Source organism: Micromonospora sp. NPDC005257 (assembly GCF_042872445.1).
GTDB lineage: Bacteria > Actinomycetota > Actinomycetes > Mycobacteriales > Micromonosporaceae > Micromonospora.
Window position 1 is genome coordinate 572758 of record NZ_JBIAKL010000001.1, and the last position, 113724, is coordinate 686481.

Sequence of the window (113724 nt, forward strand, 5' to 3'; positions counted from 1 at the left end):
TGCTGAGCCACACCGCCGAGGCCGCGCACCACAGCGGGGAGCACGCCCGCGCCCTGACGCTGCTGGAGGAGCTGGCCGACGACCCGTCCGGGCCACCGGTCTGCGCGCTGCGCATCCGCCGGGCCCGTTACCTGGCCGCGGCCGGCCGCTCGGCCCCCGCCGAGCAGGAGTATCGGCTGGTGCTGACCTCGCCCGACTGCACGTCGCAGGAGCGGTGCGCCGCCGCCGCCCGGCTGGCCGAGCTGCTGCTGCACCTGGGCCGCTACGCCGAGGCCGGCGACCAGGCCCGGGAGGCGCTGGCGCTCGCCGCCGACGTGCCCGGCACCGCCTCCGAGGTGGTGATGGCCAGTGCCGCGCTGGGGTTCAGCGAGGCGTTCCTGGAGGATCCGGCGGCCGGGCTGGCGGTGATGCGCCAGGCGCTGGAGACCGCCGAGTCCTCCGGCCGGCCGGAGGACGTGGCCTGCGCGTACCTGCACCTGGCCGAGCTGCTCACCGGGCCGTTGAACATCCTCGAGGAGGGGGTGGTGGTGGCCCGCCGGGGCGCCGACCGAGTCGCCGAGCTGGGGCTCGGCCGCACCTGGGAGACCCGGCTGCTGGCGGTGGCGACGAACGGGCTGTTCCGGGTGGGGCAGTGGGCGGAGGCGGAGAAGGTGGTCGCCGCCGCGCTGCGGCACCGCCCGTCCGGGGCGGACGCGGTCGAGCTGCTGCTGGCCCGGTGCCGGCTCTCCGTCGGGTACGGCGACGTCGAGGCGTCCGACCGCGACCTGGAGGCGGTCGCCACGGTGCTGGCCGGTGGCGGGGCCCGGCACGTGCTGCCGATGCTCATCCTGCGTGCCGGACTGGCCATGTGGCAGGGCCGGCACGACCTGGCCCGGCAGGCCGTGCAGCGGGGCCTGACCGAGAGCCGGTCCGACGACGTGATCGTGCTGGCCACGCTGGCCTGGCACGGGCTGCGCGCGGAGGCCGAGGCGGCGGCCGGCCGCACGATCGCTGTGGACCCGAACGCGGTACGCCGGCTACGCGCCGCGGTCGACCGGGTGACCGGCAAGAGCGCCAACGCGGGCGCCCCGGTGCGGTACGTCGCCGAGGGGTTCCTGGCGCTCTGCCACGCCGAGCTGAGCCGGCTCGACGACGGGCGCGGTGACCCCGCGCTGTGGGAGCGCTCCGCCGCCGAGTGGGACCGGCGCAACCACCCCTATCCGGCCGCGTACTCCCGGTTGCGGCAGGCCGAGGCGCTGCTGGCCGGCCGCAGCCGCCTGGCCACCGCCGGCGACCTGCTGCGTGAGGCGTACGCGGTGGCCCAGTCGCTCGGCGCGGTGCCGCTGACCGCGGAGATCCGTACCATCGCCTCGCGGGCCCGGGTGACGGTGGACGCCGCGCCTGCCCCGGCGCCGGTGCCCCGGCAGCGGGTGGCGGCGCCCGCCGGGACGGCGGTGGACGAGCTGGCGACGCTCACCGCGCGGGAGCGGGAGGTGCTCGCCGCGGTGGCCGAGGGGCTGACCAATCGGGAGATCGGCCAGCGGCTGTTCATCAGCGAGCGGACCATCGGCGTTCACGTCTCGCACATCTTCGACAAGCTCCAGGTACGCACGCGGGTGCAGGCCAGCGCCATCTTCCTGCGCAACGGCGCGGAATAGGCGTACGTCGGCAATACGTCGTTCGACGGATCCCCCTGTGGACGGTGGCTGGCAGGCTCTCCGGCGGAACAGGGGTGGTGGCGTCGTGGGGGCGCCGGCCGTTGTGGAGGAGAGATGACCCAACCGGTCTGGGATCCTGTGCACCAGGACATCGTCGGCCTGCTCGCCGATCATCCCGCCGACGTGCCCGCGGTCGTGGACCATCTGACCAAGTTGCAGGATCTGCTGGTCCGGCTGCCGCCGCTTCTGGAGAGCTGCCCGCTCGCCGACTTCAACAAGCTCTACCTGGTGATCACCAGCACGGTGCTCGACGGCCTGTACGACGACCGGTTCCGCGACCCCGCCTTCCTGGCGCGGCTGGACGTGGAGTTCGCGGCCCGCTACTTCGAGGCGCTGCGGTTCTGGACCGACTCCAGCCCCAGCACCCCGAAGGCGTGGTCCTGCCTGCTGCGGCGGATGCGTGGCCCGGACGCCCGGCCGCTGCCGTCGGCCGCCGCGGGCGTCAACGCGCACATCAACTACGACCTGCCGTTCGCGCTGGTGACCACGTTCGACAGCTTGGAGTCCGAGCCGATCGACGGCAGCGACCAGCACCACGACTACCTCGAGATCAACAAGATCTTCGCCGAGCGGATCCCGGAGCTGCGCCGCGGCTACCTGGACAACTGGCAGCTCATGATCGACATGGTGAACGGCGACATCGACGACTGGTACCAGGGCGAACTGGTGGCGTACACCCGGAACGTGGCCTGGCGCAACGCGCAGAAGATCTGGCGCTGCCGGCACGACCCGGAGGCCCGCGAATGTGAGCGGACGCGGCTGGACGACAACGCCGCGCTGCTCGGTCGGCTGCTGCTGTCGCCCCTCGGGGCGTTCCTGCAGTAGGCCGTGTCTCGTGGATCTTGGAGTCTCTGGTAGACGTCGCTAATCTACACATGTAGTTTAAGGCCCATGGAACCGCTCGCACGTATAGGCAGGGCAACCGTTGACGTCCTGACCGTCCTGCTCGACTCTGAGCAGCCGCGATGGGGGTTGGAGATCATCAAGGCCACCGGCCGGCCGTCCGGCACGGTCTACCCACTGTTGGACCGCCTGGAGAGAGCCGGATGGGTCACGTCCTCCTGGGATGACCAGGATCGCAAGGGTGCCCGGCGGCGACTGTACGTACTGACGCGCGACGGGGCGACCGAGGCTCGCCGGATCTGCCAACGCGCCGCTCAGCGGCGCACGCTCCGGATCTCCACCACTCGGCCGGACCTGGCCCGATGACAGCATCCCGCCGAATGCGCCTCGCTCTGGCCGTCAGCCGGTTTGCCTCGGCCGCGTTGCCGGTCTCCGATGCCCGCTCGCGCTACCGCGAACAGTGGGAGGCGGACATACGCGGCGCCGCCGACATGGGACTGTCTCCGCTGCGGCTCGCTCTCGGCACCGCAGTGGCAGCCCTCCAACTTGCCGCTACCACCAGGAAGGGGACAGCAGTGCTTGCGCCAGGGAACATCGCGCTGGCCGTCCGGGCAGCCGGTGCGCCCCGCGTGCGTACCGGCCTTGCGGTGACGCAGTTGGGATCCGGCGGTCTGTATGCGGTCGTGCTGGTGTTGTACGCCGTCAGCCGGATCCGGTTGGGACTCGGCCACTATGAACTCACCCACGAGATGCACGACCCCAAGGACCTCGTGCCTTTCGGTTTCTCCCTGCTCAACCCCTTCACCTGGCTGTTCATGACCTCGCAGCTGTACATGATGCTTCATGGCTGGGTGCTCGGAGCTGTCCTCGCTGCAGGGTCACTCGTCCACGCGCTTACCGGCAACGACCGCCGGCGGCGGCGGCTCTCCGTGACCGCGACGGCGGTCAGCGCCGTTGTGCTGGCCATCGCTCTCAGTGGCTTCGGCTGGGACATATTCGTCTGGGTCAGGGATTAGAGCGAGCGAGATCGCGTAGCCACATCTTCATCGTGGCGATCCGTCGGCAGCAGCGGCCTCAACAGCCGCACGGGTACGTCCGAGCATCGGATCTTTGCGCGGTTCGGCCGGGACCGGACCGCCGCAACCCCTACCGTCTGTGCAGGGACGAAGGGGTGCGAATGGGGCAGGCGGGGGGCGCGGAGCAGCCCAGGCGTACGCGGGACCGGCGCCGGGAGGCGCACGCGGCCGCAGCGGCCCGGGCCGGGCGTCACGCCGGCCATACCGCGCCGGAACTGCCGGAACGGGTGGCGGCCCCGGCGCGGCCGGCTGCCCCCGCCGGGCGGCTGCGCAGGTGGTTGTTCGCGCACCGGGTCGAGCCGGTCGGCCCGGAGGTCGGCGAGCACCAGACCCGGTCCCACCCGTGGTGGCAGGTGATGTGCCTGACCGGTGTCGACTACTTCTCCACGCTGTCCTACCTGCCCGGCATCGCCGCCGTGGCGGCCGGCGCGCTCAGCCCGCTGGCCACGCTGCTGATCGTGGCGCTGACCCTGCTCGGGATGCTGCCGATGTACCGCCGGGTGGCCCGGGAGAGCCCGCACGGGCAGGGCTCGGTGGCCATGCTGGAGCGGCTGCTGCCGTTCTGGCGCGGAAAGATCTTCGTGCTGGTGCTGCTCGGCTTCGTCGCGACCTCGTGGATCATCACGATCACGCTCTCCGCCGCCGACGCCAGCGTGCACCTGCTGGAGAACCCGGTCCTGCCCGCGTCGTTCCCGCACGGCGGCGCGGTGGCGGTGCTGGTCACGGTGCTGCTGCTGCTCGTGCTCGGTGGCGTGTTCCTGCTCGGGTTCAGCGAGGCCGTGCAGGTCGCGATCCCGCTCGTGGCGGCGTTCCTGACGCTGAACGCGGTGGTGGTGGTCGCCGGGGTGGCCGAGGTGGTCGCCGAACCGGGCCTGCTCGGCGACTGGACCGGCCGGCTGGCACGCACCGGCGGGCCCGGCGACGTCCTGGTCACGAGCGTGCTCGCGTTCCCGCTGCTGGTGCTCGGCCTGTCCGGCTTCGAGACCGGGGTGAGCATGATGCCGCTGGTGCGCGGCGAGGGCGACGACCCGCAGCGGCGGCTGGACGCCCGGATCCGCAACACCCGGAGGCTGCTCACCGCCGCCGCGCTGATCATGTCGGTCTACCTGGTCGCCACCACGTTCGTCACCACGGTGCTGATCCCACCCGAGGCGTTCGCCCCCGGCGGGCCGGCCAACGGGCGGGCGCTGGCGTTCCTCGCCCACGAGCACCTGGGCAAGGCGTTCGGCACCGCGTACGACATCAGCAGCGTGCTCATCCTCTGGTTCGCCGGGGCGTCGGCGATGGCCGGGCTGATCAACATCGTGCCCCGCTACCTGCCGTCGTACGGCATGGCGCCGGAGTGGGGACGGGCGGTGCGCCCGGTGGTGCTGGTCTACACCGCGATCAGCATCGCCATCACGATCGCCTTCTCCGCCGACGTGAACGCCCAGGCCGGCGCGTACGCCACCGGCATCCTCGCGATGATGGTCTCCGGCGCGATAGCGGTCACCATCGCGGCGTGGCGGGCTCGTGGCCGCGCGGCCTCGGCGGGGTTCGCGCTGCTCACCGCCGTGCTGCTGTACGCGCTGGTGGAGAACGTGGTGGAGAAGCCGGACGGGATCACCATCTCCGGGTTCTTCATCGCCGGGATCGTCGCGGTGTCGCTGATCTCCCGGGTCACCCGCACCACCGAGCTGCGCGCCGAGCGGATCGAGTTCGACGAGCCGGCCCGCCGCTTCGTCGACGAGTCGGTCGCCCGGGACGGGCGGCTGCACCTGATCGCCCACAAGAGGCAGAGCGGGTCGGTCAAGGAGTACCGGGTCAAGGAGCGGGCCCAGCGGTCGATGAACCCGGTGCCCGGCGCCGCCGACGTGCTGTTCCTGGAGATCGACGTGAGCGACCCGTCCCAGTTCAGCCAGGTGCTACGGGTGCACGGGGTGGAATCCGGCGGCTACCGGATCCTGCGCGCCAGCAGTCCGGCCGCGCCGAACGCGATAGCCGCGATCCTGCTGGCCCTGCGCGACGCCACCGGCGTACGCCCGCACTGTCACTTCGAGTGGTCGGAGGGCAGTCCGATCGCGCACCTCCTGCGTTACCTCATCCTCGGCCGGGGCGACACGCCACCGGTGGTGCGGGAGATCATCCGCAAGTCCGAGCCGGACCCGACCCGCCGCCCCGGCATCCACGTCGGCGGCTGAGGCGCGGGGGGACCGCTGCCGTGCCCACCGGCCGGGCGGGCGAACCGGGCGAGACCCAGCCTCCTAGGACGGCTGAGGGTTGGTGACCGGCCACGCGGCGGGCACGGAACGGCCCGCGCTCGCCAGGCGGGCGCGGGCCGGGAGGGGAAGTACGGAGGCGGCGGCCTACTTCGACGGCTCCGGGAGCTTGCAGTCGACCTTCGGGTTGGCGCCGATGTAGTTCAGCGGACCGGCCACGATGGTGACCAGGATCGTGCCCGCCTCCGCACAGTTGGTTTCGTCGTTGCCGTAGTAGCCGCGCTGACCGGCGGCGATGGCGCCGATGATGAGCCAGATGACGACCAGGACGCCGACTATCGAGGTGCCGCGCATCAGTTGCCTCCACTGGGGTCGTGGTGATTCGAGGTGGAGGCCATGTACCCCGTGCGGGTGATCCGCCAAACGGCGCAGCCGTGCCGACGCGGCCGATTCCGATTACCTCAGTGCGGTGGCATCGGCTCCTCGGGCGGGCGGCCCCGGCTGCGGCGGTAGTCGGCGAACGCCACCCCGGCCAGCACCAGCGTCGCCCCGGCGGAGGTGTGGACCGGCGCGAGGTACAACCCGGCCGGGGCGATCGTGAGCAGCGCCAGCACCCCGCCCGGCCGGGACGACGACACCCGGCTGAACACCTCGTACTCGAAGGCGGCCCGCCCGGTCAGGAACAGCGCCGGCCCGCCGAGGATCACCGCCAGCCAGGCCGGCGGCGTGTGGCCGTTCGGCTCCAGCAGGACCAGGTCGAAGCCCGCCGCGGTGGTCACCACCCCGGCCACCATCAGCAGATGCGTGTACGGCGCGGTGTTGAGGAACCGGTTCGGCCGGTCGGCCCGGGCGATGGCGTGCGGCAGCAGCTCGCCGGACTTGTGTACGTAGATGCGCCAGAGCAGCAGCGTGGTGGCGAACGCGACGGTGAAGGCGACCAGGTTCTCCACCTCGGAGTGGTGCAGGCTGAACACGGTGCCGGCCACCAGCACGGCGTCGCCGAGCGCGATGATGAAGAACTGCTGGTACCGCTCGGACAGGTGCTCGGCGGTCACGTTGCGCTGCGAGTCGGGCACCGCACCCAGGACCGGCACCGGGTACGCCAGCCGGAATCCCAGATAGTCGATGGCCAGGGCGCCGAACCAGAGCAGGAGCCGTGCGGTGCCGTGCGCGGCCAGCGCGCCGACCAGCCACGGCACGGCCGACACGGCGAACCAGACGAAGATGCGCAGGGCCCGTTTGTTGCTCTGCGGGTGCCGCCGCACGGCGGGCATGAGGAACAGCCCGCGTCCGAGATGGATCGCCACGTACGTGCCGGCGAACACCAGCCCGCGGGCGCCGAACGCCTCCGGGATGGCGGTGGTCATCAGCAGCGCGCCGAACATCACCGCCACGATCAGCAGCTTGATCTCGGTGCGCTGCGGATCGTAGATGTCGGTGACCAGCGTGGTGATCGCCCAGGTCCACCAGATCGCCATCAGCATGACCAGCGACTCGCCGGCCCGCTCCCAGGTCACCGACCCGACCAGGTTGCGCGAGATCAACGCGAGCGCGGCCACGTAGACCAGGTCGAAGAAGAGTTCGAGCAGGGTCACCCGGCGCGGCGCCTCCGGGTCGCGGACCGGCGGTCGGCCAGCGGGCTCCGGCGCTGCGGTGGGCACGTCGCGGGCCGGCTGCGGTGCGGCCGGGCCGAGCCGGGATCGGCCCACGGAACACGCCGGGCCGGCGGCGACCACCGTCACCACCGGCCCGGATTGCGGATGCGGACTACTCGGCGCCGGCCGGCAGCACCCGCTCGGCGTCGGCGGGCGCGCCCGCCAGCACCTTCGCCTGCTGCGGCCAGGTGGCCAGACCGGGCGCGGCCCGCAGCCCGGCGGCCTTCACGGTCTGCCGCAGCGCGGCCTCGTCCAGCTCGGCGAGCTGCCGGTAGGTGCGGATCCCGGCCTCCTGCAGCGCGGCGGCCAGCTTCGGCCCGATGCCCTGGATCCGCCGGAAGTCGTCCGGCGCGGTGTCGGCCGCGTCCGCCGGCACGTCGTTCTCGGCCGACGCGCGCGGCGCGGGCACGACGGTCGGCGCGGCGGCGACCGGCTCGACGGCCTTGACGGGCTCGTCCGCCTCGGGCGTCTCAGCCGGCGTGGCATCCGCGGTGGGCTCTGCGGCCGGGCCGGCCGGCGACGCCGTGGCGTCGGGCTCGTCGGCGAGCGTCGACTGCGCCGGCACGGCGACGGGGGCGCGCTCCGGCTCCGCCGCGAAGGGCTCCGACTCGGCGACGAGCGCCGGAGACCCGGCCGGTTCGTCCACATCGGTGGCGGTCGAGGCCGTCGCGGGCTGGTCCGCACCGACGAACGTGGAGGCCGGCGCCTCGGCCGGACGATCGGCGGTGAGGGAAACCGGCTCGGCCTCGGCGACGGGCTCGGCGGCCACCGGGGAGGGCTCCGTCTCGGCGACTACCGGCGACGGCTCGTCGGCGGAACGGGCGGTCGCCACGGCCGGCTCGGCGGTCACCGCCTCGGTGGGCGCGGGCTGCTCGGCAACCGTCGCGGTGGCCGGGGGCTCGTCGACCACCGCGACCGGGCTCGGCGCGTCGACGGTGGCGGTCACCTCGGGGGCGGTCTCCGCCGAGGACGGCGCCGGTGCGCCGGACCGGCGGCCGACGACGAACCAGCCGGCGCCGAATCCGATGAGCAGGGCCAGTATCACGAACAGCCACTGCCCGAAGCTCGACGGCATGGCCACCTCCTTCTATGTACGTGCACGACGAGGGCGAAAGACTCGGGGCAGCTTCGCACACGCGCGCGGCGTACGACAGGCAGGCCGGGGTCGGGCCGCGCCGGTGGGACCGGAGGTGTCGGCCGGTGGCCGGCGGGTGACCGAGCGTGCGTCGCAGGAGGCCGGCGACGGCGGGGGGAGACGCCCCGGAACCCGGGTGCCGTGCGTGGTTCCGGGGCGCCCCGTCCGTCGCCCGTGGCCGGTCTAGTGGATCCGGCCGGGCGCGGGCGCCTCGGCGGCGTCCCAGCTGTAGAAGCAGCCGGCCACGGCGTCGCGGGGGGAGTGCCAGGTCGGCAGGTACGCCGAGGTGTGTGCGGAGAGCCGCTTGTTCACCTGCTCGTACAGCGGGTTGTCGCGCAGCTCCCCGGTCAGGCCGGGGGCGACGTCGACGGTCTCCATCAGATGGACGCACAGGTCGTGCAGGTAGTACAGGGACCGGTGCCGGACGCCGGTGAGGTGGGGAAGTTCGGTGGCGTCGGCCTCGGCGAAGATCTGCGCCACCCGTCCCTGTGCGCCCGGCACGATCCGGCTGACCACCAACAGTCGACTCATCGTGACCCCTCTCGCCGCCGCGGTCCTTCGCTCACCGTGCCGGTCGCGCTGTCACCTCGCCGTCACCGCGTACCCCGGGGCATTGATGGGGGGGCCGCCTTGGCGGACCGGTTCGTGCGGCGCGGCGGCGGCGGGTCCGGGCGGCTGGCCCGGCGGATCGGCGCGAGGGTGTCGTCGAGCAGCGTGGTCATCGCCGGGGACGGTTCCAGGCGCAGTTCGCGCAGGAGCAGGTCGCGGTAGACGTAGAAGGAGTGGACCGCCTCGAACGCGTTGCCCTCGGCCAGGTGGATGCGCACCACCAGGCGGTGCGGGGTCTCCCGCAGCGGCTCGGCGGCCATCGCCTCCAGCGCGGCCTCCAGCGCCTCGCCGTGCCGCCCGGCGGTGAGGTGGTTGCCGGCCAGCTCCTCCAGCATGTGCAGGCGTAACTGGCGCAGCCGTTCGCGTTCCAGCAGCACCCAGTCGTCGTACCAGCCGGGGAGCAGGTCGTGGCGTCCCGCGCCGGTGGCGCCGCGCGGGACGGCGCCCTCGCGAACCAGCGTCGCGGTCTCCACCAGGTCGTCCACGTCGAGACGGACGGTGGGTCCGAGGCGGACGGTGTCGCCGTCGGTGCGCAGCGGGCAGCACGGATCCTGCCGCAGCCGCCACAGCGCGGTACGCAGCGACGACAGCGCCCGCTCCTCCGGCGTCTCCGGCCACAGCAGCCCGGCGAGATGGCTGCGGGTCGCGGCCGGACGCAGGCCGATCAGGGCGATGACGCGCTGCAACCCCCGGGGTACGACCACCGGCGCGTCGTCGTGCAGGAGCTGGAAGCCGCCGAGCAGGCGCAGTGTCACCCGGGGCGCGGGTTCGCCCGCCGTCGGCATTCTCGACCCACCCGACACGGCGAACCCCCCAGCACCGGAACCCTCGTCCCGACCGTTATCCGTTGCCCGGACCGCCGCCCGCGACGCGGGTGTCGGAACGCCTCCGCCGCGGCCGGGAAACCTCCACGATGGCCGGGCTGACCGAGACGGAGAATATCAATGCCTGTTACTCTCAGTCAACGCACGGTCGTTCACCCGACTGCTCTCCGTGGGCCGGTTACACGGCTGTGATCTGCGAATAAGTGTCGCCCAGCCGGGACCGGAAGGCGATCTTCGCATAGCTCACGCACAGCTTGCGTCAACGCAGCGTCACCATCTCTCTGTGGCGCGGCGGGCCCGGTTGACGCCCGGTAGACGCCGTCGGCGCGACCGTGTGGCGATCCGTGCGGCGCGACCGGTTCGCCGCGCACCGGGACGTACGCAGGAGGCGCGAATGGACCGTTCGCTCATCGTCGCCAAGGTGGTGCCGACGGCCGAGGACAGGGTGGCCGAGATCTTCGCCGAGTCCGACGCGACCGAGCTGCCCGGCCTGGTCGGCGTCCGGCACCGCTCGCTGTACCGGCTGCACGACCTCTACGTCCATCTGCTGGAGACGGAGACGCCGGCGCAGGGCGCTGTGGAGGACGCCCGGGGACATCCGGAGTTCGTCCGGATCAGCGAGCGGCTGCGGCCGTACATCTCGCCGTACCTGCCGACCTGGCGCTCGCCGCGCGACGCTATGGCGCACTGCTTCTACCGGTACGACGCGCCGGCCCACCTGCGCGACACCGCCGGGCGGCCACAGTGACCACCACCGCCCCGCGCGACGAACAACTCTGGTCGAGGTGCGACGGGTGCGCGTCGCTGCTCTACCGCAAGCGGCTGCGCCGCAACCTGGACGTCTGCCCGGAGTGCGGCTCGCACGCGCGGCTGGACGCGCCGGACCGGGTGGCGCAACTGACCGACCCGGACTCGTTCGTCCCGCTGCCCGACCCGGCGGCACGCGTCGACCCGATCGGGTTCGTCGACGAGCTGCCGTACCCGCACCGGCTCGCCGCGGCCCGCGCGGCGACCGGCCTGGACGAGGCGGTGCTCTGCGGCACCGCCCGGCTGGGCGGGCACCCGGTCGCGTTGGCGGTGATGGACTTCCGCTTCCTCGGCGGCAGCCTCGGCTGCGCGGTCGGTGAGCTGATCACCCGGACCGCCGAGCGGGCTCTCGCCGACGGCGTCCCGCTGGTGCTGGTGACCGCGTCCGGCGGCGCCCGGATGCAGGAGGGCGCGCTGTCGCTGATGCAGATGGCCACCGTCAGCCAGGCCCTCGCGGGGATGCGCGAGGCGGGCCTGCTCACGGTCAGCGTGGTCACCGATCCCACGTACGGCGGGGTGGCCGCCTCCTTCGCCACCAACACCGACCTGGTGCTCGCCGAGAGCGGCGCCCGGCTGGGTTTCGCCGGCCCCCGGGTGATCCGCCAGGTCACCGGCGCGAAGCTGCCGGAGGGCTTCCAGACCGCGGAGTACCTGCTGCGGCACGGCCAGGTGGACATGGTGGTGCCCCGGCACGCGCTGCGGGGCCGGCTGGCCGCGCTGCTCGCCGCCGCCGACTCGGGCCGCCGCGCGCCGGAGACAGCGCCCGCGCCGCGCCCGGCCACCGCGTCGACCGTGACCGCCCGGCCGGACCGCGACCCCTGGGAGACGGTACGCACGGCGCGGCACCCGGGCCGGCCGACCACACTGGACTACCTGGAGACCGCGTTCGACGGGTTCGTCGAGCTGCACGGCGACCGGCTCGGCGCGGACTGCACGGCGGTCGTCGGCGGCATCGCCCGCCTGGACGGCCGGCCGGTGATGGTGATCGGCCACCAGAAGGGTCACACCACAGCCGAGCTGGTGACCCACAACTTCGGCATGGCCAGCCCGGCCGGGCACCGCAAGGCGCTGCGGCTGATGCGTCTCGCGGCGCGGCTGCGGCTGCCGGTGGTGACGCTGGTGGACACGCCCGGCGCGGATCCGGGAGTGAGCGCCGAGCAGCAGGGCCAGGCGGCGGCCATCGCGGAGAACATCCTCGCGCTCACGGTGCTGCCCACGCCGGTGGTGGCGGTGGTCACCGGGGAGGGCGGCAGCGGCGGCGCGCTCGCGTTCGCGGTCGCCGACCGGGTGCTCATGCTGGAACACGCTGTCTACTCGGTGATCAGCCCGGAGGGTTGCGCGGCGATCCTCTGGCCGGACAGCTCGGCCGCCCCGCAGGCAGCCCGCGCACTGCGGCTCACCGGCGCCGACCTGTGCCGCCTCGGCGTGGTCGACGAACTGGTGCCGGAGCCACGCCCGGCCGCGCACGCCGACCCGGGCGGCGCCGCCGAGCTGCTGCGCCGGGCGGTCGCGGCGAACCTCGCCCCGCTGCTCACCGTCCCGCCGGCCACCCTGGTCCGCCGCCGGAGGCAGCGCTTCCGCCGATTCGGCGCGGCCCGCTCCGCCGGACCGTCCCCGGCCGGCACGTCTGCGGCGTCGCCGCCGGCTGCCTCCCCGGCCGGTGGCCGGGCGGAGGTGGCGTGATGGCCGACGCCGAGGCCGAGCAGGTGCTCGACGGGCTGCGCCGGCAGGCCCGCCAACTCGTCGCCGACCTGGCCGGGCCGGTGCGCCGGGTGCGGCTGCGCAGCGGCGAGTCGGTGCTGGAGGTCGAATGGCACGATCCGGCGCTCCCGGCGCAGCGCGCCGCCGAACCGGGCGAGGCCCTGCCCGCGCGGTTGCCGGCGGTCGACCGGCCGGCCGTGCGCTCACCCGTCGTCGGCACGTTCTACCGGGCCCCCGAGCCCGGGGCGATGCCGTTCGTCGCGGTCGGCGACATGGTCCGCCCGGGCCAGGTGGTCGGCATCGTCGAGGCCATGAAGCTGATGAACGAGGTGACCGCCGGCCAGGCCGGACGGGTGGTCGAGGTGCTCGTCGACGACGGCAAGCCCGTCGAGTACGACCAGCCGCTGATCGCCCTGGAGCCGGTCACCGGACAGGACTGCTGATGTTCGACAAGGTGCTGATCGCCAACCGGGGCGAGATCGCGCTGCGGGTGCTGCGTGCCTGCCGGGAACTCGGCGTGCGCACCGTGGTGGTGCACTCCAGCGCGGACACCGACTCGCTGCCGGTGCGGCTCGCCGACGAGGCGGTACGCATCGGCCCGGCGGCCAGCCGCCGCAGCTACCTCAACGCGGCGGCGATCGTGGAGGCCGCCCGGCAGACCGGCGCGCAGGCGGTGCACCCCGGCTACGGCTTCCTGTCGGAGGACGCCGACTTCGCCGAGATCTGCGCCGAGAACGGCCTGGTCTTCGTCGGCCCGCCGCCGCAGGTGATGGCCGCGCTCGCGGACAAGTCGACGGCGCGGGCGCTGATGAGCGGGGCCGGGTTGCCGCTGCCGCCGGGCAGCGTCCGGACGCTGCCCACCGTCGCCGAGGCGCAGGAGGTGGCCGCCGAGGTGGGCTACCCGGTCATCGTGAAGGCAGCGGCGGGCGGTGGCGGGCGCGGCATGACAGTGGTGCGCTCGGCCGCCGAGCTGCCCCGCGCGTACGCCAGGACCCGCGCCGCCGCGCAGGTCGCCTTCGGCGACGACCGGGTGTACGTCGAGCGGTACCTCGCCGACGCCCGCCACGTCGAGGTGCAGGTGCTCTGCGACGGCCACGGCAACGGCGTGCACCTGGGCACCCGGGACTGCTCGGTACAGCGCCGGCACCAGAAGCTGATCGAGGAGGCGCCCGCGCCCGCGCTGCGGCAGGCCACCCTGGACACCGTCGCCGAGGTGGCGCTGCGCGGCGCGCTGTCGGTCGGCTTCACCGGCGCCGGAACCGTGGAGTTCCTGGTCGACGAGGCCGAACGCTGCCACTTCCTGGAGATCAACTGCCGGATCCAGGTGGAACACCCGGTCACCGAGATGGTCACCGGCATCGACCTCGTGCAGGAACAGCTGCACGTGGCGTACGGCACCCCGCTGCGGCTGCGCCAGTCCGACGTCCGACTGCACGGCGTGGCGATCGAGTGCCGGGTCAACGTGGAGGACCCGGATCGCGACTTCGCGCCCGCCCCCGGCCGGCTGGACCGGTTCCGGCCGCCGGGCGGCCCGTTCACCCGGGTCGACACCCACGGCCACGCCGGCTACCTGGTCAGCCCGCACTACGACTCGCTGCTGGCCAAGGTCGCGGTGTGGGCGCCGGACCGGGACGCCGCGCTGGACCGGCTCGACCGGGCGCTGGCCGAGTTCGACGTGGCCGGCCCCGGCGTGCGTACCACCATCCCGTTCGCCCGGCGGGTGCTGCGCGACCCGGCGTTCCGCGCCGCCCGGCACACCACCGCCCTGGTGGAACGGCTGCTCACCCCACCCGCCGACGACGCCCCGCCCGACACCCCGCCCGCCGACGGCACGGTCGCGGCGTCCCCGGCGCGGGCCGTCGTGCCCGACCCGCGCGGCGCGACCGGACCGGACGGCCGTACCCCCGTCAGCGCCGTGCCCGCCGCAGGCCCGACCACTTGGAGGAACCGATGACAGTCGCCCCCGACCGCCCGCTCACCCGCGAGATCACCGACATCCTGGTCACGCACTGCGGCCTGGACCCGGACGCCGCCGCCGACGCGCCCGCGGCGAGCCTGGAGGAGCTGGGCATGGACTCGCTGGCGCTGCTCGAACTGTCGGCGGTGGTGGCCGACAGGTGGCGGGTGAAGATCCCCGAACAGGCCGGGCAGCTCAGCATCGCCGGCGTCGCCGACCTGGTGGCCCGCAGCTCGGATCCACCCGGGCACACCGAGAACTCCGTGGAGATCGCCGCGCCGCTGCCGCTGGTCTGGGAGATCACCAACGACGTGGCCCGGTGGCCGGACCTGTTCACCGAGTACGCGGTGGCGGAGATCCTGCACCGCGACGGCGACACCGTGCGTTTCCGGCTCACCATGCACCCGGACTCCAACGGCGTGTCGTGGAGCTGGGTCAGCGAGCGCACCGCCGACCCGGCCGCCCGCGAGGTGCACGCCCGGCGCGTCGAGACCGGCCCGTTCGAGTACATGCGCATCCACTGGCGGTACGAGGAGACCCCGGTCGGCACCCGGATGACGTGGACGCAGGACTTCGCGATGAAGCCGGACGCGCCCGTCGACAACGCCGGCATGACCGACCGGATCAACACCAACAGCGGGATCCAGCTCGCCGTGATCAAGGAGAAGGTCGAGCGGGCGCACGCGGGAGGCGCGCGATGACCGACACCACCACCGCCCGCGTCTCCGTCCACGACGTACCCGCCGACCGCCGCCGCGGCGGGGAGCTGCGGGTGCTGCTCGGCCCGAAGACGGTCGGCAGCACCTCCGGTTTCATGGGCGTCGCCACGCTCGCCCCCGGGGAGCGGATCGCCGAGCACTATCACCCGTACAGCGAGGAGTTCCTCTACGTCGCCCGTGGCGTGATCACCGTCGACCTGGACGACGCGCCGGTGCCGCTCGCCGCCGGGGAGGCGCTCTACGTGCCGAAGGACGTGCGGCACCGGCTGCGCAACACCGGCGACGAGCCCGCCGAGGTGGTGTTCCACCTCGGACCGCTCGCGCCCCGTCCGGAACTGGGCCACGTCGACACCGAGAGCGCGGCGCCGCCGCCACGGGAGCCGTCGTGACCGGCCGGCGCACCGTGGTCACCGGCATCGGCGTCGTCGCGCCCGGCGGCGCCACCCGGGACCGCTTCTGGAAGACGATCACCGAAGGGCGCACCGCGACGCGGCGGATCAGCTTCTTCGACCCGTCGCCCTTCCGGTCCCAGATCGCCGCCGAGTGCGACTTCGACCCGGACGCCGCCGGGATCACGCTCGCCGAACGGCAGCGCGCCGACCGGTACGTGCAGTTCGCGCTCGCCTGCTCCGCCGAGGCGCTCGCGGACAGCGGCCTGGTTCTCACCGACGCCCAGCGCCTACGCGCCGGGGTGGTGCTCGGCACCGCCGTGGGCGGCACCACGGCCCTGGAGCAGGAGTACGTGCGGGTCAGCGACTCCGGCCGGCACTGGCTGGTCGACCACGCGCTCGGCGGGCCGTACCTCTACCAGGCGCTGGTGCCCAGCAGCCTGGCCGCCGACGTGGCCTGCCGGCACGGCCTGCACGGCCCCGCGCAGGTGATCTCCACCGGCTGCACCTCCGGCATCGACGCCATCGGGTACGCCCACCAGCTCGTCGCCGACGGCGAGGCCGACGTGGTGCTGGCCGGCGCCGCCGACTCGCCGATCTCCCCGGTGACCGTCGCCTCGTTCGACGCGATCGGCGCGACCAGCCCGGACAACGACGACCCGGAGCACGCCTCCCGGCCGTTCGACGCCGACCGGCACGGGTTCGTCCTCGCCGAGGGCGCCGCGGTGCTGGTGCTGGAGGAGGCCGAGCACGCCCGCCGCCGGGGCGCGCACGTCTACTGCGAGGTCGCCGGGTACGCCGGCCGCAGCAACGGCTTCCACATGACCGGGCTGCGCCCCGACGGCGCGGAGATGGCCGTGGCGATCAGCGACGCGCTGCGTCAGGCCCGGCTCGCCCCCGCGGCCGTCTCGTACATCAGCGCGCACGGCTCCGGCACCCGGCAGAACGACAGACACGAGACGGCCGCGTTCAAGCGGGCGCTGGGGGAGACGGCGTACCGGGTGCCGATCAGCTCGATCAAGTCGATGGTCGGCCACTCGCTCGGCGCCATCGGCTCCATCGAGATGGCCGCCTGCGCGCTCGCCATCGAGTACGGCGTGGTCCCGCCCACGGCGAACTGGACCACCCGCGACCCGGAGTGCGACCTGGACTACGTGCCGAACGAGGCCCGGGAGGTGCCGGTGGACGTGGCGCTGTCGGTGGGCAGCGGATTCGGCGGCTTCCAGTCGGCGATGGTGTTCCGCCGGCTCGCGGTGACGCCGTCATGACCGCCCGGGCCGTGGTCACCGGCATCGGCGTGGTCGCGCCCAGCGGCATCGGGGCCGAGGCGCACTGGAACACGGTGGTCGCCGGCACCCGGCGCACCGGGCCGATCACGCTGTTCGACCCGCAGCGCTACCCGACCCGGGTGGCCGGGGAGGTGGCCGGCTTCGACCCGGCCGGGTTCAGCGACACCCGGCAGCGGGTGCAGACCGACAGGTGGACCCACCTCGGCTTCGCCGCCACCAAGCTGGCGCTGGCCGACGCCGGGCTGCCCGAGGTGTCGCCCGACCCGTACAAGTGGGCGGTCACGCTCGCCAGTTCCTCCGGCGGCAACCTGTTCGGGCAGCGGGAACTGCAACGGCTGTGGGGCGGGCCGAGCCGCACCGTCGGGGCGTACCAGTCGATCGCCTGGTTCTACGCCGCGAGCGTCGGCCAGCTGTCGATCCGCCACCAGTTCAAGGGACCGTCCGGGGTGACCGTGTCCGAGTCGGCCGGCGGGCTGGACAGCCTGGCGCACGCGGTGCGCACCGTCCGCCGGGGCACGCCGGTGGTGATCGCCGGGGCGACCGAGTGCCCGCTCAGCCCGTACGCGCTGGCCTGCCAGTTGCGTTCCGGCCTGCTCAGCGACGTGGCCGACCCGCAGCGCGCGTACCGGCCGTTCGACGTCGCGGCCAGCGGTTACGTGCCGGCCGAGGGCGGCGCGGTGTTCGTGGTCGAGGACCTCGGGCACGCGCTGGCCCGGGGCGCCCGCGTCTACGGGGAGATCACCGGCTGGGCGGCCACCCACGACGCCGCGCCCACCGACCCGGCCACCGGCCCCGACCCGGCCCACTACGCCCGCGCGCTGCGGCTGGCGCTGGAGCGCGCCGGGGTACGCCCGCACGACGTGGACGTGATCTGGCCGGACGCGCTCGGCGTGCCCGCGTACGACCGGGCCGAGGCGACCGCGCTGCGTACCGTGTTCGGGGCCCGGACCCCGCCGGTGACCACGCAGAAGCCGCTGACCGGCCGGGCCCACCAGGGTGGGTCCGCGCTGGACGCGGCCACCGCGCTGCTGGCGTTCCGGCGCGGCATGCTGCCCGCCTCGGCCGGCCCGGATGAGCCCGCGCCCGGCTGCGAGCTGCCCTTCCTGCGGCAGCCCCGCCCGCCGCGCAGCCGGATCGCGCTCGTCGGAGCGCGCGGCTTCGACGGGTTCAACAGCGCGCTGGTGCTGCGCGGCGCCGCGCCCCCGCCGACCGTCACCGGCTGAGCGCCGGCGCAGGTCACCTCCGCCGGTCGGCGCGGCGGCGCAGTGAACGACCGGCCTCCCGGGCGCGGCCGGGCAGCCACAGCCGCAGGCCGATCAGCACCAGGATCAGCACGACCAGCAGGACCAGGTAGAGACCGCGCATGGTTCCTCCGATCATCCTGGCGGGCCACCTCGGTCCGCCGGAAGCGGAGTTCCCCGCGCGGCCGCACCTCAACCCGCCGTGCAGCGCGCAGGGCGGCACAGCCGGCGGGCCACCAAGCCGGCGTGCGCCCGATCCTGCCTGTCCGATCGAGCCTGAGCAATCCACCCAGCCGCCGTTTTTGATCTAGCCATTTGCATCTGGTGATGCAAAAAGGGCCGCCGTAGGGTTCCGTCCGTACCCGAACGACGTACCGCTGGGCGGATCGCCCAGTTCCTCAGTGGAACGGTGGCTGGTCGTGACTGCACATCCCGTGGCGGAGGATCCCGCCTCGACGACGGACTGGGTGGACGACATCCTGTTCACCGGACACGACACCGATGTCTGCCTCCGCCTGCCCGAACCGGTCGACAAGGGCACGCTGCGCCGGCTCGTCGGCGAGGCGCAGGCGGCGCTCGCCGAGGCCGGGCTGCGCGCCGGAGGCGCCGCCGCGCTGCGCCTTCCGCCTTCGCTGGCGTACGTGGCGTATCTGCTCGCCACCTGGCGTACCGGCGCCCAGGCCGTGCTGCTCGACCACCGGCTCACCGACCACGAGGTCGACCAGGCGCTGCGCCGGCTCGGCCCGCAGGTGGTGGTCGCACCGGCCCGCTCCGGTGGCGGGGCGCTGAGGATCTTCGTCGACGTCACCGCCGGGGTCAGCGCGTACTCCGACCGCCCGGCGGGCAGCCCGCACGCGGTGATCCAGCTCAGCTCCGGCTCCACCGGGCCGTCCAAGGTGATCGGCCGCACCGCCGCCGACCTGATCGCCGAGGTGCACCGCTACACCCGCATCGACGGCGTCGCGCTGCCCGGTGAGCGGATCATCCTGCTGCCCAGCATGGTGCACGTGCTCGGCCTGGTCGGCGGCCTGCTCTACGGGCTGCACGCGGGCGTCGAGCTGTGCCCGCCGGAACGGCTCAGCGGGGACGCGATCCTCGCCGCCGTCGCCGCGCAGGACACCCCGGCCACGGTGCTCGGCGTGCCGTTCCACATCGGGCTGCTCGCCTCCACCACCCCGGCCGGGCCGCTGCCCCAGCTCAAGCGCATGACCACCGGCGGCGAGCTGGTGTCCGCCGCCGTGGCGAAGGCGTTCACCGACCGCTACGGCGTGCCGTTGGGCAACATGTACGGGATGACCGAGGTCGGCGTCATCGGCACCGACCTGTACGGGCGGCACCGGCCCGCCATCGCGCCCGCCCCCGGCATCCAGGTACGCGAGCGCGACGGTGAGCTGTGGGTGTCCTGTCCGGACAACCCGTACGTCGGGCCGGCCGACCCGACCCGCTGGGCCGACGGCTGGCTGCACACCCGCGACGCGGGCGCGGTCGACCCGGACACCGGCCTGGTCACCATCAAGGGCCGGCTGGACTCGCAGGTGTCGGTGGGCGGCCTGAAGGTCGACCTGACCGAGGTGGAGGCCACGGTCGCCGGGCTGCCCGGCGTCACCGCCGCGGTGGTGGTCTGGGACGACGGCATCACCGCGTACGCGCAGACCGACGGCTCGCTGACCGAGGAGACGCTGGACAAGCTGATCGCCGAACGGCTGGCCGGCTTCAAGCGTCCCCGCACCCTGCGCCTGCTCGACCAGATGCCCCGCACGACCACCGGAAAGCTGGTCCGGTCCGTCCCGGCGCTGCGGGACGCGGCGTCGTGACCGGCCCCCTGTACGAGCCGCACGCCCGCCGCACGCCCGCCGGACGTCCGGTCCACCCCGAATCCCGCCCCGGACCGGCCGGGCAACGCGTCACCAGCGCGCCCGACGCGGCCGGTTCCCACGCACACGGTGTCCCGACCGGGCACCGTCAGCCGGTACACGGAGAAGAGGTCTGAACCCATGCGAGACGAGGTCCGCACCTTCGTCATCGAACAGCTCGCCGACATGAACTACGACGTGGAGGAACTTGACGACGACACCACCCTCGGCCCTTCCGGTGTCGACCTGGAATCGCTGGCCCTGGCCGACCTCGCGGTCCGCGTCGAGGACCGGTACGGCCTGAAGTTCGCCGACGACGAGTCGGAGAAGATGGCGCTGATGACGGTCGGCGAGTTCACCACGATGGTCGCCGACCGGGTGGTTCCGAACAGCGACAAGTCCTGATGTCCGGTCAGCCCGACCTGGGGCGAGCTGACCTGGTGAGCATGCTCGCCGAACTGACCGCGAAACCCGTCGACCAGGTGCCGGACCGGCTCGGCTCGATGGAGCTGGCCTGGCTCGTGCACATGGTCGAGCAGCGCTACGACCGCCGGCTGGACCTGAGTGACGACCAGCTCGCCGGCATCCGCACCGTCGACGACGCGCTCGCGGTGTTCCACACCTCGCTCACCGCTCCCGCAGATGGTTGAGCGGGAGACCGTACGGATCACCGGCACGTACGCGCTCAGCGCCCTCGGCAGGGGTGCCGACGCGCTGCTGGCCGGGGTGCTCACCGGCACCCCGGCGTTCGGGCCGGTGCGCCGTTTCGACACCACCGGCCGCCGGGTGACGGCGGCGGCCACCCTGCCGGAGGTCGGCACGCTCGCCGACGAGCTGGCCGACGGAGTCGACGCTGCCGCCCGGGCCGCCGGGCTGGACCGGGCCGCCCGCGCGGACTCGGCGCTGTTCCTGGCCACCCACGGCGGGCCGCACTCGCTGCCCGTACCGCAGGGGCAGGACTCACCGACGGTGCCGGCGCTCGCCGGTCACCTGGCCGAGCGGTGCGGCCTGGGCGGGCGTACCCGGATCTACACCACCGCGTGCGTCTCGGCGAGCAGCGCGGTCGCCGACGCGGCGGCGCTGATCCGCCGGGGCGACCTGGAGCGGGTCGTGGTCGCGGCCGGTTACCTGGTCGAACCGGACCAGTTCGCGTTGTTCGACGCCGGGCGGGCGCTCGCCGCCGACGGCGCGGTACGCCCGTTCAGCGCCGGCCGCAAGGGCCTGCTGCTGGGCGACGGGGTGGCCGTCGTGGTGCTGGAGTCGGCGGGCGCCGCCGCCCGGCGGGGCGCCGAGACGCTGGCGAACGTGGCCGGCTGGGGGCGGGCGGGGGACGCGTACCACCCGTGCCAGCCGCACCCGGACGGGCTCGGGCTGGCCCGGGCGGTCGAGGCGGCGCTGCGCCGCAGCGGGCTGTCCCTGGACGCGATCGGCTACGTCAACGCCAACGCCACCGGCACCCCGTTCAGCGACGCCTCCGAGGCGGCGGCGCTGACCCGCGTGTTCGGCGAGGACACCGGACGGCTGCCGGTCAGCTCCACCAAGTCCGTGCACGGGCACGCGCTGGAGGCGTCCGGCCTGCTGGAGCTGGTGGTGACGGTGCTGGCCCTGCGGCGCGGCAAGCTGCCGGGCACCGCCGGCTGGCTCGGCCCCGACCCGCAGTGCCCGCTGGACGTCATCCGCGACGCCCCCCGTCCCGCGAGAACCGAACACGCCCTGACCCTCAACGCCGCCTTCGGCGGCGCCAACACGGCCCTCCTGGTGAGCACCTCATGACCGCCCGCGCCCCCGCCCCCCACCCCGGCCTCCCGCGATCGTGCACTTCCGGCCCCGGCGAAACGGGCGCAACGCCCACGCCCGGGGCCGGAAGTGCACGATCGCGCGAGCGGGTGGCGGTGCTGGCGGAGGCCCGGTGGCCCGAGGCGGGGGACGGGGAGGAGGGCGCGGGGGTGCCGGGGGTGCCGGGGTTCGTGCACTCGCCGTTCGCGCCGCTGGTGGCGGCGGTGGCGCAGCGGTGCCTGGCGCGACGGTACGGCGCCTTGCCGCTGCCGCCGGGCAACAAGACGGCTGTGGTGCTGGTCAGCGCCGGTGGGGACACCGCCGGGGCGGCGCACGTGCGCGCCACTGTGGCCGGGGGCGGGCGGATCGGTCCGCTGTTCTTCTTCCAGTCGGTGCCGAACAGCGTGGCCGGGCACGTCGCGGCGCGCTGGGGACTGGACGGGCCGGTGGTGTGCCTGAGCCCGACCGGCGACGCGCGGGCCGAGGGGGAGGCCGAGGCGGACCTGCTGCTGTACGACGGCGACGCCGCACAGGCGTTGCTGATCCTGATCGAACTGGCACCGGACGGTGCGCCGGGCGAGGCGACCGCGGTGCTGCTGGGGGAGGGGACACGTCAATGAGGACGAAGGGACTGCGCGGCGCGCTGGCGGCCGACGCGGAGATAGGGGCGGGCAACGTGCTCGCCCGGGTGCTGGCCCACGGCGCCGACCCGGACGGGCCCGGGCTCACGTTCGACACCGCTGTCGACGGCCACCCGGCCGAGACACCGCTGACCCTGGGCCGGCTCGACCGGATGGTCGCCGCTCGGGCCGCCTGGCTGCACGAGCGCGGGGTGAAGCCACGCGACCCGGTCGCGGTCTGGGCCGGCACCGCCGCCGACATGGTGCTGTCGTTCCTGGCGCTGGCCCGTCTCGGCGCCATCCCGGCGCTGATGAACGGCAGGCTGCGCCCCGAGATCGCCGCCGAGTACATCCGCCGGCTGCGCGCCGCCGGGGTGCTCGCCGACGCCGCGCACGCCGAGGCGCTGGCCGGGCACGACCTGGGCGCGCCGATGCTCGGCGAGCCCGCGCAGGCCGGCACCGGCGACCCGGAATCGGCGCCCGCGCACTACCGGCACCACCCGGACGACCCGATCGTCATCACCCACACCTCCGGCACCACCGGCGTGCCGAAGGCGGTGCTGCACTCGCACGCCAGCCTCTTCGCCGCCACCCGCCACCTGCTGTCCATGCCGCAGGCGCAGGGCACCACACGCATCCTCAACGCGCTGCCCGCCCCGCACACCGCCACCGTGCTCATGGTCAACCAGGCGCTCGGCAACCGGGCGGAGATGTTCCTGCTCTCCGAGCAGGGCGGCGAGCGGGTGCTCGACGCGATCCAGCGGTGGCGCCCGGACGGCGTGTTCGGCTTCTCCGTCACCTGGGCCGAGCTGGCCCGGTTCGACCTCTCCGGCTACGACCTGGACTCGGTGCGGCTGTGGTTCAACACCGGCGACTGTTCGCACGAGCCGCACGTACGGCGGCTGGTCGCGGTCGGCTCCCGGGACGTGGTGACGCGCGGCGGCGTGACCCGGGTACCCGGGTCGGTGTTCATCGACGGCCTGGGCTCCAGCGAGATGGGCCACTCGATGTTCCACATCACCCACACCGGCGACACCGACAGGTACGGCCGCTGCGTCGGACGCCCGTACCGGTTCACCAGGGTCGCCGTGCTCGACGCCGACGGTAACGAGCTGCCGCCCGGGCAGGTCGGCTGGCTCGGCATCGACTCGCCGTCGCTGTTCCGCGGCTACTGGAACGACTCGGTCACCACGTACCGGTTCCGGCTGCGCGGCTGGTACCTCACCGGCGACCTGGTGTACGCCGACGACGACGGCCGCTACTACCACCTGGACCGGGCGGTCGACTCGGTCGAGGCCGGCGACGGGAAGCGGTTCTTCACCGCGCTGTCCGAGGAGCGCATCCTCGCCGCCTGCCCCGACGTCACCGACTGCACAGTGGTGATCGTCAAGGCGGACGACGGCACGGTCACCACCGACGTGCTGCTGGAGCTGGCCGCCGGGGCCGACCCCGACGCGGACCGCACCGAGCGCATCCGCGCCGCGCTCGGCCCGGACGTGGCGGCCACGCTGCGCCGGGTCGTCCCGGTACGCGCCGACGACATCCCGGTCACCGTCACCGGCAAGGTGCGCAAGGTGGCGCTGCGCGAGCGCTACCTGACCGAGACGCCGTCGTGACCGCCGTCATCACCGGCATGGGCCTGTTCACCCCGGCCGGACGCGGCGCCGCGGACACGTTCGACGCGCTGCTCACCGGCCGGTCCGGGCTGCGCCGCCTGCCCGAGGGACACCCGGCGGTGGGCTGCCTGGAGGTGGCCGGCGTGCTGCCGGACATCGACCCGCGCAGCGTCGCCTCCGGCCCGGAGACGAAGGTGCTCGACCGGGTGGTGCTGCTCGCCCTGATCACCGCCGCCGAGGCGCTCGCCGACGCCGGCATCGAGGTGGGCCGCGACGTCGACCCGGAGCGGATCGCGGTGATCATCGGCGGTGTGGGCGGCATGTCCACCCTGGAGAGCCAGGTGCTGGCACGGGCCGCCCGGGGCCGGGCGGCGGTCAGCCCGTACCTGCTCACCGGCATCCTGCCGAACATGCCCTCGGCGCGGATCGCCATCGCGCACGGCATCCGCGGCTACAGCTCGTCGGTCGGCACGGCCTGCGCCTCCGGGGCCCAGGCCGTCGCCGACGGGGTACGCCTCATCCACGCCGGTGAGGCCGACGTGGTGGTGTGCGGGGCGAGCGAGGCGCCGCTGTTCGGCACGTTCGCCGACACGTTCGGCAACGCGCGGGCACTGGCCCGGGGCTGGGACTCTCCGACCGAGGCGAGCCGCCCGTTCGACAAGCGGCGCAACGGTTTCGTGCTCGCCGAGGGTGCGGCCCTGCTGGTGCTGGAGCGCGCCGGCCACGCCGACGGACGGGGTGTGCGCGGCTACGCCGAGGTCGCCGGTTTCGGGGCGAACACCGACGCGTACCACCCGACCGCGCCCCGGCCGGACGGCGCCGGCGCGGCGGCGTGCATGCGCCGGGCGCTGGCGGCCGGCGGGGTCGAGCCCGCCGACGTCGGGTACGTCAACGCGCACGGCACCGGCACCAAGCTCGGTGACGTCGCCGAGACGATCGCGCTGGCCGAGGTCTTCGGTACGGGTGCCGTGCCGGTCAGCTCCACCAAGGCGCTCACCGGGCACCTGCTCGGCGCGTCCGGGGCGCTGGAGGCCGCCGCCACCGCGCTGGCGCTCGACGGTGGCCTGCTGCCACCCACCTACCACCTGGACGACCCGGACCCGGAGTGCGAGGCGGACCACGTCCGCGCCGCGCCCCGGCCCACCCGGGCCGCCCACGCGCTGACGAACTCGTTCGGGTTCGGCGGCCAGAACGTCAGCCTGCTCCTGCGCCGGCTCTCCGGGCCGGCCCGCCGGGCCACCGCCCCGGCCGCGGGCTGACCGGACTCCAATCCCGGGCGTCGGCCCGGGTCGCGATCACGGGGGGAACAGGGGAAGCCCATGAACATCAACGGGATAGATCATCTCGAACTGTACGTCGGGGACGCCCGGCAGGCAGCCTTCTACTTCGACAACGCGGTCGGTTTCCGGCTGTGCGGGCAGGGCGGTCCGGAGACCGGGCTGGCCGGGCAGCGGTCACTGCTGCTGGCCCAGGCCGGCATCCGGCTGCTGCTGACCACCGGACTGTCCGCCGAGCACCCGGCGGCCACGTACGTGCACCGGCACGGCGACGGCATCGCGGTGGTGGCGCTCGCCGTCGACGACGCCGCCGGGACGTACGCGGAACTGGTGGACCGCGGGGCGACGGCGCTGAGCCCGCCGCGCACCTTCACCGGCGCCGACGCCGAGGTGGTGGTCGCCGAGGTAGGGGGCTTCGGCGACGTGGTGCACCGCCTCGTGCAGCGGCGCGGCGACCCGGGCGTGTTCCTGCCCGGCGCGATCGAGCCGGTGGACGCGCCGGACGGGACGGACACCCTGCTCGCCGAGGTCGACCACCTGGCCATCTGCGTGCCGCCGGGGCAGCTCGACGAGACTGTCGCGCACTACGAGAAGGTGTTCGGCTTCGCCGACATCTTCACCGAGCACATCGAGGTCGCCGGCCAGGCGATGAACTCCAAGGTGGTGCAGAGCCCGTCCGGGCGGGTCACCTTCGTGCTGCTGGAGCCGGACACCGGCGCCCGGCCGGGGCAGATCGAGGACTTCCTGCGCTGGCACGCCGGCGCCGGGGTGCAGCACCTGGGCCTGCGTACCGACGACATCATCACCGCGGTCGGCGCGCTGGCCGGGCGGGGGGTGCGCTTCGCCAGCACGCCCGGCGCCTATTACGACGGCCTGGAGCAGCGGGTCGGCCGGCTGGACGCGCCGGTGGACCGGCTGCGCGAGCTGAGCATCCTGGTCGACTCCGACCACGACGGGCAGCTGCTGCAGATCTTCACCGAGTCGATGCACGTGCGCCGCACCCTCTTCCTCGAACTCATCGAGCGGCGCGGGGCGCGCACCTTCGGCAGCGGCAACATCAAGGCGCTCTACGAGGCAAAGGAACGCGAGCTGACCGTGGCGGGGGCGAGTTCCGCCGCCGCGGCCGGAGGAGGGGGAGGGGCATGACCACCATCGATCCTGCGCTGACCGCCGAGGAGGAGGCGCTGCTGCCCTCCGACGAGGACGTCCGGCACTACGCCGAGCACGGCTGGTACCTGTCGAAGAAGCTGCTCACCGACGACGAGGTGGACGAGCTGGTCGCCGCCACCGACAGTTACTACGCGGGGGAGCGCGACCGGTTGCTGCCGGCACGGCCGCCGAAGCTGGCCTACTGGGAGCCGTCCCGGGGTGACGTGCAGCGGCACAACGACTACGTCCACCACGAGCACGACGGCATCGCCCGCATCCTGCGCAAGCCGCTGATCGGGGCGGTCGCCGCCCGGCTGGCCCGCGCCGCCGAGATCCGCATCTTCCAGTCCACGCTGATCTGGAAGCCGCCGATCGCCGGCGAGCCGTCGAACATCGTGCCGTGGCACTTCGACAAGCACTACTGGGCGTCCTCGTCGTCGGAGAACATGCTCACCGCGTTCATCCCGTTCCACGACTGCGGCGAGGAGATGGGCACCATCACCATGGTCGACGGCTCCCACCGCTGGCGGGAGATCGGCGCCGACGACACGGTGGTGCGCCACTTCGCCGACCGGGACCGCGACCAGCTCGAGACGATGCTGGCCGAGAACGCCGCGTACAACGGCGCCGAGATCCGCAAGATCCCGATGGTGATCCCCAAGGGACACATGAGTTTCCACCACTGCCGCATCTACCACGGCAGCGGTGCGAACGTCAGCGGGCGGCCCCGGCGGGCCGTCTCGCTGCACCTGCAGGACGGCGACAACGCCTGGCGGGAGTATCCGCTCTCCGACGGCACGCTCGCCGCGTACAACCACGATGTGCTGGTCCGCCGCACCCACGACGGCCGGCCGGACTACGCGGACCCCGATTACTGCCCGGTCATCTGGCGCGACCGCGCCCAGCAGGGAGGCTGACAATGTCACGGTACGACTGGGGTAAGACGCACCCGGGCATCGAGCGGCTGGAGCGGGCGGTGACCGAGCGCCGCGACGTGGTGGTCAAGCACCCCCTCTACGCCAACCTCGACACCCACGACGCGCTCGTCACGTTCATGGAGCACCACGTCTTCGCCGTCTGGGACTTCATGTCGCTGCTGAAGTCGTTGCAGCGGCAGCTCACCTGCGTCACGGTGCCGTGGATCCCGACCGGCCCGACCGGCAGCCGCCGCCTGATCAACGACATCGTCATGGTCGAGGAGAGCGACGAGCTCGGCGACGGCTACATCAGCCACTTCGAGCTGTACGTGCAGGGCATGACCGAGGCCGGCGCCGACACCACGGCCGTGGAGAAGCTCGTCGGCCTGCTGCGCGACGGCACGCCGGTCACCGAGGCGCTCGGCGCCGCGGGCGTCCCCGCGGCCTCGGCCGCGTTCGCCGGCACCACCTGGCGGATCATCGAGACCACCCCGGTGCACTGCCAGGCCGCGGCGTTCGCGTTCGGCCGCGAGGACCTCATCCCGGAGATGTTCACCCAGGTCGTCGCCGTCAACGAGCGCAGCAACCGGCTCAACAAGTTCGTCGACTACCTGGAGCGGCACATCGAGGTCGACGGCGAGCAGCACACCCCGATGGCCATGCAGATGCTCGCCGACCTGTGCGGCGACGACGACACCAAGTGGCAGGAGTGCGCCGACACGGTGAACGCCGCGCTCGCCGCCCGCGCCCGTCTCTGGGACGACATCCTCGCCGCCGTCAAGGAGGGCCGTCCGGCGTGACCGAATCCGACCCGGTCCGGCTCTACCGGACGGTCCGGCTGATCCGCCGCTTCGAGGAGCGCGCGATCGAGCTGGTCCGTGCCGGGGAGATCGTCGGCGGCATCCACCCGTACCTCGGGCAGGAGGGGATCGCCGCCGGAGTCTGCGCGGCGCTCACCGCCGGTGACCTGGTCACCGGCACCCACCGCGGGCACGGGCACGTGCTCGCCAAGGGCGCCGACCCGGCCCGGATGCTGGCCGAGCTGTGCGGCCGGGTCACCGGCCTCAACCGGGGCCGGGGCGGGTCGATGCACGCCGCCGACTTCGGCGTCGGCGTGCTCGGCGCCAACGCCATCGTCGGGGCCGCCGGCGCGATCCTCACCGGAGCGGTGTGGGAGCGCCGGCGGCGCGGCGCCGACATCGTCGGCGCCACCTTCTTCGGCGACGGCGCGGTCAACGAGGGCATGCTCCTGGAGGCGTTCAACCTGGCCGCGCTCTGGCGGGTACCGGTGCTGTTCGTCTGCGAGAACAACGGCTACGCCACCACCATGCCGGTCGCCGGCGCGGTCGCCGGCACCATCGCCGGGCGGGCCGCCGCGTTCGGCATGCCGGCGGCCGCCGTCGACGGGCAGGACCCCGAGGCGGTACGCGAGGTCACCGCCGCCGCCGTCGCGCGGATGCGCGCCGGCGGCGGCCCCGAGCTGGTCGAGGCCCACACCTACCGCTTCGACGCCCACCACACCTTCGAACATCAGGTACGCCTCGACTACCGGCCGCCGGAGGAGGTGGCCGAGGGCCGGTCCCGCGACCCGGTGGACATCCAGGGCGCGCGGCTGGACCCGGCGGTGCGCGCAGAGGTGGACGCCGCCGTCGAGGCGGAACTGGACGCCGCCGTCGAATTCGCGCTCGCCGGGCCGCACCCCGACCCGTCGACCGCCCTGGACCACCTGTACGCCAGCGGGCTCACCGCCCGGACCGGAGGTGGCTGATGCCCCGGCTCTCCTACCGCAGGGCACTCACCCGGGCGCTTTCCGACGAGATGACCCGCGACGAGTCGGTGGTGGTGCTCGGCGAGGACATCCGGGTGGCCGCCGCGAACGTCACCACCGGCCTGCTGAAGAAGTTCGGCCCGGAACGGGTCCGCGACACACCCCTGTCCGAGCAGGCGTTCACCAGCTTCGCCACCGGCGCGGCGCTGGCCGGGGCCCGCCCGGTGGTGGAGTTCCAGATCCCGTCGCTGCTGTTCCTGGTCTTCGAGCAGATCGTCAACCACGCGCACAAGTTCCCGCTGATGACCGGCGGCCAGTGCGCGGTGCCGGTCACCTACGTGGTGCCCGGCTCCGGCTCCCGCACCGGCTGGGCCGGGCAGCACTCCGACCACCCGTACGCGTTGTTCGCCCACGCCGGCGTGACCACCGTCGTACCGGCCACCCCGGCCGACGCGTACGGCCTGCTGGTGTCCGCGATCCGCTGCGACGACCCGGTGGTGGTCTTCGCCCCGGCGGGCGCCCTCGACCTGCGCGCCGACGTCACCGACCCGGCGCCGGTGCCGCTGGGCAGGGGGATCGTCCGCCGCGCCGGCGACGACGTGACGGTGGTGGCGGTCGGGCACCTGGTGCACGACGCGCTCGCCGTCGCCGAGGACCTGGCCGGCCAGGCGTCGGTGGAGGTCTTCGACCCCCGCACGATCTACCCGTTCGACTGGGACGGGCTGGTCGAGTCCGTCGGCCGCACCGGCCGGCTGGTGGTCGTCGACGACGGCAACCGCTCCTGCGGCATCGCCGGGGAGATCATCGCCACGGTGGTCGAGCGGGTCCGGCTGGCCGCGCCGCCCCGGCGGGTCACCCGCCCCGACGGCGCGGTGCTGCCGTTCGCGCCGGCCCTGGACCGGGCCGTGCAACCCGGCCGCGACCAGCTCACCGCCGCCATCCAACTGACCCTCAAGGACGGATGAACGATGGACCCGAACTACACGTGGCCACCGCTCGGCCAGGCGTGGACCGACCTGCCCGAGTCCACCCGTACCGCGATGGTGACCACCGGTGCCGCGGCGTGGGAGAAGATCTTCCACGGCCGGGCCACGTACAACAAGCAGTGGCGGCTGGCCCGCCCGCCGGTGTTCACCGCCGACGCGTTCCGCGAGCTGAACGAGGTCTGCGACCGCATCGCCCAGCTCATCCTGGAGGCCTGCCGGCGTCGCGCCCGGACCGCCGGTGAGCTGCGCCTTCTGCTCGACGTGCCGGACGGGGAGACCCGGCTGCTCGACCCGGACGAGGAGCTGCACGAGGGGCTGCTCGCCGCGTACCGGCCGGACGTGCTGTTCTCCGGCGGCGTGCCGTGCATCGTGGAGTACAACATCGACAGCAGCCTCGGCGGCGGCTTCGACGCCGACACCGTCATCCAGCGGTACGCCGAGCTGTACCGCGCGCACGACCTGCTCGACGGCGCACGGCCCGCGCCGTCCCTGCTGGACCAGCGGTTCGTGGCCATCCGGGACACGCTCGGCCTGCCCGACGGCGCCCGGGTGGCGCTGCTGATGGACTTCGAAGCCGACTACCCGGGCCTGGACGACCCGGAGACGTTCATCCGGATCCTGTCCCCGCTGATCGACCAGGCCCGCCCGTTCGGCATCGACCTGGTCATCGCCCCGGTCGCCACCGCCGGCCTGGACGAGCAGAACCGGCTGGTCGTCGGCGGTGGCCCGGTGGACGCCCTGTTCCGGCTGTTCGTGCCCAACCGGGTCACCCCCAGCGCCGGGCTGGACGCGGTGGCCGGCGCGCTCGCCGCGGGCACGTTGCCGATGTTCGTCAGCAGCGCCGCCTGGCTGCTCAGCAACAAGCTGAACTATGCCTGGCTCTGGGAGGACCTGGACCTGCTGCCGGAGGACGACCGGACGCTGATCCGCCGTTACGTGCCGCACACCGTGGCGCTCACCGCCGACCAGCTCGACCGGGCGCTCGCCGAACGGGCGGACCTGGTCGCCAAGCCGGCCGGCGGGTCGGCCGGGCACGGCGTGCTGATCGGCCGGGAGATGAGCCCGGTGGCGTGGGCGGACGGGGTGCGCGCGGCTATCGCCGAGGGCGGCAACATCCTGCAGCGCTATCACGAGGCCGACCGGGTGGCGATGGACTTCGTGCAGATCGAGACCGGTGAGACGGTCACCGCCGACGTCCCGTACAGCCTCGCCCCGTACCTGTTCGACCGCACCGGCTCCGGCGCGCTGGCCCGGGTCGGCTACCCGGGCTGCGAGGAGGTCCTCAACCTGGCCCGAGGCGTCCTGCTGACCGGCATCCTCCTCACCGGCTGACCGCCCCCACCGCCCGCGTTCGCCCGCCCCGCCTCCCCGCGTTGATCAAGGAGTTTGTGTCCTCACCAGGGCTTGCCGTTGACACAAACTCCTTGATCGACGGGCTAGTCGACCGTGACGCGCAGGCCACGCACCGGTGAGGTGACGACCAGAGCGAGGCTGAGCACGACGGGCACGGCCAGCATCAGGTACGCCACCCGGACCCCGAAGGTGTCTGCGGCCAGCCCTCCGATCAGGGCGCCGAACGGCGTGCCGCCCCAGGCCAGCATGCGCCCGGTGGTGTTGACGCGGCCCTGCAGCGCATCGGGTGTGAGGAGTTGGCGCACGGTGATGCCGTTCGCGTTCACGGTCAGGCGTGCCACGGCCCAGATCGCCCACCACGCCAACGCCAGGGCGAACACCGACGTGCCGGCCAGGCCGATGAGGGCCGCGACGAAGATGACGAGGCCCGTGATGGACACCGTTCCCTGGCCGGCCCACCGGCTGGCCCTGGGCAGGGCGACGGCGGCCACCAGTGAGCCGACAGCGGCGGCCGTGAAGAGCAGACCCAGGCGCTGGTCCTCCGGGCTCAGATCGAGCACCTCGTCGGCGTGGACGACGAGCAGTCCCAGCACGCCGCCGGCGGCGACGTTGAGCCCGAAACCGGCAGCGGTCAGCGTCCGCAGGACCCGCGTCCGCCAGAGGTGGCGCAGTCCTTCGGCGATCTCGGCTCGCACCCGGCGGGCCACCGCCGGCCCCGGATCCAAGCCGGCGCGGATCTGGGCGAGCAGCGCGGCGGACACCAGATAGGTGACGGCGTCGACGGCCAGCACCAGGGTGGGGTCGGCGACAGCGGCAAGTAGTCCAGCGGCGGCGGGCGCGGCGATCTCCAGCACGATCTCGGTGGACCAGATGAGGCTGTTCGCCCGGGTGATCCCCGGCTTGCCGACGATGCGCACGAAGGCGCCCCACGCCGCCGCGTCGAACCAGCAGAAACCGCAACCCACGCCGAACGCCACGACGAGCAGGTACCAGGGGGCGAGCACATCGAACAACGCGGCGACCGGCACGGTGGCGAGCAGCAGCGCGCAGCACACGTCTGCGATGATCATCATGCGCTTACGCCGCAGGCGGTCGGCGGCGGCTCCGGCGAAGAGCCCGAACAGCAGGTACGGCAGGGCTTCGAGCCCGACCACCGCCGCGGTCAGCGTCGGGGACGCGCTCGTCCGGTAGACGAGTAGCGGCAGTGCTACGGCGCTGGCGGCGGTCCCGGCGACGGAGATCGACCGGGCGAGGTACCAGAGGGAGAAGTCACGGTGAAACAGCCGGCTTCCGTCGACGCCGGCTGTCTCCACGAGCCGTGTCACAACCTCCTTCAGGCCAGCACGGCGAGGTGGCGGTCGTCGATGCTGGTCAGCGCGAGGTGCAGGTCCGCCGCCAGATCGTCGGCGAGGCGAAGCGTCGGCGCGTCTTCCTCGTCGCCGGGGTGGAAGCAGAGGGTGCCGCCACCGGGGGCGATGCCGAGATCCTGAGCCATCGGCTCTTCGACGTCGTCACCGGGGTGGAAGCAGAGGCTGCCGCCACCGGGGACGAAGCGATTCTCCTGAGTAGACATGTGTCCTCATATCGTTAGGACCGGATGTGGTCAGCTGATGATCGCCCGGTCCGGCGACGGCCACAAGTGCCATCCCCGTCCGGTCGGGACGACAGGCACCCCGTGTCGCACCAGGCTGAAGCGTTCCAGCCCCGGGGCGATCGTGGTGGCCACCGCGATCGGTGAGCCGACCGGCGTGACCTCGCACACGTGGTGGTCGATGCCGCGACGGGCCAGAGCCCGCCGGACGTGCTCCAGCCCCCAACCCGGGCTGCCGTCGCCGGCTACGTCCGCGCGTAGCGGCACCGCCCGCACCGGCCCGGAGAGCAGCCCGTCGAGTGGCATCAGGGCAGATCGTCGCAGTGCGGGCCAGGCCGCCAGACGCTGGACCGCGGGCGAGCCGGCGGCCGGTGAGGAGAGCGCACAGACCTGGATCAGCTCGCCGAGGGCACGCGACGCGGCGTCGGTGGCCCAGAGCGATGCGCCGGCCCCGAGCCGGGTCGGCTCGCCGCCGGCCGGGCTGACTGCCAGGTACACCGGCACGTCCAGGTCGGTCGTGACGTCGAGCAGGTGTACGGGTGCGCCGGCCGCCCGTACGGCCTGCGCGTGCAGTGTCCGCAGATGGTCCGGCAGGTCCCCGGCCGGCACGAGGTCGACGTCCGGCACTCCGGCGACGTACCACCGGAGCAGCGCCTGCCCGAGCCCGTCGTGTTCGATCAGCTCGCAGAGGCCGTGATAGACGGCCTCCGCCACGCCGACGCCGGCCGCGGTGCCCAGGCTGGACGAGTATCGCAGGAGACTGCGGTACGGCCGGACGTCGTCACCCGCCACCGGCCACCGGTAGTAGCGCGGGTCCGTGAGGAAGGTGGGATAACGAACCTCGCCGTACGAGGCACATGCCGCGACGGAGTCCGGTAACTCCGCCGCCCACCGCTGTACGACCAGATCCGACTCCAGGGCGGACTGTCCGGCCACGGCGCTCGCCGGCAGCAGCCTCGTGGCGTCCGTGGTCCATCGGCGGCTGTCCCGGGCAGACATGAGATGGCGTTCCAGGGCCTCGAAGTGCGCGCTCGCCGCGCCCTGGGGACCCGCTCCCTTTCCCGCGCCCACGGCGACCCGTGCCCCGCCCCGGAACAGCGTGACGCGCATGGTCGGTGACTCGGCCGGGCCGAGCACCACCGCCCGCGCCGTGAGGCCGAGCCGCTCGATCTCGGTTGATGCTGTCACGAGAGCGCGCTCCGCGGGCACGGACCGGAACGGCACCGCGGCCTCCCGGGGACTGTTCACCGGCCCGACGTGCCGCGCCCCGACGGCGGCGCGGGGTTCCTTTCCGGGGAGCCGGACGTGTCGCGGCGGGCCAGGACGCGTAGCGTCTCGGCGGTGGCGACGGCGTCGCTGCGGGCGCTGCCGTGCCGGCCGTCGCTGCTGTAGAGCGACGGGTCGGCCACCAGCGGGTGGTCGGTCAGGTGCACGTGCAGCGTGCCCAGCCGCTCGGCCACGACCCGGGTGTGCCGGGACAGCCGGCGCATCCGCTCGCCCAGGCCCGCGCGCAGCGCGTCCGGCACCGCCGGGCTGTGCGACACGTCGAACATGCCCACGGTGATCACGTCCGCACCCGCGCCGCGCAGCGCGGCGATCATGGTGGTGAGTTCGGCGTCGACCGCCTCCGGGTCGTAGGCGGACCGGAACGCGTCGTTGCCGCCGCACACCACAAGGGCCAGGTCCGGCTCGAAGGCCAGCGCGTCGGCCAACTGGGTGGCCCGGACCTCGTGTGCGCGCAGCCCGCGCCGACCCAGGTTCAGGTAGGCCAACTCCGGTCGCACGGCACGCAGCTCCGCCGCGATCCGGTCCGCCCACTGGATGCCCGGGTAGCCGTCCACCGGTTCGCACAGTCCTTCCGCGACGCTGTCACCGAGCACCACGAACCGCCGCCACGGATGCCCCCGCAGCAGGCCGGCGGCCTTACCCGGCCGCAGGCACCACGGGTCCGTCGCCTCGGTCAGCGTCGATGGCATGCTCGGCAGGCTAGCCGAGCGGACCGCGCGGGGGAAGGGAGTCCGGGAGCAGGGACAGCACCTGCGCGGGGTGGGACAGGGTCAGATCCGCAGGCTCGGCCGGATCGTACTGGTGGCCCCACGCGGCTGCCACCGCTGTGGTCCCGGCCGCCCGGGCGGCGCGCAGGTCCAGCGGCGAGTCGCCCACGTACGCGGCCCGGCTCGGTGGCACCCCGAGACGTCGGCAGGCCAGCTCCACCCCGTCGGGCGCCGGCTTGGGCCGGGACACCTGGTCACCGCCGAGGACGACCCCGAACCGGTCGAGGATGCCCACCCGGTCGAGCATGATGCCGGCCGCGACGTGGCTCCCACCGGTGAACAAGCCCACCGGCACCCGGGCGGCGAGCTCGGTGAGCATCTGCGTGACGCCGGGGTAGACGCAGACCTGCCCGGCGATCCGGGACAGCTCGGCGTGGTAGCCGGCCAGGTCCCCGTCGGTGGCGGGCCGGCGCAGCAGGTGCGACAGCAGGTCGATCGGGGAGCCCAGCGAGTAGCCGGCGATGACCTCGGCGTCGGTGTATTCCGGGCCGCCCCCGGCGCGCACCGCCGCCCGGTACGCGGCGGGCACGACCTCGTGCGACTCGATCAGCGTGCCGTCCATGTCGAAGACGACCGCCTCCACCGGCGCGGTCATGCCTGCTGCGCCCGGTGCGCGGCGGCGAGCCGCTTCGGGGCGCGTGCGTACCACGCCTCGGTGACCAGCTCGGTCAGCTCGTCCACGTCGATCCGGTCGAGCCGCACCAGCACCGCCGGGTAGCCGTCGAAGTGCGGCGTGGTGAAGTAGACCGCCGGGTCGTCGGCGAGCAGCGCCTCCTTGGCGCCCAGGTCGGGCGCCCGGACGCCGAGGATCGGGCCGTCCGGCGCGGCGTCGCCGAGCGCCTCCAGGTCGCCGCGGCGCAGCGGCCGCTCCCAGACGAACATCTTGTCGCGCACCCGCCAGGCGGGCAGGTCGTCGTGCGAGCCGCGCTCGGTGGTCTCGGGCAGGGCCAGCGCGATGCGCCGCACGTCGTCCCAGGTCGCCATGGCCCCGACCCTACCGGCGCCCACCGACACGCCGGCTCGGACCGGCAGGGCTCAGACCGGTGTCGGCGTGGCCGGCTCCACCTCCGGGCGCCGGGACGCGCGGGTGAGCAGCAGCGGTCCCACGGTCAGCAGCAGGCAGACCACCGACATCACCAGCAGCGCCGGGGCCAGGTCGAACAGCGCCACCGACCAGCCGCCGAGCAGCGCGCCCACCGGCAGGCCGAGGAACGCCACCGATCCGGAGATGCCCAGCACCCGGGTCTGCAGCTCGCCCGGCACCCGCTGGTAGAGCGCCGCGCCGAGCAGCGGGTTCACCGCCGCGATGCCGATGCCGGACAGGAACGTCACCACGAGCACCACCACCAGGTCGTCGCTGAGCGCCAGCGCGAGCAGCCGGGGCGCGCCGCTGAGCGTCAGCCCCAGCGCGAACGTCGTACCGGCCGGCAGCCGGGTGCCGAACACCGTGAACAGCACATTGCCCAGCAGCGCGCCGGCCGAGAAGACGCCGAGCAGCAGACCGAATCCGGCCGGGTCGCCGAGCACCTGCTTGACCCAGAGCGGGATCCAGACCGCGACGCTGGCGTTGGCGAACATGTTGGACACCGAGACAACGATCAGCATCGTCATGAGCGTCCGGTCGGTGCGCAGGTACGCGAAGCCACCGCGCAGCGCCCGCAGGTACGGCTCCCGGGGCGCGGGCTCGGCCGGTGCGGACGGCCGGACCAGCACGCCGATCAGCAGCGCACAGACCGCGAACGTGGCCGCGTCGATCCAGATGGCCCGGGTCAGCCCGACCCAGTCGATGAGCAGCCCGCCGAGCACCGCGCCGAACAGCGTCATGCCCCGGGCCAGACCGTCGTAGGCGCTGGTGAGCCGGATCAGCGGCACCCCCGCCCGCTCGGCGGCCGGTTTGAACAGCACGTGCTTGACCCGGTCGCCGATGCCCCGCAGCCCGCCGGCGATCGCCACCAGCACCAGCAACGCGCCGAATCCGAGCCAGGGCGCCAGCGCCACCACGGCCATCGCGGCGGCGCTCGCCGCGTCCACGAACACCGAGGTACGGCGTACCCCGAACCGGTCCGCCCACGGTGTCGCCAGCGCGCTGGAGAGCATGTACGGCAGCGTCTCCGCCGCCGCCACCAGGCCCATCTTGGTGGGGCTGCCGGTGGTCTCCAGCACCAGCCAGGGGATGGCGACCACCGAGATCCGGGTGCCGAGGTTGGACAGCAGGTCGGCGCCGACCAGGGTGTACAACTCCCGGCGCGGGTTCACGCCGGACTGCCGATCGGATCGGCGCCGGCCGGGTGAGCGGCGGCGTACCGGGCCCGCAACGCCCGCTTGTCCACCTTCGCCGACCGGTTCAGCGGCAGCGCGTCGACGAACTCCACGGCGCCGGGCGCCCAGGTCTCGCTCAGCTCCCCGACCACGAGCGCGATCAGCTCCTCGCCGGTCACCGACGCCCCCGGCGCGGGCACCACGTACGCGTGCGGCAGCTCCCCGGCCACCGGGTCGGGCACGCCGATCACGGCGGCGGCGCGTACCTCGGGGTGGCCGGCGAGCACGTCCTCGATCGGGCGGGAGTAGATCGGCCAGCTGCGCTGCCGGGTGAGGATCCGATCCTGTAACCGGTCGACCAGATAGAGGTAGCCGTCGGCGTCGAGGTGGCCGATGTCGCGGGTGCGGACCCAGCCGTCGACGAGCGTGTCGGCGGTCAGCTCCGGCTGGCCGTGGTATCCGGCGAAACTCAGCTTGGTGCGCGCCCACACCTCGCCGTCCTCGCCGGCCGGCAGCACCCGCCCGTCGGCGTCGCGGATCTCCACCGTCACGTCGCCGTACGGGCGGCCGCAGGAACGCAGCCGCTCCGGGTGCTCCGGATCCTCGGTGAGCCCGGGCAGCGCGCAGATGACGACCGCCTCGCTGAGCCCGTACACGATGCGCAGGCACGGGCCGAAGCGGGCGATGGCCTGGCGCAGCCGGGCCGGCGCGGCGGGCCCGGCCCCCACGTTGAACATGAACATCGCGGAGAAGTCGGCGCCCGGCAGGTCGGGGTGGTCGAGCACCTCGTAGAGCATCGGCGGGGTGACGAACGTGGAGGTGAGCCGTTCGGCGTCCACCGTGGCGATGAACGCGGCCGGGTCCCACTGCTCGCGCAGGAACAGCACACCGCCGGTGAACAGGTTGAACAGTGTGGTGATCTGGCCGCTGGCCAGCCACATCGGGGAGTGCGACAGGTGCCGCAGCAGCGGGAACCCGGCGCCCCGGAAGTCGGCGGCGAGCGCGAGCACCTGCCGGTAGAAGCTCTCCCGGTGGTGCACCAGCTTCGGCGTGCCGGTGGTGCCGCTGGTCTGCAGGAACGACTCCGGCGCGGGCACCCCGGCGGGCAGGTCCGCGGCCGGCCCGGTGGCCCCGGCGGTCAGGTCCGGTCCGGCGCCGCCGGGGCCGAGGCAGAGCACCGGCACGCCGGACAGCCCCGCGGCGACCTGGACCGCCTGCGCGTCACGCGGGTCGTACACGAACGCCTCCGGCGCGGACAGCGCGACGAACTCGTCGACCTCCCGCCGCGAGGTCACCGGCGCGACCCACATGGTCCGGCAGCCGAGCAGGTGCAACCCCAGTTGCAGCAGCGGACCCTCGACCGTGTTGCCGAGCATCACGAGCACCGCCGCGCCGGGGCGTACCCCGTGGTGGCGCAGTGCGGCGGCCAGGCCGCGCACCTCGGCGGCGACCTGGGGGTAGGTGAGGCGGCGTCCGCCGCCGACGAGCGCCTCCCGGTCGCCGAACCCGGCGAACAGCTCCAGCGCCTCGTGCACGTAGTTCGGCCGGTCGGTCATCGGGCAGCCCCCATCATCGTCCGCGAGCGGCGTCCGGCCAGGTCAGGGCCGGGACATGACGGCAGGTGCCACTGTCGGCGACCGCACCGCCGCCAGCCCCGAGCCTAGGTAGCGGCGGTCCACGGCGGACAGAGCCGATCGTCGCCGCGTCCCGTCCCGCGGGCATTTGATCATGTCGATCAGGTTGATTGACGCTCGTCGCGGCCGGAAGCTAGTTTCCGGTCCATCGCCCGGGCCGTGTCGCTGACCGCGTCACGCCCGGGGCTGCCGACCATGGAGGATCGATGCCGACCCCGAAGAGATGGCACGTCATAGCTTCCGCCGTCACGCTGCTGATCGCCGCCACCCCGGCGGTCACCGCGAGCGCCGGCCCGACCGGGAACGACCCCGCCGGGCACGGGCGCGCCGAGTGGGCCGGAACCTGGGCCGCGGCGGTGACCCGCGGGAACAACGTGGGCCTGACCGAGACCGGCCTGAACAACCAGAGCATCCGGATGACGGTGCAGACCTCGGTGGGCGGGCCGCGGCTGCGGGTGCGGCTGACCAACCTGTACGGCCAGCAGGCCGTCCAGGTCGGCCGGGCCACGATCGCCCGGCCGAACACCGCCACCGCCGACGACCTGTCCGACATCGTGCCGGCGAGCGTCCGCCAGCTGACGTTCTCCGGCGGTGGCTCGGCGACCATCAACAAGGGCGCCGAGCTGCTCAGCGACCCGGTGGCCTTCCCGGTGGCCGAGCAGGAGGACCTGGTCGTCACGCTGTACTTCCCGGTGCTCACCGGGCCGGTCACGTTCCACGGCCAGTCCCGGGTCACCAACTTCATCGGCGCCACCGACCTCACCTCGGCGGCCGACGGCACGGGCTTCACCATCCGGCCCAACTGCTGCTGGATGTTCCTGTCCGGCATCGACGTGGAACGCAAGGTCACGCCCGGTTCGGTGGTGGTGCTCGGCGACTCCATCGGCGACGGCAACGGCAGCACCGTCAACGCCGACCGCCGCTGGCCGGACCTGCTGGCCAAGCGGCTGATCGACGCCCGCCCGGACCCGCGTACCCCGGGCGTGCTCAACCTCAGCCTGGCCGGCAACCGGCTCAACCACGAGGGCACCGAGCCCGGCGCGGGCGGGTTCCCCGGCTACTACGAGCTGGGCCCGAACGCGCTGGCCCGGCTCAACGAGGACGTGTTCCCGCAGACCGGGGTGCGTACCGTCATCACCCACCTGGGCATCAACGACATCTGGATGAACGACGACAGCCCGGAGGCGATCATCGCCTCGCTGCGCCAGCTCAACCGGCAGGTCCAGGCGCGCGGCCTGACCAGCATCGCCGGCACGCTCATGCCGTACGAGGGCAACGGCGGGCCGGGCGTGTGGACGCCGGAGAAGGACGCCACCCGGCAGGCGGTGAACGCCTGGCTGCGTGGACCGGGCCGGGCCGAGTTCGACGGCGTCGTCGACTTCGACGCGGTGATGCGGGATCCGGCCCAGCCGACCCGGCTGCTGCCGGCGTACGACTCGGGTGACCACATCCACCCGAACGACACGGGCGCCGCGGTGATGGCGAACGCCGTGCCACTGAAGCTGCTCGGACTGTGACACCGGGCGGGGGCGGCGGTCGACACGACGCCGCCCCCGCCGCCGTTTCCTGGGGAGGAAAGACAGTGGACGTCAGCGACATCCTGACCGGGCTCTACAGTGAACAGGGCCGGCAGGACCCCTATCCCTTCTACGCGGCCCTGCACGAGCACGGGCCGATAAACGCCGTTCCGGCCCGGGCCGAGCACAGCACCGTCAGCGCGGTCGCGGGCGGATACGACGTGGTCGACCAGATCCTGCGCGATCCCGGCTGGTACAAGGGTTTCCCGCCCGGCTGGGAGGAGCAGGAGATCCTGCGCACGTTCCTCACCTCGATGATGTTCGTCAACCCCCCGGACCACACCCGGATGCGCGCGGTGTTCGCCAAGACGTTCACCCCGCGCCGCCTGGGCGCGCTGGAGCCGGTGATCGAGCGGATCGTCGCCGAACGCCTGGATTACATGGCCGAGGCGGGCGCGGGCGGGCACGAGGTGGACTTCGTGGCCGACTTCGCGTACCCGGTCCCGGCGCTGGTGATGGCCGAGTTCATCGGCCTGCCCGCGGCCGACCTGTCCTGGTACCGGCAGCGGGTCGACTGGATCGACGAGTACATGGACGTCGCCGGCAAGACGCCGGAGCGGCTGGCCCGGGCCAACCAGGCCGCCGAGGAGCTGCGCGCCTACTACCGGGACCTGATCGCCCACCGCCGCCGTACGCCCGGCCACGACCTGATCAGCGGCTTGGTCGAGGTGCTCGACGCGGGCGGCGTCGACCTCGCCGAGGAGGAGTTGATCAGTAACCTGATCGTGCTGTTCAACGCCAGCTTCGTCACCACCGTCTACATGTTCAGCAACGGCCTGCCGCTGCTGCTGGACCACCCGGACGTGACCGCCGCGCTGCCGGGCGACGACGCGCTGGCGCGCGGCTGCGTCGAGGAGGTGTTGCGGATGGAGAGCCCGGTGCACTTCCTGGCCCGCTCCGCGCCGGCCGGCGTCGACCTCGGCGGCGTGCCGATCGACCGCGACGACAACGTGCTGCTGCTCATCGCCGCCGCCAACCGTGACCCGGCACGGTTCCCCGACCCGGACCGCTTCGACCCGCACCGCGACGGTCCGCCGTCGCTGGCCTTCGGCGTCGGGCTGCACTTCTGCCTCGGCTCGGCGGTGTCCCGGCTGGAGGGCCGGCTGGCGCTGCCGCGCCTGTTCGCGCGCTTCCCCCGGCTCGCCGTCACCCAGCCCTACACGTACAGCGGGAGCCTGTTCCTGCGCGGTATCGACAAACTCTTCGTCACCACCGGGGAGGCCGGATGACACTCGATCCTCAGGTGGTCGCGTGGCGGGCCGTGCGGGCCGCCGCCGGCACCGTGCCGCTCTACACCCAGACGCTCGCGCAGGCCCGCGCCGCCGACCTCGCCGCGATCCGCGCCGGCTCCGGCGCGGTCGAGCCGGTCGCCGAGGTACGCGACACGACGGTGCCCGGCCCGGGCGGGCCGCTGCCGGTGCGGATCCACCGGCCGGACGGCGACGGCCCGCTGCCCACGCTCGTCTACTTCTTCGGGGGCGGATGGACGCTCGGCAGCGTCGACACCGCCGACGGGATCTGCCGCCGGCTGGTCAACCTCACCGGCGCGCAGACCGTGACGGTCGGCTACCGGCTGGCCCCGGAGCATCCGTTCCCGGCGGCCGTGGAGGACTGCCACGCCGCGCTGCGGCACCTCGCGGCGCACGCCGAGGAGTTCCGCGTCGACCCCGACCGGCTGGCGGTGGGCGGCGACAGCGCGGGCGGAAACCTGGCCGCCGTGGTCACGCTGCTGGCCCGCGCCGACGGCGGCCCCCGGCTCGCCGCCCAGTTGCTGGTCTACCCGAACACCGACCAGCGGCCCGGTCGCCGGCCGGCCGACGACGAGGATCCGCTGCTGTTCAACAAGCACTCGGTCGGCTGGTACCGCGGCCACTACCTCGCCGACCCCGGCGACGCCGCCCACCCGCTGGCGTCGCCGCTGCTCGCCGAGGACCTGTCCGGCCTGCCCCCGGCGTTCGTGATCACCGCCGGGCACGATCCGCTGCGCGACGAGGGTCTGCGGTACGCGGAGCGGCTCCGCGAGGCCGGGGTGCCGACCGAGACGGACGACTACCCGGGCATGGTGCACGGGTTCTTCGCCATGCCCGGCGTGTTCGACGCGGGCCGGGAAGCGCAGGAACGCGCCGCCGCGTTCCTGCGCCGCGCGTTCGGGCTGGACGCCGCGGCCCGCCCGGCCGAACCGGTGGCGGGCGTGGATCCGGCCGGGAGCACCGTGGGCACGGGCGGCCATGGCTGACGCGGCCGGCGACGCTGCGGGCGGGTTCGTGCCGCCGGCCAGCCTGGCCGAGTTCGCCGCGCTGGCCCGGGCCGTGCTGCCGGCCGACGTGTGGGACTTCGTCGACGGCGGCAGCGGCACCGAGACCGCCCTGGCGGCGAACCGGGCCGCGCTGGACCGGGTGGCGGTGCTGCCCCGGATGCTGGCCGGGGTGGACGACCCCTCCACGGAGGCGGCGCTACCCGGCGGCCGGGCCGCGTTGCCGGTGGCCGTCGCGCCGATGGCGTACCAGCGGTTGCTGCACCCCGACGGCGAGCCGGCGCTGGCGGCGGCGGCCCGCGCGGCGGGCGTGCCGTACGTGATCAGCACGCTGTCCAGCACCCCGATCGAGGAGATCGCGGCGACCGGCGCGACGGTGTGGTTCCAGCTGTACTGGCTGCGCGACCGGGCACTGGTGGCCGACCTGCTGGACCGGGCGGAGGCGGCCGGCTGCGCGGCGGTGATGGTGACTGTGGACGTGCCGGTGCTCGGGCGGCGGCTGCGCGACGCGCGCAACGGCTTCGCGCTGCCGCCGCACGTCACCGCCGCGAACCTGCCCGGCGGGCGGGACGACCTGGCCCACCAGGGCACCCCGGGTGTCTCGGCGGTGGCGGTGCACACCGGCGCGGTCTTCGCCCCGGCGCTGAGCTGGGCGGACCTGGAGTGGCTGCGCGCGCGTACCCGGGTGCCGTTACTCGTGAAGGGCATCCTGGACCCGCGCGACGCGGCCCGCGCCGCGGACGCCGGCGTGGACGCCGTGGTGGTCTCCAACCACGGCGGCCGCCAGCTCGACGCCGCCCCGGCGAGCGCGACCATGCTGCCGGAGGTGGTCGAGGCGGTTGACGAGCGGTGCGCGGTGCTGCTGGACAGCGGCGTCCGCGGCGGCGTCGACGTGCTGCGCGCGCTGGCGCTCGGCGCGGACGGTGTGCTGCTCGGTCGGCCGCTGCTCTGGGCGCTCGCGGCGGGCGGCCGGGCCGGCGCCGAGGCGGCGCTGGCGCTGCTCTCGGCGGAACTGCGCGACGCGCTCATCCTCAGCGGCTGCCCCGACCCGGCCTCGGCCCGGCGGTTGCCTACCCGGATCGGAGACTGACGTGGAACCGGTCGACCTGGCCGTCACGGCGCTGCACGGCAGCGTCGGCGACCCGGCGCTGAACTCGATGAACTTCCTCAACGAGGTGGCGCAGCACTACCCGGACGCGGTGTCGCTGGCGGCCGGCCGGCCGTACGAGGAGTTCTTCGACTCCACGCTGCTGCACGAGCACCTGGACCGTTTCCGCCGCCACCTGGCCGAGGACGTCGGGCTGGACCGGGCCGCTGTGGACCGGACGCTGTTGCAGTACGGCCGCACCAAGGGCATCGTGCACCACCTGATCGCCCGGCATCTCGCCGTGGACGAGGGACTCACCGCCGACCCGGAGTCGATAGTGGTGACGGTCGGCTGCCAGGAGGCGATGTTCCTGGTGCTGCGCGCGCTGCGGGCCGGCCCGGACGACGTGCTGTTCGCCGTCGCGCCCACGTACGTCGGGCTCACCGGCGCGGCCCGCCTGGTCGACCTGCCGGTACGCCCGGTGGACGGCGGGCCGGACGGCGTCGACCTGGCCGGCCTGCGGGCCGGGGTGCGGCGGGCCCGCGCGGAAGGGCTGCGGCCCCGGGGCTGCTACGTGATGCCCGACTTCGCCAACCCGTCCGGGGTCAGCATGGACACCGCGCAGCGGCGGCGGCTGCTGGACCTGGCCGCCGAGGAGGACCTGCTGCTGATCGAGGACAACCCGTACGGCCTGTTCCCGGCCGACGGCACCGACCGGCGGCCCACCCTCAAGGCGCTGGACACCGCGCGCCGGGTGGTCTACCTCGGCTCGTTCGCCAAGACCGTGCTGCCCGGCGCCCGGGTCGGCTACGTGGTCGCCGACCAGCGTGTGGGCGAGGCCGGCGGCGCCGTGGCGCCGCTCGCCGACCACCTCGCCAAGATCAAGAGCATGGTCACGGTGAACACGTCACCGATCAGCCAGGCGGTGATCGGCGGCGCGCTGCTGGCGCACGACTGCTCGCTGGTGGCCGCGAACGTGCGGGAGCGGGCCGCTTACGCCCGCAACCTGCGGCATCTGGTCGACGGCCTGGCCCGGCGCTTCCCGGCCGGCGGCCCGGTCACCTGGACCGTCCCGGCGGGCGGGTTCTTCGTGGTGGTGAGCGTGCCGTTCGCCGTCGACGACGCGCTGCTGCACCGCTCGGCGCGCGAGTACGGCGTGCTCTGGACCCCGATGGCCCACTTCTACGACGCGGGCACGCCGGTGAACGCGCTGCGCCTTTCGGTGAGCGCTGTCACACCGGAGTCGATCGATCTCGGGCTGGACCGGCTCGCCGCGCTGGTCACCGACACCATCGCGCACGAGGCGACACCGCAGTGTCAGCCGTCCGGCACCGTGCGTGTTTCCTGAGGCCGTTCGACTGTTGATAATGGACGAATGGTTACCTGGGAGTACGCGTTGCTCGTTCGTCGGTATCAGGGTCAGGGTCGCAATTTCCACGTCTCGTTCGTGTGGTACGGCCCGGACGGTTCACGCACCGACGTGACCGCGTACGGCGACACCGCCATCGCCCACCTCAACCGGGTCGGCCGGGAGGGCTGGGAACTGGTCTCGGCCGCCGAGGACGTGAACAACGTGCAGGGCAGCACCGAGGTCCACCGCTACCACCTCAAGCGCCCGCTGCGCTGACCACCCGTAACCGCCGGCGCCCCGGGAGACTCGTTCTCCCGGGGCGCCGCCTCGTGTCGGTCGGGCGCTCAGCCCAGGTCGACCGCCGGGTAGAGCGGGAACGGGGTGAGCAGGTCGGCGGCCTGCTTGCCGACGGAATCGGCGACGGCCGGGTCCAGCACGTACTTCGCCTTCGACGGGGCGCCGTCCGGCCCGGTGCCCGGCGCGGTCTGGCTGAGCACGGTGTGGATCAGCTCGGCGGTGGCGTCCATCTCGGCGGCGCCGAGGCCCCGGGTGGTCAGCGCCGGGGTGCCGATGCGGATGCCGGAGGTGTACCAGGCGCCGTTCGGGTCCTGCGGCACCGAGTTGCGGTTGGTCACGATGCCCGAGTCCAGCAGCGCCTGCTCGGCCTGCCGGCCGGTCAGGCCGTACCCGGACACGTCGATGAGCACCAGGTGGTTGTCGGTGCCGCCGGTGACCAGCGTCGCGCCCCGGCGCAGCAGCCCGTCGGCGAGCGCCTGAGCGTTGTCCACGATCCGCTGGGCGTAGTCGGCGAAGTCGGGGCGGCGTGCCTCGGCCAGCGCGACGGCCTTGGCGGCCATCACGTGCGGCAGCGGCCCGCCGAGCACCATCGGGCAGCCCCGGTCGACCTGGTCGGCCAGCTCCGGGCCGCAGAGCACCATGCCGCCGCGCGGGCCGCGCAGCGACTTGTGCGTGGTGGTGGTGACGATGTGCGCGTGCGGCACCGGGTCGAAGTCGCCGGTGAACACCTTGCCGGCGACCAGCCCGGCGAAGTGGGCCATGTCGACCATGAACGTGGCGCCGACCGAGTCGGCGATCTCCCGCATGATCCGGAAATTGACCTTCCGCGGGTACGCGGAGTAACCGGCGACCAGGATCAGCGGCTTGAACTCGCGGGCCGCCTCGGCCACCCGGTCGTAGTCGATCAGGCCGGTGGCCGGGTCGGTGCCGTAGCTGCGCTGGTCGAACATCTTGCCGGAGATGTTCGGCCGGAAGCCGTGGGTGAGGTGGCCCCCGGCGTCCAGCGACATGCCGAGCATCCGCTGGTTGCCCAGCTCGCGGCGCAGCGCGAACCAGTCCGCCTCGGTGAGGTCGTTCACCTGGCGGGCCTGCGCCTTGCGCAGCGCGGGGGACTCGACCCGGTCGGCCAGGATCGCCCAGAACGCGACCAGGTTGGCGTCGATGCCCGAGTGCGGCTGCACGTACGCGTGGGACGCGCCGAACAGCTCCCGCGCGTGCTCGGCGGCGAGCGCCTCGACGGTGTCGACGTTCTGGCAGCCGGCGTAGAACCGGCGCCCGACGGTGCCCTCGGCGTACTTGTCGCTGAACCAGTTGCCCATGGCCAGCAGCGTCGCGGGGGAGGCGTAGTTCTCGCTGGCGATGAGCTTGAGCGACTCGCGCTGGTCGGCCAGTTCCGCGGCGATGGCGTCGGCCACGCGCGGCTCGACGCCGCGGACGACCTCCAGCGCGTTGCGGAAGGCGGTGGACTCGGCGTTGCGCGACATGCGACCTCCAGGTGACGTGCGGAAGGCCCAGGCGCTCGGCATGCGTCCTCATGACGAGGCCGCTCCCCGATGGTGCTCCATCTCCACGCGCCAGTCACGGCCCGTGCCGATCCTACCGGCCCGGCGGGGACCTGCGGGGTTGGGCCGCCCCTGGCGGGGCACACGTGGGGGAGGGCCTGCCCCGGCCCGGCCCGGGGGAGAGGAGGCACGACCATGACCACACCGACCACCGGACGGCCGCTCGCCGTGGTGACCGGCGCGTCCAGCGGCATCGGGTACGAGCTGGCGGTCCAGTTCGTCGAGCACGGGTACGACGTGGTGGTCGCCGCCGAGGACGCGGCGATCGAGCGGGCGGCGGGTGACCTGCGGCGCGACGGCGGCCCGGAGGTGTACCCGGTCCGGGTGGACCTGGCCACGCCCGAGGGGGTGCAACGGCTGGCCGGGGAGGTGACCGGCCTGGGCCGCCCGGTGGACGCGCTGGCGCTCAACGCCGGGCGCGGCGAGGGCGGGGACTTCGTCGGCGGCACCGACCTGGCCGGCGAGCTCACAGTGATCGACCTGAACGTCCGCTCGACCGTGCACCTGGCCAAGCTGCTGCTGCCGGACATGGTTCGCCGGGGCGCCGGGCGGGTGCTGTTCACCTCGTCCATCGCCGCCACCATGCCCGGGGCTTACCAGGCGGTCTACAACGCCTCGAAGTCGTTCGTGCAGTCCTTCGCCGAGGGGGTGCGCAACGAGCTGAAGGACACCGGCGTCACGGTGACCGCGCTGATGCCCGGCCCGACCGACACCGAGTTCTTCGACCGGGCCGACATGGAGGACACCCGGGTCGGCCAGGGGCCCAAGGACGACCCCCGCAAGGTGGCCGAGGACGCGTTCGAGGCGCTGGTGAAGGGGGAGCACAAGGTCGCCGCCGGCTCGCTGGTCAACAAGATCCAGGTGGCCGCCGGCAAGATCATCCCGGATCGGCTGAAGGCCGAGCAGCACCGCAAGATGGCCGAGCCCGGCTCGGGCGACTGAGCCGGAACGCGAGCGGGACCGCCCTGTGTCCGGGGCGGTCCCGCTCGCGTTCCGGGCCTGTCAGGCGACCACCGCGTCCAGCGACTTCTTCAGCGCCTTCGGGGCGGTCGGCGTCTTCGGCGCCTTCGGGCGCAGGTCCAGCATCCGCTGGCCGATCTCCTGGAGCTGGTTACGGCCGAGCGCCTCGCGGACCTTCGGGAACCACTCCTGCTCCTCCTCCTCGATGTGGTGCAGGACGTTCTCGATCAGCACCGTCGTCTTGGCGTTGTACCGCTCGTCGTCGGCGTCCATGGTGAACAGCTCGAAGCAGAGCACGTCCGCGACGTGGTGCTCCTCGTACGACTCCAGGACGTCGTCCTCGACCTCGGGCACCAGCTTGCGGACCTCCGGGTACATCACCTCGTTCTCCAGGTAGGTGTGCACCGTCAGGGCTTCGAGGATCTGCCCGACGATCTTCCCGCGCTTGCTCGCCGGGCCCTCCTCGGCCTCCTGGAAGGCCTTGAACAGGCGGCGGATCTCCTTGTGGTCCTCCTTGAGCAGGACGATCGCGTCGGTGGACACCGGTTACCTCCTAAGTCGGCTGACGGTGCCCCCCTACCCGGCGCCTCACCAGGACAAACAGACCGGGCCCGGCGTAAATCGCCGGGCCCGGTCCACGCGGCTCCGAGTTACTTCACCGCGTTGTACGCGTCGACGACGCCGGCACCGTAGAACCCGTTGCGCTTCCCGCCGGAGCAGGTCGCGTCGTACGCGTTCGGGCCCGCCGAGATCAGCGGCACCGGGTTGTAGACGCCCGACGGGCAGGACTTCGCCACCGCCGTGCGCTCCAGGAACGAGGAGAGCTGACCCGGCGTCATGCCCGGGTGCGCGGACAGTGCCAGCGCCGCGACGCCGGTGGCGTGCGGGCCGGACATCGAGGTGCCCTGCTTGTAGCCCCACCCGTTACCAGTGGTGGGCGACCAGGTGGTGGACAGGATGCCGTCGGTGGACGTCGAGCGGGCGCCCTGGGTCCGGAAGCGGGTGTCGCCACCCGGCGCGGTCACGTCGATCACGCCCTGGCCGTACGAGGAGTAGTAGCTCTTCTCACCGGTCGGGCCGACAGCGGCGACGGTCACCACGCCCGGGGCCTCGGCCGGCAGGTCGAGGCAGGCGTTCGTGAGGTTCTCCCGCTCCTCCGGCGTGCCGTTGTTCGGGCTGCCGGTGTCGGTGATCTTGTGGGCCAGGTCGTAGTTCGAGTTGCCGGCCGACGCGACGTGCAGCACACCCTGGGACTGCGAGTAGCGCAGGGCCCGCTGCACGGCCTTCCACACCGGGCGCTGACGCGCGTCGTTGCGGCAGTTCAGCTCCCACGGGTCGATGTAGTAGCTGTTGTTGGTGAGCTGCATGCCGTGCTCGGCGGCCCACATGAACCCGCAGACGGCCGCCTCCGGGAAGATGTAGCCGTCGTCGTTGACGACCTTGACGGCGGCGACCTTCACGCCCGGGGCGACACCGGTGACCCCGACGCCGTTCACGGCGGCGGCGATGGTGCCGGCCACGTGGGTGCCGTGGTCGCTGGTGGTGGGGTTCCACGCGGCCTCGGCGGTGTTCGGGACGCCGCCCACGCAGGAGGCGCTCTTGTCCCTCGCGATCTGGGTCGCCAGGTCCGGGTGACTGCTGGAGATGCCGCTGTCCAGCACACCCACCACCACCGACGGGCTGCCGCCGGTCACCGAGTGCGCCTGCGGGACGCGGATCATGTCCATGTCCCACTGCTGGCCGTAGAGCGGCTCGGCGGTCGGGTCGCCGGTGGCCGCGGCGACGGCGGCGGCCGGCACCTCGACCGTCTCGCCCTCGTTCAGGGCGGTGCCCAGGCCGGCGGTGGAGGCGACCGACTCGACGCCGGCGCCCGCCACGCGGGTGGCGAAGTCCGGGGCGGACGAGCGCACGACCAGCACGCCGATCTTGTCGTACGCGGCCACCACGGTGCCGTCGGCGGCCGCCACGCGGGCGGCGGCCTTGGCGGTGCTGTTGCCCTGCGGGGCGAGCACCAGGTAAGAGGTTTCCGGCCCGACGGCCGCGGCCGGCGACGTGCCGCCCACGAGGGCGAGCCCGGCGCCGAGCGTCAGTGCCGACGCCGCGGCGAGTGTCTTGCGACGGAGATTGTTCACACAGACTCCCAGGGGTTCGTGCGTGGACCGCAACCTGTGCGGGCTGCGGTCCGGGCGGAGGCACGGCGGAGTACCGGCCTCGCCCGGTCCAGCGCCGCCACCCTCCGGGGTGTTACACCTGTCGCGAGCGGGATGAAGTGGATCGTCAGACAGTGGCGATCGTGTAGGGGATCTCGTCCAGCAGTTCCCGGGCCAGGAAGCCGATCCGCCCGTACCGGGGGACGAGCCGCTGCCCGCTCACCGCGTGCGCGAACGCCGCCCAGCAGGCCGCCTGCGCCGGGTCGGCCCCCCGGGAGAGCAGGCCCGCGAGCAGCCCGGACCGCACGTCGCCGCTGCCCGAGGTGCCCAGGCCGGCGTCACCGCTCTCCTCGCGCCAGGCCCGGCCGTCCGGTGTCGCGATGTGGCCGTACAGCGAGACGACCGCGTCGTACCGGCCGGCCAGTTCCACCGCCTCGGTGTCCAGGTCGTCGCCCGGCTCGCGGCCCAGCAGGTGCCGCGCCTCGGTGCGGTTGGGGGTGAGCACCACCTTGCGGCCGGAGCCGGCCAGCAGGTCCGGCGCGTGGCTGAGCGCGCCGAGCGCGTACGCGTCGAGCACCAGCGCGGTGTCCGGGCCGGCCGCGTCCAGCACCAGGCGCAGCAGCTCTCCGGTGGCGTCGATGTCCTTCAGGCCGGGGCCGACGGCCACCACGTCCGCCTCGGTGACCAGGCCGCGGAGCACGTCCCCCGGGTCGCCGCGGACCGCGCCGTCGTCGGTCTCCGGCAGGCCGACCACCAACGCCTCGGGCACCTGGATGCTCAGCGACGTGGCCGTCGACTCGGCCGCGGCGAGCTGGAGCACGCCGGCCCCGGCCCGCAGCGCGGCCACCCCGGCGAGCAGCACCGCGCCGGGGGTGAACCGGGAGCCGCCGACCACCAGCACGGTGCCGCGAGCCTCCTTGCCGCCGGTGGGCACCGGCAGCGCCCAGTCCCGCAGCAGCGCGGGGGTGATCACGTCAGACCGGCTCGGCATGGACCTCGTCCTCCCTGGTGGGCTTCGCCCCCTGCTGGTGCAGGTGAGCGACGTCGTTGAACACGTCCGGCACGAGCCGGCCGGCGTCGTCCGCGTGCCAGCCGGTGACCGAGCAGTTGGCGATCACGTGCTCGCGGGTCAGCGCCATCAGCTCCGCCTCGGTGAGCCCTTCCACCAGATAGCGCAGCAGGAAGACGAGCGCGTCGTGGCCGAACAGCAGCACCCGGCCCCCGTCGTGGTCGCGGCGCAGGTCGCCGAGCAGCGCCCGCAGCCGCAGCGCCACGTCGGTCCACGACTCGCCGCCGGGCGGCCGGTAGTAGAACTTGCCCAGCCGGGTACGCCGTTGCGCCTCCTCCGGGTAGCGCCGGGTCACGCCGTGGGCGGTGAGCCCGTCGAGGATGCCCAGCTCCCGGTCGCGCAGCCGCTCGTCGACGCTGGCCGGGATCCCGGTGCCGCCGAGCGCCAGCTCGGCGGTCCGCGCCGCCCGCAGGTAGGGCGACACCACCGCCACGTCCGGGCGCCGCGATTCCGGCAGCCCGGCCAGCCAGCGGCCGGTCGCCCGCGCCTGCTCCTCGCCGGTCGGCGACAGCGGCACGTCCGCGTCCCGGTGGGTGAGGTCGATCAGCTCGGCGCCGGACGTCTCGGCCGCCGTGGCCGCCACGTTCGCCGTGCTCTCGCCGTGCCGGACGATCCAGAGCGATGCCAACTCCGCCATGCGGCTCCGGTACCCGGGCTCGACCGGGGATAACCGTGCCGGACGGGTGGCGCCGCCGGCGACGCTGTTCGACGTGTACGGGCCGGTCCTCCTGACGGCGCTGGCGCTGGGCGGGCCGCTGACGGCCCTGCTCGGAGCGCTGCTGCCGGCCGGGTGGCCGGCCCGGACCCGGACCGCGACGGCCCTGCCCATCGAGTAGCACGCCGGCGGTGTCACGGGTGTCGGTGGGGCCGGTTATGGTCCCCGCACACTGCGGGCGATCAAGGAGACGGTGTGCGCAGATTCGAGTTCGTGGGCGGCGGTTCGGCCAAGTTCTGGGAGGTCGGGCAGCGCGACGCGACGGTGACGGTCCGCTATGGATCCATCGGCTCCCAGGGCCGCACCCAGGTCAAGGAACTGGGTTCGCCGGCCGAGGCCGCCGCGCACGCCGACCGGCTGATCGCGGAGAAACTGCGCAAGGGGTACGCCGAGACGACAGTCGCGCCCTCGGCCGGGCACACCGGAACGCCGGCCGTCGAGCCGGAAGCGCCGAGCCGCGACCCGGAAGCGGCCGGCGCCGATCCGGCAGGTGTCGACCTGGCCGGCGCCGACCCGGCCGGCGCGCCGTCGGCCGCGTCGCCCGCCGGCGAGCTGCCGGACGAGGACGCGTTCGAGGTTCCGGCCGGCTGGCGGCGGATGCTGGTCCCGCGCCGGGGCGGCGCACCGGGCCTGGCCCTGCCGAGCGCCGCGAAGGGCCGGGCCGCCGGGCGGAAGGTGCTGGACTCGGTGGCCGCCCAGGTCGCCGCCACCGCGCGGGCCACCGACGATCCGGAGCTGGGCCCGGCGCTGCGCGGCTACCTCGACGGCGAGCACAGCCCGCTGGGCGGGGCCGCGCTGGTGGCGGCGGTGGCCGTGGGGCTCGCCTATCACGGGCGCGAACAGCAGGGTCTGGCCCTCGCCGACCTGCTGGTCGCCGATCTCGGCGTGGCCGGCGTGGCGGTCGCCGCGACCGAGCAGATCACCGTGGCCGGCACCGGAGTGGCGTCTTCACTTCCGCTGAGGCGCACCGAGGCGAACAACGCACACAACTACGGCCACTGGCGCCTGCACCAGTGGGTGCTACGCCGGGTCCGCGCGCACCTCGTGGCGGCCGGCGAGGCCGACTACGCAGCGGTCCGCGCCGCCCTGGTCCCGTACCGGTCCGGGCCGCTGGCGGCGCGGGCGGTCACCTCGTTCCTGCTGCCGACCGAGCGGGAGTGGGTGGCCCAGGACGTCGCCGACGTGGCGCGCGAGGGGGGTCCGCTCCTCGCCGAGCTGCTGCTCTGCGCGGTCGACGACGTGGACGCGATCCACACCCTCGCCGGGCACCTGCAGGTCTACCGGCTGATTTACGACCAGGCGCCGATCGCCACCGTCACCGCGGCGGTCGGGCCGCCGATCGCGCCGGTGCTGGTCGGCTGGTTCGACCACGAGCACGCCCGCGCGGACGGCCACAAGTTGCTCGTGTCACTGCTGTCGGCCCTGCCCGGCGACGAGCCGATGGCGGCGCTGCTCGACCGCCTGGACCGCAGGTACGTCCCGCCCGCGGTGACGGAGATGCTGCGCCGCTTCCCGGTGCGCGGCGTGCGCCTGCTGGCCGGTGCCGCGGACGGGCGCAGCCCGGTGGCGCGGGAGGCGGCCACGTTGCTGCGCGCCCACGTACTGGCCAACCCGGCCGCGGTCGAGGCCGCGCTGCCGGCGTTGGAACCGGCGCAGCGCGAGCGGGTCGAGCGGGTCCGCGACAGCGCCTCGGCGCTGCCGGTCGCCGGGCCGGACCGGCTGCCGCCGGTGCTGGTGACGCCGCCCTGGTCGGTCCGGCGCGTACGAGCCACCCCGCCCGTGGTGGACGGCCTGAAGCGGCCCGCCGGGTCCGCCACGGCCTGGCTGCCGGGGGAGCGGGAACGGTGGGCCGCGATCGTGCCCGGCTGGGCCGGCTACTGGCACGGGAACGATCTGAACGTGCTCGCCGCCGAGGTCGCCGCCGGGCGCGCCGGATCGTACGAGGCGATCCACTTCTTCGTCCGGGCCACCGAGGAGCTGGCCCGTCCGCTGCTGCCGGCCTGGCGGCCCGACGAGTCCTGGGGCGCCGACGAGTGGATGTGCCGCCTCGCCGGCCGGTACGAGCTGGACGCGCTGCCCACCGCGCTGCACCTGGCCCGCACCGCGCCGAAGAGCGTCGGCGAGGCGCTGCTGCCGTACGCCGATGCTGAGGTCGCCGACCTGATGGCCGACTGGCTCGACCGGCTCAAGTCGGCCCGCCCGGTCGCCCGGGCCTGGCTGCGGCGGCACCCGGAGTACGCCGCGCGGGCGCTGCTGCCGGCCGCCCTGGGCGCGACCGGTCCCCGCCGCCGGGCCGCCGAGCGGGCGCTGCGCCTGCTCGCCGCCGAGCACCGCGAGCTGGTCCTCGGCGTGGCCCGGGAGCACGGCCAGGAGGCGCTCACCGCCGCCACGGCGATGCTCGACGCCGATCCGCTGGCCCAGCTCCCGGCCCGGATGCCGAGCCTCCCGGCCTGGCTGGACCCGGCGGTGCTGCCGCAGGTGCTGCTGCGGGACCGCTCGGCGGCGCTACCGACCGAGGCGGTACGCCACCTCTGCACCATGCTCGCCGTCTCCGCGCTCGGCGAGCCGTACCCGGGGCTGGAGATCGTCCGCGCGGCATGTGACACCGACTCCCTGGCAGAGTTCGCCTGGGTGCTGTTCGAGAGCTGGCAGAGCGCCGGCTCGCCGTCGAAGGACAGCTGGGCGTTCACCGGGCTCGGGCTGCTCGGTGACGACTCGACCGCGCGGCAGCTCGCGCCGCTGGTGCGGGCCTGGCCCGGCGAGAGCCAGCACACGCGGGCGGTGACCGGCCTGGAGGTGCTGGCGCAGATCGGCACCGACGTGGCGCTGATGCACCTCTACGGCATCTCCCAGAAGGTGAAGTTCCGGGGCCTGCGGGAGCAGGCGGCACGCAAGGTCACCGAGGTCGCCGACGGGCTGGGCCTGACGCCCGAGCAGCTCGGCGACCGGCTGGTGCCCGACCTCGGGCTGGACGCCGACGGCAGCCTGGTCCTCGACTACGGGCCGCGCCGGTTCACAGTCGGCTTCGACGAGCAGCTCAAGCCGTACGTGGTGGACGGCACCGGCGTCCGCCGCAAGGACCTGCCCAAGCCCGGCGCCCGGGACGACGCCACGCTGGCGCCCGCCGCGCACAAGCGTTTCGCCGGCCTGAAGAAGGACGTGCGTACGCTCGCCGCCGACCAGATCCGCCGCTTCGAGGCGGCCATGGTGACCGGGCGGCAGTGGCCGGCCGCGGACTTCCGCCGCTACTTCCTGTCCCACCCACTGCTGTGGCACGTCGTGCGCCGGCTGGTCTGGGCCACAGTGGACGGCCGTGGTCAGGTGGGCGCCACGTTCCGGGTGGCCGAGGACCGCACGCTCGCCGACGTCGACGACGAGACGTACGCGCTGCCTGATGACGCCACCGTCACCATCGCGCACCCGCTGCGGCTCGGCGCGGCGGTGCCGGCCTGGGCGGAGGTCCTCGCCGACTACGAGATCCTGCAGCCCTTCCCGCAGCTCGGCCGCGAGGTGTACCGGCTGGACGAGGCCGAGCGCAAGGAGAAGCTGCTGCACCGGCACATGGGCGTCACCGTCCCGGCCGGGCGGCTGCTCAGCCTGGAACGGCGGGGCTGGCGGCGCGGCAGCCCGCAGGACGCCGGCATCCAGAGCTGGCTGGAACGCGAGGTCCCCGGCGGTCGGGCCATGGTGATCGACCTCAATCCCGGCATCGCGGTCGGGGTGGTGGACATGTTCCCCGACCAGAAGATCGAGGCGATCTGGGTCAACGACGTGCCGTACGGCGACTGGTTCCCGCGCGGCGGCAAGGTCCGCCTCCGCGACCTGGACGACGTCACCGTCTCCGAGGTGCTGCGCGATCTGGCGGAGGTGACCCGGTGACCGCGTTCGACCCGGCCGCCGAGCGGGCCCAGCGGCCCCCGGCCGCCGAGCGGGCGCAGCGGCCCCCGGCCGAGGTGCGGTACGCCGACGAGCTGGCCGCGCTGGCCGCCGACGACAGCGATCCGCGCCCGCCCGGCTGGCGGCTGAGCCTGCGCGCCGCGCGCCGGTTCATCCTCGGCGATCCGGCGGCCGGCATCCGGCGCAAGTTCGTCGGCGACCCGTCGCTGATCGACCGGGCGCTCGTGGCGCTGGCGACCAGCCGCGGGCTGATGCTCGTCGGCGAGCCCGGCACCGCCAAGTCGCTGCTGTCGGAGCTGCTCGCCGCCGCGGTCAGCGGCGACTCCACGCTGACCATCCAGGGCGGCGCGGCGACCACCGAGGACCAGATCCGCTACTCGTGGAACTACGCGCTGCTCGTCGCGGACGGCCCGTCGCCGCGCGCGCTGGTGCCGGCGCCGCTGCTGCGGGGCATGGCCGAGGGGCGGGTGGTCCGCTTCGAGGAGATCACCCGCTGCCCGCTGGAGGTGCAGGACTGCCTGCTCTCCCCGCTGTCCGACCGGGTGCTCGCCATCCCGGAGCTGCCGGGCGCCGACGCCATGGTGTTCGCCCGCGAGGGGTTCAACGTGATCGCCACCGCGAACACCAGGGACCGGGGCGTCAACGAGATGAGCGCGGCGCTCAAGCGGCGGTTCAACTTCGAGACCGTCTTCCCGATCCCCGACCTCGGCACCGAGCTGGAACTTGTCGAGGCCGAGGCGGGCGAGTTGCTGCGCCGCTCCGGCGTGGCAGTGCCGCCACGGCGGGACCTGCTCGAGGTGCTTGTCACCACGTTCCGGGAGCTGCGGACCGGGATCACCGAACGCGGCGACGCGATGGAGCGGCTGTCCGCGGTGATGAGCACCGCCGAGGCGGTGTCGGTGGCGCACGCGGTCGGGCTGCGCGGCTGGTTCCTGCGCGGCGAGCCCGGCGACGCCGCCGACCTGGTCGCCTGCCTGGCCGGCACCGCCGCGAAGGACGACGCGGAGGACCTGGCCCGGCTGCGCCGCTACCTGGAGCAGCAGGTGTCCCGCCGCTCCGGCGCGCAGTGGCGGGCGGTGCACGACGCCCGGCACCTGCTGCCCGGGTGAGCGCCACCGAGGCGCCCGGTGGCGTCACGTTCCTCGGCGTCCGGCACCACAGCCCGGCCTGCGCCCGGCTGGTCGCCGCCACGGTGGCCCGGCTGCGGCCGGCGTACGTGCTGGTGGAGGGGCCCGCGGACCTGAACGGGCGGATGGACGAGCTGCTGGGAGACCACGAGCTGCCGATCGCCGTGTTCACCGCGTACCGCGACGGCACCCGGCGGCACGCGTCCTGGAGCCCGTTCTGCGCGTACTCGCCAGAGTGGGTGGCGCTGACCGCCGGGCGGGAGGCAGGTGCGCAGGTGCGCTTCATCGACCTGCCCGCGTGGCATCCCGCGCTGAGCGACCGCGCCAACCGGTACGCCGACGCCGACCAGCGGTACGCCGAGGCGGTCCGCCGGCTCTGCGCCACGCTCGCCGTGGACAACGTGGACGCGCTCTGGGACCACCTGTTCGAGATCGGCCCGGACGACGGGCTGGCCGAGCGTCTGGACACCTACTTCGACGTGCTGCGTGGCGAGTCGGCGGCGGGGGCGGACGACGCCGCCCGCGAGGCGTACATGGCCCGCTGGGTACGCGCCGCCCGTCGCCGGGCCGCAGGCCGCCCGGTGCTGGTGGTGACCGGCGGCTTCCACCGTCCCGCCCTGGTCCGGCTGATCGCCGGCCCGTGGGACGGCGGGTCGAAGGACGACGGGCCGGAGGACGACTGGCCGGAGGTGCCCGCCCCGGCGCCCGACGCGGTGGCGGGCAGCTACCTGGTGCCGTACTCGTTCCGGCGCCTCGACGCGTTCGTCGGCTACCAGTCCGGCATGCCGTCACCGGCGTACTACCAGCGGGTCTGGGAGGACGGCCCGCGCCGGGCCGCGGAGGCGCTGACCGAGGCGGTGGCGGTCCGGCTGCGCGAGCGGCGGCAGCCCGTCTCCACCGCCGACCTGATCGCCGCCCGGAGCATGGCCGGCGGCCTGGCCCGGCTGCGCGGCCACGCCCACCCGGGCCGGGTCGACGTGCTCGACGGGCTGGTCTCCGCGCTGGTCGCCGACGCGCTCGACCAGCCGCTGCCCTGGGCGACCCGGGGCACGCTGGCACCCGGCGCCCACCCGGTGGTGGTGGAGATGGTGGCCGCGCTCAGCGGCGACCGGGTGGGCCGCCTGCACCCGGACACGCCACTGCCGCCGCTCGTGCACGACGTCGACGCGGAACTGGAACGGCACCGCATCGATCCGCGCGAGGCGGTCGAGCTGGACCTGACCGACGCCGAGGACCTGGCCCGCAGCCGCCTGCTGCACCGGCTGCGGCTGCTCGACGTACCCGGCCATGCCCGGGAGCGCGGCCCGCGCGTGGGCGCCGACGCGCTGCTCAGCGAACGCTGGACGCCCGCCCCGTCGGCGGACCGGCTGGCCCGGCTGATCGAGGCCGGCGGGTACGGCCCCACCGTCGCCGACGCCGTCACCGCCCGGATCGAGGAGCGGGTGACGCTGCTCGGCGCGGACGTGGACGCGCTCGCCACCACCCTGTTCGACACCGCGCTGGCCGGGCTGCCCGAGCACTCCACCCGGACGCTCACCGCCATCGCCCGCGCCACCGGCTCGGTCACCGACCTGCGGGCCCTGGGCCGGGCGCTCGCGGTGGCGCTGGCCCTGTGGCGGCACGACCGGCTGCTCGGCAGCGCCGGGACCGCCCCGCTCGGCGCGCTGATCACCGCCGCCGTACGCCGGGCGCTCTGGCTGGTCGAGGGCGTGCGGGCGGCTGCCGCACCGGCCGACCCGGGACGGCTGACCGCGCTCGTCGCGGTCCGGGACGCGGTCCGCCACGCCGGCCCGGCGCTGGGGCTCGACCCGGCCGGCGCGCTGGCCGTGTCCGGGCGGGTGGCGGCCGACGCGGCGGCCCCGCCGGACCTGCGCGGCGCGGCGCTGGGCCTGGCCTGGTCGCTGGGGGAGGTGCCGGACGCCGCCCGCGCGGTCCGGGCCGTCGCCGCGCCGGACACGCTCGGCGACTGGCTGGGCGGGCTGTTCGCGCTGGCCCGGGAGGAGGTCGTGTCCGGTGACGCGGCGCTGCTGACAGTCGTGGACGAACTGCTCGCCTCGATGGGCGCGCACGACTTCCTGGTGGCGTTGCCGGCGTTGCGGCAGGCGTTCGGCTGGTTCCCGCCCCGGGAGCGGGCGGAGGTGGCCCGGCACGTGCTGGCGCTGCACGGCGGCGACGCGCCGTCCGGTGACGTGCTGCGGCTGGACGCCGACCCGCTGCTGGTGGCCGCCGCCCGGGCGGTGGAGGAACGGGTCGACGCGGTGCTGACCCGGGAAGGGCTGTGGGAGGGGGACGGGACGTGAGCGACCCGATGCGGGAACGCTGGCGGCTGGTGCTCGGCGACGCCGCGCAGGACAGCCTGGGCGGCCTGTCGGCCGAGGGGGCCGGCCGGGACGCGGCACTGGACTGGCTCTACGGCCGCGACGCCGACCTCGGTCGCCGCGACGTGCGGCGCGGCGGGTCCGGCCCGTCCGCGCTGACCACTGTGGACTGGCTGGACGGGATCACCCGGCTGTTCCCCAAGGAGACGGTGCAGCGGCTCGAACGCGACGCGGTCGAGCGGTACGGCATCCACGAGGTCGTCACCGACCCGGCGGTGCTGGCCCGGGTCGAGCCGAACCCGGCGCTGCTGCGCGCGGTGCTGCGCACCAAGCACCTGATGGACCCGCAGGTGCTGCGGCTGGCCCGCAAGCTGGTCGAGGCGGTGGTGCGGCAACTGGTGGAGCGGCTGGCGACCGAGGTCCGGCAGTCGTTCTCCGGGCCCCGGGCGCGACGCCCCAGCCGGTTCCGGCAGGCCCGCAACTTCGACGTGCGGCGCACCATCCGGGCGAACCTGGCGCACTGGCGGCCGGACGAGCGCCGACTGCACGTACGGCAGCCGCACTTCTTCTCCCGCACCCGCCGCCATGTGGACCGCTGGCAGGTGATCCTGCTGGTGGACCAGTCCGGTTCGATGCTCGGCTCGGTGATCCACGCCGCGGTGACGGCCGCCTGCCTGTGGGGGCTGCCCGGCGTGCGGACCCACCTGGTCGCGTTCGACACCGACGTGGTCGACCTGACCTCCGACGTGGACGATCCGGTGGAGCTGCTGATGAAGGTGCAGCTCGGCGGCGGCACCGACATCGCCCGCGCGGTCGCGTACGGCGCGCAGCTGGTGGAGAACCCGCGCCGGGCCGTCGTCGCGCTGGTGTCCGACTTCTACGAGGGCGGGGACGCCGGTGGCCTGGTCCGGTCGGTGAGGCAACTGGTGGAGCAGGGCACGCACGTGCTGGCCCTCGCGGCGCTGGACGAGGAGGCCGACCCGGTGTACGACAGGGCCACCGCACAACGGCTGGCCGACGTGGGCGCGGCGGTAGGCGCGATGACCCCGGGCGAGCTGGCCGCGTTCGTGGCCGAACACGTCGGCCGGTAGGGGGACGTGATGACCCGCGACGACCTGATCGCGCTCACCCCGGACGTGCTGGCCGCGCTGAGCAACAGGGGCCTGGTGAAACGCGCCACCCGGGAGGTCGACGCCGGTGAGCGGCCCACGCTCACCGAGGACGCCGACGGCGCGCTGCGCGCCGCGTACCCGGACGGGTTGACGGTGACGCTGCCGGTGGGCGGCGGCCTGGCGGCCGGGATCTGCTCCTGCCCCGCGCCGGGTGTGTGCCGGCACCTGCTCGCCGTCGTGCTGACCTACCAGCGCGCGCACGCCGACGCCCCGGCCCGCGACGCCGCGCCCGGCCCGGACGCCGCACCGGACCGGGAGGCCGCGCCGGGCCCTGACACCGGCGCGTCCGGTCCGGAGGCCGGCGGTGAGCCGTGGCGGTGGTCGCCGGGCGACGTCACCGACGACGAGCTGGCCGCCGCCATCGGGGCGTCCGCGCTCGCCGCCGCGAGACGGCGGCTGCGGCGCGGCTACGCCGCTGTGGTCCACCGGCCGGACGCCGCCGACCCGGTCCCGCGCGTGGAGCTGCCCGCCGGCACCGTCCGGTTCCTGGTGCCCGGGCAGATCGGGTACGCGCGCGGCGACGCGGCCGACGACGGCGGCGAGTCGATCGCCCTCGCGGTGTGGGCGTGCCGGGCGGCCGACCGGGAACACCCGGACCGTCAGGAGGCCCAGGTACGTGTCGGCGGCGCGGCCACCGCGACGGACCATCCGGCGCTGGAGGCGGCGGTGGCGCTGGCCGCCGACGTGCTGCTGACCGGGGCCGCGCACCTGGGCTCCGGCGTGGACGCCCGGCTGGCGACGGTCCGGCGCGATCTCGACGCGGCCGGGCTGCGCTGGCCGTTGCTCGCCGTGGACGACCTGGCCGGGCAGTTGGCGGCGTACGCCGCGCGCGGCGCCCGGTACCGGCCGGAGACGTTCGCCGACCTGCTCGCCGAGCTGCCCGCGCGGCGACGTGCGGTGGTCAACGCCGGCGCCACCCCGGCGGAGCGGGTGCTGGGCACCCACGAGCCGGCGGAGACGCCGCTGCGGCGGGTACGGCTGACCGGCCTCGGCGCCCGGGTCCGGTGCGGCGGCGGCGAGGTGGGCGTGGACGTGGTGCTCGCCCACCCGGCGGCCGTCTCGGTGCTGGTGCTGCGCCGCGCCTACCCCGCGGCCGGCGACGGCCCGCTTACCGGGCACGAGCTGGCCGGGCGGCGGGTCACCGGCACCACGCTCGGCGCGCTCGCCACCGGCAACGTGGTCTCCGAGTCGGCGGTGCGCAGCGCCGCGCACCAGCTCCGGTTCGCCGTTGGCCGGCTGGCCCGCACCACAGTCACCCCCGGCGCCGGGTCGTGGTCCGACCTGCCGCCCGGCCTGCTCGCCCGCGACCCGGACGCGCTCGCCGCCGAGCTGGCGGGGCGGCCACCCCGGCTGCTGCGCCCGCGCACCGCCGCCGAGGCGGTGCGGGTGCTCGCGCTCGGCGAGGTGCGTGCCATCGGGTACGCGGCCGGCGAGCAGCGCCTCGACGCCACGGTGACCGGGGCCGGCGGCGGTACGGCGACGGTGACCGCTACCCACCACGCCGCCGCCCCGGGCGCACTCGACGCGCTCGCGGCCGCGCTGGACGGCACGCACGGGCGGCCGCGCTACGTCAGCGGGGCGGTTCGCCGGGGCGCGGACGGGCTCGTCGTCGAGCCGCTGGCGGTGGTCGCTGACACGGTGGTCGTACCCGATCTGGCCCCAGGGGTGGGCGGCGGCCGGCTGGCCGGTGCGGTCGACGCCCGGTCCGACCCGGTCGCCGCCGCGCTGGGTGCGGCGTCGGCGCTGCTCGCCCAGGCCGCGCACACCGGTCTGCGGCACCTGCCGGCGGCCTTCCCGGACCGGCTGCGCGCGACGGCGGCCGCGCTGGCCGGGGTGGGCCTGGGTCGTTGCGGCGCGGCCCTGTCCGGCCTGGCCGGCATGCTCGGCGCGGATCCCGGCGAACCGGCGGTACGGGCCTGGGTGGACGCCTGGATCCGGCTGTCGGTCACGGTGGAGTCCCGGTGAGCCGTCCCTCATCGCGCCGCCCGGTCGCTACGGTGTGACGGTGGCGACCACGGCGGCGCAGGAGATCCAGGTGGGGGAGCGGCTGGTCCGCGTCTCCAGCCCCGACAAGCCCTACTTCCCCGAGCGCGGGCTGACCAAGCTGGACGTTGTCACCTACTTCCTGTCCGTCGGCGACGGCATCCTGCGTGCGCTGCGGGACCGGCCCACCATGCTGGAACGCTGGCCGCGCGGCGTCTTCGAGGGCGCGAAGGTGGCCACCCGGCAGACGAACAAGGGCGACGCGTTCTACCAGAAGCGGCTCCCGGCCGGCGCGCCCGACTGGGTGCGTACCGCGCACATCACGTTCCCCAGCGGCCGTACCGCCGACGAGGTGGCCCCGAGCGAGCTGGCCGTGGTGATCTGGGCGGCCAACCTGGGCACGCTGCGCTTCCACCCGTGGCCGGTCTCCAAGGACGACGTGGAACACCCCGACCAGCTGCGCATCGACCTCGACCCGATGCCGGGGGTGGACTTCGCCCAGGTGGTGCCGGTGGCGCACGAGGTGCGCGCGTTCCTGGCCGAGCTGGGCCTGGAGGGCTTTCCCAAGACCACCGGCGGGCGCGGCATCCACGTCTACGTCTCGATCGAGCCGCGCTGGAGCTTCGGCGAGTGCCGGCGCGCGGTGCTGGCGCTCGGCCTGGAGATGCAGCGCCGCCTGCCCGACCTGGTCACCACCACCTGGTGGCGCGACCAGCGGGACCGGCCGGTCTTCGTCGACTACAACCAGATGGCCCGCGACCACACGATGACCTCGGCGTACTCGATCCGGCCGACGCCCGCGGCGCTGGTCTCCGCGCCGCTGGACTGGTCCGAACTGGACGACGCCCGCCCGGAGGACTTCGACGTGCTGAGCATGCCCGAGCGGTTCGCCGGGCGCGGCGATCCGCACGCCGGGCTGGACGGGCGGCGGTACTCGCTGGAGCCCCTGCTGGAGCGGGCCGACGCCGAAGGGCTGGAGCCGCCGCCGGAACGCTGACCGGTCAGTCCCAAGGGCTCTGCGTGCCGTCGAACTCCTCGAAGACCAGCCAGGTACGGGTGGACAGCACACCGGCGATGCTCTGCACCCGGTCCAGCACCACGTCCCGCAGCGTCGCGTTGTCCGGCGCCCGGACCAGTGCGAGGACGTCGTGCTCGCCGCTGAGCAGCGCCGCGTGCTCGATGTAACGGACCCGGGCCAGCTCGGCGGACACCTCCCGCCAGGTGTTCTGCTCGATGGTCAGCGCGATGTACGCCGACGTGCCCAGCCCGGCGGGCTCCGGCGCGACCCGCGCGGTGAACCCGGTCAGCACGCCGTCGCGCAGCAGCCGCTCCACCCGGGCGTACGCGTTGGTGCGCGAGACGTGCACCCGTTCGGCGAGCGTACGGATCGACGTCCGGGCGTCGCGGACCAGCTCGCGCAGGATCCGCCGGTCCACCTCGTCCAGCGGCCCGGCCGAACGTCCCGTTCCGCCCGGCGCACCCGGTGTGGTGCCGGTCTCCTGGCTCACCTCAGCCACCCTCCCGTGCCATTCGTCCCGCGTTCATCCCGCATGTTGAGTCAATCATCCACTACCGGGAGCATGGGGCCACCACACGTCCAGGAGGTCCCCGCCGTGACGACCACACCCCAGGCGGTCCGCAGGGCATCCCCGCGTACCCGCCGGAAGACCACCCCGGCCGCACTCGACCCGTCGGCCGGCTACATGCCGCAGCGGGAGCCGGTCCGGCTGCTCGAACCGGACGGGACCCCGCTGCCGGCCCGCGACGACTACCCGGAGCCGCCGGTCGAGGCGCTGCGCGAGATGTACCGGCGGATGGTCGTCGGCCGCCGCTTCGACGTGCAGGCCACCGCACTCACCAAGCAGGGCCGCCTCGCCGTCTACCCGTCCGCGCGCGGCCAGGAGGCGTGCCAGATCGGGGGCGTCCTCGCGCTGCGCGACACCGACTGGGTGTTCCCCACCTACCGCGAGTCGATGGCGCTGATCGCGCGTGGCCTCGACCCGGTCGAGGTGCTCACGCTGCTGCGCGGCGACTGGCACTGCGGGTACGACCCGGCCGTCACCCGTACCGCGCCGCAGTGCACCCCGCTCGCCACCCAGTGCGTGCACGCCGCCGGACTGGCCTACGGCGAGTCGTACCAGGGGCGTGACACCGTGGCGCTGGCGTTCATCGGCGACGGCGCCACCAGCGAGGGCGACTTCCACGAGGGCATCAACTTCGCCGCCGTGTTCAAGGCGCCGGTGGTCTACCTGGTGCAGAACAACAAGTACGCGATCAGCGTGCCGCTGTCCCGGCAGACCGCCGCGCCGAGCCTCGCCTACAAGGGCGTCGGCTACGGCGTACCCAGCGAGCAGGTCGACGGCAACGACCCGGTGGCCGTCCTGGCGGTAGTGGAACGCGCCGTCGCGCACGCCCGCGCCGGCAAGGGCCCCTACCTCATCGAGGCCCACACCTACCGGATGGAACCGCACACGAACGCCGACGACCAGACCCGCTACCGCGACGCCGACGAGGTCGAGGCGTGGCGCGACCGCGACCCGATCGCCCGGCTCGAGGCGTACCTGCGGGCCAAGGGCGTGCTCGACGACGCCGCCGTCGCGGCGGTCGCCGAGGAGGCCGAGGAGTACGCCGCGGCGCTGCGCCGCCGGATGGACTCCCAGCCCACCGTCGACCCGCTGAGCCTGTTCGACCACGTCTACGCCGAGCCGACGCCGCAACTGGCCGAGCAGCGCGAAATGGTCCGGGCCGAGCTGGCCGCCGACGCGGAGGGGGACGCCTGATGGCCACCATGACCATGGCGAAGGCGCTCAACGCGGCGCTGGCCGACGCGATGCTCGACGACGAGCGGGTGGTCGTGTTCGGCGAGGACGTCGGCCAGCTCGGCGGCGTCTTCCGGATCACCGACGGGTTGCAGGCCCGCTTCGGCGACAAGCGCTGCTTCGACACGCCCCTCGCCGAGGCCGGCATCGTCGGGTTCGCCGTCGGCCTGGCCATGTCCGGGCTGCGGCCGGTGGTCGAGATGCAGTTCGACGCGTTCGCGTACCCGGCGTTCGAGCAGATCGCCTCGCACGTGGCGAAGCTGCGCAACCGCACCCGTGGCGCGCTGAGCGTGCCGATCGTCATCCGGGTGCCGTACGCCGGTGGCATCGGTGGCGTGGAGCACCACTGCGACTCGTCCGAGGCGTACTACGCGCACACCCCCGGCCTGAAGGTGGTCACGCCGGCGACTGTGGACGACGCGTACTCGCTGCTGCGCGCCGCCATCGACGACCCCGACCCGGTGGTGTTCCTGGAGCCCAAGAAGCTCTACTTCACCAGCGCCGAGGCGGAGCTGCCGGCCCGCACCCCGCCGATCGGCGCCGCCGTGGTCCGCCGCCCCGGCACCGACGCCACCCTGATCGCGTACGGCCCGGCGGTGCCGGTCGCGCTGGCCGCCGCCGAGGCCGCCCGCGAGGAGGGCTGGGACCTGGAGGTGGTCGACGTACGCAGCATCGTGCCGTTCGACGACGCCACCGTCACCGCCTCGGTACGCCGCACCGGCCGGTGCGTGGTGATCCAGGAGGCGCAGGGCTTCGCCGGGGTCGGCGCGGAGATCGCCGCCCGGGTGCAGGAGCGTTGCTTCCACGCGCTGCACGCACCGGTGCTGCGGGTATCCGGGCTGGACATCCCGTACCCGGCGCCGATGCTGGAGCACACCTACCTGCCCTCGGTCGACCGGGTGCTGGACACCGTGGCCCGCCTGCAGTGGGACGACCAGCCCGACACGCGGTGGGTGGCGGCATGAGCGAACGCACCGAGCGGAGCGAGGGCCGTGAGGCCATGCCCGGCCGGAACGGCATGACCACGGCTGTGGGGACCCGGGACTTCCTTCTGCCCGACCTCGGGGAAGGGTTGAGCGAGGCGGAGATCGTCGAGTGGCGGGTGACCGTCGGCGACGTGGTGACTGTGGACCAGACGGTGGTCGAGGTGGAGACCGCCAAGGCCGTGGTCGACGTGCCGTGCCCGTACGCCGGCCGGGTCGTGGCCCTGCACGGCGCGGCCGGTGAGGTCCGCCCGGTGGGCCAGCCGCTGATCACCATCGCCCCGCTCGACGACGCGTCCGACCCGCACGCCACCTACCGCGAGGAGGAGCGGGCCGGGTCCGGCAACGTGCTGATCGGGTACGGCACCGGCCACGGCGGCACGGGTCGGCGGAGGCGCCGGCCACGACTGGCGCTGGCTCCCGAGCCCGGCACGCCGGTTCCGGCCGGCACGCCGGTTCCGGAGGGCCGGACGGCCGATGCGGCACCGACCGGCGGATCGGCGGTGGCGCCGCTGGTCATCTCGCCGATCGTGCGCAAGCTGGCGAAGGAGCGCGGCATCGACCTGGCGTCGCTGCGCGGCACTGGACCGGGCGGCGTGATTCGCCGGGCCGACCTGGACGCCGCCGTGGCCGCCCCCGCTCCGGTTGCCCGGCTCGCGGCGGTGCCGGACGCCCCGGCAGCGCACGCCGGGCTCGCTCCGGCCGGCGACGGTGACACGGTCATCCCGCTCACCGGCATCCGCAAGGTGATCGCCGACAAGCTCTCCCGGAGCCGCCGGGAGATCCCCGAGGTGACCATCTGGGTCGACGTGGACGCCACCGGCCTGCTGGAGACGCGCGCCGCGATCAACGCCGCCACCCCGGAGGCGCCGGTGAGCATCCTGGCGCTGCTGGCCCGGATCTGCCTCAGCGGCCTGCGGAAGTACCCGCAGCTCAACGCGCATGTCGACACCGAGGGGCAGCGGATCATCCAGTCCGCGGGCGTGCACCTGGGCATCGCCGCGCAGACCGACCGGGGCCTGGTCGTGCCGGTGGTGCGCGACGCGCAGCGGCTGACCACCCGGGAGCTGGCCGCCTCGCTCGCCGAGACCACGGCGGCGGCCCGGGCCGGCACGCTGCCACCGGCACGGCTGACCGGCGGGACGTTCACCCTCAACAACTACGGCGTGTTCGGCGTGGACGGCTCCACGCCGATCATCAACCACCCGGAGGCGGCGCTGCTCGGCGTCGGCCGGATCGTGGACAAGCCGTGGGTGGTGGACGGGCAGCTCGCCGTCCGCAAGGTGACCCAGATCAGTCTCACGTTCGACCACCGGGTCTGCGACGGTGGCGTGGCCGGCGGCTTCCTGCGCCACGTGGCCGACTGCGTCGAGCAGCCAGCCCTGCTGGTAGCCAACGTCTGACCCGACCTCCTCCGGCCCCGGCCCCCACCACGAGGGCCGGGGCCGCACACGTCCCCGGTGACCCGTTCTCGATCTTGCACTCGCTGCCCCCGATGTGCCCGATTGGCACCTTTTTGGAGGGCCGCAACTGCAAGATCGCGGCAAGTGGTGCGGTGGCGTGGGCGAGAGCCCGGGTTGACTGAGCTGCGGCGTCCTCACCTCCGCCCTCTCGACGGGGCGGGCCGGGCCGGGCCGGAGCGGGCAAGGGGCGGGCGAGGGCGGGCGAGTCGGCGGGCGCGGGCGGCGGGGAAACGGGCGGCGGGGGCGTGGGGCGCAAGCTAGGACGGGAATTACCTGTCCGGCATGATTCGCGCAGCCGTTTCCGAGCAATTCCGCCGAAGGTGCCACGGCGCGCTCCCGGGCCTACAGAATGTGGGCGAGAGGGTTCGGAAATGGGGGGCGAAATATGTTTGCGAGGCGCCGACTGACGCTTTTCGCGATGACCGTCGCAGCCGCACCGCTGGCGGTCGGCGCGTGCACCGCCGGTCCGAAGCCGATGGCGAAGCGGGCCGAGGCGGCGCCGCCGTCGGTTGCCGTGACGCCGGCCGATCGGACCCGGGACGTGCCGATCAGCGCGGAGGTGGGTACGAAGGTCAGCAACGGCAAGGTGACCGCCGTCAAGCTGACCGACGACAAGGGCAACACCGTGCCGGCCCAGGCCCGTGAGGACGGCTCCGGCTGGGTGCCGGATCGTCCGCTCGGCAATTCCCGGACGTACACGGCCGAGGTGACCGCGACCGGCGATTCCGGCAGGACCGCGACGCAGAAGACGACGTTCACGACGATGGCCAAATCCACCAGACCGGCCGTCACCAGCGAATTGTATTTCCGGCCGAATCAGACGTACGGGACGGCGATGCCCGTCGTGCTCGGATTCGACCCGCCGATTCCGAAGGAGGCCCGCGCGGACGTGCAGCGCCGGCTGTTCGTGAAGACCGACCCGCCGCAGCCGGGCACCTGGTCCTGGGTGGCCGACGGCAAGCAGGCCGAGTACCGGGCGCCGGACCGCTGGAAGCCGGGAACGAAGATCAGCGTACGCAGCGCGCTGGAGGGGCTGCCCATCGGCAAGGAGGCGATCGGCGACGCCGACCGGGTGGCGAGCGCCAAGGTCGGCCGGCAGGTGACGCTCGACATCGACAACGGGACCAAGCAGATGACCGTCTACCAGGACGGCAAGGCGGTCAAGAAGATCCCGGTCAGCCTCGGCAAGGAGAGCACGCCGTCGTCCAGCGGCAACATGGTGATCATGGAGAAGCACGAGCACACCACGTTCGACACCCGGGGCGAACCGGACGGTGGCTACGTGGTCGACGTGGACGACGCCCAGCGGCTGACCTGGGGCGGCGAGTTCATCCACTCGGCGCCGTGGTCGGAGGGGGAGCAGGGCTCCACGAACACCTCACACGGCTGCACGAACGTCTCGGCCACCGCCGCCGACTGGCTGATGGGTATCACGCAGGTCGGTGACCTGGTGACGGTCAAGGGCACCGAGGTGAAGCTCGACCAGGGCAACGGCTTCACCGCCTGGAACGTCGGCTGGGACGAGTTCGCCAAGGGCAGCGCGCTGCCCGTACCGGCGGGGCTGAAGCCCACGCAGAGCCCCACGCCGCACCCGGGCGCGGTGGCCGGTGGGTCGTCACCGGCCCCGTCCCCCTCGCGGAGCAACAGCGGCGGCTGAACCTGGGGAGGAACGGCCCCGGGGCCGGCTCGCGGACGCGGGCCGGCCCCGCGCCGCGCTCAGTCCAGGTCGACGCGGGCCACCCCGGTCGCGGTCAGGCTGCCCAGCCAGAGGTGACGGCCGTGTTGCCGCACGCCGGTGACCATCGGGTACGCCCCGCTCGGGCCGTGCAGCGTACGCAGCACCCGGCCCTTGCCGTCGACCAGCGCGACCAGCCCGTAGCGGCGCGGCTGCGGCTGGACCGCGTCGGGCAGCAGGGCCACGATCTGCCGGACCCGGGGATGCGGCAGCAGCCGTTCCATGGCCCGCAGCCGAGGGCTCGGCAACGCGACCCAGTAGGTGCCGTCGCCGACGCCGGAGACGTTGTCCGGATACGCGGGCAGGTCGGTGAGCACTGTGGCCCGCCCGGCCGGCCGGGTCGACCCGCAGCAGCCCTCGGTACGCGTCGCAGACCAGCAACCCGCCGTCGACCGGATCCCGCTCGATGCCCAGCGGCCGGCCGCCGGTCTCGGCCAGCAGGGTGGGCGGCGTGCCGGGCGGGGAGTCGGCCGGCCACCACCAGAGCCGGCCGTCCTCGTCGCCGCTGACCACCCGGCCGTCGCCGTCGACCACGACGTCCTCCGGGCCGTGCCCGCCGGCCGGCAGCGGCAGCAGGTCGGCCCGGTCGAGACGGGTGTCGGCGGGCGCCCAGGCGCCGGTGAGCGGCGGCGGCACGGTCGCCGGCTCGCGGACCGGCCGGATCAGCAGGGCGCACGGAGGCGGGGGACGGCCATCGGCTCATTGTGGCCCGGCGGCGCCCCGCGCGGCAGCCCTCGACGGCGTTTCGCCCTGGCCCGGGGGTGTGGCGGGGGACTGCGGGATGACCCTGAGACGGCTCGGGGTCGGGTCCCGGACAGTACCCGGAACCACCGGCCGCGAGGTCGGGAAATGTCGGTGGGGGCGGGTAGGTTTGGCCGCATGGAACACAGCGGTGAGCGCTTCCACGTGGTGACTGACGTGCACGATCACATGGTCGAGCTGCGTCCGGTCGGCGAGATCGACATCGCCTCCGTGGCGGCGTTCCGGGCGGCGCTCTGGGCGGCCCCCGCCCGGCCGGTGCTGCGGGTCGACCTGTCCGGTGTGCGGCTGCTCTCCGCCGCCGGGGTGCGCGCGCTGGTCGCCACCCACCTGCGGGTGCGGGCCCGCGGTGGCGAGCTGGTGCTCACCGACCCCGACCCGGTGGTGGCCCGGGTGCTGCGGGTGACCGGCCTGCACCGGGTGCTTCCGGTGCGCTGCTCCGACCGCGCGCCGGCCCTGGCCGGCCACACCCGCGAGCTGGTGGCCTGCGCGGCCTGAACGGGCGCGCAGCCGGCCTGAGCGCGGCGCCGGGCCGCCGGCGCGGAAGCCGGCAGCCCGACGCCGGACGGCGCCGCGTTCAGCGCACGCCGAGCAGGTCCACCACGAAGACGAGCGTCTCGTTCGGCTTGATGACGCCGCCCGCGCCCCGGGCGCCGTAGCCCAGGTGCGGCGGGATGGTGAGCCGGCGGCGGCCGCCCACCTTCATGCCCACGACGCCCTGGTCCCAGCCGGCGATGACCTGGCCGCCGCCGAGCGGGAACTCGAACGTCTCGCCCCGGTTCCACGAGGCGTCGAACTCACGGCCGTTCGAGTGGGCCACGCCCACGTAGTGCACGCTCACCAGTTGGCCCGGGCGGGCCTCCGGGCCGTCGCCGACGGTGATGTCCTCGACCACCAGATCGGCGGGCGGGGCGCCCTCGATCGGGCCGACCTCGGGCTTGTCCATGAACGGTCTCCTCGGATGCTGACGGTGTGGTCACCGTCGATCCTGCCGGATCGCGACCGGCCGATACGCGCCGGTCCCCGCACACCGGCGTGGCGGGGACGACGAGAGAGGGCGGACGCCGCCTGCCGGCGACGCCCGCCCCGGGGCGGGCTGGTTCACTTCAGCCAGGGCAGACGCTGGACCAGGGGGAGCTTCGCCCAGATCCGGCCGAGGCCGAGGGTGTTGCCGGCGCCCACCAGGGCCAGGCCGGCCAGCAGGCCCGCGTAGATGAGGTGGTCGTCCATGAAGGGGTTGTTCGCCGGGGGCAGCACGGCCGTCCACATCAGGACCAGGAGCAGTCCACCGGCGACGGCGGCGAGCCGGATGCCGATGCCGAGCATGAGCGCGACACCGATGCCGAGCAGGCCGAGCATGAACATCCAGTCCGCCCAGGCCGCGCCGGCCAGGTTCTGGTAGAAGTTCGCGAACGGTCCCTCGACGGCGTGGCCCAGGAAGCCCTTGGTCGGGCTGCCGCCGTTGATCCAGGCGCCCTTCGCCGGGGTCTCGTGGCCGAGGCCGAACATCTTGTCGAGGAAGGCCCAGAGGAACACCCAGCCGAGGGCGAGCCGCAGACCGGCCCACACGTACCGGGTGGCCTTCTGGCGGGTGGTCTCGATGGGCGTCGCCGGAGCGGTGGTGACGGCGGGAGTCCGCTCGATTGTCGCGGTCATGGTGTCCACGTCCCTTCCTGTGCCTCGCACCGCGCTTCCCGGTGGCACATTCATTCCACCGCCACGCCAGATCCGGCAGCAGGGCCGAGCGGTGCCCTCGTGACCAGGCCATTGGTCCCGTCCCTACCCGGTCCGGTCGGCCCGTCACGGCCGGTCCGGCGCCCCTGAACAGGGCGTACGCCGGCCGCCTACCGTCGCAGGTGAAAGCCCGGCACGAGGAGGTCGTGATGAGGACGTGGCAGGTGACCGACGTGATGACCAGGGACGTCGCCACTGTGACGGAGGAGACGCCGTACCGCGAGGTCGTCGACGTGCTGGTCCGGCAGCGGATCAGCGGCGTGCCGGTGGTGGACTCGTTCCGCCGGGTGCTGGGGGTGATCTCCGAGGCGGACCTGCTGCACAAGGTGGAGCGGTCCGGCCACCAGGACGAGCGGCGGGTCTTCGAGGGACGGCGCCGCCGTGCCGCGCGGGAGAAGGCGGGCGCGCTGGTGGCCCGGGACCTGATGACGGCGCCGGCGGTCACCACCCACGAGCGGGCCTCGCTCGCGGCGACTGCCCGGCTGATGGACCACGAGGCGGTCAAACGGCTCCCCGTGCTGGACGACCTGGGCCGGCTCGCCGGCATCGTCACCCGCGGTGACCTGCTGCGTGTGCACCTGCGCACCGACGCGGAGATCCGCGAGGAGGTGGTGCACGAGGTGCTGCGCCGGGTGCTGTCGGTCCGCGACGGCCTGGTCACGGTTCAGGTCCGCGGCGGCGAGGTCACCATGGACGGACGGCTGGACCGGCGCAGCGCCGTCGAGCTGGCCGGCCGGCTCGCCGCGCAGGTCGCCGGCGTGGTCGCGGTGCACAACACGATCGGGTACGACACGGACGACACCACGCTGATGGAGCTGGACCCGGTGCACGCCACCCCGGTCGCCTGAGCGCCGCCACCGGAGGCCCCGCCGGTCAGGTGGGGCCCTCGGTGGCACCCGCGAGCTGGGCGGCGAGCAGCGCCGGGGCCCCGGCCAGCGAGGGGCCGTACCAGGTGAGGTGCCGGCCGGACACCAGCGCCGCCGGCACTCCGGGGAACGCCTCCGGCCCGTCGTCGGCCGTGAACCGGTACGGCTCGTCGGGCAGCACCACCAGCTCCGGCGCGCGGGCGCGCAGCTCGTCCAGGCTCGGCCGGGGATAGCGTTCCGGGTCGTCCGCCCAGCCGTTACGGACGCCGAGCCGGGCCAGCACGTCCCCGGCGAACGTGTCCCGCCCCAGCACCACCCACGGACGCCGCCACACCGGCACCACAGCGGTGCGGACGCGCCCCGGCGCGGGCAGCGCGGCCCAGGCGCGGCGGGCCTCCCGCAGCCAGTGCGGCTCGTCCGGCTCGCCCAGCGCGACGGCCAGCTCACCGAGCTGGTTGAGGGCCTCCGGCACGGTACGCGGGAAGGTGACCCGCACCGGCACCCCGGCCGCGCGCAGCGCCTCGGCGTCGGCCAGCCGGTTCTCCTCCTCGTTGAGCAGCACCAGATCCGGCTCCAGCGCGAGTACCCGGTCCAGGTCCGGGTACTTCGTGCCGCCGACCCGGGCGACGTCCAGCCCGGCCGGGTGGGTGCACCAGTCGGTCGCCCCCACCAGCACCTCCGGGCGGGTGGCCGCGACCGCCTCGGTCAGCGACGGCACCAGCGACACCACCCGCACCGCGCGTCCTTTCCTCGTACCGTCAGCGGGCCGGCTCGGCCACGGCATCGGCGTTCTCCGGCGGCAGGCCCGCCACCGGCACGCCCTTGCGGGCCGCCCAGTCGACTGCGGCGCGCAGGTCCGCCGTCGGCAGCGGCCGCCGGGTGGTCACCCCGACCGCCGCGTGCACGATGTACGCCATGAACGGGTACGACCGGGCCAGCGCGCCGATCGCGTCGTGCAGCCGGCGTACCACCTCCAGCGCGGCCGGTTCGTCGAGCCCGGGCAGGAGGAGCTGGAACTCGTTCTCGGTGACGCGCACCGCGCGGTCGACCGGCCGCAGCGCGGCGGTGATCGCGGTGAGCACGGCGTGCCCCTCGCGGGCGACGCCGCGGCGGCCGAAGCGTTCCGGCGAGCCGGGCGGGGCGTCCACCCGCAGGCCGACGAGCGCCACCGGCAGCGTGCCGGAGGCGGTCACCCCGTCCGCGCCCGACCACCGGGCGAGGCCGGGCTCGTCAAGCATCGTCTCGGCCGGCAGGACCTCCCGGTTGTTCCGGTCGCCGCGGCGGGCCAGCAGCCGCAGCGCCGCCTCGGAGCGCGGTTCGCCAGGACCGGCCGGGATGTCCCGCACCCGGGCGATCGCCTCGTCCAGCGCGGCGCGTGCCGCGGCGGGCAGCCGCTCGGCGAGCTGTTCGCGCAGCCGGATCGTCTCGTGCAGCGCCTCGTCGCGGCGGAAACCCCAGCGCCCTTCGAACAGCCGGCCGGACTCCAGCGTCGGCGCGGGCGCCACCTCGGCCTTGTCGTGCGCGACGACGGTGGCGCCGAACCGGGGGCTCAGCGCCACCACCGTCCACTCCCGGGCCAGTGCCTCGGCCTCGTCCAGCGCCACGCCGTAGGCACCCTCGGGCAGGTCGGAGGGCGGTCCGCCGACCGTCGCCACCACCGTCGCGGCGGCGCGGCCGGCGATGCGCCGGTAGACCTCGCGCTCCCGGGCGAAGTACGGCAGCCGCTGGAACAGCGCGAGCACGACGAGCGGGCCGTCCTCGGCCTCGGCTAGCGCCGCGCGTTCGATGGCGTGGGAGACGGCGACGAGGCTGCGTTTGGTGAACTGTTCCGGGGTCCGTCCGCTGTGCACGGGCAGAGCCTAGAGGGACGGGGGCGGCAGCGCACCGGTCGACCGGACCGGCTGCGCCGCACCGCCTACACTCGGGCGTCGACCGGACGAGGGAGATCGGGGCGAGATGACGAGCACAGGCGGCGTGACCGCCTCCTGGCTGCGGCCGATCCCGTCCGGCGTCGCGCCGTACCTGGCCCGTGCCGGCCACCTCGGCCACGCCGGGCGGCGGCTCGGCGAACTGGTGCAGGGCCGACCGCCCGGCGTCACCGGCAGCCAGTGGAGCGCCGCCGGACGGGCGTCGCTCGATGTGGTGGTCTGCGCCGCCGACACCGGGCTGCCGCGCTTCGCGGTGCGGTTCACCGCGCCCGTCCCCGACGGATCGCCCGCCCGGCGGGCCGAACGGCTGACCGACGCGGTCTGCGCCGCCGTCGGCCTGCCGCTGCTGCGCGTCGAGTCGCCGACGCTGGGCGGCGCGGAGCAGGTCCGCCGGTTCGTCGAGTACGTGCTGGACGCGCGCGCCTACGGCGACGGCACCGACCCGGACGCCGGCGAGGCGGTCGGCTTCCGGGACATCGTCGGCCGGCTGCCGGACGGCCGGCGCGGACCGGTGAACGACCTCGGCGCACTGGCCCGGGCCGAGGCGGTCGAGGCGTACGTGGCGGGCCGGCTCGCCGACCCGATCGTGCGCGGCCTGCACGCGCGCTGGACCGGCGGTCCGGCGGAGGGCTGGGCCTGGGTCGAGGTGCGGCCCGGTCACTGCCTGCTGGAGCGGGTCCGGCTGACCGCGCGCGGCCTGGACTGCGGCGTCGACCCGGGGCGGCTCGCCGAGGACCTGGCCGTGGTGGCGCTGGGGGAGCGGCTGCGTGACCTCGGCGGCGGCGCGCCGACCCTGCTGGAGCGCGCCGAACTGCTGGGGCGGATACGCGCGCTGGCCGCCCGGCGGGACTCCTTCGACGGCGGGTTCGCCTTCGACCACCTCTGCGCCGACTGACACCGCCCGCGCCACCGGGCACGGCGACTTTCGATTTTTCCGATCTCCGGTTGAACCTTCGCCGACGGCGCTCCGTACCTCATCGGGAATGGACGCAGATCTTCCCGCCGCGCCCGGACGGCGCGGAGACGGTGCGGAAAGGGCATCGTCGGCCATTGACGCGCGACCCAGCGTCGCAGTGATCTCACACCCCGAATTCGTCGGCCCGCCGGGATCACCAGTCAACTACCGGATCGAGAAGGAGAGCAATTCGATGCGCAGGTCCACACGGGCGCGCCGGTCATCCGGTAACGCGCGGAGCAAGCGGATGCTGGCGGTGGTCGGCACGCTCGCGGTCTTCGGCGGCATCGTCGCCGTCACCCAGATCTCGTCCGCCCAGGACCGGCGGACGACCACCCGCGCCGCCTCGGCGTCCTGCGTGCCCGCGAGCCCGGGGGCGACCGCCCCGGACGGCCAGGGCAGCACCACCCGTACCTGGCAGAACGGCCGTTGGGTCCGCAACCACTGGGGTGACGGTCAGATGTCGCCGGCCGAGTGCCAGCAGACCACCGCCGGCGGCGCCGGCGCGGGCACGCCGACGGTGGCCTGCCCGGATGTCCGGGGCCGGCTGCCGCAGGTGCCCGGCCAGGCCCGGGCCGAGGTGGACCGCACCCTGGCGCTGCTGGAGAGCCAGATCGCCGAGGCGAACCGGCGGCTCGCCGCGGAGGGCCGCAACGGGGGCGAGTTCATCGACAACGCGATCCTCGGCCCGCTGGCGGACAAGCGGACCGCGGCGCTCAACCGGATCGCCACCGCGATCGGCCGGGTAGCCCAGCGCCCGCAGGGTCTGGACCAGTTCGCCCGGTGCGCGGTGAGCGACACCCCGGGCACCGGCGGCCAGAACGGCGGCGGCCAGAACGGCGGTGGCCAGAACGGCGGTGGCCAGAACAACGGCGGCAACAACGGCCTGAACGTGCTCGCCAAGGACTGCTCCGGCAGCCGGCTTCAGGCTCACGACGGTTTCCAGAACGGCAACCGCTGCGTGAGCACCGCGTTCGGTGAGGTGGGCGCCGCGGCGAACAACCCGTCGCTGCTGATCACGCAGTTCCCGAACCAGGTGCGGCGCAACCAGCCGTTCACGCTGCGGGTGACCACCAAGAACCTGGTGCGGGACCGCTTCCTCGCCGCCGGCCAGGGCGGCTACTACCTGGAGAGCTCGCTGCTGAACGGCCAGGGTCTGGTACGCGGCCACTTCCACACCGCCTGCCGGATGCTGGGCAGCACCCGCCAGCCCCCGAACCCGCAGGACGTGCCGGCGTTCTTCGTCGCCACCGAGGACGGCCGGGGCGGCAACCAGCCGGACGACGTGCTGATCCAGATTCCGGGCCTGGCGCAGTCGGGCCTGGCGCAGTGCGCGGTCTGGGCCGGTGACGGCTCGCACCGCATCCCGATGATGGAGCGGGCGAACCAGACCCCGGCCATCGACGTGGTGCGCATCCGGGTCAACTGAGCGGACGAACGGCCGCGGCCGTCCGGGGACTCCCTCGGGCGGCCGCGGCCGTTCCCGCGGAAGGGCACGGTGGGAGGTGCCCCGGAGGAAATTTTATGCCGGCGGTATCCGGCCGGACGAAAAACATCGACGACAGAAAGTCGCTCGGGGCCACGCCGATTTCTCAGCGTGACCCCGCGGTTGCCCGACGATGAGCCGGGGCTCAGCGGTTCTTGTACGCCTCGACCACCGACACCGGGATGCGCCCGCGCTCGGAAATCTCGAACCCGTTCTTGGCGGCCCATTCCCGGATGGCGCGGTTCTGCTCGCGATCCATTCCGGATGTGCTCGGCCGGGTCGCGCGACGGGCACCGCGGGTGATCTCGACCCCGCCTCGGCTGATTCGCCTGCCAGCGCTGATGTACGGATCCAGGGCCTTACGCAGGACGCCCGCGTTCTCGTCGGAGACGTCGATCGTGTACGCCACGCCGTCCAGGCTGAACTCGACGGTCCGATCGGCCTTTCCGCCGTCGAGGTCGTCGGTCAGAACGGTGATTACTTTCCTAGCCATCGCCATTACTCCCTGTGTCGGGCGGGGTGTGGCTAAGAGTTTGACCTACCGCGCGGTAATTCCGCAACAATAGCCGGTCGTTTCCATTCGTCGGGTCGCGCTAAACGGCGCCGCGATTGGGTGCCCGGCCCGCGAGCGCGACCCTCGTGCGTGGCCTGGGTCACAACCCGGAACAAGGGGCACGTTTTGTTACTTGAGCCAGACACGCTCAACCAACGTGATGGCAGGTGTTCGATGGCAACTCTTCCGGTACTTCCGCTGACCGACGCCGTCCTTCTGCCCGGGATGGTCATCCCGGTGACCCTCGACCCGACCACCCAGGCCGCCGTCGACGCGGCCCGTGCCACCGGCGACAAGGAACTCCTGGCCGTGCCCCGCATCGACGGCGAGTACGGCTCCGTCGGCGTGGTCGCGACGATCGAGAAGGTGGGCCGGCTGCCCAGCGGCGAACCCGCGGCGGTCGTCCGCGGCCTCGCCCGCGCCCGCATCGGCTCCGGCGTGCCCGGTCCCGGCGCCGCACTCTGGGTCGAGGCGACCGCACTCGACGAGCCCGCCCCGGCGGGCCGCGCCCGGGAACTCGCCCGCGAGTACCGCGCGCTCATGACGTCGGTGCTGCAACAGCGCGGCGCCTGGCAGGTGATCGACGCGATGGAGCGGATGACCGACCTGTCCGAGCTGGCCGACTCGGCCGGCTACGCGCCCTGGCTCAGCCTGACGCAGAAGACCGAGCTGCTCGCCGCCCCGGACGTCACCGCCCGGCTGGAACTGCTGGTCGGCTGGGTGCGGGAACACCTGGCCGAGCAGGAGGTCACCGAGCAGATCACCAGCGACGTCCGCGAAGGGCTGGAGAAGTCCCAGCGCGAGTTCCTGCTCCGCCAGCAGCTCGCCGCGATCCGCAAGGAACTCGGCGAGGACGAGCCGGACGGCTCCGCCGGCTACCGGTCCCGGGTGGAGGCCGCCGACCTGCCGGAGAAGGTGCGCGAGGCGGCGCTGCGCGAGGTCGGCAAACTGGAGCGGGCCAGCGACGCCTCACCCGAGGCGGGCTGGATCCGTACCTGGCTGGACACCGTCCTGGAAATGCCGTGGAACACGCGTACCCAGGACAACACGGACCTGGCCGCGGCGCGGGCCGTGCTCGACGCCGACCACGCCGGCCTGGCCGACGTGAAGGACCGCATCCTGGAGTACCTCGCGGTGCGCAACCGGCGCGCCGAGCGCAACCTCGGCGTGGTCGGCGGACGCGGCTCCGGCGCGGTGCTGGCCCTCGCCGGCCCGCCCGGTGTCGGCAAGACCAGCCTCGGCGAGTCGGTCGCCCGGGCGCTGGGCCGCAACTTCGTCCGCGTGTCCCTCGGCGGGGTCCGGGACGAGGCGGAGATCCGCGGCCACCGGCGCACCTACGTCGGCGCGCTGCCCGGCCGGATCGTGCGGGCGCTGCGCGAGGCCGGGTCGATGAACCCGGTCGTGCTGCTCGACGAGGTCGACAAGCTGGCTGCCGGCTACTCCGGCGACCCGGCGGCGGCCCTGCTGGAGGTGCTCGACCCGGCGCAGAACCACACGTTCCGCGACCACTACCTGGAGGTCGACCTCGACCTGTCCGACGTGCTGTTCCTGGCCACCGCCAACGTGGTCGAGGCGATCCCCGGCCCGCTGCTGGACCGGATGGAACTGGTCGCGCTGGACGGCTACACCGAGGACGAGAAGGTCGCCATCGCCCGCGACCACCTGCTGCCCCGGCAGCGGGAACGGGCCGGGCTGACCGCCGATGAGGTCACCGTCGCCGATGAGGCGCTGGCGTTGATCGCGGGCGAGTACACCCGGGAGGCGGGCGTCCGGCAGCTCGAACGGGCCCTGGCGAAGATCCTGCGCAAGGTGGCCGTGGCGCTCGCCGGCGACCCCGCGCCGGCGCACGTCAACGCCGGGAACCTGGCCCGCTACCTGGGCCGGCCGAAGTTCACCCCGGAGTCGGCCGAGCGCACCGCCGTGCCCGGCGTGGCGACCGGGCTGGCCGTCACCGGCGCCGGCGGCGACGTGCTGTTCATCGAGGCCACCACCATGGAGGGCGAGCCGGGGCTGACACTCACCGGCCAGCTCGGCGACGTGATGAAGGAGTCCGCGCACATCGCGTGGTCGTACCTGCGGTCGAACGGCCGGCGCTACGGGCTGGACCCGAACGCGCTGGCCGGGCGGCGGATCCACCTGCACGTCCCGGCGGGCGCGGTGCCCAAGGACGGCCCGAGCGCCGGCATCACCATGGTCACCGCGCTGGCGTCCCTGGTGACCGGCCGGCCGGTGCGGCCCGAGTTCGGGATGACCGGCGAGGTGACGCTCTCCGGCCGGGTGCTGCCGATCGGCGGGGTGAAGCAGAAGCTGCTCGCCGCGCACCGGGCCGGCCTCACCGAGGTGATCATCCCGAAGCGTAACGAGCCGGATCTGGACGACCTGCCGGCCGAGGTGCGGGAGGCGCTGACCGTGCACACCCTGTCCGACGTGGCGGACGTGCTCGCGCTGGCGCTGCGCCCGGCCGAGATCGGCACGGAGTCAGTGGACGGCCCGGCGCTCGCCGCCGCCTGAGCGCCGCCGACGCCCCGGTCACCGTACGCACGGTGGCCGGGGCGCGGTCGGCCGTCAGTGGCGGTCGCGCCGCTCGTAGGCCCGGTCGCGGCGCTCGCCGCCGCCGTCCCGGTCGCGGCGCTCGCCGCCGCCGCCGTCGCCGTCCCGGTCGCGGCGGATCGTCGCCTTGCGTCCCTTGATGGTGGTGCCGCGCAGCGCGGCGATCACCTCGTCGGCCACCGGCTGCGGCACCTCGACCAGGGAGAACCGGTCGGCGATCTCGATCGAGCCGATGTCCCGGCCGTTGACCCGGGTCTCCCCGGTGATCGCGCCGACCAGGTCCTGCGGCCGTACCCCGGCCCGCCGGCCCAGCCCGATGAAGACCTGCGTGGTGCCGCCGGTACGCGGGCGGCCCGGACCCCGGCGGTCGCCCCGCCCGCCGGCCTCCGGCCGGCCCTCGCGCGGGCCCCGGACCGGCACCTGCGGGATCTCCTCCTCGTCGTCCGAGCCCGGCGAGGTCGCCTCGTGCGCCAGCTTCACCGCCGCCAGGGCCACCTCGACCAGGTCGAACTCGTCGGTCAGCGACTCCACGATCACCCGGTACGGGTCGAGGTCGTCCTCCAGCAGGCTCTCCCGCAGCGCGGCCTGGGTCAGCTCCAGACGCCGGGTACGCATGTCCGCCACCGTGGGGATCTTGTCGATGGCGATGCGCTGCCCGGTGACCCGCTCGATGGTCTTGAGCATCCGGTGCTCACGCGGCTCGGCGAGCGTGATCGCCACACCCTCCCGCCCGGCCCGGCCCACCCGGCCGATCCGGTGCACGTACGACTCCGGAGCGGACGGGACGTCGTAGTTGACGACGTGGGTGAGCTGCTCGACGTCCAGACCCCGGGCGGCCACGTCGGTGGCCACGAGCAGGTCCGCCGTGCCGGACCGCAGCCGGCCCATCACCCGGTCCCGCTGCTCCTGGCTCATCCCGCCGTGCAGCGCCTCGGCCCGGTAGCCCCGGCCGTTCATCGTCTCGGTGAGCCGGTCCACCTCCTCCCGGCTGCGGCAGAACACGATCGCCGCGGTGGGCGACTCCACGTCCAGCACCCGGCCCAGCGCGGCCGGCTTGTGCCCCCGGGCCACGATGTAGGCGCTCTGCCGCACCCGGGGAGCCTCCCCGGCGACCGGCCGCTCCCGCTCGATCCGGATACGGACCGGGTCGGTCAGGTGCTGCCGGGCCAGCCCGTCGATGCGGGCCGGCATGGTTGCCGAGAAGAGCACTGTCTGCCGGCCGGCCGGGGCGTGCTCCAGGATCGCCTCGATGTCCTCGGCGAAGCCCATGTCGAGCATCTCGTCGGCCTCGTCCAGCACCACCGTGGTCAGCGCGCCCAGCCGCAGCGTGCCCCGGGCGATGTGGTCCAGGGCCCGTCCCGGCGTCGCCACCACCACGTCCACCCCGTGGTCGAGCGCGCGCAACTGCCGGCCGATCGGCTGCCCGCCGTAGATCGGCAGCACCCGGGCGCCCAGGTCCTTGCCGTAGCGGTGGAACGCCTCGGAGACCTGCACGGCCAGCTCCCGGGTCGGCACCAGCACCAGCGACACCGGGTCGCCCTCGGCCCGCCCCACCGGCATCCGCTGCAACAGCGGCAGCGCGAACGCGGCGGTCTTGCCCGTGCCGGTGGCCGCCTGGCCCAGCAGGTCCTGCCCGGCCAGCAACGGGGGGATGGCCTCCCGCTGGATGGGCGTCGGTTCCTCGTAGCCGAGTGCGGACAGCGCGCCGAGCAACTCGGTGCGCAGCCCGAGATCGGCGAAGGCGAAGGTGTCCTCGGCGTCGGCGGGAACGGCGGGCTCGGTCGGGGTCGGTGCGGCGGTCATGCGACAAGTTTTTCATCACCGCCGAGCGGCGGTCACGGCGACCGGGGCAAACGTTCGCCGCGCCACCCGCGCGCCGCCCTCTCCGGGTGATCCGGCGCGGCCCCGTGCCCCCGCCGGATCACCGGGACAGGACGGCCAGCAGCGTGGTCAGGCCCACACCGACGTCGAACACCGCGCACCACAGCGCGTACCCGCGCGGCACCACCGCGCCGGCACGGTGGTGCCAGGCGTCCCAGGCCGCGTGGGCGAGCCAGCCCACCCCGACGAGCACGCCCGCGACCTCGGCGGACGCCGTCATCGCCACGACCGCGAGGCCGCTCCACACGGCCGCCCCGGCGAGCTGCACGGCCAGCGCGCCCCGGTCGCCCCACCGCCGCCGCCAGGTGCCGATCAGCAGGTAGCCGGCCGGCAGGACCAGCAGCGTCCACGGCGCGAAGACGGTGGGCGCGAACCACATGTCCACGGTCAGGAGCAACGCCAGTCCGGCCGGCCAATTGCGCGCCACGGCCGCGGCGACCGGGTGCCGGCGCGACGGCACGGCCGGCGTGTGGCGGTGTCGCAGCGCCACCAGCAGCATCGCCGGCACCATCAGCAGGTGACCGCCCAGCAGCAGCGTGTCGTCCCCGATCGACCCGGCCCACCAGGGCGGGAGCAGCAGCAGGAACGGCACGTACATGGCCGCCGACATCTCCGCGGCGGCGGCCCGGCCGTCCCCCCGGTACCACATCCACGCGGCCATGCCCGCCGCCATGTTCGTCGCCATCACCAGCGCGCCCACGTCCGGCCGCGCCAGCACCGCCGCGCCGTCCAGCAGGCTCCCGCCCACCCGCCACAGCGGCCCGAGCAGCACCATCCCGGCCACCATCGCCACCACCATCCCGGCCAGGTGCCGGGTCCGCGCCCACCCGGCCCACCGCCGGGGTACGACCACAGTCATGTCCGTCATGCCCCGACCCTGCCGCCGCCCGGCGTACCGCAGAAGGCGCATCCGTCATCGGGAAACCGTGCGGATCGCACGGTCCGGCCGTGACATCTCCCAGGGGTGGACGGGCCGGCGCACGCCCTAGGATCGGCCGGCATGAGCGTCGATTCCGCCGACCACCGGCTGCGCCGGGCCCGGCGGGTCACCCTGCTGTCGCTGGCCGCGAACGTGTGGACCACGGTGCTGCTGCCCGCCGTGGGCCTGGCCCGCGAACCCGACCCGGTACGCGTCGCGCTCGGCGCGGCCGGGCTGCTCGCGTTCACCGTCGCCCAGATCGCGGTGCTGCACGCCGCCGTCACGCCGTGGCTGTCCGTACCGGCCCGCCGCCGCCGGAACGCCGCGCTGACCGTGGCGGCGCTGCTCAGCCTGCCGCTGCTCGGCCCGGTCGCGGCCGGCTCCTGGCCCACCTGGGCGTGGCTCGGGGCGTCCCTGGTCGGCATGACGCCGCTGCTGTTCCGGCCCGCCGTCGCGGCGGTGGCTGCGGCCGGCGTCCTCGCGGTGTCCGCCGCCGTCACCTGGTCGACGAGTGGGCCGGTGCCCACTGCGCTGCTGGTCACCGGCGTCGTGGGCGCCGGGATCGCCGCGCTCACCTGGGTGCAGGTCTGGTTCTGGGACCTGCTCGTCGAGGCCCGGCAGGGGCAGGCCGCCCAGGCGCGGCTCGCCGCGGCCGAGGAACGGCTGCGCTTCGCCCGGGACGTACACGATCTGCTCGGCCACGACCTCACGGTGATCGCGCTCAAGGCCGAGCTGGCGGAGCGGCTGGCGCCGCGCGACGCCGCCCGGGCCGCCCGGGAGGCGGCGGAGGCCCGGCGGCTGGCCGGCTCGGCGCTGACCCGGGTACGGGCGGCGGTGCACGGCTACCGCGCCGTCGACCTGGCCGAGCAGGCCGCCGCGGTGGGGGAGGTGCTGCGCTCCAGCGGCGTACGCACGACTGTGGTCCCGCCGGCCGGTGAGGTGCCCGCGCCGGTCGCCGCCGACCTGGCCGCGGTGCTGCGCGAGGCCGGGACGAACGTGCTGCGGCACAGCCGGGCGGGCTGGTGCCGGATCGAGATCACCCGGGAGGACGGCGTCGTGACGCTGACCGTACGCAACGACGGCGTCCGGGACGACGACGGCCCGGACCGGCTCAGCGGCGGCCTGCGCGGCCTGGCCGACCGGCTCGCCCCGGCCGGCGGCCGGGTCCGGGCCGACGCCGCCGACGGCGTGTTCACCCTGGTCGCGACAGTGCCGGTGACGCCGTGATCCGGGTGCTGCTGGCCGACGACGAGGAGCTGATCCGGCTCGCCCTGGCCGCGCTGCTCGACCTGGAACCGGACATCGAGGTGGTCGCGCACGCCCACGACGGGCGCAGTGCCCTGGACGCGGCGCTGGCCCACCGCCCGGACGTGGCCGTGCTCGACCTGGAGATGCCGCCACCCGGCGGCGTCGAGGTCGCCGCCGAGCTGACCCGAGCGCTGCCCGGCTGCGCCCCGGTGATCCTCACCGGACACGGCCGCCCCGCCCAGCTCCGGCCGGCGCTCACCGCCGGGGTACGCGGGTTCCTCGCCAAGGGCGCCCCCGGCGGCGCGCTGGCCGATGTCATCCGCCGGGTGCACTCCGGCGCCCGCTACGTCGATCCCGCGCTGGCGGCCGACGCGCTCACGCTGCCCGAGTGCCCGCTGACGCCGCGCGAGCTGGAGACGCTGCGGCTGGCCGAGCTGGGCACCCCGGTCGCGGTGATCGCCCGGCGGACCCATCTGGCCGCCGGAACGGTCCGCAACCACCTGAGCGCCTGTGTGCAGAAGCTCGGCGCCGCCGACCGGGCGGAGGCGGTACGGCGGGCTCGCGAGGCCGGCTGGCTCTGACGGACGGGGCGTCGCGGTCGGCTGACGCCGACTAGCCTGATCAGGTGCGGACGGTCGAACTGCTCTGCTCACCCGAGCTGGAAGCGGCGGTTCGCGCTGCCTGGGACCGGCTCGCCGCCGCCGGGCTGCCCAGCCTGGCCCGCAACACGCACCCGACGAACCGGCCGCACCTGACGCTCGCCTCGGTCGAGGAGTTCCCGCCCGGCGCCGAGCAGCGCCTGGCCGACCTCTGCGACGCGGCGCTCCCGCTGCCGGTACGGCTGGGCCGGGTGGCGGTGCTCGACAGCAGCGCGCCGCTGGTGTGGCTGGTCCGGCCGACCCCGCAGCTCGTCGCGCTGCACGGCGCGGTCTGGGACGTGCTCGCCGAGGCGTCCGGCGGGCACTCGTGGCACCTGCCCGGCCGGTGGGTGCCGCACCTGAGCCTGGCGTTGCGCTTCGGCGCGGCGGACCGGCGCCGGGCCCGGGCGGTTGCCGGGGCACACCCGCCGGCCGGGTCGTTCGTGGCGGCGCGCAGCTACGACGGCGACACCCGCACGGTCAGCGAGCTGAGCACCGCCTCCCCGCGTGCCGGCGGCTGAGCGTGACGACGTACCTGGCGCTGGTGCAGGAGGACGACTGGTCCCTGGCGGCCCGGCGAGTCCGACTGAGCGGCCCTCGCCCGCTGTGTGGGGCCAGGGCCGCAACGGCTGTGGGTCCCTGCGGATCAGCGGTGGAAGCGCAGGTAGTCGAACTCCGCGGTTACGGCCGGTGTCGCGCCGCCGTGCGCCACCAGGCCGATCCGGGGCGTCGTGCCGGCCGGGAACGTCCACACCGCGCCCCACGTCCAGTGCCTCCCGTCGTGGCTGGACCCGGCGCGAAACTCGTGCTCTCCGTCGACCGGGTCGATCCGGTGGGCCAGCCGTAGCCAGGTGGTGGTGCCGGGGGTGCCGACGATGCTGCCGCCGTACACGGGTTGCCCGGCGAAGGGCAGTTCGTAGCCGTACTCGACCTGCCGGGTGTTCCAGATCGCCACCTGGGTCAGCCGGGCGAACCGGTCGTCGTCGACGTACGCGACCAGCCCCGCCTGCTGGTAGTTGCGCACGCTGTCCTCGCCCAGGTCGAGCGTCACCTTCGTCTCGGCGACGTAGTTCCCGGCCGGCGCGTCGCGCAGCAGCACCCCCGCGGTGTTGCCGGTGCCGGACAGGTCGGCGTCCTGCACCGGCCAGCGCAGCGCGCCGCCGGACACGGTGGCGGCCGGGTCCTGGCGTACCCACCGCCAGGCCGGGTCGAGCCCGCCGGTGAACTCGTCGGAGAAGCCGCACAGCACCGGGCCGACGCGCGGGTCGGGGACGGTGTGCCGCGCCGGCCGGTACAGCCGGGCGACGCTGACGTTGTCGAACTCGGCCGGGCCGCCGTCGGCGCGCACGGACAGCTCACCGGCGCCGGGGCGGGGGAGCCGTGCCGTCACCCGGGCCACCGGGTCACCGAGACGGGACGGGCTGAGCGTGACGACGAGCTGCCGCCCGCGTACCTCGACGGCGAGATTGTGCCGGTCGCGCAGGTCGAGGCCGGCGGGCAGCGCGGTGGTCGCGGCGCCGGCGCTGAGCCGGCCGCGCCCCACGCGGACGTCGACGCCACCCAGCCGCAGCCCGGCGGTGGCCGCGCCGGTCAGCCGCAGGTCGGTCTCCACCCGCAGGTCACCGCCGATGCGGGTACGCGAGGTGAGCGTGCCGCTGCCGGTCAGCACCCCGCCGGTGGCCTTCCAGCGGCCGTGCCCGGCCCGCCAGCCGCGCAGGTCTCCGGTGGCGAATCGGGCGTCGATCGGCCCGGTGGTGACCGGCGCGGGCCGGGCGGTGTCGGAGGGGCCGGCGCCCGCGTTCACAGTGGGCCATCCGTCGATCCAGTCGAGCCGGTCCAGCAGCATCGGCCGCTCGTTGACGCCGAACGGCTCGTCCAGGTACGGGTCGGCGCGGTCGATCGCGTGGTAGGCGATCCAGTCCTGCCCGGACAGGTCGGCGAGGACCGCGTTGTGGCCGGTGCCGATCCAGCGGTTGCCGTTCTGGGTGAGCACCGGCGTGCCGCCGGCCCGGGACACGTCGAGGCGCTGCCCGTCCCGGTCGGTGAACGGGCCGCGTGGGTCACGGGACCGGCCGACCTGGACGGAGTAGCCGGTGGCCGGGCCGGCGCAGCAGTTCGCGGTGGAGGCGAACAGGTAGTACCAGCCGTCGCGGCGCAGCACGTACGCGCCCTCGAACTTGTTGTCGATCGCGACGGGCGTCGGCGTGCCGACCGCGCGCAGCCCGTCCGGGGACAGCTCGGTGACCGAGATGCCGCCGTAGTAGCTGCCGTAGTAGAGCCAGTGCCGGCCGTCGGCGCCGGTGAGCTGGCTCGGGTCGATCGTCCACAGGTAACCGCCGCCCCCGCCCGGTCGCGGCGCGACCACAGGCGTGTCGGCGAACGTCCACGGGCCGGCCGGGCTCGGCGCGGTGGCCACGCCGACGGCGGTGTCGAACGTGTCGTCGGAGACGGTGGTGTCGGTGACCGTCACGTACATGACCCACCGGCCGGCCACCCGTCGCACGTCCGGGGCCCAGAACGCGGCGCCGGGCGCGGCGTAGGCGGGCCGCTGGTCCGGGGCGAACGCGTCGCCGACGTAGGCCCAGTCGACCAGGTCGGCGGAACGCGCGATCGGCACCCGGTGGGTGCGGCCCTCGCCTTCGCGCAGCGGGTCGGAGGTGCCGAAGGCGTACCAGAGTCCGTCGTCGCCGCGCACCACGACCGGGTCGGCGAAGGTGTCGGCGAACCCGGCGGAGACCGGGTTGCGGTAGCGGTCGGGCCCGGCGGCGGATGCGGGGGGCGCGCCGGCGAGCAGAAGCGTGAGTACGGCGGCGAGCGCGCCACCGCGGCGGAGGTGTCCCATCGGGCCTGCCCTCGGGGATAGACGGAGGTGCGGTGCCACCGTTTCTACAACGTTGGAGAGAGTGCTGTAAAGGACCCGGCACCGTTCGGCGCGGCCCGAACCGTGCCCGTGTCAGCATGGGCCGATGACCACCGGTGCCGACGGCCGCGGACTCGCCGGGTTCGCCGCGCTGCTCGCCGACCCCACCCGGGCCGGCTTCTGCCTGGCCCTGCTCGACGGCCGTGCCTGGACCGCCGGGGAACTGGCCCGTGCCGCCGGGGTCGCCCCGTCCACCGCGAGCGACCACCTCACCCGGCTGGTGGCCGGCGGCCTGCTCGTCGAGCAGCGGCAGGGCCGCCACCGGTACGTCCGCCTCGCCGACCCGGGCGTCGCCCAGCTCGTCGAGGACCTGGCCGCGCGGGCGCCCGCCCCGGCCGTCCCGCCCCGCACGTTGCGCGCCGCGTCGGCCGGCGCCGCCCTGGCGTACGCCCGCACCTGCTACGACCACCTGGCCGGACGGCTCGGCGTGCTGCTGCACGACGCCCTGCTCGCCCGAGGCGTGCTCGACCGTTCCGGCGGCCTGGCGCTGACCGGCGAAGGAGTCTCCTGGCTGGCCGGCCTGGGCGTGCCGGTGGAACCGCTGCGCGCCGCCCGGCGACCCCTCGTACGTGACTGCCTGGACTGGACCGAGCGGCGCCCGCACCTGGCCGGGACGCTCGGGGCGGCCCTGTGCGGGCGCTTCTTCGACCTCGGCTGGACGACGCGGGGCGCCGGGCGGGCGGTGCGGCTCACCGCCGCCGGGCGGGACGCGCTGGCCGAGGCGCTCGCGCTCGACCCGGCGCTGCTGGCCCCGCCCGCCTCCCGGGACACCGGCCCGGCGCGCGCCTGAACCAGCGCCGGATCGTTCGGCCGGGACCGAACTGTCCGCGCCATACGGTCGGGCGATGGATCTACCGATGATCACGGCTGCTCCGGGCACACCGCCCTGCGGACCGCCGGCGCGCGACGACGACGGCTGGGTGGTCACCCGGCACGCCGACGTCGTCGCCGCCCTGACCGACCCCCGCTGCGTGGTGCCGGCGGCGCCGACCGGAGCGGCGGGCACGCTGGCCTGGCTGCGCGGCACGGTGAGCCGGTTCAGCCCACCTGATCGGCACGCCGCGCGCCGCGCCCTCGGGACGGCCGCGCTGGACCCCCTCGACCCGTCGGACCTGAGCCTCGCCGCCGCGCGGCTGACCGGGCAGATCCTCGACGGCGTGTCGCGCGGGGACGTCGTGGACGTGACGGGCGGGCTGGCTCGGCGCGTACCCCTCGAGGTGCTGGCGGGGCAGCTCGGCCTGGCCGACCCGGCGGCGGCCGTCGCGCAGGTGTGCGCGGTGGCCGCCGCCTACCACCCGGGCGCGGGCCCGGCGGCGGTCTCGCGGGCGGACCGGGCGGTGGAGGCGCTGCTGGCGATGTCCCCACCCGCTCCGGCCGAGACGACCGCGAACCGCCTGGGGCTGCTGGTGCAGGCCGCCGACGCCACCGCCGGGCTGATCGGCGCGGCCGTCCGGCACGGGCTCGCCGCGCCGCCCCGGCTCGGGACCGACACGCTGCTCGCCGAGGTGCTGCGCCTCGATCCGCCGGTACGGGTCACCCGCCGGGTCACCACTGAGGCGCTGAGCCTGGGCGGCCAGGCGGTACGGGCGGGGGAGCGGCTGCTGCTCCGGTTCGACGCCGCGAACCGCGACCCGGCCGTCTTCCCGGAGGCCGACCGGTTCCGCACCGATCCCACGGGTGCGGCGCTGACCTTCGGCGCCGGTCCCCGCGCCTGCCCGGGGCAGCGGCACGCGCTCGCCCTTGCCGCCGGTGTGGTCGGCGTGCTGCGCCGGCGTTGCCGCGCGACCGAAGCATTCCCGTCCGACCGGCTGGAGGTGACCCCGCGATGACCGACCGGTACCGCGCGTTCCGTGAGCTGCACCGGCCCGGCGACCCGCTGCTGCTGCCGAACGCCTGGGACCACGCGTCCGCCGCGGCGCTCGCCGACCGGGGATTCCCGGCGATCGGCACGACGAGCCTGGGCGTCGCGGCGGCCGCCGGCCGGCCCGACGCGGTCCGCGCGACCCGGGCCGAGACGCTGGAGCTGGCGTACCGGCTGCGGGGCCTGCCGGCGCTGCTGACGGTGGACGTCGAGGACGGCTTCCACGACGAGCCGGCGGAGGTGGCGCGCTACGTCGGCGAGCTGGCCGCGCTCGGCGTGGTCGGCGTGAACCTGGAGGACGGCCGCCCGGACGGGCTCCTGGCCCCGGCCGAGCACGTCGCCGCCGTGATCGCGGCGGTCCGCGCCGCCGTGCCGAGGATGTTCGTCAACGCCCGTACCGACGCCTGGTGGCTGGACCTGCCGTCGCCGCTGGCGGAGGCGCGGCGGCGGGCGGCGGTGTTCCGGGCGGCCGGCGCGGACTGCCTGTTCGTGCCGGGCGCACCCGACGACGTGGTCGGCGTGCTCGCCGCCGGGGCCGGGTTGCCGGTGAACGTGCTGTACCGGCCGGGCGGCCCGGACCCGGCCGCCCTGGGCCGGCTCGGGGTGGCCCGGGTCAGCACGGGCTCGCTGCTGTTCCGGGCGGCCCTCGGCGCGGCGCTGCACCTGGCCGACGCGATCGGCGCGGGACGCGATCCCGGCCTGCCGCCTCCGCCCGGGTACGCGCAGGTGCAGGAGCTGGCCCTGCGGACCGCCACCTGATCGGGCACTTCGGGAGAGATGGGGCGATTGACGCCCCCTCGGCTCATTACGGTGTGTGCAGGCAGAATCACGCCGTGTGCTGACCGAGAGGGGACGGAGACCATGCGAGTGCCCAGCCGCAGCCCCGGTCGCCAGCCCGGTCCCACAGTCACACCCACCGCCCCCGCCCGACGGGTGCCCGCCGGTGGCCGGCACGCCGGCGCGACGCCGGACCTGGCCGCCTACCGGGCGGCGGTGGCGGACCTCCTGGTCGAGGTGGGCGCGCTCGCCGACGCGCCGTCCGCCACCGCCCGCCAGGTGTTGCTCGACCAGCGGCTGCGTGAGCCGGCGATCGCCGCCGTCCTCGACGCCACCCCGCAGGGCCTGATCGGCGCCCGGGAGACGCTGCTGCTGGAGATGGCCCGCTACCAGCCCAACGCGCGCAGCTCCGCGCAGGATCTCACCGCGCTGGTGCGGATCTACCTGCTCTCCCGCGTCGACGTGCTCTGGTGGCGGGACAGCCCGACGTTCCTCACCGACGACCAGGTGCGCGCCAGCACCGAACTGGTCGACCTGGAGTGGTTGCGCCGCCGCGGCCTGCTCGAATTCCGCTACCGGGAGCAGGCCGCCACGGTGGTGGGACGCGGGCTGCGGGCGGTCCGGCGGCGGCTGCGCCCGGACGTCGCCCCGCGTACCGCCGGCCTGCTGTTCCGCCGGGCCCGCCGCGAGATGATCGGATTCCTCAACGACCTGGCCCGGGAGTTCACGGCGATCGCACCGGACGGCACGCCGCCGCTCTGGGTGACCAGCCTGGCCCGCAGCGCCGAGCACCAGTACCGGCTGCGCCGCCTCGGGTACGCGGCGATGGTGCCCAGCGGGCACTGCCTCGGCTGGGCCGCCGACGTCGAACTGGAGTGGTACGACCGCTTCGGCGCCCGTCCCGCGCTCGCCGGGCTGCTGCTGGCCCGCCAGGACGCGGGCGAGGTGAACGTGGTCGACGAGGGACAGGCGTGGCACGTGTGTCTCGCCCCGGCCGCCCGCCGCCGGTACCGGCGCGCGTACGAGGCCGAGATGGGGGTGTGACCGGTGTGCGGCATCGCGCTGAGCATCGGCCCCGACGCGGACCCGGCCACCTTCCGGCGGATGCTCGCCGCGCTCGCGCCGCGCGGTGAGGTCACCGAGACCCGGCAGGAGAACGGTCTGCTCGCCGGCGTACGACGGCTGAAGATCGTGGACCGGGACCGGTCCGTCCAGCCGTGGATGTCACCGGACGAGCGGCACCTGCTCTGCTTCAACGGCGAGATCTTCAACCACCACGAGCTGCGCGCCGAACTGACCCGGCTCGGGCACGGGTTCCGCACCGCGGGCGACACCGAGGTGGTGCTCGCCGCGTTCCGCCAGTGGGGCGGGAACGCCGTACGCCGGCTGCGCGGCGAGTACGCCTTCGTGATCGTCGAGCGGGACACCGGCCGGGCGTACCTGGCCCGCGACCCGCTCGGGGTCAAGCCGCTGTACTGGTCCCGCCTGCCCGGCTGCCTGCACCTCGCCTCCGAGGTCAAGGCCCTGGTCGGGCACGGGGCGCCGATCGGCGAGGTGGCGCCCGGCCACCACGGCTGGGTCGAGCCCGGCCGTCCGGTCCGGCTGGGCCCGCACGTCGACCTGCTCACCCTCGGCGACGGCCTGCCCGTGATCGACGACCCGGAGGAGGCGGCCCTGCTGGTCCGCGTCGCGCTCACCGACGCGATGCGCGCCCGGCTGGACACCGACCTCACCGTCGGCGTGGTGCTCTCCGGCGGCCTGGACAGCTCGCTGGCGCTGCTGCACGCCCGGGAACTGCACCCGGACTGCGTGGCGGTCACCATCGGCGTGCCGGAGAGCCCGGACGTCGCGTACGCCCGGCGGCTCGCCACCGACCTCGGCGTACCGCACGAGGTGATCGAGCTGCGCCCGCGCGACATCCGGCTCGCCGACGTCCGCGAGGCGATCCGGATCTCCGAGCTGACCGAGTACGGCGACATCATCAACGCGGTCGTCTCGGTGCCGATCTTCCGGCGGCTGCGCGAGCTGGGCGTACGGGTGGTACTCACCGGCGACGGCTCGGACGAGCTGTTCGGCGGCTACCCGATGTACCACCGGGTCGGGCCGGAGCGGTCCCGAAGGCTGTTCCTTCACAAGATCCGTAACCTGTGCCGGACCGAGCTGCAACGGGTGGACCGGGCCAGCATGGCGCACGGGGTGGAGGCGCGGGTGCCGTTCCTCGACCTCAGCGTCGTCGAGCTGGCCATGCGGCTGCCGCTGGGCCTGAAACTGCGCGACGGGCAGGAGAAGTGGATCGTCCGGCGGGCCTTCGCCGATCTGCTGCCCGCGTACGTCCGGCAGCGGCCGAAGAACCCGATGTCGTACTCCTCCGGGCTGCACGAGCGGGCCCGCCTCTACAAGCCGCTGTTCGCCCGCCTGCACCGCTCCTTCGGCTACGACCTGCTGGAACCGGTCCGGCGGGACTTCGACAGCGTGCTCACCCGGTGCGGCAACGACCTCGACCGTGCCATCGCCGAGGGCATGGCCCGGCCCGACTACACGGTGCTCGAACACGCCCGGGACCTGGTCGGCGCGGCCCGCTGGAACGCCGCGCCGATGGTCCGGCGGCTGGTCAACCCGCGCCGCACCCGAGGTGACGAGGCGCCCCTGCCCGGGTGAGCCCGTGTGGCCCCGGTGGCCGCAGCACCGGTCGCCGGTGGGTCAGCGCCGCAGGTCCACGTCGGCGGCCACGCCGGAGACCGGGTCCATGCAGTGCACTGTCGGGCCCGGACGCAACCGGGGGTCCGAGGCGTACCGGTGGGTCAGCTCCCGCCCGGCGGCGGCGTCGCCGCGGTCGGCGGCCACCAGCAGCGCGGCGACCTCGTCGACCAGCGTGAGATCGACGCCGGTCAGATCCTCGGTCATCGCCCCGAACTCGTCCCAGAGCAGCACCTCGTCCTTGTACCGGTGGGCCAACTCCAGCAGCACGTAGTCGTGGATGAGCCAGTCGCCCCGGATCGGCAGCGACGGGTCCACGCCGTAGGTGTCCGGGTCGATCCGGCCCGCCCGGTACGCCAGCCACACCCGGGCCGCCGACTCGAAGTGCCCCGCCTCCGGGTCGATGTCGTAGCCGTCGACCGGCCGGTCACCGGCCGGGTCCAGCTCCGGATCGGACCAGACCCAGCGTTCGCCGTCCCACCACTCGGCGAGCACGTGGTCGTGGTGCCAGCCGGGCACGAAGTAGCTCACGAACCCGACCCGGCTGCGCGCCGGGATGCCGTGCTGGCGCAGCGTCGCGACGGTGAGCAGCGTGTGGTCCCGGCAGCAGCCGGCGACCCGCTCGGCGGCCGGGCGCTCGGCGGCCAGCGGCAGCGGGAACCGGGACTGGTCGGCGTCGAGGATGCGGTCCAGCCAGCGCAGGTTCACCTCGGCCCGGCGGGCGTCCGGCAGCTCCACACCACCGGCAGGTGCCCGCTCGGCGCGCAATTTCACGGTGCCCGAACGCCAGGTCCGATCACCGCCAGCGCCGCGCCCGGGGCCGCGCCAGGCTGGGACCGTGACGACCACCCGTACCGCATTCCGGATCCACCCGCTGCCCGCCGGGACGCTCGCCGAGCTGCGCCGCACCGGCCGCGACGCCACCGGGCAGCCGCCCGAGCACCGGCGCGCCACCGGCGGCGAGCCGCTGCGTTGCTGCCTGCGCGACGCCCGGCCCGACGAGGAGCTGCTGCTGTTCGGGTACGCCCCGCCGCTGCCGCCGAGCCCGTACCGCGAGGTGGGGCCGGTGTTCGCGCACGCCACCGGCTGCGCCGGCCCGGACGACGTGACGGCGTACCCGTCCCGGTGGCGCGGACGCGAGCAGGTGCTGCGCGCGTACGACAGCCGGGGCCGCATCGTGGGCGGACGGCGACACGACGGCGGCGACCCGGAGGCGGTGATCGCGGAGCTGTTCGCCGACCCGGCGGTGGACCTGCTGCACAGCCGCAACGTCGTGTACGGCTGCTGGATGTTCGCTGTCGTGCGGAGCTGACCTGGTCCCGGATGGACATCGGCGGACGCCTCTTCTAGCGTCGCTGTCATGCGGAGGACCATCATCGCCGGCGGGCTCGCGCTGCTCCTGCTCGGCACGGCCTGCGGGGAGAGCCGCCGGTCCGACCCGCCGGCCGCGGCTGGCTCGCCGACCGCCTCACGGCAGGATCCGGGGCAGGTCGAACGGACGCTGGCCAGCCTCCGCAAGATCGACGATCTGCCGATGTACGAGATGACGTACGACGGCGACTACGACCCGGCCGCCGGGCTGGCCGGGTCGACGCCGCCGAGCCCGTTCGGTTGCTCGCTGTTCGCCGCCCTGGCCGACCGCGACCGGCCGCTGTTCGCCCGCAACTTCGACTGGGAGCCGAACCCCGCACTGGTGCTGCGCACCGACCCGCCGGACGGGTACGCCTCCATCTCCCTCGTCGACATCTCCTACCTGGGCGTGGCCGCCGACCCGACGGGCGACCGCCGGCTGCTGGACGCGCCGCTGCTGCCGTTCGACGGGATGAACGAGCGGGGCCTCGCGGTCGGGCTGGCCGCCGACGACGGCGCACGCGCCGAGCCGGTGCCCGGACTGCCGAAGGTGGGCTCGGTGCGCATCCTGCGCCTGGTGCTCGACTCGGCCGCCACCGTGGACGAGGCGGTCGCCGTGTTCCGGCGCTACAACCTCGACTTCGACGGCGGGCCGCCGCTGCACTACCTGCTCGCCGACGCGACGGGCACGTCGGCGGTGGTGGAGTTCGTCGACGGGAAGATGACAGTGGACCGGCGACAGGGCCCGTGGCAGGCGCTCACCAATGTGCCCGCTGTCGGGGTGCCGGACCGGGAGCTGCGCCAGGACCGTAGGTACGGGCTCCTGGCGAAGGAACTGGACCGCACCGGCGGGGTGGTCGACGCGGCCGGGGCGCTGCGGCTGCTGAACGCGGTACGCCAGTCGCACACCCGCTGGTCGGTGACGTACGGGCTGCGCAGCGGCGAGGTGCGGGTGGTGACCGCCGGTGGCGGCACCCGCGACTACCGCCTGCCGATGAGCTGATCCGGGCCGGGTGGACCGCTGCGGCCGAGGTCGTCGCCGCTGATCACGAGGCAGCCCAGCACATCGGCGAGCACGGTCCGCTGAACCGGTGTCAGGGTGTTCACGAAGACGGCCGCGTCGACGCCGGCCTCCCGGCACGCCTCGGCGATCTCGCGGAGCCTGCCGTGCGTCAGCAGCGTCCGGCGGGAGAACGGCCGGGACATCCGGGCAGCACCGCCGGGACGCGCGTGCCACCGGTCGGAGACGCCTCGGCGTTGCACGAACCGGCCCACCACCCGGGCGCCGCGTTCCTCAGCCACGGCGGCGAGCCGGTCGAGGCGGGCCTCGTAGTCCTTGTCCTTGGCCGGGAAGAGCCCGACGAGCACGACGTCGGCGCCGTCGAGCGGGTCGCTCACGTACCGCTTCACGCAGACAGGATGGCCCGCGGCGGCCGGTGCGGCCAGGGGTTTCCGGGCCCACGCACGCACCGGGCCCGGCGTCCCCGCGAGGGGAGCGCCGGGCCCGGGACGGGTCAGCGGGTCACCAGCTCAGATAGCCCGCCTGGGTCTGCACGTTCAGTTCGGGCACCAGCAGGAACTGCGCCAGCCAGGTACGCGGGTCACGCAGCTCCAGCACGTCCAGTCCCTTCTGGATGTCGCTGGAGTAGATGTGGCCGTTGTACCAGTAGGCCGACCAGGATCCGCCGGTACGAAGCTGCGAGGCGTCCAGCGGCCCGCGCTCCCAGTAGGCGATCTCGGTGGGCTTGCGGGAGTCGGTGAAGTCCCACACCGAGATCCCGCCCTGGTACCAGGCCTGGACCATGATGTCGCGTCCGGGCACCGGGATCAGCGAGCCGTTGTGGGCCACGCAGTTCTCCGTGTCCGTGTTGGCCCGGGGGATCTTGTAGTAGCTGCGGAACTCCAGCTTGCGGGCGTCACCGCGGCCGGTGATGTCGTAGATGGCGTCCGCACCCCGATTCGGGCCGACCACCTCGTTGCAGGTGGCCGCGCCGCCGCCGCCCAGTTCGTCGGTGAAGACGACCTTGGTGCCGGCGTTGTTGAACGTGGCCGAGTGCCAGAACGCGAAGTTCTCCGCGTCGGTGACCCGTTCGATCACCCGGGGGGCCTCGCGGTTGGAGATGTCCAGCAGGATGCCGTCACCCATGCAGGCGCCCGCGGCCAGGTCCTTCGCCGGGTACGCGGTGATGTCGTGGCACCCGGTGGTGGCCGACGTCTGGCCGGGGATGCCCGGGTAGCCGCCGTCCGGGAACAGGTTCGGCGTGGCGACCACGGAGGCCGTGGTGGGGTTCTTCACCGGCACCTTGACGATGGAGATGGAGTCGTGCGGCGGCTGGCAGTCCGGGAACTCGGCCCGCGGGCTGTACGAGGAGACGTACAGGTAGACGTTGCGCTTGTCCTTGCCGGGCACGAGCGTGTGGGTGTGTGAGCCGCACGCCGTCTCGACCGACTTGATGTAGCGCGGGTTGCGCTTGTCGCCGATGTCGAAGATCTTGACGCCCTCCCAGGACTCCTTCACCGACGCCGGCTGGGTGGTGCTGGCGCAGGAGTCGTCGCTGCGGGAGGAGTCGGTCGACAGGAACAGCAGGTTGCCGTGGACCGAGATGTCGTTCTGCGAGCCGGGGCAGAGCACCTGCGACACGATCGTCGGGCGGTTCGGGCGGGAGACGTCGTAGACGACGAACCCGTCGTAGTTGCCGACGAAGGCGTACCGCCCCTGGAAGGCGATGTCGGTGCCCAGGGCGGCCGTGGTGTCGAACGGCGCCTGCTTCGGCAGGTTCGCCACCTGACGCAGGTTGGGGCTGCTGGCGATCTCGTCGACACCGGGGACGGCGTTGTCCACCGTGGTCGGCGCGGCCTGGGCGCGGGGGATCTCCTGCGCGCTGCTCGGCGGTGCGGCGAAGACACCGGCGAGCAGCAGGCCGGCGGCGGCGAGACTGATGATGCGGGTGCGGGACGTGCGGATGCTTATCACCGGCAACACCCTTCGAAAGGGGGTCATGATTCGCCACACCTTACCTATTTGTGACGACCATCAATGTGATCTGGGTCACCCTTGGGAACTTTCCTCTATGGATAGGATCGCTGTCACCTTGACCGGAGGAGGCGTCGTATGACCAGCCGGCAGGCGCGTGTCTGGGTGGGCGTCACAGCACTGGTGACCCTCGTGGTGGCCGGCGGGTCCGCGCTGACCGGTCGCGAGGACACCCGTACCCCGGAGGCGGTCACGACCACGGCGGTGGCCGCGCCGAGCGTGAGCGCGGCCGCGTCGGCGCCGCCGGTGGTGGTCCCCGGCAGACCCGGGGAGCCCGCCGCGACCCGTCCGGCCGAGCAGGTCCGGGGCGCCACCACGCCGCGGTGGAACAACCTCGACGTCTGGTACGTCCGGATGATGATCCCGCACCACGAGCAGGCCCTGGAGATGGCGGCCCTCGCGCCCGAGCGCGCCGCCGACGCGCGGGTGCGCGCCGTGGCCGAGCGGATCCGCGCCGCGCAGGCTCCGGAGGTCGGCCTGCTGCGCGCCTGGCTCAGCACGCGCGACCTGCCCGCCGACGTGCCGGGACACGACCACGGCAGCATGCGCGGGATGCAGTCCGCCGAGGCGATGCGGCGGCTCGCCGACGCCCGCGGTGCGACGTTCGACAGGCTGTTCGTGCAGATGATGTCCGATCACCACCGGGGCGCGATCGTCATGTCCACCGACCTGCTGAAGGTCGGCGTCGACCAGCCGATGCAGGAGTTCGCCACCGCGGTCGCCGTCGAGCAGTCCGCCGAGATCACCCGCATGCGGGCGTTCCTGACCCCCTGACCCCCTGACCCCACCCCCACCCCGCCCTCGCCCCGTCGATCATGAGGTTGGCTGCGACATATCGGACAGCAATCGCCGCCAACTTCATGATCGACGGGTGGGAGGCGGGGGAGGGTGGGGAGGGGGAGGGCGGGCCTAGGCTGGGGGATCGTGAACCGCCTGATCCTCGGTCGTCCGCTGCGGGGCGTCGCGTTCGACGCCGCCGCGTGCGGGCTCGTCGTGTTCTTCGCGCTGTCCGGGTACCTCGCCGGGCAGACCGGGCTCGCGGCGTGCGCGGTCGGCCTGGCGATGGCGGCGGTGCTGTTCTTCCGGCGTGCCCACCCGTCGGCGGTGGGCGCCCTGGTGGCCGCGCTCGCGCTGGTCCAGGTGATCGCCGGCTGGGGTCCGCTCAGCTACGACATCTCCGTGCTGATCGCCCTCTACAGCGTGGTCAAGTACGCCGATCGGCTCCGCGACGGCATCGTGGCCGGGGTCGTCGCCGTGATCGGCGGGGTGCTCGCCGCGCTCCAGTCGCCCGGCGCCGCGCCCTGGTGGATGGGCGCGTTCTTCTACGCCCTGATCGTCGGCGCGGTCTGGCTGGCCGGGCTGAACCTGCGGACCCGCCGGCTCTACGTGGTCAGCCTGGAGGAACGTGCCGCCACGCTGGAGCGGGAACGGGAGGCGGAGGCGCGCGCCGCCGTCGCCGAGGAACGCACACGCATCGCCCGTGAGCTGCACGACGTGGTCGCCCACAGCATGGCCGTGATGATCGTGCAGGCGGACGGGGTGCGGTTCACCCTGGACCGGGATCCGGCCACCGCCCGGGAGGCGGTCAAGGTCGTGGCGGACACCGGCCGGCAGGCGCTGGAGGACATGCGGCGGCTGGTCGGCGTACTCCGGGAACCCGAGCGCCCGGAGTCGCCGCCGGCGGTGGACGAGCCGGCCGCCGAGCCGGCGCACCGGCGACCCGCGCTGGTGGAGCTGCCAGCGTTGCTCGACCGGTTCCGCGCTGCCGGGCTGCGGATCACCTGCGGCGGCGCCGGCACCCCCGCGGGCGCTGCCGCCCGGCCTGGAGCTGACCGTCTACCGGGTGGTGCAGGAGAGCCTGACCAACGCGCTCAAGCACGCCGGCGTCGGCGCGTCGGTGGAGCTGACGCTGGACTGGGGCGCGGACGCCGTCGTGGTGCGGGCGGTGGACGACGGTGGCGGCCCCGGCGGGGCGGTGAGCGGCATGCTGCGCCTGACCCTGCGCCAGGTCCGCGCCGACGGCCTGCGCCTGCTGCTGTCCTCGCTGGCGATCGTGCTCGGCGTCGCGTTCGTCGCCGGGACGCTGATGTTCATCGACGGCATGCGCGCCGGGGCGTACGAGCGCGCCGGTGAGTTCGACAGACACACCGACGTGGCCGCGTACGCCGGGACCGACCCGCTGCCCCCGGCGCTCGTGGACCGGGTACGCGCCGTCGACGGGGTGGCGGCCGCCGCGGGCGAGCTGACCGGCTCCGCCGGGGTGGTCGGCGCCGACGGCCGTCCCGTGCTCGGGTACGCGGTGCTCGCCGCGATCCCCACCGAGGCGGACCTCCAGTCCTACGACGTGGTGGCCGGGCGGCTGCCGCAGCGCCCCGGCGAGGTGGTGCTGGACGACGAGACCGTCGCCGAGCAGCGCTTCACAGTGGGCGGCCCGGTGTCGATCGGCGGGCGGGACGGTGCGGCCCGCCCGTACACCCTGGTCGGCGCCGTCGACGTGGACGGCAGCTCCCGCGACGTCGGTGGCCCGTACATCGGGCTGACCGGCCCGGACGCGCTCACCGTCAGCGGCGAGAAGGGCTATGGCCGGATCATGGTGGCGGCGCGGCCCGGAGTGGACGCGGCGGCGCTCGCCGACCGGGTCCGCGCCGTGGTAGGGCCGGACGTGACGGTCCGGGACCGGGACGCCGTCCTCGACGCGGCCGTCGACGACGCGGTACGCGACCTGCGGCAGTTCGGGATGCTGCTGGGTACGTTCGCGGCGGTGGCGGTGGTGGTGGCCGGCTTCGTGATCGCCAACACCTTCGCCATCGTGCTCGCCCAGCGCTCCCGGCGTACCGCGCTGCTGCGCCTGGTCGGTGCCACCCGGGGTCAGATCTACCGGGCCACGCTGTCCGAGGCGGCGGTGACCGGCCTGCTCGCCTCCGCGGCCGGGGTGCTGGCCGGTGCGGCGGTGGCCGTGGGCCTCGGCCTCCTGCTCGCCGGCGCCGGGGCGCCGCTCGGCGGCGGACTCACCCTGACCCCGCGTACGCTGCTGCTCTCGCTGGGGCTGGGGACGCTGCTCACCGTCGCGTCGGCCGCGTTGCCGGCCTGGCAGGGCACCCGGGTCGCCCCGGTGGCCGCGCTCACCGACGCGGCGATCAACCCGGTCCGCCCGGCCGGGCGGCTCCGGCTGGCGGTCGGCGCGCTGGCGCTCGCCGCCGGTGTGGCGGCGCTGGCCGACGCCGGGGCCACCGGTCAGGTGGTGCTGGTCGCGGCCGGCGGGTTGCTGGCCTTCGGCGGCATCGTGGCGTTCGGCCCGGTGCTGGTGCCGGCGCTGGTACGGGTGCTCGGCTGGCCGTTCCGCGCGGCGTTCGGCGCCACCGGCGGGCTGGCCGTGTCGAACGCGGTGCGCAACCCGCGCCGGGTCGCCGCCACCGCGACGGCCATGGTGATCGGCATCGGGCTGGTCTCGGCCTTCGTGGTCGGCGCGGCGAGCGTCAATTCCGGCATCGAACGCACGGTGGACGCGCGGATCGGCGTGGACTTCCTGGCCACCGGCATCGGCGGTGACCTGCCGGCGACGCTCGCCGGCGACCTGGCCGCCCGCCCGGAGCTGGGTGTGGTGCACGAACAGCGCAGCCGGGTGGTCGGCGACGTGCAGCTACGCGCCGCGCATCCGGCGCTGGTCCGGCGGACGCTGTCCGCTGTGGACGCCGGTGACCCGGCGGACCTGGGGCCGGGGTCGGTGCTGGTGCACCGCGAACTGGCCGCGGACCGGGGCTGGACGGCCGGCTCCACGATCACCCTCGCCGGGCGGCCGTTCCGGGTCGCCGCGGTGGTGGCCGACGAGGAGCCGGTGCTGGCCGGCAGCCGGGTGCCCGCCGGTCACCTGGTGGACGTGCTGGACACCGACTTCAGCGCCCTGTTCCCCGCCGAGCGCGGCTACCTGGCCGAGGTGGACCCGGCCGCCGGGGTGAGCGTCGACGCGGCCCGGGCCGCTGTCCAGTCGGTGCTGGCCCGATACCCGACGGTGAACGTGATGGACCAGGCCGCGTACAAGAAGATGCTCACCGGCACGGTCGACCTGGTGCTGGGGTTCGTCACCGCGCGGCTCGGCCTGGCCATGGTGATCTCGCTGGTCGGGGTCGCCAACACGCTCAGCCTGTCCGTCGTGGAACGCACCCGGGAGACCGCGGTGCTGCGCGCGGTCGGCCTCAGCCGGGCCGGGATGCGGGGCGTGCTCGCGGTCGAGGCGGTGCTCACCGCGCTCGTCGGCACGCTGCTCGGCATCGCGCTCGGCGCCGGGACGGCGGCCGGGGCGATGGCCGTGGTGGCCCGCATCGGCGGTGACTTCACGCTGGTGCTGCCCTGGGGACGGATCGGGCTGATCGTCGCGGTGTCGGTGGTGGCCGCGCTGCTCGCCTCGGTCCTGCCGGCCCGCCGGGCCCTGTCCCGGCCGGTGGTGGCGTCGCTCGGCGCGGACTGACCGCCTCGGTCCGGACACGGGCGAGCCGGCTCCGCCGTGGGCGGGGCCGGCTCGTGGGTGCCGTGGGTCAGGGCTGCGTGGCCGGCTGCCCGCCGGTGTCTCCGCCGCCGGTGCCGGTGCCGGGGTCGGCGGTGGTCGGGTCCGGCGCCGGCGCCGTGGTGGGTGCCGTCGTCGTCGGCGCGCTGGACGGCGTGCTGCTGGGCTCGTCCGTCGGGGCCGGCTCGTCAGTCACGCTCGGCTGCGCCGACGGGATCGCCGAAGCGCTCGGCGTCACCGATGGCGTGGCCGACGGCCGGCCGCCCGGACCGGCCGGGCGGTAGGTGTAGTAGTCGTCGTCCGCCGACGGCTCGTCGGCGACCGGCTCGGCGGCCTGGTCGCTCGGCGCCACCGCGGGCGCCGTCTTGTCGATCTTCGTAGCCGGTTCGGCCGTGTCGTTCGCGGCCGCCAACAGCGCGCCCAGCGCGCCAATCGCCACCAGCACCGCGCCCAGTGCCCCGACGAGCGTGCCGCGCCGGCCCCGCCGCCGCGACGTCGCCACCGCGGCGCCCGGGCGGACCGCCGGCTGGTCGTCGCGGGACCGCGCCGTACCCGCCGCGCCGCGCAGCGCCACCGTCGCGGTCGACGTGTCGGTACGCGCGGCCCGGGCCGCGTCGGCCATCGCCGCAGCGCTCGCGTAGCGGTCGGCCGGGTCCTTCGCCAGCGCCCGCGACACCAGTTCCCGCACCGACGCGGGGATCTCCGCCGGCAGCTCCGGCGGCTCGTCGTCGAGATGGCGTACGGCCACCTGGAGGGGGTTGTCGCCGGTGAACGGCGGGCTGCCGGTGAGGCAGCAGTACGCGACGGCGCCGAGCGCGTACACGTCGGTGGCACCCGAGACGGGCCGGCCGGCGGCCTGCTCCGGCGCCATGTAGAGGGCGGTGCCGGGCACCGCGTTCGTGCTGGTGATGCTCGTGACGTTGGTCGAGCGGGCCACCCCGAAGTCGACCAGGACCACGGTGCCGTCGTCCTGCACGAGCAGGTTGCTCGGCTTCACGTCCCGGTGGACGATGCCCCGGCCGTGCGCCGCGTGCAGCGCCTGCGCCACCTGGGCCACGATCGACATCGTCTCGGCGACCTCGAGCTGCCCGGCGGTCTCGATCCGCCGCGACAGCGGCTCACCGGCGACGAACTCCATCACCAGGTAGTCGGCCCGCCCGCCGCTGGGCAGCTCGTCCTCGCCGCAGTCGAAGACCTGGACCACGCCGGGATTGCGCAGCGAGGCCATGATCCGCGCCTCGGAACGGAATCGGGCGATGAAGTCGGGGTCGGACACCAGGGCGGGAAGCAGCACCTTCACCGCGACCTGGCGACCGAGGACCAGGTCGGTGGCACGCCAGACGTCGCCCATGCCGCCGGTGGCGACACGGTCATCCAGGCGGTACCGACCGCTGAGTACGACGTCTGAGGACAGCACCCCCATACCGTACCCACAGCAGGCGCGAAGTATTTCCCGCGATATCCGCGTCCGGCTCCGCCGGCCCGAACGGCCGGGTGTCCGGCAGCCGGGACGCCGATCGGCTGATCGTGATCGACCCGGTACGATCGGCCAGAAAGTCAGGCGCCCCCGCGCTCGCGGTCCGCCGTACCGGCGGTGATCCGTCCGGGGGAGCGTCGCGACCGCCCTGAGTGTTACCCCGACACGCCGATGGCAGGGCTAGACATTTCTCTCTGTTTTCCCCGCCTCCGACGGCTTGCGAAGCACCCGGTCCCTCCCGGTGTCGGCCCGACTCCCGGCTGCCCCGGGGCGCCGGTACGGTATGTCCCGCCGACGCCCGTGCCGCGCGGCAGTGTCCAAGGCGCACCGCACGCTCGTGCGCGTGCCTGATCAGCTCACCGGGGGGCCGAGTGCGGATGGCGGTGTGGTCGGCTCCCGTCGACGCCCGGCGTCGGGCCGTCACGGGACGGCGAGCGTGACGGCCGAGCTGAACGAGGCGGTCGCCGGGGCGCAGGCGGGCGACGAGGAGGCGTTCCGTTTCCTCTACCGCAGCCTGCAACCCGCGCTGCTGCGCTACCTGACCGCGCTCGTCGGCGCCGACGCCGAGGACGTGGCCTCGGAGGCGTGGCTCCAGATCTCGCGCGACCTGCCGTCGTTCACCGGCGGCGAGTTCCGCGCCTGGGTGGTCACGATCGCCCGCAACCGAGCCATGGACCATCTGCGCCGGCAGCGGCGGCGTCCCTCCGTGCCGGTGCCCGTGCAGGCGCTCAACGACCTGGCCGCCGACGTCGACACCGCCGACCGGGCCGGTGAGGCGATCGCCACCGAGAGCGCGTTGGCGCTGATCCGTACGCTGCCGCCGGCCGAGGCCGAGGCGGTGATGCTGCGGGCCGTCATCGGCCTGGACGCGGAGACGGCCGGGCGGGTGCTGGGCCGGCGTCCCGGTGCGGTTCGTACCGCCGCGCACCGGGGCCTGCGCCGGCTGGCCGCGCTGCTGGAGCGCTCGGCGGCGCAGGCCGCGCCGGACGACGCCCGGGACGCCGTCGCGTCGCGTCCCCGTACCGACCGCCAGGTGCCGCACGCGCCCGAGGCCGAGCCGGCGGAGGGCTGACGTGAGGGGAGACGACGGCATGCACGCTCGCCGGTCCGGCGGGCCCGCCGACCGGGCGGAATCCGACCGCCTGCTCGACGCGGCGCGTGTCGGCACACCGCCGGGGACCGACGCCGACCCGCTGACCCGGCTGCTGTCCGCCGCTGCCGGACCGGCGGTCCCCGGCGAGATCGCCGGGGAGGAGCGGGCGCTCGCCGCCTTCCGGGCGGCCCGCGAGGCGGCCGGGACGGCCCCGGCGGCGGCAGCGGTGGCCGCGCCGCGCCCGCGTCGGCGCCTGCGGATCGCCGCCGCGCTGTCCGGGCTGGCCGCCACCGCGGTCGCCGGGGTGGCGTTCGCCGCCGTGCGCCTGGACCGCCCTCCCGAGCCGGTTGTCCCGCCCGCGACGACGGCCGGCCCCACCGGCGCCGGACCGACCGGCACCGGCCCCGCCGTCACCGGGCCGTCCCGGCCGGCGCCGAGCACCCCGGCCGGTGACGCGTCCGACGCGGCGTCGCCACCGGCGCCGTCCGGGACACCGAGCGCCAAGGCCGGGCCACCCGCGTCCCCGGCCCCCACGGGCCGGATGGCCGGCCACTGCCGCGCCTACCTGGCCAAGTCGGAGCGGCAGCGGGAGAAGGCGCTCACCACGCCGGGCTTCGCCGACCTGGTGGCCGCCGCGGGCGGCCCCGAGCAGGTGGAGAGCTACTGCCGGAACCTGGTCGGCGCGCCGGCGGACGACCCGGACGACGAGCCGGAGCCCGAGCGCCCGGGTCCGCGGACGGACGACTGAACGCCGCGGCGCAATCAGATTCCGGACAAAATTTCATCTCTCCGGGCAAGCGGATCTCGTCTGCTAGACAGAGGATGGTGGGGCGGCGTCCCGTGCCGTCCCGGCCGGGCGCGTCGCGACGACGTCGTCGCCCATCGCCGAGGAGGAGCCGTCCCATGGTGATGTCGCCGGACCTGGACCGGGCAGTCGTCCTGGGGGACGAGGAGGCGGCCCGGGGCCACCTCGCCCGGATCTGCTTCAAGACCGGGCCCCCCGCACTCGTCGGCGTCGAACTGGAGTGGACCGTGCACGACGCCGCGGACCCGGCCCGGCCGGTCGACCGCGAGCGACTACGCGAGGCGCTGGGGCGGCACAGCCCCGTGACCCTCGATCCCACCAGCCCGGCCGACGAGCTCCGGCGCGGCGGCGCCGTGACCGTGGAGCCCGGCGGGCAGGTGGAGATCTCCGCGACACCGCGATCGTCGGTTGCCGCGCTCATCCTGGCCACCGAGGCAGACGTCGCCGAGCTGCGGGCCCGGCTGGACGCCGCCGGCCTGGTGCTCGGCCGCAGCGGGATCGACCCCTGGCGTCTGCCCCGGCCCGTCGTGGAGACCCCCCGCTACCGGGCCATGCGCTGCGCCTTCGACCGGCGCGGCCCGGCCGGACGGGCGATGATGTACAGCACCGCCGGCCTCCAGGTCTGCCTGGACGCGGGCGAGCCGCACCACTTCGCGCAGCGATGGGCCGCCGCGCACGCCGTCGGCCCGCCGCTGCTCGCCGCGTTCGCCACCGCCGACCGGCATGCGGGCCGCCGCACCGGCTGGGCGTCCGCCCGGATGGCCACCTGGCTGGCCATCGACCCGGCCCGGACCAGGCCGGTGTGGTCGCCGCAGCGCGCCGACGAGGACCCGGTGACGGCCTGGACCGGGTACGCGCTCGCCGCGCCGCTGCTGTGCGTACGCGGCGACGGCCCGGACTGGACCGCGCCGCCCGGTGTCACGTTCGCCGACTGGCTGGCCGGCGCGCTGCCCCGCCCGCCCACCACCGACGACCTGGAATACCACGTCAGCACGCTGTTCCCGCCGGTGCGCCCGCGCGGCTACCTGGAACTGCGCTACCTGGACACCCAGCCCGGCCCGGAGTGGACGGTGCCGCTGGCGGTGCTGGCAGCGCTCTTCGCCGACCCGGCCACCACCCTGGACGCGCTCGCCGTGGCCGCTCCGGTCGCCGACCGGTGGCGCGCGGCGGCCCGGTGCGGGCTGGCAGAGCGTCCGCTGGCGAGCGCCGCGGCGGCGCTGTTCGACCTGGCCCTGACGGCCCTGCCCCGGCTCGGCCTGCCGGACGGCATCCACGACGAGACCGAACGAGCGATCCGGCGGCGCCGCGCTGCCGCGGAGAGGGGACACCGGTGACCACCACCGAGCGACTACGCGACCGAATCGCCGCCGAGATGGAGCGGACCCGGGCCCGTACCGCCCTGCTGACCGATGCGGTGGACGACGACGACCTGGTCCGGCAGCACTCCACGCTGATGTCGCCGCTGGTCTGGGACCTGGCGCACGTCGGCAACCAGGAGGAGCTGTGGCTGGTCCGCGACGTCGGCGGCCGTGACCCGGTGCGCCACGACATCGACGACCTCTACGACGCGTTCAAGCAGCCCCGCAAGGACCGGCCGGCGCTGCCGCTGCTGCCGCCCGCCGAGGCCCGCGCCTACGTGCGGACCGTGCGGGACAAGGTGTTCGACCTGCTCGACGGCATCCGCTTCACGGAGGGGCCCCTCGTCGCCGACGGGTTCGCGTTCGGCATGATCGTGCAGCACGAGCAGCAGCACGACGAGACCATGCTCGCCACCCACCAGCTGCGCGCCGGCGCCCCGGTGCTGGACGCGCCGCCCCCGCCGGAGCCCCGGGCCCGGGTCGGCGGGGAGGTACGGGTGCCGGCCGGGCCGTTCACGATGGGCACCTCCACCGACCCGTGGGCGCTGGACAACGAGCGTCCGGCGCACACCGTCGACCTGCCCGCGTTCTTCATCGACGCCGCGCCGGTGACCAACGGGCAGTACCGGGCGTTCGTCGCCGACGGCGGCTACGACGAGCCGCGCTGGTGGGGCGAGGCCGGCTGGCGGCACCGCGTCGAGGCGGACCTGAGCGCGCCGCTGCACTGGCGGCGCGACGGGGACGGCTGGGCGTACCGCCGGTTCGGCCGCTGGTCGGCGGTCCGCGACGACGAGCCGGTGGTGCACGTCTGCTGGTACGAGGCGCAGGCGTACGCGGCGTGGGCCGGCAAGCGGCTGCCGACGGAGGCGGAGTGGGAGAAGGCGGCCCGCTGGGACCCGGCGACCGGCCGGTCCCGGCGCTACCCGTGGGGCGACGAGGACCCGGCCGGCGAGCACGCCAACCTGGGCCAGCGGCACCTGTGGCCGGCGCCGGTCGGCGCGTACCCGGCCGGCGCCTCGCCGCTGGGCGTGCACCAGCTCGTCGGCGACGTCTGGGAGTGGACCTCCTCGCCGTTCCGGGGGCACCCGGGCTTCACCGCGTTCCCGTACCGGGAGTACTCGGAGGTCTTCTTCGGCGACGACCACCGGGTGCTGCGCGGTGGCTCGTTCGGCACCGACCGGTCCGCCTGCCGGAGCACGTTCCGCAACTGGGACTACCCGATCCGGCGGCAGATCTTCAGCGGCTTCCGCTGCGCCCGCGACGCCGGGCCGGAGGAGTGAGCCGGCTCGATGTGCCGTCACCTCGCGTACCTCGGTCCACCCGTGCTCCTGCGCGACCTGCTGTCCGACCCGCCGTACGGGCTGCTGCGCCAGTCGTGGGCGCCGCGTGACATGCGCGGCGGCGGCACGATAAACGCCGACGGCTTCGGCGTCGCCTGGTACGCGGGCGACGGCGACCCGGTCCGTTACCGGCGGGCCCAGCCGATGTGGAGCGACACCACGCTGCCGGAGCTGGCCGCCGTGACCCGCGCGGGCGCGGTGCTGGCCGCCGTCCGTTCCGCCACCGTCGGCATGCCGCTGCACGAGACCGCCGCCGCCCCCTTCGCCGAGGGGCGGTGGTTGTTCAGCCACAACGGCGTGGTGCGGGGCTGGCCGGACAGCCTGGTCCCGCTCGCCGCCGGCCTGCCCGTCCGCGACCTGATCACCCTGGACGTGCCGACCGACTCGGCCGTGCTGTGGGCGCTGGTCCGGCACCGGCTGCGCGGCGGCGCCCCGCCGGACGTGGCGGTGGCGGACACCGTCGCGGCGGTGACCGCCGCCGCTCCCGGCTCGCGGCTGAACCTGCTGCTCACCGACGGTACGACGGTGGTGGCGAGCACGGCCGGGCACGCGCTGTCGGTGCGCCGCGGCCCGGACTCGGTGCTGCTGGCGTCCGAACCGTTCGACGACGACCCGGCCTGGCGGTCCGTGCCCGACGGCCGGCTCGTGGTGGCGACCGCGGGCGGGCTCGACGTGCGGGAGACTACCGCCGCCTGACGATCCGTACCCACCGTAAGAGAGGACACTCGATGAGCGCGGAGCCGCTGGAGATCCACCTGGAGCAGCAGGACCTCGACCGTGGTCTGCGGGAGGACGTGCGGGTCGGGCTGGCCGACACGCCGAAGTGGCTGCCGCCGAAGTGGTTCTACGACACCCGGGGCAGCGAGCTGTTCGAGGAGATCACCCGCCTGCCGGAGTACTACCCGACCCGGGCCGAGCGGGCGGTGCTCGCCGCGCACGCCGCCGACGTGGCCACGACGACCGGCGCGAAGACGCTGATCGAGCTGGGCTCGGGTTCGTCGGAGAAGACCCGGCTGCTGCTGGATGCGTTCACCCGCCACGGCGACCTGGGGACGTTCGTGCCGCTGGACGTGTCGGTGAGCGCGTTGCGGTCGTCCACCGAGCAGATCGCCGCCGCGTACCCGGGGCTGCGGGTCCGGGGGATCGTCGGCGACTTCACCCGCCACCTGGACCGGCTGCCCACCGGGGGCCGGCGCCTGGTGGCGTTCCTCGGCGGCACCATCGGCAACCTGCTGCCGGCGGAGCGCGCCGGGTTCCTCACCGCGATGCGCGCGGCGCTGGAGAGCGGCGACTGGCTGCTGGTCGGCACCGACCTGGTCAAGGACCCGGGCGTGATCGTGCCCGCCTACGACGACGCGGCGGGCGTGACCGCCGAGTTCAACCGCAACGTGCTCCGGGTGATCAACCGCGAGCTGGGCGCGGACTTCGACGTCGACGCGTTCCGCCACGTGGCCGTCTGGGATCCCGAGCGGGAGTGGATCGAGATGCGGTTGCGCACCGAGCACCCGACCCGGGTGCGGATCCTGGACACCGACGTGCTGTTCGCCGCCGGTGAGGAGCTGCGTACCGAGGTGTCGGCGAAGTTCCGCCCGGAGGGGATCGCCGCCGAGCTGACCGCCGCGGGGTTCGACAGCCGGGCGTTCTGGACCGATCCGGACGGGTTGTTCGGGGTGAGCCTGGCCCGGGCCGACTGAGGGGCGCCATGATCCACACCCGGTGACCGGGCCGGCCGGCGATCGGCTAGGCTGGTTGGCGCGAAGGGGAGTAGCCCCCAATGTCGTGGTCGACACACTGGTGCGTTCCGCACCCGGCCACGCGGCCCCGGTCTCCGGGGCGGGCGAGACCTTCGACTCAGGCTGTCGCAGCCGGGTCGAGGGCGCCCCCGTTCCTCCTCCCGGCTTGATCGGGAAGGTTCACATGGAGGGTTTCCTCGTCGCGCTGGTGGTCAGCTTCGGCGTCATCTTCGTCGCCGAGCTGGGCGACAAGTCCCAGCTCATGGCGCTGACGTTCGCCACGCGATTCAAGCCGGTGCCGGTGCTCATCGGCATCACGATCGCCACCGCCGTCGTCCACCTGGCCTCGGTGGCCATCGGGTACGGCCTGAACGCCGCCCTGCCCACCGGGTGGATCTCGCTCATCGCCGGTCTGGCGTTCCTCGGCTTCGGCGCGTGGACGCTGCGCGGCGACCGGCTGACCGAGGAGGAGAAGCGCAAGGCCGAGCGTGGCGGCCGCTCCGCGGTCATCGCCGTCGGCGTGGCGTTCTTCCTGGCCGAGCTGGGCGACAAGACCATGCTCGCCACCATCACGCTGGCCACCAAGTACGGCTGGTTCGGCACCTGGCTCGGCTCGACGCTCGGCATGGTCGCCGCGGACGCGCTGGCGATCATGGTGGGTCGGATGCTCGGCCGGCACCTGCCGGAGCGGGCCATCCGCTACGGCGCGGCGGTGCTGTTCGCCATCTGCGGCCTGTGGTTGGTCTTCGAGGCGGTCACCGAGCTGAACTGACCGCAGCGGCACCGGCCGCCGTCCCCCCAGCGGGGACGGCGGCCGGTGCCGTCGCCGTCAGGCCGGGCGCTCCTGGTAGACGTCCGGAATGCCGTCACCGTCGGCGTCCCGGCTCTCCCGTTCGCTGATCCGCCGGTAGGCCCGGTTGCGGCGGACCAGCACCACCGAGGCGAGCAGGGCCGAGGTCAGCGAGGCGAGCAGCACTGCCACCTTCACGCCGTCCTCCTCCGGGCTGCCGGCGCCGAAGGCCAGCTCGCCGATGAGCAGCGACACGGTGAAGCCGATGCCGGCCAGCAGCGCCAGCCCGAGCAGATCGGCCCAGGTGATCTCCTCGTCCAGTTCGGCCCGGGTGAACCGGGCGAGCAGGTACGTCGAGCCGAACACGCCGATCACCTTGCCGAGCACCAGCCCGGCGGCCACCGCGAGCACCACCGGGTTGCCGAGCACGCCGCCCAGGTCCACACCGACCAGCGTCACCCCGGCGGCGAAGAAGGCGAAGACCGGTACGGCCAGGCCGGCGGAGACGGGCCGCCAGCGGTGTTCCAGCCGCTCGGCCAGGCCGGGTGCGCCGTCGCGCCCGCGCAGCACCGGCACGGTGAACCCGAGCAGCACGCCCGCCACAGTGGCGTGCACGCCGGAGGTGTGCACCAGCGCCCAGGCGGTCACCGCGAGCGGGATCAGCGCCCACCACCAGGTGCGCCGCCGCTGCACGAGCAGCCCGAACGCGGCGATCGGCAGCAGCGCGGCGAGCAGCGGCAACGGCTGGAACCCGGCGGTGTAGAAGATCGCGATGATGGTGATCGCGAAGAGGTCGTCGACCACGGCGAGGGTGAGCAGGAAGGCACGCAGCCCTTGCGGCAGGTGGGAACTGATCACGGCGAGCACGGCGAGCGCGAAGGCGATGTCGGTGGCGGTGGGGATGGCCCATCCGCGCAGGCCCGTGCCACCGGCGCTGAGCGTCACCGCCAGGTAGATCAGCGCGGGGGCGACCATGCCGCCGAGCGCGGCGATCACCGGCAACGCGGCCCGCCGGGGGTCACGCAGGTCACCGGCGACGAACTCGCGCTTGAGTTCCAGACCGACCACGAAGAAGAAGATCGCCAGCAGCCCGTCGGCGGCCCAGGTGCGCAGGTCGAGGTCCAGGTGCAGCCCGGCGCCGCCGGGCCAGGGCACCCAGCGGCTCAGTTCGGTGTACCCGGCCCGCCACGGCGAGTTGGCCCAGATCAGGGCGAGCACCGCGCCGAGCAGCAGCAGGCCGCCGCCGACCGTCTCGGTGCGCAGCACGTCGGCCAGGAAGCGGGCCTCCGGCCAGGAGCGGCGGGACAGCAGGCGGGGGCGGCGCGGGGTGTGCTGGTGCATGTGGGTCCGTTCGGAAGCTGGGGTCGGCGGAGTCATCGCCGACCAGGCTTCCCGGCACACCTGGGCCAACCCTATCGAGCACCGGCCGTCCGCGCGAGCCGGTCTCCGGCCGACGGGACGCCGATCCCACCTCGTGGGTGCGGCGTCCCGTCGTCCGGCAGTCAGCGTTGCCCGGGCAGCGCCGGCAGGGGCGCACCGGCCGGCTCGCAGAAGGCGGCCATCCGCTTGACCAGTTCCTCCGGGTCGGCGTACGGGTCCAGCCCGCGGACCTCGTCCGGATCCAGCTCGGGCACCGCGACGTGGGAGATCAACGGGTGCAGCGGGCGGCTGTCCACCTCGTCGGCGCCGAACAGGTGCTCGTGCAGCTTCTCGCCCGGGCGCAGGCCGGTGAACACGATCTCCACCGGCCGGCCCGCCTCGGCGGCCAGCCGGCGTGCCACGTCGGCGATCCGGACCGGCTCGCCCATGTCGAGCACCAGCGCCTCGCCGCCCCGGCCGATCGTCGCGGCCTGGAGCACCAGGTGCACCGCCTCCTGGACGGTCATGAAGTATCTGGTGACCTCGGGGTGGGTGACGGTGATCGGCACGCCGGCCCGGATCTGCGCCTGGAACGCGGTGAGCACCGAACCTCGGCTGCTGAGCACGTTGCCGAACCGGACGCTGAGGTATCTGCCGTCGAGCCGCTGCGCGTGGTAGGCGGTCAGCCGCTCGGTGATCCTCTTGGAGTAGCCCAGGACGCTCGCCGGGTTGGCCGCCTTGTCGGTGGAGATGTTCACGAACTCGGCGACGTCCCGGCACGCCTCCAGCACGTTGAGCGTACCCAGGATGTTGCTCTTGATCGCCTCGCCGGGGTGGCGCTGGAGCAGCGTGAGGTGCTTGAGCGCCGCGGCGTGGAACACCACGTCGGGCTGCCGGTCGGCGACCACCCGGGCGATGCCCTCGGCGTCGCGGATGTCGGCCAGGATCAGCTCCGGCCCGTCCAGCAGCGCGCGCCCGTGCAGGGACATCTGCAACGCGTGCAACGCGGACTCGTCGCGGTCGAGCATCATCAGCTCGTCCGGCTCGCAGCGGGCGATCTGCCGGCACAGTTCCGAGCCGATCGACCCGCCGGCGCCGGTGACGAGCACCCGGCGGCCGGCCAGCCCGCCGCGCTCCACGCTCAGCTCGGCCACCCGGTGCGCGCGGCCCAGCAGGTCGGTGGGCTGGAGGTCGCGGACGTCGGTGGCGGCCACCGGGCGGTCGAGCACCTCGCGCACCGGCGGCAGGACCTTGAACGCCGCACCGGCCTCCAGCGTGCGGGTGCGCACGTCGCGCAGCAACCGCGGGTCGGAGCCGCTCATCGAGAAGATGACGGTGCTCGCCCGGGTGGTCCGGACGGCGGCGCCTACCTGCTCCCGGCCGCCGAGCACGCGCAGGCCCTCCAGCCGCAGGCCGCGGCTGTCGGGGGCGTCGTCGAGCAGTCCCACCGGCTGGTAGCTGCTGTCCGGGTCGTGCAGCAGCACCCGGACGAGCCGCTCGCTCGCCGCGTCCACCCCGTAGACCAGGCAGCGTTCGGCGTGCCGGGCGGTGGTCGGCCGGCGGTCGGCGTGGGCCCGCCAGAGGCCACGGGCGGTCGCCA

At 74.5% G+C, this 113724-nt stretch carries 104 protein-coding genes, 1 pseudogene and 1 riboswitch (2 of these 106 cut by a window edge); of the genes and pseudogenes, 69 read left to right on the forward strand and 36 right to left on the reverse strand.

Translation table 11 applies throughout. The features are described 5' to 3' along the window. The 5 genes from ACFYO8_RS02325 to ACFYO8_RS02345 form a co-directional block, all read left to right on the forward strand. Positions 1-1637, forward strand: partial view of a helix-turn-helix transcriptional regulator gene (locus ACFYO8_RS02325; protein ID WP_387256680.1) — the 3' portion only. 1303 nt of this gene lie to the left of the window's left edge; the window shows 1637 of its 2940 coding nt (coding positions 1304-2940); its start codon lies off the left edge, out of view; it ends in the stop codon at positions 1635-1637. Between the two features lie 114 nt (positions 1638-1751). After that, a complete protein-coding gene (locus tag ACFYO8_RS02330) occupies positions 1752-2522 on the forward strand; it encodes a DUF5995 family protein (RefSeq protein ID WP_354863723.1) in 771 nt (256 codons plus the stop codon). A gap of 66 nt (positions 2523-2588) precedes the next feature. Then, on the forward strand, positions 2589-2906 hold the full coding sequence (locus tag ACFYO8_RS02335; RefSeq protein WP_355095117.1) for a PadR family transcriptional regulator: 318 nt from the start codon (positions 2589-2591) through the stop codon (positions 2904-2906). A 14-nt stretch (positions 2907-2920) separates the two neighbouring features. After that, a complete protein-coding gene (locus ACFYO8_RS02340) occupies positions 2921-3556 on the forward strand; it encodes a hypothetical protein (RefSeq protein WP_355095115.1) in 636 nt (211 codons plus the stop codon). A 161-nt stretch (positions 3557-3717) separates the two neighbouring features. Continuing rightward, positions 3718-5796 (forward strand): amino acid transporter, encoded by a 2079-nt coding sequence (locus ACFYO8_RS02345; protein ID WP_355095113.1) that lies wholly within the window; start codon positions 3718-3720, stop codon positions 5794-5796. Between the two features lie 165 nt (positions 5797-5961). Here the strand turns inward: ACFYO8_RS02345 and ACFYO8_RS02350 are convergent, their stop codons facing one another. The 5 genes from ACFYO8_RS02350 to ACFYO8_RS02370 form a co-directional block, all read right to left on the reverse strand. After that, positions 5962-6168, reverse strand: a complete 207-nt coding sequence (locus ACFYO8_RS02350; RefSeq protein WP_013286658.1) for a hypothetical protein — start codon at positions 6166-6168, stop codon at positions 5962-5964. Positions 6169-6275: 107 nt separating this feature from the next. Then, entirely contained in the window at positions 6276-7559 is a 1284-nt protein-coding gene (locus ACFYO8_RS02355; protein WP_387256683.1) for a low temperature requirement protein A, read from the reverse strand. 22 nt (positions 7560-7581) lie between these two features. Further along, positions 7582-8544, reverse strand: coding sequence for a helix-hairpin-helix domain-containing protein (locus ACFYO8_RS02360; protein WP_355095109.1), 963 nt, complete (start codon positions 8542-8544; stop codon positions 7582-7584). Positions 8545-8787: 243 nt separating this feature from the next. Further along, positions 8788-9135: a TcmI family type II polyketide cyclase gene (locus ACFYO8_RS02365; protein WP_354863712.1), complete on the reverse strand. Its 348-nt coding sequence runs from the start codon at positions 9133-9135 to the stop codon at positions 8788-8790. Between the two features lie 62 nt (positions 9136-9197). Next, complete coding sequence (locus ACFYO8_RS02370) at positions 9198-9998, reverse strand: BTAD domain-containing putative transcriptional regulator (RefSeq protein ID WP_387188262.1); 801 nt, start codon at positions 9996-9998, stop codon at positions 9198-9200. A gap of 433 nt (positions 9999-10431) precedes the next feature. On the opposite strand from ACFYO8_RS02370, the gene ACFYO8_RS02375 reads away from it, so the two are divergent. From ACFYO8_RS02375 to ACFYO8_RS02410, 8 genes are read left to right on the forward strand one after another with little or no spacing between them, the layout of a single operon-like run. Continuing rightward, positions 10432-10785 carry a TcmI family type II polyketide cyclase gene (locus tag ACFYO8_RS02375; RefSeq protein WP_354863708.1) on the forward strand — a complete coding sequence of 118 codons (354 nt, stop codon included), beginning with the start codon at positions 10432-10434 and terminating at the stop codon, positions 10783-10785. After that, positions 10782-12527 carry an acetyl-CoA carboxylase carboxyltransferase subunit alpha gene (locus ACFYO8_RS02380; protein WP_387256685.1) on the forward strand — a complete coding sequence of 582 codons (1746 nt, stop codon included), beginning with the start codon at positions 10782-10784 and terminating at the stop codon, positions 12525-12527. Before ACFYO8_RS02375 ends, ACFYO8_RS02380 begins: the two co-directional genes overlap by 4 nt. After that, positions 12428-12988, forward strand: coding sequence for an acetyl-CoA carboxylase biotin carboxyl carrier protein (gene accB / locus ACFYO8_RS02385; RefSeq protein WP_387188325.1), 561 nt, complete (start codon positions 12428-12430; stop codon positions 12986-12988). The genes ACFYO8_RS02380 and accB overlap by 100 nt, the downstream gene beginning before the upstream one ends. After that, positions 12988-14499, forward strand: a complete 1512-nt coding sequence (locus tag ACFYO8_RS02390) for an acetyl-CoA carboxylase biotin carboxylase subunit (protein WP_354863702.1) — start codon at positions 12988-12990, stop codon at positions 14497-14499. Before accB ends, ACFYO8_RS02390 begins: the two co-directional genes overlap by 1 nt. Next, positions 14496-15203, forward strand: coding sequence for an SRPBCC family protein (locus ACFYO8_RS02395; RefSeq protein ID WP_354863700.1), 708 nt, complete (start codon positions 14496-14498; stop codon positions 15201-15203). The genes ACFYO8_RS02390 and ACFYO8_RS02395 overlap by 4 nt, the downstream gene beginning before the upstream one ends. Continuing rightward, the gene (locus ACFYO8_RS02400; protein ID WP_354863698.1) at positions 15200-15610 is read left to right on the forward strand and encodes a cupin domain-containing protein; all 411 of its coding nucleotides are present in this window, start codon (positions 15200-15202) and stop codon (positions 15608-15610) included. Before ACFYO8_RS02395 ends, ACFYO8_RS02400 begins: the two co-directional genes overlap by 4 nt. Beyond that, positions 15607-16878, forward strand: coding sequence for a beta-ketoacyl-[acyl-carrier-protein] synthase family protein (locus ACFYO8_RS02405; protein WP_354863696.1), 1272 nt, complete (start codon positions 15607-15609; stop codon positions 16876-16878). The genes ACFYO8_RS02400 and ACFYO8_RS02405 overlap by 4 nt, the downstream gene beginning before the upstream one ends. Beyond that, positions 16875-18122 (forward strand): beta-ketoacyl synthase N-terminal-like domain-containing protein, encoded by a 1248-nt coding sequence (locus ACFYO8_RS02410; protein ID WP_354863694.1) that lies wholly within the window; start codon positions 16875-16877, stop codon positions 18120-18122. The genes ACFYO8_RS02405 and ACFYO8_RS02410 overlap by 4 nt, the downstream gene beginning before the upstream one ends. Before the next feature lie 13 nt (positions 18123-18135). Here the strand turns inward: ACFYO8_RS02410 and ACFYO8_RS02415 are convergent, their stop codons facing one another. After that, positions 18136-18279: a hypothetical protein gene (locus tag ACFYO8_RS02415; RefSeq protein ID WP_354863692.1), complete on the reverse strand. Its 144-nt coding sequence runs from the start codon at positions 18277-18279 to the stop codon at positions 18136-18138. A gap of 280 nt (positions 18280-18559) precedes the next feature. Here ACFYO8_RS02415 and ACFYO8_RS02420 point away from each other — a divergent pair, with 280 nt between their 5' ends. From ACFYO8_RS02420 to ACFYO8_RS02480, 13 genes are all read left to right on the forward strand, one after another. Beyond that, the gene (locus ACFYO8_RS02420) at positions 18560-19954 is read left to right on the forward strand and encodes a fatty acid--CoA ligase family protein (protein WP_354863690.1); all 1395 of its coding nucleotides are present in this window, start codon (positions 18560-18562) and stop codon (positions 19952-19954) included. A gap of 180 nt (positions 19955-20134) precedes the next feature. After that, on the forward strand, positions 20135-20398 hold the full coding sequence (locus tag ACFYO8_RS02425; RefSeq protein ID WP_354863688.1) for an acyl carrier protein: 264 nt from the start codon (positions 20135-20137) through the stop codon (positions 20396-20398). Beyond that, positions 20398-20643, forward strand: a complete 246-nt coding sequence (locus tag ACFYO8_RS02430) for an acyl carrier protein (protein ID WP_354863686.1) — start codon at positions 20398-20400, stop codon at positions 20641-20643. Before ACFYO8_RS02425 ends, ACFYO8_RS02430 begins: the two co-directional genes overlap by 1 nt. Further along, a complete protein-coding gene (locus ACFYO8_RS02435) occupies positions 20636-21766 on the forward strand; it encodes a beta-ketoacyl synthase N-terminal-like domain-containing protein (RefSeq protein WP_357707955.1) in 1131 nt (376 codons plus the stop codon). The genes ACFYO8_RS02430 and ACFYO8_RS02435 overlap by 8 nt, the downstream gene beginning before the upstream one ends. 113 nt (positions 21767-21879) lie before the next feature. Beyond that, entirely contained in the window at positions 21880-22389 is a 510-nt protein-coding gene (locus ACFYO8_RS02440; protein WP_354863682.1) for a beta-ketoacyl synthase chain length factor, read from the forward strand. Continuing rightward, entirely contained in the window at positions 22386-24005 is a 1620-nt protein-coding gene (locus ACFYO8_RS02445; RefSeq protein ID WP_354863680.1) for a class I adenylate-forming enzyme family protein, read from the forward strand. The genes ACFYO8_RS02440 and ACFYO8_RS02445 overlap by 4 nt, the downstream gene beginning before the upstream one ends. Further along, a complete protein-coding gene (locus tag ACFYO8_RS02450; RefSeq protein WP_354863678.1) occupies positions 24002-25264 on the forward strand; it encodes a beta-ketoacyl-[acyl-carrier-protein] synthase family protein in 1263 nt (420 codons plus the stop codon). Before ACFYO8_RS02445 ends, ACFYO8_RS02450 begins: the two co-directional genes overlap by 4 nt. 60 nt (positions 25265-25324) lie before the next feature. Continuing rightward, a complete protein-coding gene (gene hppD / locus ACFYO8_RS02455; RefSeq protein ID WP_354863677.1) occupies positions 25325-26428 on the forward strand; it encodes a 4-hydroxyphenylpyruvate dioxygenase in 1104 nt (367 codons plus the stop codon). After that, complete coding sequence (locus tag ACFYO8_RS02460) at positions 26425-27348, forward strand: phytanoyl-CoA dioxygenase family protein (protein ID WP_354863675.1); 924 nt, start codon at positions 26425-26427, stop codon at positions 27346-27348. The genes hppD and ACFYO8_RS02460 overlap by 4 nt, the downstream gene beginning before the upstream one ends. Positions 27349-27350: 2 nt before the next feature. Further along, positions 27351-28148: a DUF3050 domain-containing protein gene (locus ACFYO8_RS02465; protein WP_354863673.1), complete on the forward strand. Its 798-nt coding sequence runs from the start codon at positions 27351-27353 to the stop codon at positions 28146-28148. Further along, the gene (locus ACFYO8_RS02470; protein ID WP_354863672.1) at positions 28145-29116 is read left to right on the forward strand and encodes a thiamine pyrophosphate-dependent dehydrogenase E1 component subunit alpha; all 972 of its coding nucleotides are present in this window, start codon (positions 28145-28147) and stop codon (positions 29114-29116) included. Before ACFYO8_RS02465 ends, ACFYO8_RS02470 begins: the two co-directional genes overlap by 4 nt. After that, on the forward strand, positions 29116-30081 hold the full coding sequence (locus tag ACFYO8_RS02475) for a transketolase C-terminal domain-containing protein (protein ID WP_354863670.1): 966 nt from the start codon (positions 29116-29118) through the stop codon (positions 30079-30081). The genes ACFYO8_RS02470 and ACFYO8_RS02475 overlap by 1 nt, the downstream gene beginning before the upstream one ends. Positions 30082-30084: 3 nt before the next feature. Beyond that, positions 30085-31434, forward strand: coding sequence for a hypothetical protein (locus ACFYO8_RS02480; protein WP_355095557.1), 1350 nt, complete (start codon positions 30085-30087; stop codon positions 31432-31434). A 104-nt stretch (positions 31435-31538) separates the two neighbouring features. Here the strand turns inward: ACFYO8_RS02480 and ACFYO8_RS02485 are convergent, their stop codons facing one another. From ACFYO8_RS02485 to ACFYO8_RS02520, 8 genes are read right to left on the reverse strand one after another with little or no spacing between them, the layout of a single operon-like run. Then, entirely contained in the window at positions 31539-32780 is a 1242-nt protein-coding gene (locus ACFYO8_RS02485) for an MFS transporter (RefSeq protein ID WP_355095559.1), read from the reverse strand. A gap of 8 nt (positions 32781-32788) precedes the next feature. After that, complete coding sequence (locus ACFYO8_RS02490; protein ID WP_354863664.1) at positions 32789-33028, reverse strand: hypothetical protein; 240 nt, start codon at positions 33026-33028, stop codon at positions 32789-32791. Positions 33029-33058: 30 nt separating this feature from the next. Beyond that, complete coding sequence (locus tag ACFYO8_RS02495) at positions 33059-34234, reverse strand: YcaO-like family protein (protein WP_354863662.1); 1176 nt, start codon at positions 34232-34234, stop codon at positions 33059-33061. Between the two features lie 56 nt (positions 34235-34290). After that, positions 34291-35022, reverse strand: coding sequence for an SGNH/GDSL hydrolase family protein (locus ACFYO8_RS02500; protein ID WP_387256688.1), 732 nt, complete (start codon positions 35020-35022; stop codon positions 34291-34293). A 10-nt stretch (positions 35023-35032) separates the two neighbouring features. After that, on the reverse strand, positions 35033-35695 hold the full coding sequence (locus ACFYO8_RS02505) for an HAD-IA family hydrolase (protein ID WP_354863658.1): 663 nt from the start codon (positions 35693-35695) through the stop codon (positions 35033-35035). Beyond that, positions 35692-36084, reverse strand: a complete 393-nt coding sequence (locus ACFYO8_RS02510; RefSeq protein WP_355047538.1) for an MmcQ/YjbR family DNA-binding protein — start codon at positions 36082-36084, stop codon at positions 35692-35694. Before ACFYO8_RS02510 ends, ACFYO8_RS02505 begins: the two co-directional genes overlap by 4 nt. 51 nt (positions 36085-36135) lie before the next feature. After that, entirely contained in the window at positions 36136-37356 is a 1221-nt protein-coding gene (locus ACFYO8_RS02515) for an MFS transporter (protein WP_354863654.1), read from the reverse strand. After that, a complete protein-coding gene (locus ACFYO8_RS02520) occupies positions 37353-38915 on the reverse strand; it encodes an AMP-binding protein (RefSeq protein WP_354863652.1) in 1563 nt (520 codons plus the stop codon). Before ACFYO8_RS02520 ends, ACFYO8_RS02515 begins: the two co-directional genes overlap by 4 nt. Before the next feature lie 284 nt (positions 38916-39199). On the opposite strand from ACFYO8_RS02520, the gene ACFYO8_RS02525 reads away from it, so the two are divergent. The 6 genes from ACFYO8_RS02525 (at position 39200) to ACFYO8_RS02550 (ending at position 45538) form a co-directional block, all read left to right on the forward strand. After that, on the forward strand, positions 39200-40510 hold the full coding sequence (locus ACFYO8_RS02525) for an SGNH/GDSL hydrolase family protein (RefSeq protein ID WP_387188274.1): 1311 nt from the start codon (positions 39200-39202) through the stop codon (positions 40508-40510). 65 nt (positions 40511-40575) lie between these two features. Beyond that, entirely contained in the window at positions 40576-41799 is a 1224-nt protein-coding gene (locus tag ACFYO8_RS02530; protein ID WP_354863650.1) for a cytochrome P450, read from the forward strand. Then, the gene (locus ACFYO8_RS02535) at positions 41796-42806 is read left to right on the forward strand and encodes an alpha/beta hydrolase (RefSeq protein ID WP_354863648.1); all 1011 of its coding nucleotides are present in this window, start codon (positions 41796-41798) and stop codon (positions 42804-42806) included. Before ACFYO8_RS02530 ends, ACFYO8_RS02535 begins: the two co-directional genes overlap by 4 nt. Further along, positions 42799-43914 carry an alpha-hydroxy acid oxidase gene (locus ACFYO8_RS02540; protein WP_354863646.1) on the forward strand — a complete coding sequence of 372 codons (1116 nt, stop codon included), beginning with the start codon at positions 42799-42801 and terminating at the stop codon, positions 43912-43914. Before ACFYO8_RS02535 ends, ACFYO8_RS02540 begins: the two co-directional genes overlap by 8 nt. 1 nt (position 43915) lies before the next feature. Beyond that, on the forward strand, positions 43916-45259 hold the full coding sequence (locus ACFYO8_RS02545; RefSeq protein WP_355047539.1) for a PLP-dependent aminotransferase family protein: 1344 nt from the start codon (positions 43916-43918) through the stop codon (positions 45257-45259). Positions 45260-45286: 27 nt separating this feature from the next. After that, entirely contained in the window at positions 45287-45538 is a 252-nt protein-coding gene (locus tag ACFYO8_RS02550; protein ID WP_354863642.1) for a hypothetical protein, read from the forward strand. Between the two features lie 68 nt (positions 45539-45606). Here ACFYO8_RS02550 and ACFYO8_RS02555 read toward each other — a convergent pair whose 3' ends face one another. Continuing rightward, positions 45607-47043, reverse strand: a complete 1437-nt coding sequence (locus ACFYO8_RS02555) for a glycine hydroxymethyltransferase (RefSeq protein WP_354863640.1) — start codon at positions 47041-47043, stop codon at positions 45607-45609. A gap of 18 nt (positions 47044-47061) precedes the next feature. Next, positions 47062-47151: riboswitch (ZMP/ZTP riboswitch) on the reverse strand. A gap of 105 nt (positions 47152-47256) precedes the next feature. Between ACFYO8_RS02555 and ACFYO8_RS02560 the strand changes: the two genes are divergently transcribed. Next, positions 47257-48063 (forward strand): SDR family NAD(P)-dependent oxidoreductase, encoded by an 807-nt coding sequence (locus ACFYO8_RS02560; RefSeq protein WP_355047541.1) that lies wholly within the window; start codon positions 47257-47259, stop codon positions 48061-48063. A gap of 60 nt (positions 48064-48123) precedes the next feature. Here the strand turns inward: ACFYO8_RS02560 and ACFYO8_RS02565 are convergent, their stop codons facing one another. The 4 genes from ACFYO8_RS02565 to ACFYO8_RS02580 all read right to left on the reverse strand — a co-directional run bounded on the left by ACFYO8_RS02565 (position 48124) and on the right by ACFYO8_RS02580 (position 51937). Further along, on the reverse strand, positions 48124-48624 hold the full coding sequence (locus ACFYO8_RS02565) for a hemerythrin domain-containing protein (protein ID WP_354863636.1): 501 nt from the start codon (positions 48622-48624) through the stop codon (positions 48124-48126). 107 nt (positions 48625-48731) lie between these two features. Beyond that, complete coding sequence (locus ACFYO8_RS02570; RefSeq protein ID WP_354863634.1) at positions 48732-50213, reverse strand: S8 family serine peptidase; 1482 nt, start codon at positions 50211-50213, stop codon at positions 48732-48734. A gap of 145 nt (positions 50214-50358) precedes the next feature. Then, positions 50359-51222 (reverse strand): NAD(P)H-hydrate dehydratase, encoded by an 864-nt coding sequence (locus ACFYO8_RS02575; protein WP_354863632.1) that lies wholly within the window; start codon positions 51220-51222, stop codon positions 50359-50361. Further along, positions 51206-51937, reverse strand: a complete 732-nt coding sequence (locus tag ACFYO8_RS02580; RefSeq protein ID WP_354863630.1) for a histidine phosphatase family protein — start codon at positions 51935-51937, stop codon at positions 51206-51208. The genes ACFYO8_RS02575 and ACFYO8_RS02580 overlap by 17 nt, the downstream gene beginning before the upstream one ends. A 46-nt stretch (positions 51938-51983) precedes the next feature. Here ACFYO8_RS02580 and ACFYO8_RS02585 point away from each other — a divergent pair, with 46 nt between their 5' ends. From ACFYO8_RS02585 to ACFYO8_RS02615, 7 genes are all read left to right on the forward strand, one after another. Continuing rightward, the gene (locus ACFYO8_RS02585) at positions 51984-52136 is read left to right on the forward strand and encodes a hypothetical protein (protein WP_354863628.1); all 153 of its coding nucleotides are present in this window, start codon (positions 51984-51986) and stop codon (positions 52134-52136) included. Positions 52137-52210: 74 nt separating this feature from the next. After that, the gene (locus tag ACFYO8_RS02590) at positions 52211-55894 is read left to right on the forward strand and encodes a DUF4132 domain-containing protein (RefSeq protein ID WP_357707941.1); all 3684 of its coding nucleotides are present in this window, start codon (positions 52211-52213) and stop codon (positions 55892-55894) included. After that, positions 55891-57021: an AAA family ATPase gene (locus ACFYO8_RS02595; protein ID WP_355047543.1), complete on the forward strand. Its 1131-nt coding sequence runs from the start codon at positions 55891-55893 to the stop codon at positions 57019-57021. Before ACFYO8_RS02590 ends, ACFYO8_RS02595 begins: the two co-directional genes overlap by 4 nt. Next, a complete protein-coding gene (locus ACFYO8_RS02600; RefSeq protein WP_355047544.1) occupies positions 57018-59339 on the forward strand; it encodes a DUF5682 family protein in 2322 nt (773 codons plus the stop codon). The genes ACFYO8_RS02595 and ACFYO8_RS02600 overlap by 4 nt, the downstream gene beginning before the upstream one ends. Beyond that, on the forward strand, positions 59336-60448 hold the full coding sequence (locus tag ACFYO8_RS02605) for a VWA domain-containing protein (protein WP_357707938.1): 1113 nt from the start codon (positions 59336-59338) through the stop codon (positions 60446-60448). Before ACFYO8_RS02600 ends, ACFYO8_RS02605 begins: the two co-directional genes overlap by 4 nt. A gap of 9 nt (positions 60449-60457) precedes the next feature. Continuing rightward, positions 60458-62494 (forward strand): hypothetical protein, encoded by a 2037-nt coding sequence (locus tag ACFYO8_RS02610; protein WP_357707936.1) that lies wholly within the window; start codon positions 60458-60460, stop codon positions 62492-62494. Between the two features lie 34 nt (positions 62495-62528). Further along, positions 62529-63509, forward strand: coding sequence for a DNA primase small subunit domain-containing protein (locus ACFYO8_RS02615; protein ID WP_354863616.1), 981 nt, complete (start codon positions 62529-62531; stop codon positions 63507-63509). 4 nt (positions 63510-63513) lie between these two features. On the opposite strand, the gene ACFYO8_RS02620 is transcribed toward ACFYO8_RS02615, so the two are convergent. Further along, positions 63514-64020 (reverse strand): Lrp/AsnC family transcriptional regulator, encoded by a 507-nt coding sequence (locus ACFYO8_RS02620; protein WP_354863614.1) that lies wholly within the window; start codon positions 64018-64020, stop codon positions 63514-63516. 72 nt (positions 64021-64092) lie between these two features. On the opposite strand from ACFYO8_RS02620, the gene pdhA reads away from it, so the two are divergent. From pdhA to ACFYO8_RS02640, 4 genes are all read left to right on the forward strand, one after another. Next, positions 64093-65292 (forward strand): pyruvate dehydrogenase (acetyl-transferring) E1 component subunit alpha, encoded by a 1200-nt coding sequence (pdhA, locus tag ACFYO8_RS02625; RefSeq protein WP_387256690.1) that lies wholly within the window; start codon positions 64093-64095, stop codon positions 65290-65292. Beyond that, on the forward strand, positions 65292-66296 hold the full coding sequence (locus tag ACFYO8_RS02630) for an alpha-ketoacid dehydrogenase subunit beta (protein ID WP_354863610.1): 1005 nt from the start codon (positions 65292-65294) through the stop codon (positions 66294-66296). Before pdhA ends, ACFYO8_RS02630 begins: the two co-directional genes overlap by 1 nt. A gap of 53 nt (positions 66297-66349) precedes the next feature. Then, positions 66350-67717, forward strand: a complete 1368-nt coding sequence (locus tag ACFYO8_RS02635; RefSeq protein ID WP_357708042.1) for a dihydrolipoamide acetyltransferase family protein — start codon at positions 66350-66352, stop codon at positions 67715-67717. A 445-nt stretch (positions 67718-68162) separates the two neighbouring features. After that, a complete protein-coding gene (locus tag ACFYO8_RS02640) occupies positions 68163-69434 on the forward strand; it encodes an Ig-like domain-containing protein (protein ID WP_354863608.1) in 1272 nt (423 codons plus the stop codon). 59 nt (positions 69435-69493) lie between these two features. Here the strand turns inward: ACFYO8_RS02640 and ACFYO8_RS02645 are convergent, their stop codons facing one another. Together ACFYO8_RS02645 and ACFYO8_RS02650 are read right to left on the reverse strand one after the other, a co-directional pair. Beyond that, a complete protein-coding gene (locus tag ACFYO8_RS02645) occupies positions 69494-69829 on the reverse strand; it encodes a hypothetical protein (protein WP_357708047.1) in 336 nt (111 codons plus the stop codon). A 223-nt stretch (positions 69830-70052) separates the two neighbouring features. Beyond that, positions 70053-70148, reverse strand: a pseudogene (locus ACFYO8_RS02650) (hypothetical protein); the annotation flags it as partial. A 243-nt stretch (positions 70149-70391) separates the two neighbouring features. On the opposite strand from ACFYO8_RS02650, the gene ACFYO8_RS02655 reads away from it, so the two are divergent. Continuing rightward, positions 70392-70769, forward strand: a complete 378-nt coding sequence (locus ACFYO8_RS02655) for an anti-sigma factor antagonist (protein ID WP_354863604.1) — start codon at positions 70392-70394, stop codon at positions 70767-70769. Positions 70770-70848: 79 nt separating this feature from the next. Here the strand turns inward: ACFYO8_RS02655 and ACFYO8_RS02660 are convergent, their stop codons facing one another. Further along, a complete protein-coding gene (locus ACFYO8_RS02660) occupies positions 70849-71217 on the reverse strand; it encodes an FKBP-type peptidyl-prolyl cis-trans isomerase (RefSeq protein WP_120569670.1) in 369 nt (122 codons plus the stop codon). A gap of 155 nt (positions 71218-71372) precedes the next feature. Beyond that, complete coding sequence (locus ACFYO8_RS02665; RefSeq protein ID WP_354863601.1) at positions 71373-71936, reverse strand: hypothetical protein; 564 nt, start codon at positions 71934-71936, stop codon at positions 71373-71375. A 218-nt stretch (positions 71937-72154) separates the two neighbouring features. On the opposite strand from ACFYO8_RS02665, the gene ACFYO8_RS02670 reads away from it, so the two are divergent. Continuing rightward, entirely contained in the window at positions 72155-72853 is a 699-nt protein-coding gene (locus ACFYO8_RS02670; protein ID WP_354863600.1) for a CBS domain-containing protein, read from the forward strand. Between the two features lie 25 nt (positions 72854-72878). Here the strand turns inward: ACFYO8_RS02670 and ACFYO8_RS02675 are convergent, their stop codons facing one another. Continuing rightward, a complete protein-coding gene (locus ACFYO8_RS02675) occupies positions 72879-73607 on the reverse strand; it encodes a helical backbone metal receptor (RefSeq protein ID WP_387256692.1) in 729 nt (242 codons plus the stop codon). A 22-nt stretch (positions 73608-73629) separates the two neighbouring features. Continuing rightward, positions 73630-74721, reverse strand: a complete 1092-nt coding sequence (locus ACFYO8_RS02680; protein ID WP_387256694.1) for a DICT sensory domain-containing protein — start codon at positions 74719-74721, stop codon at positions 73630-73632. A gap of 106 nt (positions 74722-74827) precedes the next feature. On the opposite strand from ACFYO8_RS02680, the gene ACFYO8_RS02685 reads away from it, so the two are divergent. Next, the gene (locus ACFYO8_RS02685) at positions 74828-75694 is read left to right on the forward strand and encodes a hypothetical protein (protein ID WP_387256696.1); all 867 of its coding nucleotides are present in this window, start codon (positions 74828-74830) and stop codon (positions 75692-75694) included. Between the two features lie 253 nt (positions 75695-75947). Beyond that, entirely contained in the window at positions 75948-77183 is a 1236-nt protein-coding gene (locus tag ACFYO8_RS02690; RefSeq protein WP_357707928.1) for a hypothetical protein, read from the forward strand. Between the two features lie 202 nt (positions 77184-77385). Here ACFYO8_RS02690 and ACFYO8_RS02695 read toward each other — a convergent pair whose 3' ends face one another. Next, positions 77386-77733: an Lsr2 family protein gene (locus tag ACFYO8_RS02695; RefSeq protein ID WP_354863590.1), complete on the reverse strand. Its 348-nt coding sequence runs from the start codon at positions 77731-77733 to the stop codon at positions 77386-77388. Between the two features lie 234 nt (positions 77734-77967). Here ACFYO8_RS02695 and lon point away from each other — a divergent pair, with 234 nt between their 5' ends. Beyond that, entirely contained in the window at positions 77968-80304 is a 2337-nt protein-coding gene (gene lon, locus ACFYO8_RS02700; RefSeq protein WP_387256698.1) for an endopeptidase La, read from the forward strand. A gap of 54 nt (positions 80305-80358) precedes the next feature. Here the strand turns inward: lon and ACFYO8_RS02705 are convergent, their stop codons facing one another. Further along, positions 80359-82146, reverse strand: a complete 1788-nt coding sequence (locus ACFYO8_RS02705) for a DEAD/DEAH box helicase (protein WP_354863586.1) — start codon at positions 82144-82146, stop codon at positions 80359-80361. A 118-nt stretch (positions 82147-82264) separates the two neighbouring features. Further along, positions 82265-83092, reverse strand: coding sequence for a hypothetical protein (locus tag ACFYO8_RS02710; RefSeq protein WP_357707924.1), 828 nt, complete (start codon positions 83090-83092; stop codon positions 82265-82267). Positions 83093-83224: 132 nt separating this feature from the next. Between ACFYO8_RS02710 and ACFYO8_RS02715 the strand changes: the two genes are divergently transcribed. From ACFYO8_RS02715 to ACFYO8_RS02725, 3 genes are read left to right on the forward strand one after another with little or no spacing between them, the layout of a single operon-like run. Beyond that, positions 83225-84370, forward strand: a complete 1146-nt coding sequence (locus tag ACFYO8_RS02715) for a histidine kinase (protein WP_354863582.1) — start codon at positions 83225-83227, stop codon at positions 84368-84370. Further along, positions 84367-84972 (forward strand): response regulator transcription factor, encoded by a 606-nt coding sequence (locus tag ACFYO8_RS02720; protein WP_120569680.1) that lies wholly within the window; start codon positions 84367-84369, stop codon positions 84970-84972. Before ACFYO8_RS02715 ends, ACFYO8_RS02720 begins: the two co-directional genes overlap by 4 nt. A gap of 44 nt (positions 84973-85016) precedes the next feature. Next, positions 85017-85550, forward strand: a complete 534-nt coding sequence (locus ACFYO8_RS02725; RefSeq protein ID WP_354863578.1) for a 2'-5' RNA ligase family protein — start codon at positions 85017-85019, stop codon at positions 85548-85550. A 125-nt stretch (positions 85551-85675) separates the two neighbouring features. Here the strand turns inward: ACFYO8_RS02725 and ACFYO8_RS02730 are convergent, their stop codons facing one another. Beyond that, positions 85676-87871, reverse strand: coding sequence for a family 43 glycosylhydrolase (locus ACFYO8_RS02730; RefSeq protein WP_387256700.1), 2196 nt, complete (start codon positions 87869-87871; stop codon positions 85676-85678). Between the two features lie 124 nt (positions 87872-87995). Between ACFYO8_RS02730 and ACFYO8_RS02735 the strand changes: the two genes are divergently transcribed. The 5 genes from ACFYO8_RS02735 (at position 87996) to ACFYO8_RS02755 (ending at position 93245) form a co-directional block, all read left to right on the forward strand. Continuing rightward, positions 87996-88739 (forward strand): winged helix-turn-helix domain-containing protein, encoded by a 744-nt coding sequence (locus tag ACFYO8_RS02735; protein WP_354863570.1) that lies wholly within the window; start codon positions 87996-87998, stop codon positions 88737-88739. Between the two features lie 55 nt (positions 88740-88794). After that, positions 88795-89778 carry a cytochrome P450 gene (locus ACFYO8_RS02740; RefSeq protein WP_387256702.1) on the forward strand — a complete coding sequence of 328 codons (984 nt, stop codon included), beginning with the start codon at positions 88795-88797 and terminating at the stop codon, positions 89776-89778. After that, positions 89775-90569: an isocitrate lyase/phosphoenolpyruvate mutase family protein gene (locus tag ACFYO8_RS02745; protein ID WP_354863566.1), complete on the forward strand. Its 795-nt coding sequence runs from the start codon at positions 89775-89777 to the stop codon at positions 90567-90569. Before ACFYO8_RS02740 ends, ACFYO8_RS02745 begins: the two co-directional genes overlap by 4 nt. A gap of 102 nt (positions 90570-90671) precedes the next feature. After that, entirely contained in the window at positions 90672-91631 is a 960-nt protein-coding gene (locus ACFYO8_RS02750; protein WP_354863564.1) for a hypothetical protein, read from the forward strand. A gap of 3 nt (positions 91632-91634) precedes the next feature. Next, positions 91635-93245, forward strand: coding sequence for an asparagine synthase-related protein (locus ACFYO8_RS02755; protein ID WP_354863562.1), 1611 nt, complete (start codon positions 91635-91637; stop codon positions 93243-93245). Between the two features lie 42 nt (positions 93246-93287). Here ACFYO8_RS02755 and ACFYO8_RS02760 read toward each other — a convergent pair whose 3' ends face one another. After that, positions 93288-94058, reverse strand: coding sequence for a transglutaminase domain-containing protein (locus ACFYO8_RS02760; RefSeq protein ID WP_354863560.1), 771 nt, complete (start codon positions 94056-94058; stop codon positions 93288-93290). 64 nt (positions 94059-94122) lie between these two features. On the opposite strand from ACFYO8_RS02760, the gene ACFYO8_RS02765 reads away from it, so the two are divergent. Both ACFYO8_RS02765 and ACFYO8_RS02770 read left to right on the forward strand, forming a co-directional pair. Next, on the forward strand, positions 94123-94596 hold the full coding sequence (locus ACFYO8_RS02765; RefSeq protein ID WP_354863558.1) for a DUF1203 domain-containing protein: 474 nt from the start codon (positions 94123-94125) through the stop codon (positions 94594-94596). A 48-nt stretch (positions 94597-94644) separates the two neighbouring features. Beyond that, the gene (locus tag ACFYO8_RS02770) at positions 94645-95637 is read left to right on the forward strand and encodes a carcinine hydrolase/isopenicillin-N N-acyltransferase family protein (protein WP_354863556.1); all 993 of its coding nucleotides are present in this window, start codon (positions 94645-94647) and stop codon (positions 95635-95637) included. Here ACFYO8_RS02770 and ACFYO8_RS02775 read toward each other — a convergent pair. Further along, positions 95616-96044 (reverse strand): hypothetical protein, encoded by a 429-nt coding sequence (locus tag ACFYO8_RS02775; RefSeq protein WP_354863554.1) that lies wholly within the window; start codon positions 96042-96044, stop codon positions 95616-95618. The genes ACFYO8_RS02770 and ACFYO8_RS02775 overlap by 22 nt on opposite strands. A 112-nt stretch (positions 96045-96156) precedes the next feature. Beyond that, complete coding sequence (locus ACFYO8_RS02780; protein WP_387256704.1) at positions 96157-97608, reverse strand: LVIVD repeat-containing protein; 1452 nt, start codon at positions 97606-97608, stop codon at positions 96157-96159. Between the two features lie 138 nt (positions 97609-97746). On the opposite strand from ACFYO8_RS02780, the gene ACFYO8_RS02785 reads away from it, so the two are divergent. The 3 genes from ACFYO8_RS02785 to ACFYO8_RS02795 all read left to right on the forward strand — a co-directional run bounded on the left by ACFYO8_RS02785 (position 97747) and on the right by ACFYO8_RS02795 (position 102133). Beyond that, positions 97747-98442, forward strand: coding sequence for a DUF305 domain-containing protein (locus tag ACFYO8_RS02785; RefSeq protein WP_354863550.1), 696 nt, complete (start codon positions 97747-97749; stop codon positions 98440-98442). A gap of 150 nt (positions 98443-98592) precedes the next feature. Beyond that, on the forward strand, positions 98593-99801 hold the full coding sequence (locus tag ACFYO8_RS02790) for a histidine kinase dimerization/phosphoacceptor domain-containing protein (protein WP_354863548.1): 1209 nt from the start codon (positions 98593-98595) through the stop codon (positions 99799-99801). After that, positions 99713-102133, forward strand: coding sequence for an ABC transporter permease (locus ACFYO8_RS02795; protein WP_387188330.1), 2421 nt, complete (start codon positions 99713-99715; stop codon positions 102131-102133). The genes ACFYO8_RS02790 and ACFYO8_RS02795 overlap by 89 nt, the downstream gene beginning before the upstream one ends. A gap of 67 nt (positions 102134-102200) precedes the next feature. Here the strand turns inward: ACFYO8_RS02795 and ACFYO8_RS02800 are convergent, their stop codons facing one another. Then, on the reverse strand, positions 102201-103586 hold the full coding sequence (locus ACFYO8_RS02800) for a serine/threonine-protein kinase (RefSeq protein WP_354863546.1): 1386 nt from the start codon (positions 103584-103586) through the stop codon (positions 102201-102203). 496 nt (positions 103587-104082) lie between these two features. On the opposite strand from ACFYO8_RS02800, the gene ACFYO8_RS02805 reads away from it, so the two are divergent. The 7 genes from ACFYO8_RS02805 (at position 104083) to ACFYO8_RS02835 (ending at position 110747) form a co-directional block, all read left to right on the forward strand. After that, entirely contained in the window at positions 104083-104718 is a 636-nt protein-coding gene (locus tag ACFYO8_RS02805) for an RNA polymerase sigma factor (RefSeq protein ID WP_354863544.1), read from the forward strand. Positions 104719-104737: 19 nt separating this feature from the next. Beyond that, positions 104738-105487 (forward strand): hypothetical protein, encoded by a 750-nt coding sequence (locus ACFYO8_RS02810; protein WP_355014828.1) that lies wholly within the window; start codon positions 104738-104740, stop codon positions 105485-105487. Between the two features lie 155 nt (positions 105488-105642). Continuing rightward, complete coding sequence (gene egtA / locus ACFYO8_RS02815) at positions 105643-106878, forward strand: ergothioneine biosynthesis glutamate--cysteine ligase EgtA (protein ID WP_354863540.1); 1236 nt, start codon at positions 105643-105645, stop codon at positions 106876-106878. 38 nt (positions 106879-106916) lie between these two features. Next, complete coding sequence (gene egtB / locus ACFYO8_RS02820) at positions 106917-108182, forward strand: ergothioneine biosynthesis protein EgtB (protein ID WP_354864476.1); 1266 nt, start codon at positions 106917-106919, stop codon at positions 108180-108182. Between the two features lie 9 nt (positions 108183-108191). Continuing rightward, positions 108192-108938, forward strand: a complete 747-nt coding sequence (gene egtC, locus ACFYO8_RS02825) for an ergothioneine biosynthesis protein EgtC (protein WP_354863538.1) — start codon at positions 108192-108194, stop codon at positions 108936-108938. Positions 108939-108970: 32 nt separating this feature from the next. After that, positions 108971-109936 (forward strand): L-histidine N(alpha)-methyltransferase, encoded by a 966-nt coding sequence (egtD, locus tag ACFYO8_RS02830; RefSeq protein WP_354863536.1) that lies wholly within the window; start codon positions 108971-108973, stop codon positions 109934-109936. A gap of 223 nt (positions 109937-110159) precedes the next feature. Next, positions 110160-110747 carry a TMEM165/GDT1 family protein gene (locus ACFYO8_RS02835; RefSeq protein ID WP_354863534.1) on the forward strand — a complete coding sequence of 196 codons (588 nt, stop codon included), beginning with the start codon at positions 110160-110162 and terminating at the stop codon, positions 110745-110747. A gap of 57 nt (positions 110748-110804) precedes the next feature. Here ACFYO8_RS02835 and nhaA read toward each other — a convergent pair whose 3' ends face one another. Continuing rightward, a complete protein-coding gene (nhaA, locus tag ACFYO8_RS02840; RefSeq protein ID WP_354863532.1) occupies positions 110805-112106 on the reverse strand; it encodes a Na+/H+ antiporter NhaA in 1302 nt (433 codons plus the stop codon). Positions 112107-112267: 161 nt separating this feature from the next. Continuing rightward, positions 112268-113724, reverse strand: partial view of a polysaccharide biosynthesis protein gene (locus ACFYO8_RS02845; RefSeq protein ID WP_357707910.1) — the 3' portion only. Its footprint extends 391 nt past the window's final position; 1457 of the gene's 1848 nt are visible here — the last part of the coding sequence; its start codon lies off the right edge, out of view; it ends in the stop codon at positions 112268-112270.

Coding starts and splice junctions, on each gene's coding strand:
- nhaA (WP_354863532.1), bottom strand. CDS start 112,106: ATGCACCAGCACACCCCGCGCCGCCCCCGCCTGCTGTCCCGCCGCTCC.
- ACFYO8_RS02395 (WP_354863700.1), top strand. CDS start 14,496: ATGACAGTCGCCCCCGACCGCCCGCTCACCCGCGAGATCACCGACATC.
- ACFYO8_RS02430 (WP_354863686.1), top strand. CDS start 20,398: ATGTCCGGTCAGCCCGACCTGGGGCGAGCTGACCTGGTGAGCATGCTC.
- ACFYO8_RS02745 (WP_354863566.1), top strand. CDS start 89,775: ATGACCGACCGGTACCGCGCGTTCCGTGAGCTGCACCGGCCCGGCGAC.
- ACFYO8_RS02345 (WP_355095113.1), top strand. CDS start 3,718: ATGGGGCAGGCGGGGGGCGCGGAGCAGCCCAGGCGTACGCGGGACCGG.
- ACFYO8_RS02490 (WP_354863664.1), bottom strand. CDS start 33,028: ATGTCTACTCAGGAGAATCGCTTCGTCCCCGGTGGCGGCAGCCTCTGC.
- ACFYO8_RS02655 (WP_354863604.1), top strand. CDS start 70,392: ATGGAACACAGCGGTGAGCGCTTCCACGTGGTGACTGACGTGCACGAT.
- ACFYO8_RS02750 (WP_354863564.1), top strand. CDS start 90,672: ATGCGAGTGCCCAGCCGCAGCCCCGGTCGCCAGCCCGGTCCCACAGTC.
- ACFYO8_RS02330 (WP_354863723.1), top strand. CDS start 1,752: ATGACCCAACCGGTCTGGGATCCTGTGCACCAGGACATCGTCGGCCTG.
- ACFYO8_RS02695 (WP_354863590.1), bottom strand. CDS start 77,733: ATGGCTAGGAAAGTAATCACCGTTCTGACCGACGACCTCGACGGCGGA.
- ACFYO8_RS02350 (WP_013286658.1), bottom strand. CDS start 6,168: ATGCGCGGCACCTCGATAGTCGGCGTCCTGGTCGTCATCTGGCTCATC.
- ACFYO8_RS02740 (WP_387256702.1), top strand. CDS start 88,795: ATGGATCTACCGATGATCACGGCTGCTCCGGGCACACCGCCCTGCGGA.
- ACFYO8_RS02715 (WP_354863582.1), top strand. CDS start 83,225: ATGAGCGTCGATTCCGCCGACCACCGGCTGCGCCGGGCCCGGCGGGTC.
- ACFYO8_RS02460 (WP_354863675.1), top strand. CDS start 26,425: ATGACCACCATCGATCCTGCGCTGACCGCCGAGGAGGAGGCGCTGCTG.
- ACFYO8_RS02835 (WP_354863534.1), top strand. CDS start 110,160: ATGGAGGGTTTCCTCGTCGCGCTGGTGGTCAGCTTCGGCGTCATCTTC.
- ACFYO8_RS02415 (WP_354863692.1), bottom strand. CDS start 18,279: ATGATCGGAGGAACCATGCGCGGTCTCTACCTGGTCCTGCTGGTCGTG.
- ACFYO8_RS02580 (WP_354863630.1), bottom strand. CDS start 51,937: ATGGCGGAGTTGGCATCGCTCTGGATCGTCCGGCACGGCGAGAGCACG.
- ACFYO8_RS02785 (WP_354863550.1), top strand. CDS start 97,747: ATGACCAGCCGGCAGGCGCGTGTCTGGGTGGGCGTCACAGCACTGGTG.
- egtB (WP_354864476.1), top strand. CDS start 106,917: ATGGAGCGGACCCGGGCCCGTACCGCCCTGCTGACCGATGCGGTGGAC.
- ACFYO8_RS02390 (WP_354863702.1), top strand. CDS start 12,988: ATGTTCGACAAGGTGCTGATCGCCAACCGGGGCGAGATCGCGCTGCGG.
- ACFYO8_RS02690 (WP_357707928.1), top strand. CDS start 75,948: ATGCGCAGGTCCACACGGGCGCGCCGGTCATCCGGTAACGCGCGGAGC.
- egtD (WP_354863536.1), top strand. CDS start 108,971: ATGAGCGCGGAGCCGCTGGAGATCCACCTGGAGCAGCAGGACCTCGAC.
- ACFYO8_RS02475 (WP_354863670.1), top strand. CDS start 29,116: ATGCCCCGGCTCTCCTACCGCAGGGCACTCACCCGGGCGCTTTCCGAC.
- ACFYO8_RS02560 (WP_355047541.1), top strand. CDS start 47,257: ATGACCACACCGACCACCGGACGGCCGCTCGCCGTGGTGACCGGCGCG.
- ACFYO8_RS02610 (WP_357707936.1), top strand. CDS start 60,458: ATGACCCGCGACGACCTGATCGCGCTCACCCCGGACGTGCTGGCCGCG.
- ACFYO8_RS02555 (WP_354863640.1), bottom strand. CDS start 47,043: ATGTCGCGCAACGCCGAGTCCACCGCCTTCCGCAACGCGCTGGAGGTC.
- ACFYO8_RS02630 (WP_354863610.1), top strand. CDS start 65,292: ATGGCCACCATGACCATGGCGAAGGCGCTCAACGCGGCGCTGGCCGAC.
- ACFYO8_RS02730 (WP_387256700.1), bottom strand. CDS start 87,871: ATGGGACACCTCCGCCGCGGTGGCGCGCTCGCCGCCGTACTCACGCTT.
- ACFYO8_RS02360 (WP_355095109.1), bottom strand. CDS start 8,544: ATGCCGTCGAGCTTCGGGCAGTGGCTGTTCGTGATACTGGCCCTGCTC.
- ACFYO8_RS02340 (WP_355095115.1), top strand. CDS start 2,921: ATGCGCCTCGCTCTGGCCGTCAGCCGGTTTGCCTCGGCCGCGTTGCCG.
- ACFYO8_RS02640 (WP_354863608.1), top strand. CDS start 68,163: ATGTTTGCGAGGCGCCGACTGACGCTTTTCGCGATGACCGTCGCAGCC.
- ACFYO8_RS02425 (WP_354863688.1), top strand. CDS start 20,135: ATGCGAGACGAGGTCCGCACCTTCGTCATCGAACAGCTCGCCGACATG.
- ACFYO8_RS02445 (WP_354863680.1), top strand. CDS start 22,386: ATGAGGACGAAGGGACTGCGCGGCGCGCTGGCGGCCGACGCGGAGATA.
- ACFYO8_RS02705 (WP_354863586.1), bottom strand. CDS start 82,146: ATGACCGCCGCACCGACCCCGACCGAGCCCGCCGTTCCCGCCGACGCC.
- ACFYO8_RS02550 (WP_354863642.1), top strand. CDS start 45,287: ATGGTTACCTGGGAGTACGCGTTGCTCGTTCGTCGGTATCAGGGTCAG.
- ACFYO8_RS02525 (WP_387188274.1), top strand. CDS start 39,200: ATGCCGACCCCGAAGAGATGGCACGTCATAGCTTCCGCCGTCACGCTG.
- ACFYO8_RS02410 (WP_354863694.1), top strand. CDS start 16,875: ATGACCGCCCGGGCCGTGGTCACCGGCATCGGCGTGGTCGCGCCCAGC.
- ACFYO8_RS02505 (WP_354863658.1), bottom strand. CDS start 35,695: ATGACCGCGCCGGTGGAGGCGGTCGTCTTCGACATGGACGGCACGCTG.
- ACFYO8_RS02400 (WP_354863698.1), top strand. CDS start 15,200: ATGACCGACACCACCACCGCCCGCGTCTCCGTCCACGACGTACCCGCC.
- ACFYO8_RS02575 (WP_354863632.1), bottom strand. CDS start 51,222: ATGCCGAGCCGGTCTGACGTGATCACCCCCGCGCTGCTGCGGGACTGG.
- ACFYO8_RS02335 (WP_355095117.1), top strand. CDS start 2,589: ATGGAACCGCTCGCACGTATAGGCAGGGCAACCGTTGACGTCCTGACC.
- ACFYO8_RS02365 (WP_354863712.1), bottom strand. CDS start 9,135: ATGAGTCGACTGTTGGTGGTCAGCCGGATCGTGCCGGGCGCACAGGGA.
- ACFYO8_RS02370 (WP_387188262.1), bottom strand. CDS start 9,998: ATGCCGACGGCGGGCGAACCCGCGCCCCGGGTGACACTGCGCCTGCTC.
- ACFYO8_RS02635 (WP_357708042.1), top strand. CDS start 66,350: ATGACCACGGCTGTGGGGACCCGGGACTTCCTTCTGCCCGACCTCGGG.
- hppD (WP_354863677.1), top strand. CDS start 25,325: ATGAACATCAACGGGATAGATCATCTCGAACTGTACGTCGGGGACGCC.
- ACFYO8_RS02480 (WP_355095557.1), top strand. CDS start 30,085: ATGGACCCGAACTACACGTGGCCACCGCTCGGCCAGGCGTGGACCGAC.
- ACFYO8_RS02520 (WP_354863652.1), bottom strand. CDS start 38,915: ATGACCGACCGGCCGAACTACGTGCACGAGGCGCTGGAGCTGTTCGCC.
- ACFYO8_RS02510 (WP_355047538.1), bottom strand. CDS start 36,084: ATGGCGACCTGGGACGACGTGCGGCGCATCGCGCTGGCCCTGCCCGAG.
- ACFYO8_RS02535 (WP_354863648.1), top strand. CDS start 41,796: ATGACACTCGATCCTCAGGTGGTCGCGTGGCGGGCCGTGCGGGCCGCC.
- ACFYO8_RS02810 (WP_355014828.1), top strand. CDS start 104,738: ATGCACGCTCGCCGGTCCGGCGGGCCCGCCGACCGGGCGGAATCCGAC.
- egtC (WP_354863538.1), top strand. CDS start 108,192: ATGTGCCGTCACCTCGCGTACCTCGGTCCACCCGTGCTCCTGCGCGAC.
- ACFYO8_RS02710 (WP_357707924.1), bottom strand. CDS start 83,092: ATGACGGACATGACTGTGGTCGTACCCCGGCGGTGGGCCGGGTGGGCG.
- ACFYO8_RS02540 (WP_354863646.1), top strand. CDS start 42,799: ATGGCTGACGCGGCCGGCGACGCTGCGGGCGGGTTCGTGCCGCCGGCC.
- egtA (WP_354863540.1), top strand. CDS start 105,643: ATGGTGATGTCGCCGGACCTGGACCGGGCAGTCGTCCTGGGGGACGAG.
- lon (WP_387256698.1), top strand. CDS start 77,968: ATGGCAACTCTTCCGGTACTTCCGCTGACCGACGCCGTCCTTCTGCCC.
- ACFYO8_RS02770 (WP_354863556.1), top strand. CDS start 94,645: ATGCGGAGGACCATCATCGCCGGCGGGCTCGCGCTGCTCCTGCTCGGC.
- ACFYO8_RS02735 (WP_354863570.1), top strand. CDS start 87,996: ATGACCACCGGTGCCGACGGCCGCGGACTCGCCGGGTTCGCCGCGCTG.
- ACFYO8_RS02375 (WP_354863708.1), top strand. CDS start 10,432: ATGGACCGTTCGCTCATCGTCGCCAAGGTGGTGCCGACGGCCGAGGAC.
- ACFYO8_RS02500 (WP_387256688.1), bottom strand. CDS start 35,022: ATGCCATCGACGCTGACCGAGGCGACGGACCCGTGGTGCCTGCGGCCG.
- ACFYO8_RS02685 (WP_387256696.1), top strand. CDS start 74,828: ATGACGAGCACAGGCGGCGTGACCGCCTCCTGGCTGCGGCCGATCCCG.
- ACFYO8_RS02670 (WP_354863600.1), top strand. CDS start 72,155: ATGAGGACGTGGCAGGTGACCGACGTGATGACCAGGGACGTCGCCACT.
- ACFYO8_RS02660 (WP_120569670.1), bottom strand. CDS start 71,217: ATGGACAAGCCCGAGGTCGGCCCGATCGAGGGCGCCCCGCCCGCCGAT.
- ACFYO8_RS02435 (WP_357707955.1), top strand. CDS start 20,636: ATGGTTGAGCGGGAGACCGTACGGATCACCGGCACGTACGCGCTCAGC.
- ACFYO8_RS02465 (WP_354863673.1), top strand. CDS start 27,351: ATGTCACGGTACGACTGGGGTAAGACGCACCCGGGCATCGAGCGGCTG.
- pdhA (WP_387256690.1), top strand. CDS start 64,093: ATGGGGCCACCACACGTCCAGGAGGTCCCCGCCGTGACGACCACACCC.